This window comes from Actinomadura sp. NEAU-AAG7, from assembly GCF_018603865.1.
GTDB lineage: Bacteria > Actinomycetota > Actinomycetes > Streptosporangiales > Streptosporangiaceae > Spirillospora > Spirillospora litoris.
Map to the genome: position 1 here is coordinate 224,036 of NZ_JAHFZY010000004.1, position 113,415 is coordinate 337,450.

102 protein-coding genes (2 of these 102 only partly in view) are annotated in these 113,415 nt (G+C 72.2%); 60 read left to right on the forward strand and 42 right to left on the reverse strand.

The genetic code is table 11. The annotated features are described in order from the left end of the window. Positions 1-294, forward strand: the 3' portion of a protein-coding gene (gene rplQ / locus KLI87_RS20095; protein ID WP_214618238.1) for a 50S ribosomal protein L17. It extends 255 nt beyond the left edge of the window; 294 of the gene's 549 nt are visible here — the last part of the coding sequence; its start codon lies beyond the left edge, outside the window; the stop codon is at positions 292-294. 268 nt (positions 295-562) lie between these two features. Next, positions 563-1,423 (forward strand): tRNA pseudouridine(38-40) synthase TruA, encoded by an 861-nt coding sequence (gene truA / locus KLI87_RS20100; RefSeq protein ID WP_156219743.1) that lies wholly within the window; start codon positions 563-565, stop codon positions 1,421-1,423. A gap of 273 nt (positions 1,424-1,696) precedes the next feature. Here truA and KLI87_RS20105 read toward each other — a convergent pair whose 3' ends face one another. The 3 genes from KLI87_RS20105 to KLI87_RS20115 form a co-directional block, all read right to left on the reverse strand. Next, a complete protein-coding gene (locus KLI87_RS20105; RefSeq protein ID WP_214618239.1) occupies positions 1,697-3,199 on the reverse strand; it encodes a hypothetical protein in 1,503 nt (500 codons plus the stop codon). Positions 3,200-3,223: 24 nt separating this feature from the next. Then, positions 3,224-4,579 carry a hypothetical protein gene (locus KLI87_RS20110; RefSeq protein ID WP_214618240.1) on the reverse strand — a complete coding sequence of 452 codons (1,356 nt, stop codon included), beginning with the start codon at positions 4,577-4,579 and terminating at the stop codon, positions 3,224-3,226. Positions 4,580-4,752: 173 nt separating this feature from the next. Next, complete coding sequence (locus KLI87_RS20115; RefSeq protein ID WP_214618241.1) at positions 4,753-5,454, reverse strand: CAP domain-containing protein; 702 nt, start codon at positions 5,452-5,454, stop codon at positions 4,753-4,755. A gap of 509 nt (positions 5,455-5,963) precedes the next feature. Here KLI87_RS20115 and rplM point away from each other — a divergent pair. The 3 genes from rplM (at position 5,964) to glmM (ending at position 8,657) form a co-directional block, all read left to right on the forward strand. After that, the gene (gene rplM, locus KLI87_RS20120; protein WP_214618242.1) at positions 5,964-6,416 is read left to right on the forward strand and encodes a 50S ribosomal protein L13; all 453 of its coding nucleotides are present in this window, start codon (positions 5,964-5,966) and stop codon (positions 6,414-6,416) included. Between the two features lie 100 nt (positions 6,417-6,516). Beyond that, positions 6,517-7,035: a 30S ribosomal protein S9 gene (gene rpsI / locus KLI87_RS20125; protein ID WP_214618243.1), complete on the forward strand. Its 519-nt coding sequence runs from the start codon at positions 6,517-6,519 to the stop codon at positions 7,033-7,035. 275 nt (positions 7,036-7,310) lie between these two features. Next, positions 7,311-8,657, forward strand: a complete 1,347-nt coding sequence (glmM, locus tag KLI87_RS20130) for a phosphoglucosamine mutase (RefSeq protein WP_214618244.1) — start codon at positions 7,311-7,313, stop codon at positions 8,655-8,657. A gap of 16 nt (positions 8,658-8,673) precedes the next feature. On the opposite strand, the gene KLI87_RS20135 is transcribed toward glmM, so the two are convergent. Further along, on the reverse strand, positions 8,674-9,006 hold the full coding sequence (locus KLI87_RS20135; RefSeq protein ID WP_214618245.1) for a hypothetical protein: 333 nt from the start codon (positions 9,004-9,006) through the stop codon (positions 8,674-8,676). A 15-nt stretch (positions 9,007-9,021) separates the two neighbouring features. Then, positions 9,022-9,675, reverse strand: a complete 654-nt coding sequence (locus tag KLI87_RS20140; protein ID WP_214618246.1) for an HNH endonuclease family protein — start codon at positions 9,673-9,675, stop codon at positions 9,022-9,024. Between the two features lie 102 nt (positions 9,676-9,777). Between KLI87_RS20140 and KLI87_RS20145 the strand changes: the two genes are divergently transcribed. The 6 genes from KLI87_RS20145 to KLI87_RS20170 all read left to right on the forward strand — a co-directional run bounded on the left by KLI87_RS20145 (position 9,778) and on the right by KLI87_RS20170 (position 15,911). Beyond that, positions 9,778-10,734: a DUF389 domain-containing protein gene (locus KLI87_RS20145; protein ID WP_214618247.1), complete on the forward strand. Its 957-nt coding sequence runs from the start codon at positions 9,778-9,780 to the stop codon at positions 10,732-10,734. Positions 10,735-10,818: 84 nt separating this feature from the next. Further along, entirely contained in the window at positions 10,819-11,775 is a 957-nt protein-coding gene (locus KLI87_RS20150; protein WP_214618248.1) for an ABC transporter ATP-binding protein, read from the forward strand. Further along, positions 11,772-12,650, forward strand: coding sequence for an ABC transporter permease (locus KLI87_RS20155; protein ID WP_156219727.1), 879 nt, complete (start codon positions 11,772-11,774; stop codon positions 12,648-12,650). Before KLI87_RS20150 ends, KLI87_RS20155 begins: the two co-directional genes overlap by 4 nt. Further along, positions 12,647-13,558 (forward strand): ABC transporter ATP-binding protein, encoded by a 912-nt coding sequence (locus KLI87_RS20160; protein ID WP_214618249.1) that lies wholly within the window; start codon positions 12,647-12,649, stop codon positions 13,556-13,558. Before KLI87_RS20155 ends, KLI87_RS20160 begins: the two co-directional genes overlap by 4 nt. Further along, the gene (locus KLI87_RS20165) at positions 13,555-14,271 is read left to right on the forward strand and encodes an ABC transporter permease (RefSeq protein WP_214618250.1); all 717 of its coding nucleotides are present in this window, start codon (positions 13,555-13,557) and stop codon (positions 14,269-14,271) included. Before KLI87_RS20160 ends, KLI87_RS20165 begins: the two co-directional genes overlap by 4 nt. Before the next feature lie 11 nt (positions 14,272-14,282). Next, a complete protein-coding gene (locus KLI87_RS20170; protein ID WP_214618251.1) occupies positions 14,283-15,911 on the forward strand; it encodes a DUF885 family protein in 1,629 nt (542 codons plus the stop codon). Here KLI87_RS20170 and KLI87_RS20175 read toward each other — a convergent pair. Continuing rightward, positions 15,908-18,073, reverse strand: a complete 2,166-nt coding sequence (locus KLI87_RS20175) for a DUF4132 domain-containing protein (RefSeq protein ID WP_214618252.1) — start codon at positions 18,071-18,073, stop codon at positions 15,908-15,910. The two genes, KLI87_RS20170 and KLI87_RS20175, sit on opposite strands and share 4 nt — an antisense overlap. Positions 18,074-18,165: 92 nt before the next feature. Then, a complete protein-coding gene (coaA, locus tag KLI87_RS20180; protein ID WP_214618253.1) occupies positions 18,166-19,107 on the reverse strand; it encodes a type I pantothenate kinase in 942 nt (313 codons plus the stop codon). A gap of 139 nt (positions 19,108-19,246) precedes the next feature. On the opposite strand from coaA, the gene glmS reads away from it, so the two are divergent. The 3 genes from glmS to KLI87_RS20195 all read left to right on the forward strand — a co-directional run bounded on the left by glmS (position 19,247) and on the right by KLI87_RS20195 (position 23,208). Further along, a complete protein-coding gene (gene glmS, locus KLI87_RS20185; RefSeq protein WP_156219717.1) occupies positions 19,247-21,091 on the forward strand; it encodes a glutamine--fructose-6-phosphate transaminase (isomerizing) in 1,845 nt (614 codons plus the stop codon). 151 nt (positions 21,092-21,242) lie between these two features. Beyond that, positions 21,243-22,205 (forward strand): ABC transporter ATP-binding protein, encoded by a 963-nt coding sequence (locus tag KLI87_RS20190; protein WP_214618254.1) that lies wholly within the window; start codon positions 21,243-21,245, stop codon positions 22,203-22,205. Between the two features lie 7 nt (positions 22,206-22,212). Then, on the forward strand, positions 22,213-23,208 hold the full coding sequence (locus KLI87_RS20195; protein ID WP_214618255.1) for an ABC transporter permease: 996 nt from the start codon (positions 22,213-22,215) through the stop codon (positions 23,206-23,208). A 57-nt stretch (positions 23,209-23,265) separates the two neighbouring features. On the opposite strand, the gene KLI87_RS41585 is transcribed toward KLI87_RS20195, so the two are convergent. The 3 genes from KLI87_RS41585 to KLI87_RS20210 are packed head-to-tail and all read right to left on the reverse strand — an operon-like array spanning position 23,266 to position 24,887. Next, on the reverse strand, positions 23,266-23,742 hold the full coding sequence (locus KLI87_RS41585) for a DUF397 domain-containing protein (RefSeq protein WP_308166084.1): 477 nt from the start codon (positions 23,740-23,742) through the stop codon (positions 23,266-23,268). 26 nt (positions 23,743-23,768) lie between these two features. Next, positions 23,769-23,987 (reverse strand): DUF397 domain-containing protein, encoded by a 219-nt coding sequence (locus KLI87_RS40200; protein WP_214618256.1) that lies wholly within the window; start codon positions 23,985-23,987, stop codon positions 23,769-23,771. 39 nt (positions 23,988-24,026) lie between these two features. Then, positions 24,027-24,887 carry a helix-turn-helix transcriptional regulator gene (locus KLI87_RS20210; RefSeq protein WP_214618257.1) on the reverse strand — a complete coding sequence of 287 codons (861 nt, stop codon included), beginning with the start codon at positions 24,885-24,887 and terminating at the stop codon, positions 24,027-24,029. A 246-nt stretch (positions 24,888-25,133) separates the two neighbouring features. On the opposite strand from KLI87_RS20210, the gene KLI87_RS20215 reads away from it, so the two are divergent. From KLI87_RS20215 to tsaD, 8 genes are all read left to right on the forward strand, one after another. Then, on the forward strand, positions 25,134-26,639 hold the full coding sequence (locus KLI87_RS20215) for an NAD(P)H-hydrate dehydratase (protein WP_214618258.1): 1,506 nt from the start codon (positions 25,134-25,136) through the stop codon (positions 26,637-26,639). A gap of 161 nt (positions 26,640-26,800) precedes the next feature. Then, positions 26,801-27,925, forward strand: a complete 1,125-nt coding sequence (alr, locus tag KLI87_RS20220) for an alanine racemase (protein ID WP_214618259.1) — start codon at positions 26,801-26,803, stop codon at positions 27,923-27,925. 11 nt (positions 27,926-27,936) lie between these two features. Then, the gene (locus KLI87_RS20225; protein WP_214618260.1) at positions 27,937-29,136 is read left to right on the forward strand and encodes an alpha/beta fold hydrolase; all 1,200 of its coding nucleotides are present in this window, start codon (positions 27,937-27,939) and stop codon (positions 29,134-29,136) included. A 50-nt stretch (positions 29,137-29,186) separates the two neighbouring features. Further along, entirely contained in the window at positions 29,187-29,618 is a 432-nt protein-coding gene (gene tsaE, locus KLI87_RS20230) for a tRNA (adenosine(37)-N6)-threonylcarbamoyltransferase complex ATPase subunit type 1 TsaE (RefSeq protein ID WP_156219874.1), read from the forward strand. Between the two features lie 129 nt (positions 29,619-29,747). Then, a complete protein-coding gene (locus KLI87_RS20235) occupies positions 29,748-30,545 on the forward strand; it encodes a hypothetical protein (protein WP_156219704.1) in 798 nt (265 codons plus the stop codon). Between the two features lie 25 nt (positions 30,546-30,570). Then, entirely contained in the window at positions 30,571-31,251 is a 681-nt protein-coding gene (tsaB, locus tag KLI87_RS20240) for a tRNA (adenosine(37)-N6)-threonylcarbamoyltransferase complex dimerization subunit type 1 TsaB (RefSeq protein ID WP_214618261.1), read from the forward strand. Further along, positions 31,248-31,736: a ribosomal protein S18-alanine N-acetyltransferase gene (gene rimI, locus KLI87_RS20245; RefSeq protein WP_308166085.1), complete on the forward strand. Its 489-nt coding sequence runs from the start codon at positions 31,248-31,250 to the stop codon at positions 31,734-31,736. Before tsaB ends, rimI begins: the two co-directional genes overlap by 4 nt. Beyond that, entirely contained in the window at positions 31,736-32,770 is a 1,035-nt protein-coding gene (tsaD, locus tag KLI87_RS20250; RefSeq protein WP_214618262.1) for a tRNA (adenosine(37)-N6)-threonylcarbamoyltransferase complex transferase subunit TsaD, read from the forward strand. Before rimI ends, tsaD begins: the two co-directional genes overlap by 1 nt. A 40-nt stretch (positions 32,771-32,810) precedes the next feature. On the opposite strand, the gene KLI87_RS20255 is transcribed toward tsaD, so the two are convergent. The 3 genes from KLI87_RS20255 to KLI87_RS20265 all read right to left on the reverse strand — a co-directional run bounded on the left by KLI87_RS20255 (position 32,811) and on the right by KLI87_RS20265 (position 37,456). After that, on the reverse strand, positions 32,811-33,794 hold the full coding sequence (locus tag KLI87_RS20255) for a phosphotransferase family protein (protein WP_214618263.1): 984 nt from the start codon (positions 33,792-33,794) through the stop codon (positions 32,811-32,813). 170 nt (positions 33,795-33,964) lie between these two features. Then, positions 33,965-35,563, reverse strand: coding sequence for an apolipoprotein A1/A4/E domain-containing protein (locus KLI87_RS20260; protein WP_156219871.1), 1,599 nt, complete (start codon positions 35,561-35,563; stop codon positions 33,965-33,967). A gap of 663 nt (positions 35,564-36,226) precedes the next feature. Then, entirely contained in the window at positions 36,227-37,456 is a 1,230-nt protein-coding gene (locus KLI87_RS20265; protein WP_214618265.1) for an SAM-dependent methyltransferase, read from the reverse strand. A gap of 244 nt (positions 37,457-37,700) precedes the next feature. Here KLI87_RS20265 and groES point away from each other — a divergent pair, with 244 nt between their 5' ends. From groES to KLI87_RS20285, 4 genes are all read left to right on the forward strand, one after another. Further along, a complete protein-coding gene (gene groES, locus KLI87_RS20270) occupies positions 37,701-38,012 on the forward strand; it encodes a co-chaperone GroES (protein WP_205717442.1) in 312 nt (103 codons plus the stop codon). Between the two features lie 85 nt (positions 38,013-38,097). Continuing rightward, the gene (gene groL / locus KLI87_RS20275; protein ID WP_156219696.1) at positions 38,098-39,726 is read left to right on the forward strand and encodes a chaperonin GroEL; all 1,629 of its coding nucleotides are present in this window, start codon (positions 38,098-38,100) and stop codon (positions 39,724-39,726) included. Positions 39,727-40,055: 329 nt separating this feature from the next. Then, positions 40,056-40,748: a sigma-70 family RNA polymerase sigma factor gene (locus KLI87_RS20280; protein WP_372492413.1), complete on the forward strand. Its 693-nt coding sequence runs from the start codon at positions 40,056-40,058 to the stop codon at positions 40,746-40,748. Positions 40,749-40,855: 107 nt separating this feature from the next. Further along, positions 40,856-41,716, forward strand: a complete 861-nt coding sequence (locus KLI87_RS20285) for a hypothetical protein (RefSeq protein ID WP_214618266.1) — start codon at positions 40,856-40,858, stop codon at positions 41,714-41,716. Positions 41,717-41,728: 12 nt separating this feature from the next. Here KLI87_RS20285 and KLI87_RS20290 read toward each other — a convergent pair whose 3' ends face one another. Continuing rightward, the gene (locus KLI87_RS20290; RefSeq protein WP_214618267.1) at positions 41,729-42,115 is read right to left on the reverse strand and encodes a DUF5319 domain-containing protein; all 387 of its coding nucleotides are present in this window, start codon (positions 42,113-42,115) and stop codon (positions 41,729-41,731) included. A gap of 240 nt (positions 42,116-42,355) precedes the next feature. Between KLI87_RS20290 and guaB the strand changes: the two genes are divergently transcribed. From guaB to KLI87_RS20310, 4 genes are all read left to right on the forward strand, one after another. Then, on the forward strand, positions 42,356-43,855 hold the full coding sequence (gene guaB / locus KLI87_RS20295) for an IMP dehydrogenase (protein ID WP_156219693.1): 1,500 nt from the start codon (positions 42,356-42,358) through the stop codon (positions 43,853-43,855). Positions 43,856-43,936: 81 nt separating this feature from the next. Beyond that, entirely contained in the window at positions 43,937-45,052 is a 1,116-nt protein-coding gene (locus KLI87_RS20300; protein WP_214618585.1) for a GuaB3 family IMP dehydrogenase-related protein, read from the forward strand. A 110-nt stretch (positions 45,053-45,162) separates the two neighbouring features. Then, positions 45,163-46,902: a glycerol-3-phosphate dehydrogenase gene (glpD, locus tag KLI87_RS20305; RefSeq protein WP_156219692.1), complete on the forward strand. Its 1,740-nt coding sequence runs from the start codon at positions 45,163-45,165 to the stop codon at positions 46,900-46,902. Between the two features lie 343 nt (positions 46,903-47,245). Continuing rightward, a complete protein-coding gene (locus KLI87_RS20310; protein ID WP_214618268.1) occupies positions 47,246-49,267 on the forward strand; it encodes an NACHT domain-containing protein in 2,022 nt (673 codons plus the stop codon). Here the strand turns inward: KLI87_RS20310 and KLI87_RS20315 are convergent. Together KLI87_RS20315 and KLI87_RS20320 are read right to left on the reverse strand one after the other, a co-directional pair. Further along, the gene (locus tag KLI87_RS20315) at positions 49,237-49,926 is read right to left on the reverse strand and encodes a phosphatase PAP2 family protein (protein ID WP_156219689.1); all 690 of its coding nucleotides are present in this window, start codon (positions 49,924-49,926) and stop codon (positions 49,237-49,239) included. The genes KLI87_RS20310 and KLI87_RS20315 overlap by 31 nt on opposite strands. Before the next feature lie 118 nt (positions 49,927-50,044). Next, a complete protein-coding gene (locus KLI87_RS20320; RefSeq protein WP_156219687.1) occupies positions 50,045-50,692 on the reverse strand; it encodes a TetR/AcrR family transcriptional regulator in 648 nt (215 codons plus the stop codon). Between the two features lie 259 nt (positions 50,693-50,951). Here KLI87_RS20320 and KLI87_RS20325 point away from each other — a divergent pair, with 259 nt between their 5' ends. Together KLI87_RS20325 and KLI87_RS20330 are read left to right on the forward strand one after the other, a co-directional pair. Next, a complete protein-coding gene (locus tag KLI87_RS20325; RefSeq protein ID WP_214618269.1) occupies positions 50,952-52,526 on the forward strand; it encodes a succinic semialdehyde dehydrogenase in 1,575 nt (524 codons plus the stop codon). An 8-nt stretch (positions 52,527-52,534) separates the two neighbouring features. Then, positions 52,535-54,337: a GMC family oxidoreductase N-terminal domain-containing protein gene (locus KLI87_RS20330; RefSeq protein ID WP_214618270.1), complete on the forward strand. Its 1,803-nt coding sequence runs from the start codon at positions 52,535-52,537 to the stop codon at positions 54,335-54,337. Here the strand turns inward: KLI87_RS20330 and KLI87_RS20335 are convergent. Further along, on the reverse strand, positions 54,325-55,230 hold the full coding sequence (locus KLI87_RS20335; RefSeq protein WP_156219683.1) for a zinc metalloprotease: 906 nt from the start codon (positions 55,228-55,230) through the stop codon (positions 54,325-54,327). The two genes, KLI87_RS20330 and KLI87_RS20335, sit on opposite strands and share 13 nt — an antisense overlap. 198 nt (positions 55,231-55,428) lie before the next feature. On the opposite strand from KLI87_RS20335, the gene KLI87_RS20340 reads away from it, so the two are divergent. After that, positions 55,429-56,175 carry a DNA alkylation repair protein gene (locus KLI87_RS20340; RefSeq protein ID WP_214618271.1) on the forward strand — a complete coding sequence of 249 codons (747 nt, stop codon included), beginning with the start codon at positions 55,429-55,431 and terminating at the stop codon, positions 56,173-56,175. 177 nt (positions 56,176-56,352) lie between these two features. Here the strand turns inward: KLI87_RS20340 and KLI87_RS20345 are convergent, their stop codons facing one another. After that, positions 56,353-57,303 carry a zinc metalloprotease gene (locus tag KLI87_RS20345; RefSeq protein ID WP_308166086.1) on the reverse strand — a complete coding sequence of 317 codons (951 nt, stop codon included), beginning with the start codon at positions 57,301-57,303 and terminating at the stop codon, positions 56,353-56,355. 230 nt (positions 57,304-57,533) lie between these two features. On the opposite strand from KLI87_RS20345, the gene guaA reads away from it, so the two are divergent. Further along, the gene (gene guaA, locus KLI87_RS20350) at positions 57,534-59,099 is read left to right on the forward strand and encodes a glutamine-hydrolyzing GMP synthase (protein WP_374225461.1); all 1,566 of its coding nucleotides are present in this window, start codon (positions 57,534-57,536) and stop codon (positions 59,097-59,099) included. A gap of 40 nt (positions 59,100-59,139) precedes the next feature. On the opposite strand, the gene KLI87_RS20355 is transcribed toward guaA, so the two are convergent. The 8 genes from KLI87_RS20355 to KLI87_RS20390 form a co-directional block, all read right to left on the reverse strand. Then, positions 59,140-59,682 (reverse strand): carboxymuconolactone decarboxylase family protein, encoded by a 543-nt coding sequence (locus KLI87_RS20355; protein WP_156219680.1) that lies wholly within the window; start codon positions 59,680-59,682, stop codon positions 59,140-59,142. 68 nt (positions 59,683-59,750) lie between these two features. Continuing rightward, complete coding sequence (locus tag KLI87_RS20360) at positions 59,751-60,305, reverse strand: peroxiredoxin (RefSeq protein ID WP_214618272.1); 555 nt, start codon at positions 60,303-60,305, stop codon at positions 59,751-59,753. Positions 60,306-60,642: 337 nt separating this feature from the next. Next, positions 60,643-60,852 carry a BldC family transcriptional regulator gene (locus KLI87_RS20365; protein WP_214618273.1) on the reverse strand — a complete coding sequence of 70 codons (210 nt, stop codon included), beginning with the start codon at positions 60,850-60,852 and terminating at the stop codon, positions 60,643-60,645. Between the two features lie 102 nt (positions 60,853-60,954). Then, the gene (locus KLI87_RS20370; RefSeq protein ID WP_214618274.1) at positions 60,955-61,425 is read right to left on the reverse strand and encodes an ATP-binding protein; all 471 of its coding nucleotides are present in this window, start codon (positions 61,423-61,425) and stop codon (positions 60,955-60,957) included. Next, positions 61,422-61,697 (reverse strand): hypothetical protein, encoded by a 276-nt coding sequence (locus KLI87_RS20375; protein ID WP_214618275.1) that lies wholly within the window; start codon positions 61,695-61,697, stop codon positions 61,422-61,424. Before KLI87_RS20375 ends, KLI87_RS20370 begins: the two co-directional genes overlap by 4 nt. Before the next feature lie 106 nt (positions 61,698-61,803). After that, a complete protein-coding gene (locus tag KLI87_RS20380; RefSeq protein ID WP_214618276.1) occupies positions 61,804-62,664 on the reverse strand; it encodes a helix-turn-helix transcriptional regulator in 861 nt (286 codons plus the stop codon). A 29-nt stretch (positions 62,665-62,693) separates the two neighbouring features. After that, the gene (locus tag KLI87_RS20385; protein WP_250904061.1) at positions 62,694-63,215 is read right to left on the reverse strand and encodes a DUF6879 family protein; all 522 of its coding nucleotides are present in this window, start codon (positions 63,213-63,215) and stop codon (positions 62,694-62,696) included. Continuing rightward, positions 63,187-63,444, reverse strand: coding sequence for a hypothetical protein (locus KLI87_RS20390; RefSeq protein WP_214618277.1), 258 nt, complete (start codon positions 63,442-63,444; stop codon positions 63,187-63,189). Before KLI87_RS20390 ends, KLI87_RS20385 begins: the two co-directional genes overlap by 29 nt. Before the next feature lie 132 nt (positions 63,445-63,576). On the opposite strand from KLI87_RS20390, the gene KLI87_RS20395 reads away from it, so the two are divergent. Further along, positions 63,577-63,774, forward strand: coding sequence for a DUF397 domain-containing protein (locus KLI87_RS20395; RefSeq protein WP_214618278.1), 198 nt, complete (start codon positions 63,577-63,579; stop codon positions 63,772-63,774). A 59-nt stretch (positions 63,775-63,833) separates the two neighbouring features. Here the strand turns inward: KLI87_RS20395 and KLI87_RS20400 are convergent, their stop codons facing one another. Together KLI87_RS20400 and KLI87_RS20405 are read right to left on the reverse strand one after the other, a co-directional pair. Beyond that, positions 63,834-64,214 (reverse strand): hypothetical protein, encoded by a 381-nt coding sequence (locus KLI87_RS20400; protein WP_214618279.1) that lies wholly within the window; start codon positions 64,212-64,214, stop codon positions 63,834-63,836. An 89-nt stretch (positions 64,215-64,303) separates the two neighbouring features. Next, positions 64,304-65,125 carry an rRNA adenine N-6-methyltransferase family protein gene (locus KLI87_RS20405; protein ID WP_214618280.1) on the reverse strand — a complete coding sequence of 274 codons (822 nt, stop codon included), beginning with the start codon at positions 65,123-65,125 and terminating at the stop codon, positions 64,304-64,306. Positions 65,126-65,985: 860 nt separating this feature from the next. On the opposite strand from KLI87_RS20405, the gene KLI87_RS20410 reads away from it, so the two are divergent. The 14 genes from KLI87_RS20410 (at position 65,986) to KLI87_RS20475 (ending at position 80,395) form a co-directional block, all read left to right on the forward strand. After that, entirely contained in the window at positions 65,986-68,040 is a 2,055-nt protein-coding gene (locus KLI87_RS20410) for a transglycosylase domain-containing protein (protein ID WP_214618281.1), read from the forward strand. A gap of 67 nt (positions 68,041-68,107) precedes the next feature. Beyond that, positions 68,108-69,028, forward strand: coding sequence for a hydrogen peroxide-inducible genes activator (locus KLI87_RS20415; RefSeq protein WP_214618282.1), 921 nt, complete (start codon positions 68,108-68,110; stop codon positions 69,026-69,028). Positions 69,029-69,237: 209 nt separating this feature from the next. Further along, positions 69,238-70,110, forward strand: a complete 873-nt coding sequence (locus KLI87_RS20420) for an oxaloacetate decarboxylase (RefSeq protein WP_214618283.1) — start codon at positions 69,238-69,240, stop codon at positions 70,108-70,110. 28 nt (positions 70,111-70,138) lie between these two features. Further along, entirely contained in the window at positions 70,139-71,119 is a 981-nt protein-coding gene (locus KLI87_RS20425; protein ID WP_214618284.1) for a bile acid:sodium symporter family protein, read from the forward strand. Positions 71,120-71,152: 33 nt separating this feature from the next. Next, complete coding sequence (locus KLI87_RS20430) at positions 71,153-71,479, forward strand: hypothetical protein (RefSeq protein WP_156219654.1); 327 nt, start codon at positions 71,153-71,155, stop codon at positions 71,477-71,479. A 133-nt stretch (positions 71,480-71,612) separates the two neighbouring features. Next, entirely contained in the window at positions 71,613-71,873 is a 261-nt protein-coding gene (locus KLI87_RS20435; RefSeq protein WP_214618285.1) for a hypothetical protein, read from the forward strand. Continuing rightward, positions 71,873-72,580, forward strand: coding sequence for a peptidoglycan-binding protein (locus KLI87_RS20440; protein ID WP_156219651.1), 708 nt, complete (start codon positions 71,873-71,875; stop codon positions 72,578-72,580). Before KLI87_RS20435 ends, KLI87_RS20440 begins: the two co-directional genes overlap by 1 nt. Before the next feature lie 400 nt (positions 72,581-72,980). Beyond that, a complete protein-coding gene (locus tag KLI87_RS20445) occupies positions 72,981-73,472 on the forward strand; it encodes a (2Fe-2S)-binding protein (protein ID WP_156219649.1) in 492 nt (163 codons plus the stop codon). After that, the gene (locus KLI87_RS20450; protein WP_214618286.1) at positions 73,469-75,913 is read left to right on the forward strand and encodes a xanthine dehydrogenase family protein molybdopterin-binding subunit; all 2,445 of its coding nucleotides are present in this window, start codon (positions 73,469-73,471) and stop codon (positions 75,911-75,913) included. Before KLI87_RS20445 ends, KLI87_RS20450 begins: the two co-directional genes overlap by 4 nt. Further along, a complete protein-coding gene (locus KLI87_RS20455; RefSeq protein WP_214618287.1) occupies positions 75,910-76,764 on the forward strand; it encodes a xanthine dehydrogenase family protein subunit M in 855 nt (284 codons plus the stop codon). The genes KLI87_RS20450 and KLI87_RS20455 overlap by 4 nt, the downstream gene beginning before the upstream one ends. Positions 76,765-77,003: 239 nt before the next feature. Continuing rightward, positions 77,004-78,092 carry an SRPBCC family protein gene (locus KLI87_RS41050; RefSeq protein WP_214618288.1) on the forward strand — a complete coding sequence of 363 codons (1,089 nt, stop codon included), beginning with the start codon at positions 77,004-77,006 and terminating at the stop codon, positions 78,090-78,092. 110 nt (positions 78,093-78,202) lie between these two features. Next, the gene (locus KLI87_RS20465; RefSeq protein ID WP_214618289.1) at positions 78,203-78,904 is read left to right on the forward strand and encodes a bifunctional 2-polyprenyl-6-hydroxyphenol methylase/3-demethylubiquinol 3-O-methyltransferase UbiG; all 702 of its coding nucleotides are present in this window, start codon (positions 78,203-78,205) and stop codon (positions 78,902-78,904) included. 49 nt (positions 78,905-78,953) lie between these two features. Beyond that, positions 78,954-79,376: a hypothetical protein gene (locus KLI87_RS20470; protein WP_214618290.1), complete on the forward strand. Its 423-nt coding sequence runs from the start codon at positions 78,954-78,956 to the stop codon at positions 79,374-79,376. A gap of 431 nt (positions 79,377-79,807) precedes the next feature. Next, positions 79,808-80,395, forward strand: a complete 588-nt coding sequence (locus tag KLI87_RS20475) for a hypothetical protein (RefSeq protein ID WP_214618291.1) — start codon at positions 79,808-79,810, stop codon at positions 80,393-80,395. A gap of 163 nt (positions 80,396-80,558) precedes the next feature. Here KLI87_RS20475 and KLI87_RS20480 read toward each other — a convergent pair whose 3' ends face one another. From KLI87_RS20480 to KLI87_RS20495, 4 genes are all read right to left on the reverse strand, one after another. Next, the gene (locus KLI87_RS20480; protein WP_214618588.1) at positions 80,559-80,912 is read right to left on the reverse strand and encodes a RidA family protein; all 354 of its coding nucleotides are present in this window, start codon (positions 80,910-80,912) and stop codon (positions 80,559-80,561) included. Positions 80,913-82,241: 1,329 nt separating this feature from the next. Continuing rightward, positions 82,242-85,928, reverse strand: a complete 3,687-nt coding sequence (locus KLI87_RS20485; protein WP_214618292.1) for a CDP-glycerol glycerophosphotransferase family protein — start codon at positions 85,926-85,928, stop codon at positions 82,242-82,244. Positions 85,929-85,942: 14 nt separating this feature from the next. Continuing rightward, a complete protein-coding gene (locus tag KLI87_RS20490; RefSeq protein WP_214618293.1) occupies positions 85,943-89,854 on the reverse strand; it encodes a CDP-glycerol glycerophosphotransferase family protein in 3,912 nt (1,303 codons plus the stop codon). Between the two features lie 529 nt (positions 89,855-90,383). Next, on the reverse strand, positions 90,384-91,928 hold the full coding sequence (locus KLI87_RS20495; RefSeq protein WP_214618294.1) for an alkaline phosphatase: 1,545 nt from the start codon (positions 91,926-91,928) through the stop codon (positions 90,384-90,386). Between the two features lie 256 nt (positions 91,929-92,184). Between KLI87_RS20495 and KLI87_RS20500 the strand changes: the two genes are divergently transcribed. Further along, entirely contained in the window at positions 92,185-92,568 is a 384-nt protein-coding gene (locus KLI87_RS20500) for a cysteine dioxygenase (RefSeq protein WP_250904064.1), read from the forward strand. Between the two features lie 236 nt (positions 92,569-92,804). Here KLI87_RS20500 and KLI87_RS20505 read toward each other — a convergent pair whose 3' ends face one another. From KLI87_RS20505 to KLI87_RS20515, 4 genes are all read right to left on the reverse strand, one after another. Then, the gene (locus KLI87_RS20505; RefSeq protein WP_156219628.1) at positions 92,805-94,145 is read right to left on the reverse strand and encodes a dicarboxylate/amino acid:cation symporter; all 1,341 of its coding nucleotides are present in this window, start codon (positions 94,143-94,145) and stop codon (positions 92,805-92,807) included. Positions 94,146-94,303: 158 nt separating this feature from the next. Continuing rightward, a complete protein-coding gene (locus KLI87_RS41895; RefSeq protein WP_374225462.1) occupies positions 94,304-94,402 on the reverse strand; it encodes a putative leader peptide in 99 nt (32 codons plus the stop codon). 80 nt (positions 94,403-94,482) lie between these two features. Beyond that, complete coding sequence (locus KLI87_RS20510; RefSeq protein ID WP_214618296.1) at positions 94,483-94,710, reverse strand: hypothetical protein; 228 nt, start codon at positions 94,708-94,710, stop codon at positions 94,483-94,485. Then, positions 94,703-95,977 carry a PspC domain-containing protein gene (locus KLI87_RS20515; RefSeq protein ID WP_214618297.1) on the reverse strand — a complete coding sequence of 425 codons (1,275 nt, stop codon included), beginning with the start codon at positions 95,975-95,977 and terminating at the stop codon, positions 94,703-94,705. Before KLI87_RS20515 ends, KLI87_RS20510 begins: the two co-directional genes overlap by 8 nt. 144 nt (positions 95,978-96,121) lie before the next feature. Between KLI87_RS20515 and KLI87_RS20520 the strand changes: the two genes are divergently transcribed. From KLI87_RS20520 to KLI87_RS20530, 3 genes are all read left to right on the forward strand, one after another. Then, positions 96,122-97,375 carry an ATP-binding protein gene (locus KLI87_RS20520; RefSeq protein WP_156219623.1) on the forward strand — a complete coding sequence of 418 codons (1,254 nt, stop codon included), beginning with the start codon at positions 96,122-96,124 and terminating at the stop codon, positions 97,373-97,375. Then, positions 97,372-98,013 carry a response regulator transcription factor gene (locus KLI87_RS20525; RefSeq protein WP_308166087.1) on the forward strand — a complete coding sequence of 214 codons (642 nt, stop codon included), beginning with the start codon at positions 97,372-97,374 and terminating at the stop codon, positions 98,011-98,013. Before KLI87_RS20520 ends, KLI87_RS20525 begins: the two co-directional genes overlap by 4 nt. A gap of 222 nt (positions 98,014-98,235) precedes the next feature. Then, entirely contained in the window at positions 98,236-98,973 is a 738-nt protein-coding gene (locus KLI87_RS20530; RefSeq protein WP_214618298.1) for a DUF4190 domain-containing protein, read from the forward strand. Positions 98,974-99,040: 67 nt separating this feature from the next. On the opposite strand, the gene KLI87_RS20535 is transcribed toward KLI87_RS20530, so the two are convergent. The 3 genes from KLI87_RS20535 to KLI87_RS20545 all read right to left on the reverse strand — a co-directional run bounded on the left by KLI87_RS20535 (position 99,041) and on the right by KLI87_RS20545 (position 102,088). Then, a complete protein-coding gene (locus KLI87_RS20535) occupies positions 99,041-100,216 on the reverse strand; it encodes an FAD-dependent monooxygenase (protein ID WP_156219619.1) in 1,176 nt (391 codons plus the stop codon). A 118-nt stretch (positions 100,217-100,334) separates the two neighbouring features. Continuing rightward, positions 100,335-101,225 carry a serine hydrolase gene (locus tag KLI87_RS20540; RefSeq protein WP_173390907.1) on the reverse strand — a complete coding sequence of 297 codons (891 nt, stop codon included), beginning with the start codon at positions 101,223-101,225 and terminating at the stop codon, positions 100,335-100,337. A gap of 182 nt (positions 101,226-101,407) precedes the next feature. After that, positions 101,408-102,088, reverse strand: a complete 681-nt coding sequence (locus KLI87_RS20545) for a PIG-L deacetylase family protein (protein ID WP_156219863.1) — start codon at positions 102,086-102,088, stop codon at positions 101,408-101,410. Positions 102,089-102,257: 169 nt separating this feature from the next. On the opposite strand from KLI87_RS20545, the gene dhaK reads away from it, so the two are divergent. From dhaK to pcrA, 4 genes are all read left to right on the forward strand, one after another. Continuing rightward, on the forward strand, positions 102,258-103,253 hold the full coding sequence (gene dhaK / locus KLI87_RS20550) for a dihydroxyacetone kinase subunit DhaK (protein WP_156219616.1): 996 nt from the start codon (positions 102,258-102,260) through the stop codon (positions 103,251-103,253). Then, on the forward strand, positions 103,250-103,882 hold the full coding sequence (gene dhaL, locus KLI87_RS20555) for a dihydroxyacetone kinase subunit DhaL (protein WP_214618299.1): 633 nt from the start codon (positions 103,250-103,252) through the stop codon (positions 103,880-103,882). Before dhaK ends, dhaL begins: the two co-directional genes overlap by 4 nt. Before the next feature lie 4 nt (positions 103,883-103,886). Next, positions 103,887-104,282 carry a dihydroxyacetone kinase phosphoryl donor subunit DhaM gene (gene dhaM / locus KLI87_RS20560; protein ID WP_156219615.1) on the forward strand — a complete coding sequence of 132 codons (396 nt, stop codon included), beginning with the start codon at positions 103,887-103,889 and terminating at the stop codon, positions 104,280-104,282. A gap of 94 nt (positions 104,283-104,376) precedes the next feature. Beyond that, positions 104,377-106,638: a DNA helicase PcrA gene (gene pcrA / locus KLI87_RS20565; protein WP_214618300.1), complete on the forward strand. Its 2,262-nt coding sequence runs from the start codon at positions 104,377-104,379 to the stop codon at positions 106,636-106,638. Here pcrA and KLI87_RS20570 read toward each other — a convergent pair. After that, positions 106,614-107,633, reverse strand: coding sequence for an Lrp/AsnC family transcriptional regulator (locus KLI87_RS20570; protein WP_250904065.1), 1,020 nt, complete (start codon positions 107,631-107,633; stop codon positions 106,614-106,616). The two genes, pcrA and KLI87_RS20570, sit on opposite strands and share 25 nt — an antisense overlap. Positions 107,634-107,742: 109 nt before the next feature. On the opposite strand from KLI87_RS20570, the gene KLI87_RS20575 reads away from it, so the two are divergent. Next, positions 107,743-109,134: an MFS transporter gene (locus KLI87_RS20575; RefSeq protein ID WP_214618302.1), complete on the forward strand. Its 1,392-nt coding sequence runs from the start codon at positions 107,743-107,745 to the stop codon at positions 109,132-109,134. On the opposite strand, the gene KLI87_RS20580 is transcribed toward KLI87_RS20575, so the two are convergent. Further along, positions 109,121-109,624 (reverse strand): MaoC family dehydratase, encoded by a 504-nt coding sequence (locus KLI87_RS20580; protein ID WP_214618303.1) that lies wholly within the window; start codon positions 109,622-109,624, stop codon positions 109,121-109,123. The genes KLI87_RS20575 and KLI87_RS20580 overlap by 14 nt on opposite strands. Before the next feature lie 78 nt (positions 109,625-109,702). Between KLI87_RS20580 and KLI87_RS20585 the strand changes: the two genes are divergently transcribed. Together KLI87_RS20585 and KLI87_RS20590 are read left to right on the forward strand one after the other, a co-directional pair. Continuing rightward, positions 109,703-111,781, forward strand: a complete 2,079-nt coding sequence (locus KLI87_RS20585) for a serine/threonine-protein kinase (RefSeq protein ID WP_214618304.1) — start codon at positions 109,703-109,705, stop codon at positions 111,779-111,781. 67 nt (positions 111,782-111,848) lie between these two features. After that, positions 111,849-112,616 carry a TSUP family transporter gene (locus tag KLI87_RS20590; protein WP_214618305.1) on the forward strand — a complete coding sequence of 256 codons (768 nt, stop codon included), beginning with the start codon at positions 111,849-111,851 and terminating at the stop codon, positions 112,614-112,616. 26 nt (positions 112,617-112,642) lie between these two features. On the opposite strand, the gene KLI87_RS20595 is transcribed toward KLI87_RS20590, so the two are convergent. Continuing rightward, positions 112,643-113,415, reverse strand: partial view of a glycoside hydrolase family 15 protein gene (locus KLI87_RS20595; RefSeq protein WP_246250580.1) — the 3' portion only. The gene runs 724 nt beyond the window's last position; 773 of the gene's 1,497 nt are visible here — the last part of the coding sequence; its start codon lies beyond the right edge, outside the window; the stop codon is at positions 112,643-112,645.

A 113,415-nucleotide genomic window follows, 5' to 3' on the forward strand; every position in this document is an offset into this window, starting at 1 on the left:
CGCTTCGAGAACCGCCCCGGCGGCTACACCCGGATCACCAAGCTCGGCCCCCGCAAGGGCGACGCCGCGCCGATGGCCGTGATCGAGCTGGTGCAGGAGCAGATGTCGGCGTCCACGGCGACCGCCCCGGCGACCGCCACCGCGACGCAGGCCCCGGCCGAGGACGAGGTCACGCTCACCAAGACCGAGGCGGACGACACCGAGGCGACCGCCAAGGACGAGACCGCCGCCGAGACCGCCGCCGAGGCCGACACCGAGGCCCCGGCCGAGGACAAGGCCGAGGACGACAAGTAGCACGCTCTGCCGGATCGCCGGCATCGCGTCCCGCATGTGCTGGTTTGCTCCCCGGTGAGACCGGGGGGCTTTCCAGTACCGGGGCGACGCGGTGCCAACAGGCCCACCGTCGGTACGGGACGGTGGGCCTGATCTTTGCCAGACTTGATCCCATGGTCACGTCAGGGGGGCGACGGTTCAGCGGGGGGCGTGTTGAGGGAGTGCCCGACGGGCGGAGGTGCCCGTCCGGCGGAACGGACGGACGTTGCAGAAGGACACGTCGGCTGACATGACCGCACTCGTACGGCTCCGGCTCGACATCGGGTACGACGGGTCGGGTTTCGCGGGCTGGGCGCGCCAGCCGAACCAGCGGACCGTCCAGGGCGTGATCGAGGACGCCCTGGCCCGGATACTGCGGCTCGACCCGCCGCCCATGCTCACCGTCGCGGGACGCACCGACGCCGGCGTCCACGCGAACGCGCAGGTCGCGCATCTGGTGGTGCCCGTCGCCGCCTACTCGGCGATCAACGGCACGATGCCGCGCAGGCTGGCCGGGCTGCTGCCCCCCGACGTGCGGGTCTGGCGCGTGTCGATCGCCCCCGAGGGGTTCGACGCGCGGTTCTCCGCGCTGTCGCGCCGCTATGTGTACCGGGTGTGCGACAACCCGGTCGGGGTGGCGCCGCTGCGGCGGCACGACGTCCTGTGGCATCCGCGTCCGCTCAGTTTGGACCGTATGAATGAGGCCGCGCGGCTGCTCGTCGGCGAGAACGACTTCGCCGCGTACTGCCGCAAGCGGGAGGGCGCGACGACGATCCGGGAGCTGCTGCGCTACGAGTGGGCGCGCGACGACCGCGACCCGCACCTCGCGCTCGCCACCGTGGAGGCCGACGCGTTCTGCCACTCCATGGTCCGGGCGCTCGTCGGCGCGCTGCTCATGGTCGGGGACGGGCGGCGCGAGCCGGAGTGGCCCGCGCAGGTGCTGGCGGCCCGCGTCCGCGACTCGGGCGTGAACGTGGCGCCCGCGCACGGGCTGTCGCTGGAGGAGATCCGCTACCCGAGCGACGACAGCCTCGCCCGCCGCGCCCAGGAGACGCGCCGCGTCCGCACCCTCAACGCGACGGCCGCAGCTCCTGTGGACCCCTCGGCCTAGCACAACATGCAGCAGGCGCGACCGCACCGCCTTCCTCAACATCGCGGGACCGGGCCAACCCGGCGCCTCCGCAGCGACCTCAGCCGTCACGCGGGCGCGTAGCTGACCGGTGGGGGCGAAGCCGGAGGCGAGCCCCCACCGGGAAGATCGCGAAGCGATGCCGCGCCCGCCAAGGCGCGGTCAAGGGGGCGAGCCGCCAGGCGAGCCCCCTTGGGCCGGGGCTTCATTAACACAGCCGCCAGGCGAGCCCCCTTGGGCCGGGGCTCGATGAGTTCAGCCGTGGTTGCGGGCCTCAATGGGGCGGACGTCATAGTCCAGGAACTGCTGGGCGATCTGCTTGATCATGGCGTCGCCGGGCTTGGTGGGCTTGCCGTCGGCGTGCTGCACGTAGGCGTAGACGAGGTACCGGCCGCGGACGGTGGACGCCGCGTACCCGCCGGCGCGGTCGATGTCGGGCGCGTGCTTGGCCGACATCCCCCGGAACCACTCGTACTTCCCGGGGTCTCCGGCCCGGCTGACCTTGAGCGCAGCGGCCTTGGTCGGCAGCACCGCGACGCCGGAGGTCACGGCGATGTCGCGGTTCCGGTCGAGGAAGGTGGCGCGGACGACCTTCCGGCAGTTCTCCTTGGTGAGCGCGGACAGCATCGCGCCGTTCGCCGCGTACCGCAGGTCCTTGTTGATCGACCAGCGGTCGCGGACGTAGGGGCGGCCGCCGAGCGTGATCGTGGGAGCCGGGAAGATCTCGGTGAACTCCATCTCCTTGGGGTCGGTCTTCTCGTCGGAGATGTCGACGGGGGGCGGCTTGGGCGCCGGGGTGGCGGCCTGCTGGGTGGGAGGTGCGGCCTTGCCCTTGTCCTTCTCGGAGCCCGACCCCGTCCCGCCGATGGCGAACAGCCCGATCACGGCGGCCAGCACGACCGCCGCGCCCCCGCCGATCAGCAGCGGGCGTCGCATGTTCCCGCCGCCGGGGCGCATGGGCGGTGGCGCGGCGCCGTCGGGACGGGGCGGGGGCGGCTGCTCGGACCCGGTGCTCGGGAACGGCCCGCTGCCGGTGGGCGGCACGACGCCGGGCGGCAGGATCGCGTCCGGCACGAGCACGGGCGCCAGCGGCACCTGCTGCTTCTCGGCCTCCTTGGCCTTCTCGAACGCCGACAGCCGCGCGGCCTCCTTCTCGGCCGCCTCGGGCTCGGGCTCCGGCTCCGGGGCGGCGGGCGGGGCCTCCTCGGGCTGCTTCACGAGGTGCTGCGCGGGCCGGACGGCGGGGATGCCGTCGGGGTCGGTGTCGGTGTCGTCCGGCGGCGGGCCGAGGAGCGGCTCGGCCGGGACGGCGCGGCGCGAGTCGACGCTCGGCACGCCCCGTCCGGCGACGAGCCTGCCGGGCGAATCGCCCGGGGCCTGCACGGCGGCGACGACGGCCCGCACCGGCGGCTGCTCCTCAGCGGCCCCGGGTGGTTCCGGCACGGTGACGGGCGCGGCGGCCGGCACCTCGACCGGTGCCGCCAAGGGCGCCTCGACCGGCGCGGGGGCCTGGTGCGGGACGGCCGGGGCCGCGTCCTGCGTCTCGGCCGCCCACCAGGGAGTTTGCAGGCCGAACGGGGGAAGCGAGCGGGGAGCGGGGGGCGTGGGCTCCGTTCCGGCGGCGGCGCTCGCCGCGTCGCCGGAGGGCGCCTCGTCCGGGGAGGCCGCGCCGCCGAAGCTCGGCGGAGCCGCGGCGGCGGGTACGGCCCGCGCCCCCGCCGTCTCGGCGGGCTCCCGGGTGTCTTCAGGTCCAGACATAAGCAGACAGCGTATTCATAGCGGTCACTTTTGGAGAGGCTTGCCTTCGGTTTCCCTGTAGTGCAGGGCCAGCGAGAGCCCGCTGCCCTTGACGAGCTGCGCGCCGAACGCGCGGACGACCGAGTGGTACTTGGCGTCGATCTTCTTGCCGTCCGGCCGCTGCACCCAGGTCATGATGACGTAGTGGCCGAAGACCTCGGACGTGCCGAGCGCCTCGCCCTTGCCGTTGGTGCTGGAGATGCCCTTGCCGGGGAGCGCCTGGAGGAAGGCGTCCTTGTTGCCCGCAGCCTTCACGGCCTGCTTGGCGGCGGCCTCCGTCCTCAGGTTCAGGACGCCGACGGTGCCGATCAGCTTGCCCGTGCCGAGGGCGTAGGTGGCGCGCAGGGCCTGCGCGCAGCCGCCCCTCTTGAGCGTCTTGGTCAGCGTCGCGCCGCCGACGACGCCGGTGCAGCCCTTCTTGGAGTTCACGGCCGTCCGCAGGTACTTCTGCTTGCCCGCCTTGAAGGACGACTTGCCGAACACCTCGGTGAGCGTCAGCGCCTTCGGGTCGGTCGCGCGGCTCCTGAGCTTCACCGGCTCCAGCGCCGGGACCTCGGGGCTCGGCTGCGCCTGCGGCTTGGACGCGGTGGGGGAGGGCGCCGCGGCCTTCTTCGGCTTCGGGTCGTCCTTCATCATCGACGACACCCCGACGCCGCCGCCGATGAGCACGAGCCCCGCCGCCACCGCGCCGCCGATGATCAGCGGCAGGTTCCGGCGCCGCGCGGGCGCGGTGATCTCCTCGCGCCCGCCGGGCGGCAGTTCGCCCGGCATGCCGAAGGACTGCCCGGCGACGGGCTGGTCCGCGGGCGCGAAGGGGTTCGGGCCGGACGGGTCGTCCGGAGCGCCGAAGGGGTTGGCGCCGGGCGGCGGGTCGGGCGCGCCGAAGGGCGACCCGGCGACGGTCTCGTCCCCCGGGCCGAAGGGCTTCGCGCCGGACGGGGCGGCCGGGGCGCCGAAGGGGTTCGGGCCGGACGGGTCGTCGGGCGGCCCGAAGGACTGGCCCGGCTGGCCCGGCTGTCCCGGCGGCTCGAAGGACTGCCCCGGCGGCCCGAAGGACTGCCCCGGCGGCCCGAAGGACTGCGTGGCGGACGGCTCGCCGAACCCGCCGAACGGCTCAGGCGCGCCGAAGGGGTCGGGCACGCCGAAGGGGTCGGGCACGCCGAAGGGGTCGGTGCCCGAGGGTCCGGGCCCGGCCTCCGCGCGCGGCGCGAAAAGGCTCTCGTCGTGGTCGCTGCCGTACGGGGACGCCTCTGGCCTGTCGCCTCCGGGTCCGTACGGCTCGTGCGGCGGCGGCACGGACGGCCGACCGCCGGGCTTGCCTTGATCGCCCGGATAACCCATGGGTGGGACCTTACCGTTCGTCGTTCAGGGCTCTGGACCTTCGGAACACCCACCATGACATGGGGGCGAACCGGGCGGCGGCGGTTTTGCCAAGGTCACGCCCGGTGCGCGCGCGGTGCCCCTACAGGGTCAGGGCCGGTCAGTCGGGAGCCGGTCAGGGGGCGGGGCGGGCGTCACGTCCAGCCGAAGTCCTGTGTCCACAACGGGCCGCCCCGGCCCGCCGCCATGCCGACGCCGATGGCGCGCAGGTCGCAGTTGAGGATGTTGGCGCGGTGGCCCGGGCTCTTCATCCAGCCGGCCACGACGGCGGCGGCGGTCGCGTACCCCTTGGCGATGTTCTCCGCGCCGGGGCTCGGGTATCCGGCGTCCTCCATCCGCTTCCAGGGGCTGTCGCCGTTGCGCGAGGTGTGGTCGAAGTAGTTGCGCGCCGCCATGTCGGCGGAGTGCCTGCGGGCGGCCCTGGCCAGCCGCGCGTCCACGCGCAGCGGCTTGCAGCCGGCCTTCGCGCGCTCGGCGTTGGTGAGCGAGGCGACCGTCGCCACGGCGCCGCCGCCCGCCAGCCTCAGCGGCGGCGTCTCGCTGGGCGCCGGCTTCGCGGTCTCGGACGGCCGCCGCGTCGGCCGCACCGGCGCCCGCCTCGTCCGGGTGGGCGTCGGCTTCGAGGTCTCCACCGGCGCGGGCGTGCTCGTGCGGGGCCGCTTCGGCGGCTTCGTCGTGCGCTGCATGCCGGTCGGGGTGGGCGCGACCGGCGTGGAGGACGGCGCGGCGGCCGCCGTCGGCTCGGACCGCAGCTCGGGCAGGACGAACCGGTCGAGCGCCACGCCCGTCCCGACGGCCAGCGCGGACGCGGTGACGGTGACGCCGAGGGCGATCATGGCCCTGGTCCCGGTGCGCCGGCGGCGGGGCGGCGGCGGGACGGGCGGACGCGAGTGCCGGCCGGCGGAGGGCGGGGAGCCGGGGGGCGGGGGGCCGGAGGGGGAGGAGGCGGGGTGCCGGGGCTCGTGGCGTCCGGCGGACGAGCCGGGTCTGCGGGGAGTGGACAGCGGGGGCTCCCGGGTGCGGGCCGGCGCGTGCCGGCGTGGACCGGTCGGGCGCACCTTATCCCGTTATAGGCCCGAAAACCCGTAGATCAAGCAAAATGGGCGACCCCGGCCAGGGGGGCGGCGTATTTGCTCTAGCCCTGGCGACTGGGTATTCTGCGGGTTTGTTGTGTGTGTAGACGCCTGCCCGCAGGGCGGGGGGTCGAACGCGAACGACGAGCCGGTGTGTCCCCGTGTGAACGCGCGGTCCCCGGCGTCCCGGAGCGCCTGGTCGGATGCAGACCTCTGATCGGCGCGAGCAGGATATCCGCTGTGAAGTCGACGAGAAACGAAGGCCTACGACCGTGCGCACGTACACCCCTAAGCCCGCTGACGTCCAGCGTCAGTGGTACGTCATCGACGCGACCGATGTCGTGCTGGGCCGTCTCGCCAGTCAGGTCGCGCAGCTGCTTCGGGGCAAGCACAAGCCGATCTACGCGCCGCACCTCGACACCGGTGACTTCGTCGTCATCGTGAACGCCGACAAGGTGGCGCTGACCGGCAACAAGCTGGAGCAGAAGCGCGCCTACCGGCACTCGGGATACCCGGGCGGCCTGCGCTCGGTGGCCTACGCCGACCTGCTGGCCAAGCACCCGGAGCGGGCCGTCGAGAAGGCGATCAAGGGCATGCTGCCCAAGAACTCCCTCGGCCGGAAGATGTTCGGGAAGGTGAAGGTCTACGCCGGTCCGGAGCACCCGCACCAGGCGCAGAAGCCCGTCCCGTTCGAGATCACCCAGATCAGCCAGATCAAGAAGTAGGCCCGTGCACGCGCGACCGCGTGCCCGGAAGAACAGACGTGGCCGCCGGGGCACCCGTTGATGCGGGCCAGCCGCCCTGGCTAGAACACCAAGGAGAACCGTGGACGAGTCCACCGGCACGGAGGCGCCCGCCGAGGGCGCCGAGTTCGACTCCTACGAGGACGCACCGTCCGAGTACAGCACCGAGACCCCCGAGGGCGCGGGCGAGAGCACGATCGGCCAGCCGATCGCCACCGGCCCCTCCGCGGGCACCGGCCGCCGCAAGCAGGCCATCGCGCGGGTCCGGATCGTCCCCGGCAGCGGCCAGTGGAAGATCAACGGCCGCACCCTGGACCAGTACTTCCCCAACAAGGTCCACCAGCAGATCGTGAACGAGCCGTTCGTGCTGCTGGGCCTTGAGGGCCAGTTCGACGTGCTCGCCCGCGTCAACGGCGGCGGCACCACCGGCCAGGCCGGCGCGCTGCGCCTCGGGATCTCCCGCGCGCTCCAGTTCGCGAACATCGAGCACCGCCCGGCGCTGAAGAAGGCCGGGTTCCTCACCCGCGACGCGCGCGTGCCCGAGCGCAAGAAGGCCGGTCTCAAGAAGGCCCGCAAGGCTCCGCAGTACAGCAAGCGCTGATCGACCCGGCCCAGGCCGGTCCGAGCCGCCGTATCCCGCCAGCGCGGGGTGCGGCGGCTCGCCCGTGTCCGGGGTTTCCGTTCTGCGCCGCTCATCCGTGTCTCGCCATATCCGGCTTGACGCGACTCCGGAGGGGCGCGCCCGTTAGGTTTGATCGACAGCCGGATCCGGGCGGCGTCGCGCGGGACGTCGGCTCCGGAACATATGCGGATCTTGTGGACATCTGGGACGGGGCCCGGCGCGGCCCTTCTCGTCTCTATCGGGAGAGTTGAACTGTGGGTCGTCTGTTCGGGACCGATGGCGTGCGCGGGCTCGCCAACCGTGATCTGACCGCCCGGCTCGCCATGGACCTGTCCGTCGCGACGGCGCGGGTCCTGGGCGAGGAGGGCGCGTTCCGGGGGCACCGGCCGCTGGCGGTGGTCGGGCGCGACACGCGGGCCTCGGGGGAGTTCCTGGAGGCCGCGGTCGTGGCGGGCCTGGCGAGCGCGGGCGTGGAGGTGCTGCGGCTCGGCGTCCTGCCGACCCCGGCGGTGGCGCACCTGGCGCACGCGCTGGACGCCGACCTCGGCGTGATGCTGTCGGCCTCGCACAACCCGGCCCCCGACAACGGGATCAAGCTGTTCGACCGCGACGGCTTCAAGCTGCCCGACGCCATCGAGGACCGCATCGAGGCGGGCATCGGCGCGCCGTGGGACCCGCCGACCGGCGCGGGCGTCGGCCGGGTGCGGGAGGCGCACGGCGCGGTCGAGCAGTACGTGGCGCACCTGATGACGACGCTGCCGGTATCGCTGGACGGGCTGCGCGTCGTCGTGGACTGCGCGAACGGCGCGTCCAGCGACGTGGCGCCCGAGGCGCTGCGCCGCGCGGGCGCCGAGGTGATCACGATCGGCGCCGCGCCGGACGGCCTGAACATCAACGCCGGGTGCGGGTCCACGCACCTGGAGGCGCTCCAGGCCGCCGTCCGCGAGCACGGCGCGGACGCGGGCATCGCCAACGACGGCGACGCCGACCGGTGCCTCGCGGTGACGGGGGCCGGGGAGGTCGTGGACGGCGACCAGATCATGGCGATCCTGGCGCTGGACCTGCGGGAGGCGGGCGCGCTGGCCGGTGACACCGTGGTCGCGACCGTGATGTCGAACCTCGGCTTCAAGCTCGCGATGCGCGCGGCGGGCGTCACGCTGGTCGAGACCGCCGTCGGCGACCGGTACGTGCTGGAGGCGATGAAGGACGGCGGGTTCAACTTCGGCGGCGAGCAGTCCGGCCATGTGATCATGCTCGACCACGCGAGCAGCGGCGACGGCGTGCTGACCGGGCTGCACCTGCTGGCGGCGATGGTGCGGCGCGGCCGTCCGCTGGACGAGCTGGCCAAGGTCATGAACCGGCTGCCGCAGGTGCTGATCAACGTCCGGGACGTCGACAAGGGGCGCGCGAAGACCTCGCCGGAGCTTGCGGAGGCCGTCGCGGCGGCCGAGGCGGAGCTGGGCGACACCGGCCGGGTGCTGATCAGGCCGAGCGGCACCGAGCCGATGGTGCGGGTGATGGTCGAGGCGGCCGCGCAGGACCAGGCGCAGGCGGTGGCCGAGCGCCTCGCGGGCGTCGTCCGCGCCGCCCTGGGCGGATAGCGGCCGCCCTGGGCGGCTAGCGGACCAGGTCGTCGATCTCCAGGCGGCCGACCTTGAGGTGCCCGATCTCGACGGTGCCCGCCTGGAGGTGCTCGACCACCGCGCGCTTGATCACGAGCTTGCCGATCGCGACGGCGCCGACCGCGAGCGCGCCGACCGCCACCGAGCCGAGCGCGAGCGAGCCGAGGCCGGTGCCGAGGCGCAGCGTAAGGCCGGTGGCGGACGCGCCGGTCACCTCGGCGCCGGTCGCGCGGGCGCCGACGCCGCGCTCGGTGCGCACGCGCGGACGCTCCTCCGCCTCGCCGTGCACCTGGCCGTTGGGCGACGCGTCATGGTGTTCGCTGCTCATCCCCCGATCCTAGGGTCAGCACCGGGAGAGGAAGCTCCTCAGGGCGTCGTGGTCGGAACGCGTCACGGGCAGGTCGTACTTCTTGGCGACCGCGACGTACTTGACCGCGTAGGCGCACTGGAAGTCCTTCTGCGGCTTCCACTCGCCGGGCCCCGAGTCGCTCTTCTGCCGGTTGGGCACGCCCCAGACGGCGAGCAGGTTCGCGTGGTCGTTGGCGAACCGCTCGCGCTGGTCCTCGCCCCAGCGGGAGGCGCCCATCCGCCAGGCGAGCGCGAGCGGGTAGACGTGGTCGATCTGCACCTCGGCCGCGTCGGACTTGCTGAACGTGATCTCCTTGCCGCTGTAGGGGTCGTGCAGGCGGCCCGCCAGGACGACGCACGACCCCTTCTTCCGCACGTCCTCCATGTCGCGGGCGAGGACGTCGTTGCGCTGGTCGCAGCCGTTGTGGTCGGTGTCCTTCCAGCGCGTCCCGAACCTGTCGCGCCTGTAGCCGCCGCCGTCGCCCTCGGACGCGACCCGCAGAGAGGACAGATCCCGCCCCGAACCTTTCGTGCCCGGCGCCGCCGACGGGGAGGAGGTGTCGGACAGCCCGACCTTCCCCTCGCAGCCGCTCACCGCGAGGACGGCCAGCACCGTCCCCGCGACCGCCACCTGGTTCCGCCACGCCATACCGCCACCACCCACGTTTTTGTTGTGCTTTGCCCGTTAAGTCCGCGATAAACGATCACACTGTACGACCAGCGGTGGCGCGTTTACGGCACGATGGACCGCGTGCTGCACCTCAGAGCGATCGTCCCGGCGGATCGCACCGACGACGCCTGCGAGGCGCTCGCCGACTGCGCCGGAGCCACCAACATCGTCGTGATCCCCGGCGCGGCGCGCTCCCCCAGCGGCGACCTCGTGCTGAGCGACATCGCCCGCGAGTCCGCCAACGAGGTGCTCGCCGCCCTCCAGGCCCTCGACCTGGAACGGGACGGCTCGATCAGCATCGAGAAGATCGACCTGTCGCTGTCGGACGCGGCCGAGCGCGCCGAGGAGCGCGCCCCCGGCCACGGCGACGACGCCGTCGTGTGGGAGGAACTCGACCGGCAGGTCAGCGAGGGGACGGCGCTGACCTGGTCGTTCGTGGCCTTCCTCGCGCTGGCGACCCAGCTTGCCGCGATCGCGGCGCTGATCGACTCACCGGTGCTGGTGGTCGGCGCGATGGTGCTCGGCCCGGAGTTCGGCGCGGTCGCGGCGATCTGCTACGGGCTGACGCGGCGGCAGCCGTGGCGGATCGTCGAGGCGCTGCGCGCCCTGATCGTCGGGTTCGCGGTGGCGATCGCGATCACCTACGCGTGCGCGGTCGTGAGCCGGTGGACCGGGGTGATCGAGACGTCCCGGCTGCCGGACGACCGCCCCCTCACCGCGTTCATCTACAGCCCCGACCGCTGGTCGTTCATCGTCGCGCTGCTCGCGGGCGCCGCCGGGGTGCTCTCGCTCACCGCGGGCAAGTCCTCCGCGCTGGTCGGGGTGTTCATCTCGGTGACGACCGTGCCCGCCGCCGGGAACCTCGCGGTCGCGCTCGCGCTCCGGCACGGCAGCGAGATCGACGGGTCGCTGCTGCAACTCGGCGTCAACTTCGCGGGCATGATCATCGCCGGGACGGCGACGCTGCTCCTCCAGCGCCTGATGTGGAGGCTCGTGCTCCACAGGAAGGGGCGGGCTCCCGCCGGCAGGGGAACCTAGGTCGATCGCATGTCGGACCTTCGGCCGTACCGCGTAGCACCTAAGGGTGACGTGCGCCGGCGGGCCAGGCGCTAGGTTCGGGGTATGCCGATCATCGCCACCCAGGGGCTGACGATGAGGTTCCCCCGGGTGACCGCCCTGGACGACCTCTCCGTGGCCGTCGAACCCGGGGTCGTCGGGCTCGTGGGCGCCAACGGCGCCGGCAAGTCGACGCTCATCAAGATCCTCCTCGGCCTGCTGCCGCCGAGCACCGGCACCGCCTCGGTGCTGGGCATGGACATCGCCCGCGAGGGCGTCAAGATCCGCGAGAGCGTCGGGTTCATGCCCGAGTACGAGTGCCTCCCGCCGGACGTGTCCGCCACCGAGTTCGTCGTGCACATGGCGCGGATGTGCGGGCTGCCGCCGACCGCCGCCCGCGAGCGCGCCGCCGACACCCTCCGCCACGTCGGGCTGTACGAGGAGCGCTACCGCCCGATCGGCGGCTACTCCACCGGCATGCGGCAGCGGGTGAAGCTCGCGCAGGCGCTCGTCCACGACCCGAAGCTCGTGTTCCTGGACGAGCCCACCAACGGCCTCGACCCGGCCGGGCGCGACGAGATGCTCGACCTGATCCGCCGCATCGGCGCCGAGTTCGGCATCAGCGTCCTGGTCACCTCGCACCTGCTGGGCGAGTTGGAGCGCGTCTGCGACCACGTCGTCATCATCGACGGCGGGAAACTGCTGCGCTCCCAGGCCGTCGAGGCGTACACGACCGAGAGCGGCGTCCTCACCGTCGAGGTCGACGAGGGACGCGACGCCCTGCACCGCGTCCTGCACGAGCACGGCGCCGCCGTCCGCGCCGAGGGCCGGTTCCTCGTCGTCGACATCGCGGGGGAGAGCACCTACGACCTCGTCCGCGACGGCGTCGCGGAACTCGGGTTGCGGCTGATCCGGATGGAGCAGCGCCGCCACCACATCGAAGAGGTCTTCCAGGAGACGCCCGCCGCGCCTGGTCCGCCCGGCGCGAACGTCCCGAACCTCCCGCAGGGAGCGCCGCGATGAGCACCAGCACGATCCACGACATCGGCTACCGGCACTACGACGGCCGCCGCAACGGCCGCGCCTACGTGCTGCGGTCCCTGTACGTGCACAGCCTGCGCGCCGCGTTCGGCCTCGGCCGCCCCGCCCGCGCCAAGGTGATGCCGTTCATCCTCGCGGCGATCATGATGCTGCCCGCCGCCGGCTCGGTCGCGGTGTTCGCCGTCACCAAGGAGGAGGACGTGCTGATGCGCTACTCCTCCTACGCCCCGACGCTCCAGGTGATCATCGCGATCTTCCTGGCGACGCAGGCGCCGGTGCTGGCCTCGCGGGAGCTGCGCTTCCACGTCGTCCCGCTGTACTTCTCCCGGCCGGTCGGCCACCTCGACTTCGTGCTGGCGAAGATCGCGGCGATGACCAGCGCGCTGTTCGCGCTCATCGCGGTGCCCGTCACGGTCCTGTACGTCGGCGGCCTCGTGACGAAGGTGCCGCACTCGGCCGACCAGCTCGGCCGCTACCTCGCCGCGCTGGTCGGCTGCGCGCTGTTCGCGCTCGTCCTCGCCGCGATCGGGATGGTCGTCGCGGCGTTCACGCCCCGGCGCGGCTTCGGCGTCGCCGCCGTGATCGCCGTGTTCATGCTGAGCAGCACGCTCGTGCTGGTCGTCCAGGGCATCGCCGAGAGCGAGACCAACTTCACGCTCTCGGGCTGGGCCGGGCTGTTCGCCCCGTTCAACCTGGTCGACACCGTGCAGGTCAGGCTGCTCAACGCGGAGAAGTCCTCGGTGCAGGTGGCGCCCGGTCTGAAGGGCGGCGTGGTCGCGCTCGCCATGTGCGCCGCCATCGTGTTCGGCTCGGTCGCGGTCCTGTACCGCCGGTTCCGGAAGGCTGGCCTGTCGTGAGCGAACTGCGACTGGACGCGGTGTCGCGCTGGTACGGCAACGTCGTCGCCGTCAACGGCGTCTCGATGACGGTCGGACCCGGCGTCACCGGGCTGCTCGGCCCGAACGGCGCGGGGAAGTCCACGCTGATCCACATGATGGGCGGGTTCCTCGCGCCCTCGTCCGGGACCGTCACGCTCGACGGCGCCCCGATCTGGCAGAACCCGGGCATCTACCGCAGCCTCGGGCTCGTCCCGGAGCGGGAGGCCGCCTACGACTTCCTCACCGGCCGCCAGTTCATCCTGGCGATGGCCAAGCTGCACAAGCTGCGCGACCCGGCCGCCGCCGCGAGCCGCGCCATCGGCCAGGTCGAGATGGACTACGCCGCCGACCGGACGATCGGCAACTACTCCAAGGGCATGAAGCAGCGCATCAAGATGGCCTCGGCGCTCGTGCACGACCCGCCCGTCCTGCTGCTGGACGAGCCGTTCAACGGCATGGACCCCCGGCAGCGGCTCCAGCTGATGGACCTCATCCGCCGGATGGCCGAGGAGGGCCGCACGATCCTGTTCAGCTCGCACATCCTGGAGGAGGTCGAGCGGCTCGCCAGCCACATCGAGGTGATCGTCGCCGGGCGGCACGCCGCGTCCGGGGACTTCCGCAAGATCCGCCGGCTGATGACCGACCGGCCGCACATCTTCCTCGTGCGCTCCTCCGACGACCGGCGGCTCGCCGCCGCGATCATCGCGGACGGCTCGGCGCGCAGCGTCCAGCTCACCGACAAGGGGCTCCAGGTCGAGGCCGTCGACTTCCAGCGGTTCACCTGGCTGCTCCCGCAGGTCTCGCGGGACGCGGGCGTCCGGCTGTGGGAGGTCTCCCCGGCCGACGAGTCCCTGGAAAGCGTCTTCTCCTACCTGGTGGCCCGATGAACAGCACCATTGCCATGATCACGTTCCGGGCGATGCTCGGCCGGCGCCGCGCGCTGCTGCTGCTCGCGCTGCCGCTGGTGCTGCTCGTCCTCGCGGCGGTCCTGCGCTACACCGGCAACAACGACCTGGACATCTCCGCCGACGTCCTGCAGAAGTTCGGGCTCGCGACGCTGCTGCCGCTGCTCGCGCTGATCGCGGGCACCGGCGTGATCGGCCCGGAGATCGACGACGGGCAGATCATGTACGTGCTGACCAAGCCGATCCCCCGGCAGGTCGTCGTGCTCACCAAGCTGGCGGTCGCGATCGTGCTGGTCGCGGTGTTCGCGGTGGTGCCGACGCTGCTCGCGGGCATGGTCCTCACCGGCTCGACGGCCGGGATGGCGCCCGCCTTCACGGCCGGCGTCCTGGTCGGCGGCGTCACCTACAGCGCCGTGTTCGTGGCGCTCGCGGTCGCCAGCCGCAACGCCGTCACGATCGGCCTGCTGTACGCGCTGGTCTGGGAGAGCCTGCTCGGCAACTTCGCCCCGGGCGCGAAGTCGGCGTCGATCCAGCAGTGGGCGCTGTCGGTGACCGACGCGATGACCTCGGCGACGCCGGTCAAGTCCACGGTGGACCTCGCGGTCGCGGTCCCGCTGCTGATCGGCGTCAGCCTGGGCGGCACCCTGCTGGCCGCCTACCGCCTCCGCTCCCTCTCCGTGGCCCACGCCGAGTAGAAGGAGCCGCCATGGACGCCCTGACCGGCCTGGGCCTCGAAATCTGGGCATGGCGCGCCGCCAGGCGACCGCAGACCGGCGACGACATCGACCGCCTGGAGCGCCCCGCCGGGTGGGTGCCGGACTTCTCCGCGGCGGCGATGGAGGCGAGCCTCGACGCGCTCGCCGGGTTCGAGCGCCGCCGGCGGGGCCTGCGGGACGGCGCCGCGCCCGTCCCGGCACAGGTCGACTGGTACCTGCTCGGGTCGGTGCTCGCGCGCGCCCGCTGGGAGCTGGAGCGCTACCCGCTGTGGCGGACGAACCCGCGCTTCTACGTCGACCAGTCGGTCGGCGTGCTGTTCGAGGCGCTGCTGGCCCCGCCGCCGTTCGGGGAGGAGCGTGCCGCCGACCTGGTCGCCAAGGCCGCGTCCATCCCCCGGACGCTGGAGCACGCGCGCGCCAACCTCGACGCGCCCGCCGCCGAGCTGGCCGACTTCACGATCCGCCAGCTCGACCCCGTCGGCGGCCAGTTCGCGGAGGTCGCCGAGCATCTCGTCCCGCTGCTGCCCGCCCCGCACGCCGACCGCATGCGCGGCGCCCTGACGGACGCCGCGGCCGCCCTCGGCGACTACCGCGAATGGCTGCGGACGCGGCGCCCGTCCATGGGCCCCTACCGGTCGCCCGGCCCGGACGCGGCGCGCCACTTCCTCGGCGCCGTCGCGCTCACCCCGTTCACCCCCGAGGAGATGGTCGCCGTCTCCCGGCTGGAGGCCGAGCGGGCACGCTGGCTGGAGCTGGTCGAGCGCAACCGGGGCGGCGAGGACCCGCCCGTCCTCCCCGACCGGTCCACGCAGATCGCCCGCGAGGCCGACGCCCACCGGCGCCTCACCCGCTTCCTCGACGAGCAGGGCCTGCTCTCCCCGGCCGGGGACGTGGGCCGCTACCTGTTCGCGCCGATGCCCGGCTACCTGGCGCCGCTCCAGCACCTCGGCGTGCCGCACGACGTGACGGGCCCGTCGCGTCCGTCGGCGAACGCGATCCGCTACATCGAGGAGCCCGGCCCGGCGCTCGGTGGCTACGACCGGCTCCAGGCGATCGACCCGATGGTGGCGCTGTTCCACGAGGGCGTGCACGCCGACCAGCTCGCGCGGTCCTGGCACCACCCCGACCCGCTCCGCCGGTTCTTCTACGACTCCGGGCCCGTGGAGGGCATCGCGTTCTACCACGAGGAACTCGTGCTGCGCGCGGGCCTGTTCGACGCCGACCCGTTCCTGCGGCGGACCGCGCTGGACATGATGGCGATCCGCGCCCAGCGGGTCGAGGCCGACGTGCGGCTCGCCGTCGGCGAGTTCACGCTGCCGGAGGTGGAGGTCTGGCAGCGCGACCGCTTCGGTTCGTTCGAGGCGGAGGGCGAGGTCGAGCAGGTCGAGGGCTCGGCCGCCGACCTGGCCGAGACCCCGCTGCGCGCGCTGACCTACCAGATCGGCAAGACCCAGCTACTCCGCCTGATCAACGACGCGCACCGCCGCCAGGGCGACGCCTTCGCCCTGCGGACCGTCCACGACCGGCTGTGGAGCAACGGCAACGTCCCCCTCTCCCTGCTCCGCTGGGAACTGCTGGGCGACCGCACCGAACTGGACACCGCCGAGGCCATGGGCTAGCTGCCGGGCGCTCCGGTGAGGCGGGTCAGTTCCGCTAGCAGCTCGGAGGCCGTGACCTCGTCCAGGTCTGCGAGGAGGCGCTCGCCCTGGCCGTAGGACGTTCTGGCGAGCGCGACCACCCGGAGTTCCTGCTCGGCGTACTCGTCCGGGGCGACGGCGCGGACGCCCGGGTCCAGTTCGATCACCAGATGGCTGTTCTCGGCGAGTTCCCGCGAGACGTGGCGGTGGAAGCCGCCGGTCTCCTTCGGGCCCAGCTTCCAGCCCCGGTCGACGAGGCCGAGGATCGCGCCGAAGTGGACGCGGGCGCCCTCGAACCGCTCCAGCCGCGCCGCGTCCCGCTCCTTGGCGGTGAGGGTGTGGACGGGGCGTCCGAGCTGCGGGAACGGCTGGAGGATCTCGTAGTCGGCGAACACCTCCGCCCAGGCGTCCGGGGCGGCGAGGCGCAGCGGGTGCGGCAGCTCGACGGGCGCGGAGATCTCGACCGCGTCGTCGCGGACGTCGGCGAGGCCGCGGTCCTCGGCGACCCGGAACTCGACCTCGCCCGACCTCCAGACGAGGCGCCGTGCGATGTGCCACATCAGGGGATGGGCCAGGAACAGGGCCCGGAACTCCTCGGGCGTCCACCGGCGGCCCTTCACCATCGCCGCTTCGAGCCGCTTGATCTGCTCGGCGGCGACGGTCCTGGCCTCCTTCTTCAGCTCGGTGAAGCGCTGGTGGGCGGCCGGGGCGAGGGCGGCGTCGTCCCTCACACCGGGCTTGGGGAGGGTCTTGCGGCGCTTGCCGTCCTCGCCCGCGACGAACGGCTTGAGGTGCTCGTCGAACCCGACCGTGAAGCGGCGGGGGCCGTAGTCGAGCGTGAGACCGCCGGAGGCGTCCAGGCCGAGGTCGGGGACGAGCAGGTCGGCGAGCTGCTCGGCGTCCAGGCCGCGCCTCTTGGCGATGCCGTCGATCAGTGACCGGCTGTGGCGGCGGATCCGCCGCTGGTCCTTCGCCTTCTGCGCGAGCCGGTGGAGCTGGCGGAGCGCGCCGTCGGTGCCGATCGAGGTGAACACGCCCAGCGCGGACGAGCCGCCGTTGTACCAGGACGTGCCCTTGTCCCAGCGCGCGACGATCGGGCCGAGCCGCGCGGCGGTCCGGTCGTCGCCGAGGAGGCGCAGCGCGTACTCGACGCCGGGCGACGTCCAGCGCGGGCGGGTGTCGTCGGCCTTGTAGAGGGCCCAGGCGAACTCGGCCAGCGACTCGGGATCGCAGGCTTTCACGACCCGCTCGACGCCCGCGTACGGCTTCTCGGGCGTCGAGATCAGGAACATCGTGACCAGGTTCCGGACGGCGGCCTCCGGCAGCGCGGACTCCCGTCCCGCCAGCAGGACGGGCGGCAGCGCGGCCACGTCGAAGCCGATCTCCGGCAGCGGGCTCGGGTACCGGTCGAGCGGGTCGATGCCGAGTGACGCGACCGCCCGCACCACCTCCTCGCCGTAGGGGCGGACGGCCTCCAGCACCGCCTCGCCCCCGTGCGCGTCCGCGACGGAGCGGACGTGGACCTCGGCCCGCTCGCGCTTGGGCCCGGGGCGGCGCAGCAGGTCCGGGACGATCAGCGCGATCGCGGCCGGGCCGTGCTGGACGAACCAGTCCTTCGCCGGGTGGCTGTAGGAGTTGTCCTTGTGCTTGAGGCAGAGCTGGGCGATGCGGGCGTCGAAGAAGGGGTACAGCGCCCAGAGGTTGTCCTGGTGGAGGACGAGGGGCAGCGCGTCCAGCTCGTAGCGGGCGACGATGCCGCGCAGCGCGAACGTCCCGGAGAGGTCGGCGTGGTAGCGCTCGTCGGCGAGCAGGGCGCGGCCGTGCTCCTCGGGGCCGTGCAGGAGGATGTCGAAGGCCGACTGGCGGCGGCGGAGGCGCTCGCCTTGCTGGATCGTTCCGTCGGCGAACGACGCGGCGGCGGCGTCCCAGTCGGTGTCGCCCAGCGGCGGGTAGTCGGCGCGGCCCTTCGCGAGCCACTCCTCCCGCTGGCCCGGCGCCCAGTGCACCGTGGTCGCGACCCGGGGAGCCTTCAGGCCCTTGAGGACGACCGGCTCGGTGTCGCGCGGCGCCCCCTCGGACCAGGGCGGCTCCACCAGCAGCGGCGGCACGGACTCCAGCGGCGCTTCGGGGGGTGTGTGCGACATCTCTCCTGTTTCCCTGGGACGGCCCGGCCTCGTGATCGCGGGTTCGACTCGCGGACGGACGGGACGGTTCCCTGGAAAGCCTGTCAGACCCCTCAGATGCGGCGCAGCCGGACGCGCTGGACGGCGTGCTCCCGGTCCTTGTGCAGGACGAGCGTGGCCCGCGCCCGCGTCGGCAGGATGTTGGAGACGAGGTTGATCTCGTTGACGTCCCGCCAGACCCGCTGGGCGAACGCGGCGGTCTCGTCCTCGTCGAGCTCGTGGGCGTACTTGTGGAAGTAGGAGCGGGGGTCGGTGAAGGCGGTGCGGCGCAGCGCGAACAGCCGGTCGACGTACCACTGCCGGATGTCCTCGACCCGCGCGTCCACATAGATCGAGAAGTCGAAGAAGTCCGACACGCCGAGCTGGCCGGCGGGCGGGGCCTGGAGCACGTTCAGGCCCTCGACGATCAGGATGTCGGGCCGCCGGACGGTCTGCGTCGCGCCCGGGACGATGTCGTACTCCAGGTGCGAGTAGACGGGGATAGCGTGCTCCTCCGCCCCCGCCTTGATCGCCGACACGAACCGCACGAGGGCGCGCCGGTCATAGGACTCGGGGAAGCCCTTCCGGTCCATGATCCCGCGCTCGGTGAGCACGGCGTTGGGGTAGAGGAAGCTGTCGGTGGTGACCAACTCCACGCTCGGATGCTCGGGCCAGCGCGCCAGCAGCGTCCGCAGCAGCCGGGACGTGGTGGACTTGCCGACCGCGACGCTGCCCGCCACGCCGAGGATGAACGGCGTCGGTTGAACCTCGCCGCCGAGGAACCCGCTGACGGTGTCGCGCAGCCGCCCGTCGGAGAGGAAGAACAGGTTCAGCAGCCGGGAGAGCGGCAGGTAGACCTCCTCGACCTCGGTGATGTCGATCGGGTCGCGCAGGCCCCGCAGCGCGTCCAGCTCACCGGGAGTGAGCGGCAGCGGGGTGTTCTCGCGCAGCGCGCGCCAGGCGTCGCGGGAGAGTTCCACATAGGGGCTCGGCACGCTGTCCCATCCGCTCGTCATGGGTCGAACAGTAACCATCCACCCAGCCGGGCTTCCCGGTTTTGGCCGCCCGCCTCTTCACCGTCCGTACACGGTAGCGCCACATCTTTCGGTGACGTGCTGGTGGGGCGGGGCGGCGGCATTGCATAGGCTTGCCGTCATGTGCGGAATCGTGGGTTACGTGGGCGGCAGGCCCGCGCTCGACGTCGTGATCGAGGGCCTGGCGCGGTTGGAGTACCGCGGCTACGACTCGGCCGGGATCGCCGTCCTCGCCGAGGGGGGGCTGGCGACGGCCAAGCGCGCGGGCAAGCTCGTGAACCTGCGCGGGGCGCTGGAGGACGAGCCGCTCCCCGCCGGGACGCTCGGCATGGGCCACACGCGGTGGGCGACGCACGGCGCGCCCAACGACCGCAACGCCCACCCGCACGTCGACTGCACCGGCTCCGTCGCGGTGATCCACAACGGGATCATCGAGAACTTCGCGGCGCTGCGCGGCGAGCTGGAGGAGGCCGGGCACAAGCTCGGCTCCGACACCGACACCGAGGCCGTCGCCCACCTGCTGGAGGACGAGCTGAAGGCCGGCGGCGGCCTCGCCGCGGCGATGCGGCGGGTGTGCCGCCGCCTGGAGGGCGCGTTCACGCTGGTCGCCGTGCACACCGGCGACCCCGACCTCGTGGTGGGCGCGCGCCGCAACTCGCCGCTGGTCGTCGGCGTCGGCGACGGGGAGAACTTCCTCGCCAGCGACGTCGCCGCGTTCATCGCCCACACCCGCGACGCGATCGAGCTCGGCCAGGACCAGATCGTCGAGCTGCGCCCCGGCGGGGTCACGGTCACCGGCTTCGACGGCCGCCCCGCCGAGGTGAAGGAGTACCACGTCGACTGGGACGTGTCGGCCGCCGAGAAGGACGGCCACGACTACTTCATGCTCAAGGAGATCGCCGAGCAGCCGCGCGCGGTCGCCGACACCCTGCTCGGCCGGATCGGCGCCGACGGGCGGCTCACGCTGGACGAGATGCGCATCTCCGACCAGGAGCTGCGCGAGGTCGACAAGATCATCATCGTGGCCTGCGGGACGTCCTTCCACGCCGGGCTGATCGCCAAGTACGCGATCGAGCACTGGGCCGGGCTGCCCTGCGAGGTGGAGCTGGCCAGCGAGTTCCGCTACCGCGACGCGATCTTGTCGCCGACGACGCTGGTCATCGCGATCTCCCAGTCCGGCGAGACGATGGACGCGCTGATGGCCGTCCGGCACGCCCGCGAGCAGAAGGCCAAGCTGCTCGGCATCTGCAACGTCAACGGCTCGACGCTGCCGCGCGAGTGCGACGGCGTCCTGTACACGCACGCGGGGCCCGAGATCGCGGTCGCCTCCACCAAGGCGTTCCTGACCCAGCTCGTCGCCGTCTACCTGATCGCGCTCTACATCGCGCAGGTGCGGGGCACCAAGTGGGGCGACGAGGTGTTCGCCATGGTGCAGCTCCTGGAGCGGATGCCGGAGAAGGTGGAGAAGGTCCTGGAGACCATGGAGCCGGTCCGGGAGCTGGCCCGGTCGCTGGCGGGGGAGCGGTGCGTGCTGTTCCTCGGCCGCCACGTGGGCTTCCCGGTCGCGCTCGAAGGCGCGCTGAAGCTCAAGGAACTGGCCTACATGCACGCCGAGGGCTTCGCGGCGGGCGAGTTGAAGCACGGCCCGATCGCGCTGATCGAGCAGGGGCTGCCGGTCGTGGTGATCGTCCCGCCCCGGGCCCGGGACGTGCTGCACGACAAGATCGTCTCCAACATCCAGGAGATCCGCGCCCGCGGCGCCCGGACGATCGTGATCGCCGAGGAGGGCGACCGGTCGGTCGAGCCGTACGCGGACACGCTGATCGGCGTCCCGGCCGTGCCGACGCTGCTCCAGCCGCTGGTCACGACCGTGCCCCTCCAGGTGTTCGCGTGCGAGCTGGCGACCGCGAAGGGCCATGACGTCGACCAGCCGCGCAACCTCGCCAAGTCCGTGACGGTCGAGTAGGAGCGATCACCGCCGACGATCACCGCCGGACAGAGACGATCACCGGGCGTACCGACCGGGCGTTGAGGGACGGGAACAACACGTCGCCGGGAACCGTGCGCCGTCCCGGCACGTCGCATGGGAAGACCCCGGCGTGTCGGGAGGTGGGCTTGTGGGAGCCCCGGAAGGACTCGGGATCGAGGCGCGCGGCGTGTCGCGGCGCTTCGGCCCGGTGCAAGCGCTGCGCGGACTCGACCTCACCGTTCCCTACGGTCAGGTCACCGCACTGGTCGGGCCGAACGGCGCCGGCAAGACGACGCTGCTGCTCATCCTCGCGACACTGCTGCGGCCGGGCGAGGGCCGGGTGCGGGTCGCGGGGCACGACGTCCGCGCCGATCCCGGCGCGGCACGCCGGGCGCTCGGCTGGATGCCGGACACCTTCGGCGTGTACGACCAGCTCACCGTCCAGGAGTACCTGGAGTTCTTCGCCGACGCCTACGGGCTGTCGAAGGAGGCGCGGGCCCGCCGGATCAGGGCGCTGCTGACCCTCGTCCACCTCGACGAGCAGCCGGGGCAGCCCGTCCACGCGCTGTCGCGGGGGCAGAAGCAGCGGCTCGGGGTGGCGCGGGCGCTGGTGCACCGGCCCCGCGTCCTGCTGCTGGACGAGCCGGCCTCCGGCCTCGACCCGCGCTCCCGCGTCGAGCTGCGCGACCTGCTGCGCTCGCTCGCGGCCGACGGCGTCGCGGTGCTGGTCTCCAGCCACATCCTCAGCGAGCTGGAGGAGATCGCCGACCGGGTCGTGCTGGTCGACCACGGGCGGACGGTCGGCGAGCACGCGATGGCCGACCTCGCCGAGGCCGCCGTCGCGCGCGTCCGGTGGCGGATCCGCTCGCTGGACCGCGAGCGGCTCGCCGAGGCGCTGACGATGGCGATCGACGACCTGCCCGGCCTCGACCCGGGGCTCGGGCCCGTCCGCGAGCTGCCGGGCGGCGCCGAGGTCGGACCGCTCACCGAGACCGAGGCCGCCGGACTGCTCGCCGCGCTCGTCACCCGGGGCGTGCCGGTCACCGGCCTCGCCCCGGCGGGCAGCGCGCTGGAGTCGGCCTACCTCGCCATGACCGAGACCCGGAGGTGACGCCGGGATGACGGCGCGCGGGGCCGCCCTGGTGGCGCGGCAGGAGATTCGGACCCGGCTGCGGACGGGCCGCTGGCGGGTGCTGCTCGCCGTCTGGTTCGCGGTGGTCAACGGGCTGGCCCTGCTGTTCCGGCTGGCGCTGGAGGCCGACTCCACGTCCCGCTACGGGAGCCCGGGCGTGCCGATGTTCGGCGGCGTGCTGCTCGCGGTGCTGGTGCTCACGCTGCTGATCACCCCGGCGCTGAGCGCCCAGTCGATCAACGGCGACCGCGAGCGCGGCACGCTCGCCACCCTCCAGGTCACCCCGCTCGCGCCCGGCGACATCGCGTTCGGCAAGCTCGCCGCGTCCTGGGGGACGGGGCTGGTCGTGCTGCTGCTCACGGTGCCCTCGCTGCTGTGGCCGGTCGCCGAGGGCGCGATCGGGCCGATGCGCGCCGTGGCCGTCCTGCTCGTCACCGCCCTGCTGATCGGCGTCGTCTGCGCGATCTCGCAGGGCTGGTCGGCGCTGCTGGCGCGCAGCATCACCTCGGTGCTGCTGTCCTACCTGACGGTGTTCGCGCTGATCGTGGGGACGCCGCTGCTGTTCACGATCGCGGTCCCGATCACCTCCGAGCAGGGGGTCGACGGCTACGACAACGACCGCACCGACCGGATCTGGTGGCTGCTGGCGCCCAACCCCGTCGTCATCCTCGCGGACGCGGCGCCGAGCCTGCCCAAGCGCCGCATCATCATCGACGAGGGCGCCGGCTCCGGGGGCCATCGCGTGGACTACTACGAGGCGCCGCCGAACGACCCGCTCGGCTCGATCAGCCGCGGCGTGCGGCGGCTGCGCCTGGACGACGGCCATTACCGCCCCTCCTATGCGGAGCGGTCCGACGGGCCGCCGGTGTGGCCGTTCGGGCTGGCGTTCGACCTCGTCCTCGGCGCGGGCGCCGTATGGGTCAGCGCGTCCCGGTTGCGGACGCCGCTGTACCGCGTCCCCAAAGGCGTCCGTATCGCCTGAACACGCCGCGTCACTCAATTCCCCATTGAATTGAGAATCTCAGTCCGTGCGCAATTCTCATGCCCGGTCGAATCGGCCGCCCCTCGCCTGGGCGGCGAAAAGCCGCCATTCCGGGGCGGCGAACTCCAGGACGCCGGCGGCCTCCTCGTCCGCGCGGGTTCCGTCGCGGACACAGATCATGCCGGTGTCCAGCCGCATGACCTCGACGCATCCATTGCTGGCGCCGCATCGGGCGCTCTTTCGCCATCGGGCGGGCGGTGTCGCATCGAAACTCATTCCGGCTCCTGCCTTGAAAGTTGCATCTGCCCGCGGCCGCGCTGCCGGTGCCTGAGCACAAGGTAACAAGATCACCGGGCGCGGGTGGGGAGGGGCGGGCGGGAGGGGCCGGTGGGGCGGGAGCGGCGAGGTAGTACGAGGGTTTCGGATGAGCCGACCGCGAACCGGGCCCGGAGGGGGTGTCACTCCCCTCCGGGCCCGGTTCGTTCGGCACGGGCCCCGCCTCGTCCCTCGGGGACGCGGGGCCCGCCCTCTCATGCCATCGGCGTGCCGTCAGCGCGCCGTCAGCCCAGGTCGAATTCGCCCTTCTTGGCTCGTCCGACGAAGTCCCGCCACTCTCCCCGGGAGAATGACAGAACCGGGCTCTGCGTTCCGTGCTTCGCGTCCCGTGCCCCGACGAAAAGGGACGGACCGGCCAGTGCGGCCACTTCGACGCACGTGTTGCTCGCCCCGCAGTGGGCGCTTCTCCGCCAATGCGGAGCAGGAGTGGCGAAAGGGGACACTAGGTGCCTTTCACATGGTGAAGGCCACTCCGCGGCCCGTCACCAGGCATCCCTGGCCTCGATGATGCGCCGCCTCGACTCGGCGGCGTCCCATGCCTGACCAGCGAGATTCATATAGGCGAGCCTGTACATATACGTAACGGTCTCATCCGCAAAGTGGCTGATTGTCAGAGATTCGGTGTGCACGATATCAGGAAAGGTGATGTCATGCACCGGCGAGAATTCCAGCAGGATAAACGTTTCCGCCAACACCGAGTGCGCGATGTCGAGTGGCAGTATCTGCACGGTCACGTTCGGAAGCCCACTCATCCGGAGAAGATGCTCAAGCTGCTCGCGCATGACCTTCCGGTCGCCGATCCGGCGGCAGAGAACGGCCTCGTCCATGACCACCGCGAGCTCCAGCGGGCGGTCGCGGCGCAGGAGTTCCTGGCGCCGCATCCGCACCTCGACCCGACGCTCCAGCTCCTGGGGCGGCAGCGTGGCGAGGGCGCTCCACCCGCCGATCACGTGCCGGGCGTAGGCCTCGGTCTGCAGCAGCCCCGGGAAGACGGTGCTTCCCCACTCCCGGACGGCCGTGGCCTCCGCCTCCAGCGCGATGAAGTCCGCGAGCGGGCTCGGCAGGTCGCGGTAGTCCTCCCACCAGTCCCGCTCGGCGGCGGCGTGCGCGAGGGAGATGAGGTCGTCCCTGCGCGAGCCGTCGATCTCATAGAGGTCGAGCAGGCGGTGCACGTCACTGATCTTCGCGCCGGTCCGCGCGTTCTCGATCCGGCTCACCTTGGCGGTCGACCAGGTGAGCCGCTCGGCCACCTCGTCCCCGGTGAGGCTTCTGCGTTCGCGCAGCCTGCGGAGTTCGGCGGCGAGCCGACGTTGCCGGACGGAGGGACCTCGGGAAGTGCTCATTGCCGGAGCCTCTCCAGTCCTGGACGGACTGTTCAGGCCGCATTCTGCCGCACGGGGGCACGGCAGTGCGAACACATCGGACCGATGGACCATGATTCTACGGCGGGAGATTATTTTGCGCACATGACGTCGTAACTTGCAGCGCATATTTCACACGGTTGCGGAGCGCGTCCCCGTGGCACTCTAAGTATGTGATCGCCCGGAGGCGGCGAGGGGCGGGCGGAGTCGAGGCCAGAGGAGCCGGCGATGAGGTACGCGCACGAGGTCGGCAAGGTGCGGGCGGCGGAGCAGGCGCTCATGGCCCGCCTCCCGGAGGGCACGCTGATGCAGCGCGCCGCCGCCGGGCTGGCGTCGGTCTGCGCCGGGCTGCTGCCCGCCGTCTACGGCGCGCGCGTCGTGCTGCTGGTCGGCGGCGGCGACAACGGCGGCGACGCCCTGTACGCGGGCGCCAGGCTGGCCCGCCGGGGCGCGCGGGTCGAGGCCGTCCGGGCCGGGGCCAGGATCCACGCGGGCGGCCTGGCGGCGCTGCTGGGCGCGGGCGGGCGGCTGCGCGACGACGGGGAGGAGGGCGCGGACGCGATCGCCGCCGCCGATCTGATCATCGACGGGCTCACCGGGATCGGCGGGTTCGGCGGCCTGCGCGAGCCCCACGCGACGCTGGCGGCGCGGGCGTCCCGGGCGCTCGGGACGGTCGTCGCCTGCGACGTGCCGAGCGGCGTGGACGCGGGCACCGGACGGGTCGCGGGCGCCGCCGTCCAGGCCGACGTCACGGTCACGTTCGGCACCCACAAACCCGGGCTGCTCATCGACCCCGGCGCGTCCTACTGCGGCGTAGTGGAGCTGGTCGACATCGGGCTCGGGCCCGAGCTGCCCGACCCGGACGTGGTGGCCCCGCGCGCCGCCGACGTCCGCCCGCCGGAGCCGGGCCCCGAGTCCGACAAGTACCGGCGCGGCGTCGTCGGCATCCTCGCGGGCGGCGAGGAGTTCACCGGCGCGGCCGTCCTGTGCACCGGCGGCGCGCTGCGCGGCGGGGCGGGCATGGTCCGCTTCGCCTCGGTGCGTCACCCGGTCGAGCTGGTCCGGCGGAACTGGCCCGAGGCCGTCACGACCGTGATCGAACCCGGCGACGGCGCGGCGCTGGCGAAGGTCGGCCGCGTCCAGTCCTGGGTGATCGGCCCCGGGCTCGGCACCGGCCAGGCCGCCGAGTCGCTGCTGGAGGCCGTGCTCGGCACCGAGCTGCCCGTCCTCGTGGACGCCGACGGGCTCACGGTCCTCGCCCGGCGCCGCGACCTGCTGCGGCGCGCCGCGCCGACCGTGCTCACCCCGCACGCGGGCGAGCTGTCGCGCCTGGTCGGCGCCAGCCGCGAGGCGATCGAGGCGTCCCGGCTGGAGCACGTGCGCGGCGCCGCCGCCGAGCTGCCCGCGACCGTCCTGCTCAAGGGCTCGACGACGCTGGTCGCCGAGCAGGACCGGCCCGTCCGCGTCAACCCGACCGGGACGCCCCGGCTGGCGGCGGCGGGTACCGGCGACGTCCTGTCCGGCCTGATCGGCGCCCTGCTCGCGGGCGGCATGCCCGCGCTGGACGCGGCGGCCGCCGGGGCCTACCTGCACGGCCTCGCCGCCCGCCTGGCCTCCGCCGGGCCCTACGTGGACGGCGAGCCCTGGCACGGCGAGGCCCCGATCACGGCCGCCGACGTGGTCACCGCACTTCCCGAGGCGTTCCGGAGCGTGGCCGGGGCCGGTGCGGGCTGAGGCCGGTGCGAGCTGGGGCGGATGGGGCCCGAACAACGGTGGGGACATGGACGTCAAAGCGGGTAGAGGGCACCCTGGGTGCCCGCGGAGGGCGCGGTCGGGGGCGTGAGCTGGGGCGGTATGCCCCGGGCACGGCACAGATGACGGCACACTGGGTGGCCATGAGGGTTTCAGCGGAGGCTCGCGTCGATCTCGACGCGATCGGCGACAACATCGGTCTGCTGCGCGAGCGCGCGGGAGACGCCGAGGTCATGGCCATGGTCAAGGCCGAGGCCTACGGGCACGGGCTGGTCGAGGCCGGCCGCGCCGCCGTCGCGGGCGGCGCTACCTGGCTCGGCGTGGCCAAGCTCGCCGAGGCGCTGCGGCTGCGCGAGGCCGGGGTCGAGGTCCGGACCCTGGTGTGCCTGGGCGTCCCCGGCGAGCCGTACGAGGAGGCCGTGGCGCGCGACGTCGACCTGGCCGTCGGTGCGGTGTGGATGGTGGAGGAGGTCGCCGGGGCGGCCGAGCGGGCCGGGCGTCCGGCGCGGATCCACCTCAAGGCCGACACCGGCATGAGCCGGGGCGGCGCCGGGGAGCGCGACTGGCCCGCGCTGGTGGACGCGGCGCTGAAGGCCGAGGCGTCCGGGCACCTGCGGGTCGTCGGGATCATGTCCCACTTCGCCTGCGCGGACGAGCTCGGCCACCCCTCGATCGCGGCGCAGCTCGACGCCTTCGGCGCGATGACCCGGCACGCCGAGCGGGTCGGCGCGCGGTTCGAGGTGCGGCACATCGCGAACTCGGCGGCGACGCTGACGCTGCCGGAGTCGCGGTTCGACATCGTCCGGCCCGGGATCGCGGCCTACGGGCTGACGCCGATGCCGTCGGTCGGGACGTTCGGGCTGCGCCCCGCGATGACGCTCGCCGCCAGCGCGGCGCTGGTCAAGCGGGTCGCGGCGGGCAGCGGCGTGTCCTACGGCCTCACCTACACCACCGAGCGCGAGACGACGCTCGCGCTCGTTCCGGCCGGGTACGGGGACGGTATCCCGAGGCACGGCTCGAACCTCCTGGAGGTGCTCGCGGCGGGGCGGCGGCGCACGATCGCCGGGCGCGTCTGCATGGACCAGTTCGTCATCGACCTCGGGGACGACGACATGGCCCCCGGCGACGAGATCGTCCTCTTCGGCCCCGGCGACCAGGGCGAGCCCACCGCGCAGGACTGGGCGGACGCCCTTGGAACGATCTCGTATGAGATCGTCACCCGCATCGGGATCCGGGTGCCGAGGGCGTACTCCGGCCGGGCGGTGTAGGGGACGCGCGCATGGACAGCAGGAACAGGCGCAGGATCGGCATCGCCGGTGCCGTCGCGGGCGTCGGCGCGGCCGGGGTGGGCGCGGCCGTCGGCCTGCGCCGCCTCGCCGTCGGCCGGGTACGGCTGCGCCCCGACCCCGACGCCGACGAGCCCTTCGGCACGCTGCGCGGCGAGGAGCTGACCGTCCTCGCGGACGACGACCTGCCACTGCACGTCGAGATCGACGGCGCCGGCGCCGGCGCCGCCGCCGACCTGACCGTCGTCTTCTGCCACGGCTACACGCTCAACCAGGACGCGTGGCACTACCAGCGCCGCGACCTGCGCGGCCTGCGGATGGTCTTCTGGGACCAGCGCAGCCACGGCCGCAGCGGCCGCAGCGACCCGCTGCGCGCGACCATCGAGCAGACCGGCGAGGACCTGTACGCGGTGCTCACCGCGGCCGCCCCCGAGGGGCCGGTCGTGCTCGTCGGGCATTCGATGGGCGGTATGTCGATCATGGCGCTGGCCGACCGGCACCCCGAGCTGTTCGGCGACCGGGTGGTCGGGGCGGCGCTGGTCAACACCTCGTGCGGGGACCTCGCGGAGCTGACGCTCGGGCTGCCGCTGGTGCTGGCCAAGCTCGTCCGCCCGCTGGCGCCCCGGGCGCTGCGCGGCCTCGGCCGCCGCGCCGACCTGGTCGACCGGGCGCGCGGGCTGAGCGCCGACCTGGCGTTCGTCGTCACCCGCAAGATGGCCTTCGCCGACAAGCAGGTCAGCCCCACGGTCGTCGACTTCCTGGAGCAGCTGATCAGGGCCACCCCGATCGACGTGATCGCCGAGTTCTACCCGGCGCTGGCCGGGCACGACAAGGCCGCCGCGCTGGAGGCGATGGGGCGGGTGCCCGTCCTCGTGCTCGCGGGCGGCAAGGACCGGCTGACCCCCGCCGCGCACGGCCGCCGCATCGCCGAGGCGCTCCCGGACGCGGAACTGGTGGAGGTGGACGAGGCGGGCCACGTCCTGCCGCTGGAGTACCCGGGCGTGGTCACCGGCGGCCTGCGCCGCCTGATCGCCCGCGCCCGTCCGGGCCGCGACGAATCCGGCCGCGACGAATCCGGCCGCGACGAATCCGGCCGCGACGAATCCGGCCGCGACGAATCCGGCCGCGACGAATCCGGCCGCGACGAACCCGGCCGCGACGAACCCGGCCGCAACGAGGAGCGCACCGCGTGAAGGGTGGGAGCGTGAAGGGGATCACTGTCGCCGTCCCGACGTCGGCGGAGATGCGGGAGCTCGGGGTCCGGCTGGCGGGCAAGCTCGCCGCCGGGGACCTGCTCGTGCTCACCGGCAGCCTCGGGGCGGGCAAGACGACGCTCACGCAGGGGATCGGCGAGGGGCTGAAGGTGCGCGGGCCGGTCACCTCGCCGACGTTCGTGATCGCGCGGGTGCACCCCTCGCTCGCGGGCGGGCCGGCGCTGGTCCACGTCGACGCCTACCGGCTGGGCGGTTTCGCCGAGCTGGACGACCTCGATCTCGACGCCTCCGTCGAGGAATCGGTGACGATCGTGGAATGGGGGGAAGGGCTCGCCGAGGGCCTCGCCGACGACCGGCTGGAAGTGATCATTTCTCGTTCGGACGGGCCCGCCGAGGACCGCGAAGTAACGATCACGGGTATCGGTGATCGCTGGTCCGACCTGGAGCTCGACCTCGGCTGAACGCCGCGGAAGATCCTTTCAACGGTCCATTAGTCCGACTGAACTCCACAGTCGGGACATGTCGTACTCTTTGCCGGAACGAACCTCACCTCGCGACAAATCAGATTTCGCAAGCAGGAGTGGGATCAGGTGAGCGGCAGCGACAGATACAGCTCTGGCGGGGAGACGACCCCCCACACCCCCCGGAACGGCCAGGAGGGCCGCCGGAGCGGCAGCCACCGCGCCGTCCGCGAGCGCCGTCCGCACCGCCGGCGCCGGGCAGCGATCATGCTGGCCGGGGTCGGGACCGGCGTCGTCGCGTGCGCGGCCGCCGCGTTCGCCCTCCTCGGCGGCGGCGACGGCGGCGCGTCCGGCCGGGCCGTGGGCAACGGCGCCACCGAGAGCGCCCCGATGACCGGCACCCCGACGATCAAAGCCGAGCGGTCCCTGGTCCCCGACGCGTGCACGCTGGTGGGCGACGACCTCGCCGGACGGCTCGCGCCGGGCGCCGCGCGCAACCAGGCCGACGGATACCAGGCCGACGACCGGCAGAACCAGTGCGTCTGGGGCACCTACACCGGCGACCGCAAGCGGCAGCTCACCGTCGAGCTCCGCGCGATCGCCGCCGCCGCCCAGCGGACGCCGACCGACGCCGCCCGCACCGCCTTCGCCTCCGAGCGCGAGGACGACGAGTCGGGCAAGGGGCTTCCGGCGGGCCGGGAACTCACCGAGAAGCGCGGTCTGAACGATGTCGGCGACGAGGGCTACGCCGTCTACAGCGTGGACGAGGGCCAGGGTTCGGGCGAGGCCATCGCCAACATCCGCGCCATCAACGTGCTGGTCACCGTCCACTACGCGGGGTCGGACGAGCGCGACCCCCTCCCCGCCGACGCGGCCGTGGACGGGGCCGTGGAGGCGGTCAGGGCCGTGCTGCGAAACCTGACCTGACCTCGCGTCCTCCTAAACTGGCCTCGTGCTGGTTCTGGCTTTCGACACCGCTACCGCCGCGATCACCGTGGCCCTGTACGAGTGGACCCCCGGCGAGGGCGCCGTGCCCAGGGGGGCCGCGGAGGCCGTCGACCGGCGCAGGCACACCGAGCTGCTCACGCCGTCCATCGCGCAGGTGATGGCCGACGCGGGTGCCGCGCCCGCCGATCTGAGCGCGATCGCCGTCGGCGTCGGCCCCGGCCCCTACACCGGGCTGCGGGTCGGCCTGGTCACCGCGCAGGCGATGGGGGAGGCCCTCGGCGTCCCCGTGCACGGCGTCTGCACGCTGGACGTCATCGCCTCGGCCACCGGGCGCGACGAGCCGTTCGCCGTCGCCACCGACGCCCGCCGCAAGGAGGTCTACTGGGCCCGGTACGCCTCGTGCCGCGCCCGCGCCACCGACCCGGCCGTGGGCCCGGCGGCGGACGTCCTGGACGGCGCGCCCGAGGGCCTGCCCGTCGTGGGCGAGGGCGCGGCCCTGTACCCGGAGACGTTCGGCGACACCGGCCACGAGCCGCTGCTGCCGACGGCGACGGCGCTCGCCGAACTGGCCGTGGCGCGGCTGGCCGGGCTCAAGGGCCTCCCCCTGCTCCCGCCCGAGCCGCTCTACCTGCGCCGTCCCGACGCGAAGGAGCCGGGGCCGCGCAAGAAGGTGACCCCGGCGTGAGCGACGTCGTCCTGCGCCCGATGACCGGGGCGGACCTCCCCTCCGTCCACGCGCTGGAGTCGGTGCTGTTCCCCGAGGACGCCTGGAGCGAGGGCATGCTCCGGGACGAGCTCGCCGAGCAGCCGAGGACCAGGCACTACGTCGTCGCCGAGGAGACCGGCGGCGAGATCGTCGGCTACGCGGGCCTCGCGGTCGCGGGCGGGCAGGCCGACGTGCAGACGATCGGGGTCCGCGCCGACCGGCGCGGCGGCGGCATCGGCGGCGCGCTGCTGACCGCGCTGATCGACGAGGCCGTCCGCCGCGAGAGCGAGGCGGTGTTCCTTGAGGTGCGCGCCGACAACGACGGCGCCCGGCGGCTCTACGAGCGGTTCGGGTTCGGCCGGGTCGGCGTCCGCAGACGCTACTACCAGCCCGCGAACGTGGACGCGATCGTGATGCGGCGGGTGCTGCATCGCCGTCCCGTGGGCTTCTCACGGGAGATGTGATGATTCGCGACGAGCCGCTGGTGCTCGGCATCGAGACGTCCTGCGACGAGACCGGCGTCGGCATCGTGCGCGGGCACACGCTGCTCGCGGACGCGATCGCCTCCAGCGTCGACCAGCACGCGCGGTTCGGCGGGGTCGTGCCCGAGGTCGCCTCGCGCGCGCACCTGGAGGCGATGGCGCCGACCGTGGAGCGGGCGCTGGCCGACGCGGGCGTGTCCTTCGCCGACGTCGACGCGTTCGCGGTGACGGCGGGCCCGGGGCTGCCGGGCGCGCTGATGGTCGGGGTGGCCGCCGCGAAGGCGTACGCGCTCTCGCTCGGCAAGCCGCTCTACGGCGTCAACCACCTGGCCGCGCACGTGTGCGTCGACCAGCTCGAACACGGGCCGCTGCCCAAGCCGTGCGTGGCGATGCTCGTCTCGGGCGGGCACTCCTCGCTGCTGCTGGTCCCGGACGTGGCGAGCGACGTCCGCTCCCTCGGCGCCACCGTGGACGACGCGGCGGGCGAGGCGTTCGACAAGGTCGCGCGGGTCCTGGACCTGGGCTTCCCCGGCGGGCCCGTGATCGACCGGCTGGCGCGCGAGGGCGACCCCGCCGCGATCGCGTTCCCGCGCGGCAAGTACAACGACGGCACCTACGACTTCTCGTTCTCCGGGCTCAAGACGGCCGTCGCGCGGTGGGTGGAGGCCAGGGAGCGGGCCGGGGAGCCGGTGCCGGTCGCGGATGTCGCCGCGTCGTTCCAGGAGGCCGTGGTGGACGTCCTCACCCAGAAGGCGCTCAAGGTCTGCAAGGACAACGGCGTGCACGACCTGCTGATCGGCGGCGGCGTCGCGGCGAACTCGCGGCTGCGGGCGCTCGCGGCGGAGCGGTGCGCGGCCGCCGGGGTCCGGCTGCGGGTGCCGCGCCCGAAGCTGTGCACCGACAACGGCGCGATGGTCGCGGCGCTCGGGTCGGAGCTGGTCGCCTCGGGGCTCGCGCCGTCCGACCTGGAGCTTCCGGCCGACTCCAGCCTGCCGATCGAGTCGATCACGCTCTGAGGACGGTCAGGCGCTGCTGAGGGTCAGGCGCTGAGGACGATCACGCGCTGAGCGCGGCGACCAGCCCGGCGAGGTGGTCCTCCAGCAGGGGGACCTTCGCCTCGTCCAGGACGCGGCCCTCCTCCTCGGGCAGCAGGTCCAGGAGGCAGCGCAGGTCCCAGTACGGGTCGTGCTCGTAGCCGCCCGACACCTGGTCGAAGGCCGCCAGGAACCGCTCGGCGACGCGCGGCCCGTACCGCACGACGAGGCCGCAGCGCATCCGCGCGATGTCGACCGCGATCGGGCCGGACGAGGCGTCCGACCAGTCGACGACGCCGGTGAGCTTCCCGTAGGACCACAGCGTGTTGTCGGCGTGGTAGTCGCGGTGGATGAACCGGGCGGGCGCGCACGGCGGCGGGCCCGAGGCCAGCTCGAACGCGCGGTCCCACAGGCCGGGGCGCAGCGCGTGCCGGGGCGGGACCCGCACGTCGAGCCGGTTGTAGGGCACGTAGGGGGGCATCGTGGACGCGCCGTTCAGCGCGTGCACGGCCAGCAGCGCGGCCGCGAGCTGGATCAGGTACTCGGGCAGGTCGTCGGGCGCGGGCCGGGGCGGATGCCCGACCAGCCGCGTGATCAGCAGCGCGGGCACGTCGCAGTACGCGCCGGACGGGTCGGCGGCCACCAGCGAGGGCGTCGGGATCGGGCAGCCCGCCAGCAGCGCCAGCGCGGCGATCTCCCGCTCGGGTGAGAACTCGGTGTCGCCGTAGCAGCGGCGCGCGGTGGGCCCGCGCTCGGACGCGGGCACGGCCTCGGCGGGGACGGCGTCGCGCGGCGTCCAGCGGCGCAGGACGAGCCGGTGGGCGGTGCCCGAGGGGGTCTCCACGAGCAGCGCGTGGTTGGCGTGGGCGGTGCCGCCCGCCAGCGGCCGGATCATCCGCACCTCGGCGCCCTTGCCCAGGCAGCCCTCCACCCAGCGCAGGGTGGTCGGGCCGAGCTGGGCGCGGGCTGGCGCGGTCGGAGCCGGAGTGTGGGTCACGAGATCCATGAAAACGGATTCCGAAGGGTATTGGGAGTGATTTTGCGAAGACGGAACGTAACATTCTGCACGTCATCGACGTGCCTTGATCAAGATCCTCCGGTGCGGGGGCGGGGCGCCCGGAGGATCGGCGGGTGGGGCCGCGTCGCCGCCGCGGCACGCCCCCACCCCGGGCCGGCTCAGTCCTTGCCGCCCTCGCGGCGCGGGCGCAGCAGCGCCTCGGCGAGCGCGAGCATCGTCTCCTCCAGCGTGGACAGCCGCTTCAGCACGTCCTCGTGCACCGCGTTGACCTGCTTGGAGACCTCCTCGTGGACGCCGTCGACCTTCTTGCCGACCTCGTCCTCGACGCGGGAGAAGCGCTTGGCGAACTCGACCCGCGCGGCCTCGGCGCGGCGTCCGGCCTCGTCCTGCATGCCCTCGACCCGCCGCGCGAACTCCTCCTGCACGCCGCCGACGTGCCGGGCGACGTCCTCCTGGATGTCGCCGACCTGCTTGGCGACGTCCTCGTGGATCGTGCCGACCTGGCGCGTGACGTCCTCGTGGATGTCGCCGATGCGCTTGCCGAAGTCGTCGTGGACGCCGTTGACCTGCCGCGCCATCTCGTTGTGCACCGACTCGACCTGCTTGGTCATGTCGATGTGCACCGCCTCGACCCGGCGGGAGACGAGGTCGACCTGGTTGGTGAACTCCTCCAGCGCGCCGTCGACCCGCTTGGCGACCTCCTCGTGGATGCCCTCGATCCGCTTGCGGACGTCGTCGTGCACGTCCTCGAAGCGGCGGGAGAACTCGTCCATGCGCTTGGCGACGTCGCTGTAGGCGGTCTCGGCGATCTCCGACATCGTCGCCTTGACCTCGTCGCGGTCCGGGCGGGCGCGCAGCTCCTCGATCAGCGGGTCGACGGCCTCGGCCAGGTGCTTCTCCAGCGCGTCGAACCGGTCGCCGTGGTCGACCGCCGGCCGCCGCGCCAGCTCGCCCAGCAGCCGGTGCAGCTCGGAGATCTCCAGCGTGGCCGGGAGCCGCCCGATCCGCTCGCCCACGCCCTCCAGGCGTCCGTCGATGCTCTCGAACCGGCCGTCGAGGCTGCCGAGCTTGCCCGACAGGCCCTCCAGCCGCCCGTCGACGCCGTCGAGGCGCCCGTCGAGGCCGTCCAGCCGGCCGCCGACGCCCTCGACCCGGCCGTTGACGGCCTCAAGCCCCTGCTCCATCCGCTCGGCCATCTCACCGAGCGCCTGGTCGACCCGCGCCGTGACGCCGTTGATCGAGTGCTCCAGCCGCTCGGACCGGTGGCCGAGTTCGGCGAGCGACTTGTCGAGCCGGTTGAAGCGGACGGACGCGGCCTCCATGCTGCCCTGGAGCCGGTCGAGCCGCTTGGCCATCTCGTCCATGCGCTGCGCGGCCTGCTGCGTGGCCTCGGTGATGTGCTGCGCGGAGTCGAGGACGGCCTGGATGCGCGTCAGGCCCTCGTCGACGTTCTCGGCGACGACGCCCACGTCGGCCCACAGCGCGGGGAGCTCGGCGACGGGCTTGACCCGCTCGCCGAACGCCTCGATGTGCTCGGCCAGCCCCTCGGCCCACTCCGGGGGCTTGCTGGACAGGTCGTCGACCTGCCCGCGAACGCTGTCGATCTGCCCGGTCAGCCCGCTCAGCTCCCGCTCGCGGACCTCGCGGAGCAGCCACTCCATGCCTTCGAGCCGCTGGCGGATCTCGTCCAGGACCTGGCCCTGGGAGCGCTGTTCGTAGACGTGGTCCTGCGCCGCACGGGCGAGCAACTCCCGCATCCGATCCGAGACCGGTTGACCCCCCGTCTGCAGGAAGTTGTGATTCGTTTCCACCCGATGCTCCTTCGTGTGCCGACGCGACGAATTGGCGCACGGCATTGAATCGTGAAGTCGCCACTGTAGTGCGTGGGCACCGCCACGAAAACGGGGAGCTGGGAACATTGTGAGTTCTGCGGAATGTGCCTGTTATCCCATTGAGGGGAAAAGCGATGGTTCGCAGGGCGTGAGGGAAATTTCTGATTAGTCGGTCATCGGGGGGTTGGTCGGGTCATGTACGGTGCCGCGCGGGGGTGCGGGGCATGCGCGGCCGGGTTCGCGGCGGGGTTCTGTCCGTACATCTCGTCCAACATCGTCAGTTCGCGTCCCGGCTCGCGGACGGTCGGCGCGGTGGGCGCCGGCCGGGGCGCGCCGTCCGCCTGTCGGCGGCGGGCCATTTCAGAGTCGCATTTGGGTGTGCCCGCCGCCCGGCGGCTGAACCTGCCTTGGTGTTTCTTCGCCTGAGGATCCCGGCGGAACCGATTCCCGCGCCGGGCCCCGGTCTTGCCGGGAAGGGGAGAACCGTGGACAACGCAATGCCGGAATACGCCGATGATTTGCGCCGCCGTGGCGCGTCGCCCGGGACCGCTTGGCGTTCCCCGTCCGCGCGGAAGATCTTTGGCCCGATTAGCGGCCGGGCGCCGCGTCCGGGCGGGTCAGCAGCGCCACCGGGGCGTCGCCGACGCGGGTCACCACGACCGTCAGCGCGCCCCCTTCGGGCTTGCGGCGCCCGCCGAAGCCGAGGTCGCGGCGCAGCCGGTCGACGTCCACGGCCGAGCCGCGCTTCTTGACCGTCAGCACGCCGACCTCGCGGCGGCGCAGTTCCGCGCGCAGCCGCTTCACCGAGAACGGCAGCACGTCCTCGATCTCGTAGGCGGCGGCGAACGGCGTCGGACGCAGCACGTCGGAGGTGACGTAGGCGATCCGCGGATCGGCCAGCCCGCCGCCGACCAGGTCGGCGACCTCCGCGACCAGATGCGCGCGGATCACCGCGCCGTCGGGCTCGTAGAGAAACCGGCCCCAGGGGCGCACGTCCGGATCGCCCAGCCCGCCCGGCGTGAGCGTGTGCCCCTCCTCCAGAGCGCCGGACGAGGTGTCGTTGGGGAGCAGCGTCGCCCTGCGGCCCACGTCTCCCGCGAGGTCGCCCATCCACAGGGCGGCCTCCTTCACGTCCCCTCCGACCGACACCCACTCCGCTTCGGCGCCCTCCGGTACGGTCTCGTGCGGAATCCCGGGCGCGACCTTCACGCATGCGGCCGGAACCCGTCCCGCCATTTCCAGGACCGTGTCGAGCGGCGGCTCATAGGAACGCGGATCGAAGACGCGGCCGCGCGCGGTACGGCGCCCCGGATCGGCGAAGACGGCCGCATAGCCATCCGTTCGCTCCTCTGTCGCGTCCCCCACCCGGACGGACGCGACGTCCTCCAACCCGAACGCGGCCACGTTCGCCCTCGCCACCTCGGCCGTCAGCGGGTCGATCTCCACGCCGTCCCCGGCGAGGCCGGCGCGCGCTCGGGCGATCAGGTCGGCGCCTATCCCGCACCCCAGTTCGAGCGTCGCCCCGGAGCGTCCGGCGAACCGGCGCGTGCGGTGCGCCGCCACGCTCGCCCGGGTCGACTGTTCGAGCCCGGCCTGGGTGAAGTACATGCGGCGGGCGTCCCGTCCGAACTTGGCCAGCGCGCGTTCGCGGAACCGCGCCTGCGTCAGCGCGGCCGCGACCAGCGCGGGATCGTGCCGCCCGCGCAGCCGCGACGCCGTGCCGAGCAGCGCGCCCTCGCCGAGGTCCGCGGCGGCGGCCTCCTCCAGGACGTCCTGCCCCTCGGGGGTCAGCAGGGCCCGGAACGACGCGATGTCCATAAGCTGGAAGTTATCGCCCCGTGAACGCCGCGCGGCCGTCCGACCGGCGCCTTCGTGTCCGTGTTGACGGGCTACCGGGCACGGAATAGTCTCCACACTGGCACTCTCACCGCGAGAGTGCCAAACACAGCGACAAGGTCGGTCTGGCACCCGCGACGACAGGCCGGTCCAGGGTCGCCTCTTCTGTCACATGTGCCGGTCGGTCAGCCGTGGCCGGCCGAGGACCAATCGAAGGGGAGGTCAGATCGTGACGACCGCCACCAAGGTTGTTCTCAAGCCGCTTGAGGACCGCATCGTCGTCCAGCCGCTTGAGGCCGAGACCACCACCGCGTCGGGCCTGGTGATTCCGGACACCGCCAAGGAGAAGCCCCAGGAGGGCACCGTCCTTGCCGTTGGCCCGGGTCGCGTCGACGACAAGGGCGAGCGCGTGCCCGTCGACGTCAAGGTCGGCGAGGTCGTGCTCTACAGCAAGTACGGCGGCACCGAGGTCAAGTACAACAACGAGGACTACCTCGTTCTCTCGGCCCGCGACGTCCTCGCGGTCATCGAGAAGTAATCACCGAGACGTGATGCACCCGCCCCGGTCCGCGCCGCCTTCGGCGGGGTGGCCGGGGCGGATCGCGTGAACAAGGAGTATCCGCATGGCGAAGATCCTGGAGTTCGAGGAGGACGCGCGCCGGGCTCTTGAGCGCGGCGTCAACGCTCTCGCGGACGCCGTCAAGGTGACGATCGGCCCGCGCGGCCGCAACGTCGTCATCGACAAGAAGTTCGGCGCGCCGACGATCACCAACGACGGCGTCACCATCGCCCGCGAGGTGGAGCTGGAGGACCCCTATGAGAACCTCGGGGCCCAGCTCGCCAAGGAAGTGGCGACCAAGACCAACGACATCGCGGGCGACGGCACCACCACGGCGACCGTGCTCGCGCAGGCGCTGGTCCGCGAGGGCACCCGCAACGTGGCCGCGGGCGCCTCGCCGCTGAGCCTCAAGCGCGGCATCGACACCGCCGCCCAGTACGTGTCCGACCAGCTCCTCAAGTCGGCCCGCGAGGTCGAGGAGAAGAGCGAGATCGCGCACGTCGCGACCATCTCCGCGCAGGACGCGCAGATCGGCGAGCTGATCGCCGAGGCGTTCGAGAAGGTCGGCAAGGACGGCGTCATCACCGTCGAGGAGGCCCACACGATGGGCCTGGAGCTGGAGTTCACCGAGGGCCTCCAGTTCGACAAGGGCTACCTGTCGCCGCACATGGTGACCGACCCCGAGCGCATGGAGGCCGTCCTGGAGGACGCCTACGTGCTCATCGTGGACGGCAAGATCTCCAACGTGCAGGAGTTCCTGCCGCTGGCCGAGAAGGTCGCCCAGACCAAGAAGCCGCTGCTCGTGGTGGCCGAGGACGTCGAGGGCGAGGCCCTGGCGCTGCTGGTCGCCAACAAGATCCGCGGCACCTTCACCTCCGTCGGCGTGAAGGCGCCGGGCTTCGGCGACCGCCGCAAGGCGATGCTGGGCGACATGGCCACCCTCACCGGCGGCCAGGTCGTCAGCGAGGCCATCGGCCTCAAGCTCGACTCCATCGGCCTGGAGGACCTCGGCCGCGCCCGCCGCATCACCGTCACCAAGGACGCCACCACCATCGTCGACGGTGAGGGCTCCTCGGACGACATCGCGGCGCGGGTCAACCAGATCAAGGTCGAGATCGACAACTCCGACTCCGACTGGGACCGCGAGAAGCTCCAGGAGCGCCTCGCCAAGCTGTCGGGCGGCGTGTGCGTGCTGCGCGTCGGCGCCGCCACCGAGGTGGAGCTGAAGGAGAAGAAGCACCGCCTGGAGGACGCCATCTCGGCGACCCGCGCGGCGATCGAGGAGGGCATCGTCTCCGGCGGCGGCAGCGCGCTGGTGCACGTGGCCAAGGAGGGCTTCGACACCCTCGGCCTGTCCGGCGACGAGGCCACCGGCGCGGAGGCCGTCCGCCGCGCGCTGGTCGAGCCGCTGCGCTGGATCTCCGAGAACGCCGGCCAGGAGGGCTACGTCGTCGTCTCCAAGGTGCAGGAGCTGCAGGCGGGCCACGGCTACAACGCCGCCACCGGCGAGTACGGCGACCTGGTCGCCCAGGGCGTCATCGACCCGGTGAAGGTCACCCGCTCGGCGGTCACCAACGCCGCCTCGATCGCGGGCATGCTGCTCACCACCGAGGCGCTCGTCGTCGAGAAGCCGGAGGAGGCCGACGAGGCCGCCGCCGGCGGGCACGGCCACGGGCACGGGCACGGCCACTGACCCACGCGGCACCGGCCCACGCGGGTGGCGGGCCCGGCCTACGGGCCCGATCGCGGTCGCGGGGGCGGGCGGGTGAACGCTCCGCCCGCCCCGGAAGGTCGACAGGACCCCCGTCCGGTTTCCGGACGGGGGTCTCGCGCGCCGGGAGGTGTCCGCATCATCTGCCGGAAGCGAGGCGGATGTTTTGGTGCAAGTTTCTCAAGGAGCAACGTTTTAGACACGGACCGCGATCACATGACCGCGTTGTGTGGTAATTGGAGCCTCGTCCCCGCACTGTGACCATTCCGTTGCCGAGGACAGTGGAGACACGCCCGGCGGCGCTGGGCATCATGCTTGACGTGACCGAGGGATGCTACGCCGGGACCGTGACCGCGCGCGCTGACGAACCCTCACGGGGGCCGGCACCCCCGCCGCCCCGCGATCCAGGGCGCGGGGTTCGTCTGCTGCGCGCCGCGAAGGCCGGGGACGGCGACCTCAAGGAGCTGACCTCGCTCGCCGTCCAGGGCGACCCGGGCGCGATCGAGGTGCTGATCGGCGAGGTCCGCCCGATGGTGGTCCGCTACTGCCGCGCCCGCCTCGGCCGGGTCTCCGGGCAGTACCACGCCGCCGACGACGTGGCGCAGGAGGTCTGCATCGCCGTCCTGTCGGCGCTGCCCCGCTACCGCGACATGGGGCGCCCGTTCGCCTCCTTCGTCTTCGGCATCGCCTCCCACAAGATCGCGGACGCGCTGCGCAGCGCGGTCCGCGCGGCCGTGCCCACCGAGGACCTGCCCGACGGCCCCGACGACCGGCCGGGCCCCGAGGAGACGGTCGTCCGCTACATCGAGGCCCAGCGTGCCCGTGATCTGCTGACGCGGCTGCCGGACCACCAGCGCGAGCTGGTGCTGCTGCGCGTGGTGGCGGGTCTGTCGGCGGAGGAGACCGGTAATGTGCTGGGCATGTCCGCGGGGGCGGTACGGGTCGCGCAGCACCGGGCGCTCGCCCGGCTGCGGGCGATGGCGAGAGAGGAGTCGATCGCTTGACGGAACGGAGCCCTGGCGCCCCGGATCCGGCCGAGCCTTCGCATTCCGGCGATTCCCCGCCGCCGGGTGGCCGGCCGCAGGTCCCGCTGCCCGCAGACCTGAGCGCGGTGCGCCGTACCGACGCGCTCATCGAGGAGCTGGCGGAGCGGCGCGCTGCCGGTTCCGCGGCGACGTCCGCGGCTGAGTACGGCGACCCCGCCGTCCGGCTGCTGCACGCGCTCGTCACCGACGTGGACGAGCCGCCCCAGGCCACCCCCGAACCCGCCCGCGACGCCCCCGAGCCGTCGCCCTCCGGGCCCGGCCCGCGCCGCCGCGGCCCCCGCACGATCGTCGCGCTGGGCGTGGCGGGCGCCATGCTCGCCAGCACCGGCGTCGCCGCCGCGGGCGGGGAGATGGGCGGTCATCCGTCCGCCGCGCCCGCGTCGCGCACGCCCGGCCCGTCCGACCGGGCCGACGGCCGCGACACCGACGCCGCGCGCCACGGCGGCGCGCGGCAGCCCGGTGCGTCGGGCCCCGCGCCCGATGCCCGCCCGGGACGCGTCGTCGACGACAGGCGGCTCGAATACGAGCGCTTCAAGCAGCGGCTGGAGCGGACCTATTCGCGGCACTACCGTCCCGGCCGCGTTCCCGAGGCCCCGGTGTACGCGCCCCCGCCCGCCCAGCCGTGCGCCCACCAGCGCGTCCAGCCCGGCCGGTGCGGCGAGGAGGGCGGGCACGGCCAGCCCGGACGGCAGGGCCCGAACGAGAACGGCGAGTACGTGCCCGGGCAGCCGGGCACCCCCGGGCCGCCCCGCCAGTCGGGCGAGCCCGGCCGGCCGACGCAGACGCCCCAGCAGCCCCAGCCGTCCCAGGAGCAGCCGACGCCCGAGGGCTCGACGCCCGAGCCGACCACGCCGACCGGCGAGGGGCAGGAGCAGGACCCGAAAGGGCAGCCGACCGCCTACCAGACTCCCCACGACCGCCCCTAGGGCGGCGGCGGGTCAGTCGTCGCGGCCCTCTTCGCTGTCGATGACGCCGTCCACGTACCCGCGCGCGTACTCCCAGCTCACGTAGTCGACGGGGTCGGGGGACATCGCGGGCTCGTGCACGCGGGGCAGGCCCTGGTCGAGCAGGTGCCGCAGGTTGCCGTGCAGCAGCTCCCAGTCGATGTAGTGGAGCTTGCCGCAGTCGCCGCAGTCGACGGTGAGGCCCCGCACGCCGAGGGGTTCCAGCAGGGCGCGGAAGACCTCCAGGTCGGCGAGATCGGCCAGCACGTCCTCCCGCTCCGCCACGCTGAGCGGCGCGGTGTCGTCGCCGGGGTCGCCGAGCGACGCCGCCGGATCCTCCGGATCTCCGGCGAACGGGTCGAGCGGGGCATCGTCGTGCACGGTCCCACGCTACTGCGCGACGCACCGGCAGGTGCACCCCCTGGGCCTCCCCGTGCGCAAACAATCACCCAGAGTGCACGCATGCGCGGGCGGCGGGAACGCTGCGTGTGCGCCCCGGGTGTCGCCAACGCCACTCGCCCGCTCGCGCAACCGCCCCGCCGTGCGGCGCGTCACGCCCTACCATGGGGACAGGGTCGCCGTGACCTGGCCCGATACCGCCACCTCTACGGGAAGGTAGTCATGAACCCCGCAGCCGAGCCCGCCAAGTTCCTCCCGCAGGGTCTGACCTTCGACGACGTGCTGCTGCTGCCGGGCTACTCCGACCTGCAACCCGGCGAGGCCGACACGACGACGCGGCTGACCCGCGAGATCTCGCTGCGGATCCCGCTGGTGTCGGCGGCGATGGACACCGTGACCGAGGCGCGCACGGCGGTGGCGATGGCGCGCCAGGGCGGTATCGGCGTCCTGCACCGCAACATGCCGATCGAGGAGCAGGCCGAGCAGGCCGACCGGGTGAAGCGCTCGGAGGCCGGGATGATCACCAATCCGGTGACCTGCATGCCGGACGCGACGCTCGCCGACGTCGAGGAGCTGTGCGCCCGCTACCGGATCTCCGGCGTGCCGGTGACCGACGTGCGGGGCGTGCTGGTCGGCATCGTGACCAACCGCGACATGCGCTTCGAGACCGACCCCTCCCGTCCGGTGCGCGAGGTCATGACGCCGATGCCGCTGGTCACCGCGCCGGTCGAGGTGACCAAGGACGAGGCGTTCGCCCTGCTGGCGGGCAACAAGGTCGAGAAGCTCCCGCTGGTGGACGGCGAGGGCCGGCTGCGCGGCCTGATCACCACCAAGGACTTCACCAAGAGCGAGCAGTACCCCGCCTCCACCAAGGACGCCGACGGACGGCTGCTGGTGGCGGCGGCGGTGGGCGTCGGCGAGGACGCGATCCGCCGCGCGCGGGCGCTGATCGACGCGGGCACCGACGTCGTGATCGTCGACACCGCGCACGGCCACTCCAAGGGCGTCGCCGACACGATCGCCGCGATCAAGGCGAACGCGGCGCACGTCCAGGTCGTCGGCGGGAACGTCGCGACCTACGCGGGGGCGAAGCTCCTCGCGGAGGCGGGCGCCGACGCGGTCAAGGTGGGCGTCGGCCCCGGCTCGATCTGTACGACCCGCGTCGTGGCCGGGGTGGGCGTGCCGCAGATCACGGCGATCTTCGAGGCGGCCCGCGCGGCCCACGAGGCGGGCATCCCGGTGATCGGGGACGGCGGCATCCAGTACTCCGGCGACATCGCCAAGGCCCTGGTCGCGGGCGCCGACACGGTCATGCTCGGCAGCCTGCTCGCGGGGATCGAGGAGTCGCCGGGCGAGCTGATCTTCGTCCACGGCAAGCAGTACAAGTCCTACCGGGGGATGGGGTCGCTCGGCGCGATGCGCAACCGGGAGCGCGGCGGGTCCTTCTCCAAGGACCGCTACGCCCAGGCCGACGTCAGCAGCGAGGAGAAGCTGATCCCCGAGGGCGTCGAGGGGCAGGTGCCCTACCGCGGCCCGCTCGCCAACGTCGCCCACCAGCTCGTCGGCGGGCTGCACCAGTCGATGTGGTACGCGGGCACCCGCACGGTCCCCGAGCTCCAGGAGCGCGGGCAGCTCATGCGGATCAGCCCGGCGGGCCTGCGGGAGAGCCACCCGCACGACATCCAGATGACCGTGGAGGCCCCCAACTACCAGGGCCGCTGAGCTGACGTAAGCTCTTCCGGGGCTCGCTCCCGCCACCGGCGGGACTCGGATCACGTAAGGAAGGGCGCAGTGGCTGCTGAGGTGGAGATCGGCCGGGGCAAGAGCGGCCGTCGGGCGTACGCCTTCGACGACATCGGCATCGTGCCGTCCCGCCGGACGCGCGACCCGGAGGAGGTCAGCGTCGCCTGGCAGATCGACGCCTACCGCTTCGAGATGCCGCTGGTCGTCGCGCCGATGGACAGCGTGGTCAGCCCGGCCACCGCGATCGCGGTCGGCCGCCTGGGCGGCCTGGCCGTCCTCGACCTCGAAGGGCTGTGGACGCGCTACGACGACCCGAGCCCGCTGCTCGCCGAGATCGCCTCGCTGGACGACCTCCGCGCCACCCACCGGCTCCAGGAGATCTACGCCGAGCCGATCAAGGAGGAGCTGATCGGCCGCCGGATCGCCGAGATCCGCGAGGCGGGGGTGACGGTGGCGGCGCGGCTGTCGCCGCAGCGCACCGCGCAGTTCCACAAGGCCGTGATCGACGCGGGCGTCGACCTGTTCGTGATCCGCGGCACCACGGTCTCGGCCGAGCACGTGTCCGGACGGGCCGAGCCGCTCAACCTCAAGCAGTTCATCTACGAGCTGGACGTCCCGGTGATCGTCGGCGGCTGCTCCACCTACACCGCCGCGCTGCACCTGATGCGGACCGGCGCCGCGGGTGTGCTCGTCGGGTTCGGCGGCGGCTCCGGCCACACCACCCGCACGGTGCTCGGTGTGGCGGTGCCGATGGCGACCGCGGTCGCCGACGTGGCCGCCGCCCGCCGCGACTACATGGACGAGTCCGGCGGACGCTACGTCCACGTGATCGCCGACGGCGGCATGGTCAACAGCGGCGACATCGCCAAGGCGTTCGCCTGCGGCTCCGACGCGGTCATGGTCGGCTCGCCGTTCGCCCGCTCCTCCGAGGCGCCCGGGGGCGGCTACCACTGGGGCAGCGAGGCCCACCACGGCGACGTCCCGCGCGGCACCCGGCTCGACCTCGGCACGATCGGGACGATGGAGCAGATCCTGCACGGCCCCTCCCACGTCGCCGACGGCTCGATGAACCTGATCGGGGCGCTGCGCCGCGCGATGGCGACCTCCGGGTACACCGAGCTGAAGGAGTTCCAGCGGGTGCAGGTCGTCGTGGCGGGCCGCCGCCTGAACGACTGATCGCCGACTGAGATCGGGGTCACCGGGAATCGGTGTCCTCCCACCGTGCAGCCTTCCTTACTGTTGGGTAGGTACAGCTCGTAGTACCAACAGCACTGGGGGGAATCGCGATGACGGGATCACCGGTGACCGGGCTCGGCAGCTCACGGCTCGGACCGGCCGAGCGGGCGGCGGCGCTCGACCGCATGGCCCGCGAGGAGTTCGACGTCGTGGTCGTCGGCGGCGGCATCGTCGGGGCGGGCGCGGCGCTCGACGCCGCGACCCGCGGGCTGTCGGTGGCGGTGGTCGAGGCGCGCGACTTCGCCTCCGGCACCTCCTCCCGGTCGTCGAAGCTGATCCACGGGGGGCTGCGCTACCTGGAGCAGTACAACTTCGACCTCGTCCGGGAGGCGCTGACCGAGCGGGGGCTGCTGCTCCAGCAGATCGCGCCGCACCTCGTGCGCCCCGTCCCGTTCCTGCTGCCGACGACCCACCACGTGTGGGAGCGCGGCTACGTCGGCGCGGGCGTCGCGCTGTACGACGTGCTGTCCCTCCAGATGGGCAGCACCCGGGGCGTCCCCGCGCACCGGCACCTGACCAGGCGCGGCGCGATGCGGCTCGCGCCGTCGCTGCGCAAGGACGCCTTCACCGGCGCGATCCAGCTCTGGGACGCGCAGGTCGACGACGCCCGCTACGTCATGATGGCGCTGCGCACCGCCGCCGAGTACGGCGCGCAGATCGCGTCCAGGACGCAGTGCGTCGGGTTCCTGCGCGAGGGCGAGCGGGTGACGGGGCTGCGCGTCCGCGACCTGGAGAGCGACACGACCGCCGAGGTCCGCGCCAAGCAGGTCGTGAACGCGACCGGCGTGTGGACCGACGACATCCAGGAGCTCGTCGGCGGCCGCGGCCAGATCCACGTGAAGGCGTCCAAGGGCATCCACCTCGTGGTGCCCAAGGACCGCATCCACTCCTCGACGGGCATCCTGCTGCGCACCGAGAAGTCCGTGCTGTTCGTGATCCCGTGGGGGCGGCACTGGATCATCGGGACCACCGACACCGCCTGGGACCTCGACCGGGCCCACCCCGCCGCGTCCAAGGCCGACATCGACTACGTCCTCGACCACGTCAACGCGGTCCTCACCACGCCGCTCACGCACGACGACGTCGAGGGCGTCTACGCGGGCCTGCGCCCGCTGCTCACGGGTGAGACGGAGGAGACCTCCAAGCTCTCCCGCGAGCACGTCGTCGCCCACCCCGTCCCGGGGCTGGTCCTGGTGGCGGGCGGCAAGTACACGACCTACCGCGTCATGGCCAAGGACGCCATCGACGCCGTCGCCCACGGCCTGGACGGCAAGGTCGCCGAGTCGTGCACCGACCGCGTCCCGCTCGTCGGCGGCGACGGCTTCCAGGCCATGTGGAACGCCCGGCACCGCCTCGCCGCCCGCTCCGGCCTGCACGTCGCGCGCATCGAGCACCTGCTGCGCCGCTACGGCACGCTGGTGGACGACCTGCTCACGCTCATCAAGGGCAAGCCCGACCTCGCCAAGCCGCTCACCGGCGCCGACGACTACCTGCGCGCCGAGATCGTCTACGCCGCCAGCCACGAGGGGGCCCGCCACCTCAACGACGTCCTCGCCCGCCGCACCCGCATCTCGATCGAGACCTGGGACCGCGGCGTCGGCGTCGTCCAGGAGGCCGCCGACCTCCTCGCGCCCGTCCTCGGCTGGTCCAAGAAGCAGCGCGACCGCGAGATCGAGTACTACCGCAAGCGCGTCCAGGCCGAGCGCGCCTCCCAGACCCAGGACGACGACCAGGAGGCCGCCGCCAGCCGCCTGGGCGCCCCCGACATCGTCCCCACCGCCACGCCGTGACCGTGGCGGCGCTCTCGGCGTCAGGCGCGGAGCGCCTTCCTTCGGCGGGCACCGCGTGCGATCGCCGCATCGCTCCGAACCCGCCTGGCGGCTCGCTTCGCGATCAGGTCCTCGCTTCGCTCGTACCCGCCTTCGGACGCGGTCGCGGCGATGGGCGTGGCACTTGCGGACAACTGGGGACGAGGGTCTCTTAGCTCTTATTCATGCCCGAAATTGACCTCTGTGTCCGAAGGCATGGACAGCGGCTGACCGCGCGCTTACGGTGCTTCACGGCCGGCGACGGACGAGACTCCGAGGGGGCGCGTGTCGTGGCGGACGGCGGGAGCCGTGGTGGTGGGCGCGGGTGAGCCGCCGCAGGGGCGAGTCGGCGCGCCTGGCGATCGTGTCGCTGGCGCTCTCGCTCGTCGTCGGGGTGCTGATGGGCGTGGCGTCCAAGCCCTTCGAGGGGTGGGGGCAGCGGAACTGGCCGTGGACGCTGGTCCTGCTGGCCGTGGTGGTGGTGATCTGGCTGATCCTCCAGGCCAGGGCCGATCTCGGGCCGGAGGACGATCTCGACGCCGTCGCCGCGCAGCTCGCCGAGCTCGTCGACGAGGACTGGCACCGCGAGGCGGCCGTGCGGCGGCTCGACCTGCACGCGGGCCTGGTGCCGTTCCGGTGGACGCTGTCCGGCTTCGACGAGGACACCGTGGTCGACATCCCCACGATGATGGACGCGTTCGAGGCGTCCGGCTCCAGGCGGCTGGTGATCACCGGTGAGCCCGGCACGGGGAAGACGTCGCTCGCCGTCCTGCTCACGCTCGACCTGGTGCGGCGCCGCACCGAGACCGGCCGCGGGCCGGTCCCGGTCAAACTGTCGCTGGCGAACTGGGTGCCGCACGAGCAGGGCCTCATGAAATGGCTGGAACAGGAACTCGGAATGCAGTTCCTGTTCCTGCGCAACCGCGGCAGATATCCGCCGAACACGATCGAGCGGCTGCTGAGCACGCGGCGGGTGCTCCCGGTCCTGGACGGCCTCGACGAGCTGAGCTGGGACGCCCCCGGCGGCGCGCTGCGCCCCGACCCCATCGACCAGATCAACGAGGCCCTCGTGTGGCTTCCCGGGTTGATCGTCACCTGCCGTTCCGAGCAGTTCCGCCACGCCACGCGCGACCGCGCGCCGATCCGCGACGCGCGGCAGGTCGAACTCCAGGACCTCAATCCGCAGAAGGTCGTCGACTACCTCTCGGGGATGATGGACGGCCTTTCCCGCTGGCGGCCGGTCTTCACGGCCCTGCGCGAGGAGCCGGAGGGGCGGCTCGCCGAGGCGCTGTCCACGCCGCTGATGGTGGCGCTGGCCCGGGAGGTCTACAAGGCACCGGACACCGGTCCGGACGAGCTGCTTCGGACGGACCGATTCCCCGACGCCGAGACCATTCGCGACCACCTCTTACGGCGGCTCGTCCCGGCCGTTTTCCCCGAGCTTCCCGAGCGGGACCGGCGCGACGGCTGGCACGGCGCCGACGCCCGCCGCTGGTTGCGGTTCATCGCGGTGGGGATGAACGAGCGGGAGATGGCCAACATCGCGTGGTGGACGCTGCCCGAGCTGGCGGGCCGCAGCCAGCGGATGCTGGCGGCGCTGCTGGGCGGGGGGATCGCCGCCGCGACGGCGGGGCTGTCGTTCGGGGCGGTGACCTGGCTCAAATGGGGGCCGGCGACGGGGGTGGCGGCCGGCGGGGTGGCGGCGGCCATCGGCGGCGTGGGGATGGCCGTCCCGGCGGCGCGGAACCTGCCGATCCCGTCCGAACTCCAGTTCGGCTGGCAGGGCAAGTGGCAGACCATGCTGCTCGGCAGCCTGCTCGCCGCGCTGTGCGGGGGAGTGACGGGCTTCCTGCTGGGCGGGGCCGGGGGCGCGATCCTCGTCGGCTCGGTCGTCGGCGTCCCTCTCGGGCTGGCCTACAGCGGTGCCCAGCCGGACGCCACCGTCCGGATCGGCAGCCCCCGCATGCTGCTGCGCCGCGACCGGCGCGTCGTCCTGTTCTTCGGCCTCGCCTACGGGCTGACCAGCGGCGGCGTGGGCTGGTTCCTGGTGCATCCGGTGATCGGCGTCGTGTTCGGCGTGTGCAGCGCACTGTGCGGCGGGCTGCTGTACGGGCTGCCGTGGGTGCTCGCGCTGAGGTCGGCGAAGGGGCGGGCGGGCGTGGTCGCGTCGGTGCACCTGTTCCTCTACACGATGCTCCTGTGGCCCCGGGGCAAGACGCCGCCGCCCTGGCGGCTGATGGACTTCCTCGACGAGGCGCACCGCCGGGGCGTCCTGCGCAGGGTGGGGCCGGTGTACCAGTTCCAGCACGTGTTCCTTCAGGGCGAGCTGGCCCGCTCGGAGAGTTGAGGCGGCCCGACGACGCGGAGCGCCGTCCAGCAGGCGAGCGCCGCGACCGCCAGCCCGGCGAGCATGTCGGCGATGTAGTGCTGGCGGACGAGCAGCGTGGAGGCGATGATCAGCGCGCACCAGAGCGCGACGGGCCCGCCCGCGCGCCGGTCGTAGCGCAGCCAGTGCACCGCGATGATCACCGAGAAGCCGGTGTGCAGGCTCGGGAAGCAGTTGTAGGCGTCGTCCCCGCCGTACACCGCGCGCAGCAGCCCGGCGAACACGTCGTCGCCGGTGACCTCGGGACGCGTCATGTGCGTCTGCGCGAACACGTAGAACGGGTAGGCGGCGACCAGCAGCAGGATGCCTGAGATGATCATGGAGCGTGCCAGCCGCACCGAGGTGACCAGCAGGAACAGCAGGGTGAGCGGCCCGAGCGCCAGCACCGAGACGTAGGGGACCACCATCTGCTTGACCAGCGGTATGTGCTCGTCCAGCGGGATCTCGGGCGACCAGCGCGCCGGGCCCCGGTTGAGCGGGTCGTAGAGCGCGAGGAGCCCGCCGAGCACCGCCGCCTTGACCCCGATCCGGAGCCAGGGGCCCGCTCCCGCGTCCCGCGCCGACCTCCTCCGGAGCCGCCTCACCAGCCGGGTGATGGGCTCGCGCGGAGGGTCGGGCACGTCGGGACAGACCCCCCGGGGACGGAATCGGCCTTTAGCCGCTATGTCTGGATAGTAGTTGTTTCGCTCCAGAAATGGCAGAAGAAGGAATCCCGGGCGACGCGGCGGCCCATGCCGGTCAGGTTTCGCGGAGCAGTTCCAGACCCACGGATTGCAGATGCGCGGGGACGCGCTCGGGGTCCAGAAGGTGCTGGAAGGGCAGCCCGATCTCCATCGCCAGCGCCAGGACGGCGCGGTCGCCGGCCGCGACGCCGCCCGCCTCGGGGAGGTCGCGCGCCAGGTGGGCGCGGCGCTCGGCGTACCAGTCGGCGATCCGCCAGCCCGCCGCGTAGTCGCGCATGCCGTACAGCCAGAACTCGACCATCAGCAACGCGATCCGCCGGGCGCGCTCCTCCACCTCGGTGTAGGGCGACTCCGCGTCGTCCGGTGCCGCCGATTCGAGGTCGTCCAGGACGCCGTGCCCGGCGCGGTCGTGGGTGAAGCGGTCGAGCAGGGCGAGCAGCAGGTCGGTCTTGCCCGCGAAGTTGGAGTAGACGGCGCCCTTGGTGAGCCCGGCCGCCGCCGCGATGTCGTCCAGCGAGGCGCCGTGGATGCCGCGCTCGGCCCAGAGGCGTTCGGCGGCGCCGAGGAGCCGGGCGCGGGTCTGCTCGCGCCGCCCCCGCCGCGCGGGCGGGACGGCGGGGTCCGGCGGTCTGCCGCCCGTCCCGGACGGCGGGGCGCCCCGGACACGTCCGTCACCCTCGGGCGGTCCGTGGGTGTCGCTCATGCGCACTTCCCTTCGGGGGTCGGGCGCGCCCCGGGACGGGCGGCAGCGAACGTTCGGGGGGCGACGCCGGTTTCTCCTCCTGCTGTCCGGGATACACCGGCCGCACATGGTCATTCGCCGAGTTGCCCAAGTCGGACGGTGTTGGAACGGTCCGCTTCGGCGCCCCCGCCGACGAAACCGGGGCAGCTCACGCATACCCGTACAACCGCCTCGTTACTTGTGGGTAGCAATGGACGGCCGGGGACCATACGCTGGCTCCATGGCATCCCCGACGGCCCCCGCCCAGGGGGAGCGCACCCTTTCCGACGCTCGTATCGCCCGGCTGACCTCGCACATCGTCTCCGGCGGCGCCGCCACGGCGACGGTCGTCGCGCCCTTCACCGGTGAGCCGCTCGCGACCGTCCCGCTGTCGGACGCGGGCGACGTGCGCCGCGCCTACGAGCGGGCGCGCGAGGCCCAGCGGACGTGGGCGGCGCTGCCCGTCCGCGAGCGGGTCAAGCCGTTCCTGCGGCTGACGGACGCGCTCGTGGCGCGGCGCGCGGAGCTGCTCGACGTCCTGCAACTGGAGACCGGCAAGGCGCGCCGCCACGCGACGGAGGAGTTCCTCGACGTGGCGCTGTGCTCGCTCTACTACGCGCGGCGCGCCGGGCGGCTGCTGCGGCCGCGCCGCAGGCAGGGCATGATGCCGGGGCTCACCCGCGTCCAGGAGCTGCGGCACCCGAAGGGCGTCGTCGGGCTGGTCTCGCCGTGGAACTACCCGATCACGCTCGGCCCCGGCGACATCCTGCCCGCGCTGATGGCGGGCAACGCGGTCGTCCACAAGCCCGACACGCAGACGTGCCTGTCGAGCCTGTGGGTCAGGGACCTGCTGGTCGACCTCGGGCTGCCGCCCGAGCTGTGGCAGGTCGTCGTCGGCGACCCGTCCGAGATCGGCGATCCGCTGGTCGAGGGCGCCGACTACGTGGCCTTCACCGGGTCCACCCGCGCCGGAAGGGCCATCGCGGCGAAGGTCGCGCCCCGGCTGGTCGGGTACTCGCTGGAGCTCGGCGGCAAGAACCCGATGATCGTGATGGCGGACGCCGACGTCGAGCGCACCGCGCGCGGCGCCGTCCGCGCCTGCTTCACCAACGCCGGGCAGCTGTGCATCTCGATCGAGCGGCTCTACGTCCACGAGGACGTCTACGACCGCTTCGTCCCCCGGTTCGTGGAGCTGGTCGAGGGCATGCGGCTCGGCGCCGGCCTCGACTTCGACGCCGACATGGGCTCGCTGACCCACGCGCGCCAACTGGAGGGCGTGACGCGGCACGTCGAGCAGGCCGTCGAGAAGGGCGCGACCGTCCTGGCGGGCGGGAAGGCGCGGCCGGACGTGGGCCCCCTGTTCTACGCGCCGACGATCCTCGCGGACGTCACCGCCGACATGGACCTGTGCGCCGAGGAGACGTTCGGCCCGGTCGTCGCCGTCTACCGGTACCGCGACCTGGACGAGGCCGTCGAGCGCGCCAACGCCAGCCCCTACGGCCTGAACGCCTCGGTGTGGACGCGCGACGCCGCCGCCGGACGCCGCGTCGCGGCCCGGCTCCAGGCGGGCACCGTCAACGTCAACGACGGCTACGGCGCTGCCTACGCCTCGCACGACGCGCCGATGGGCGGCATGAAGCAGTCGGGCGTCGGACGCCGGCACGGCGCCGAGGGCATGCTCCGGTTCACCGAGGTCAAGACCGTGGCGAGCCAACATCTGATGGACCTTGAGCCGCCCGGCGGCCTCGGTTACGAGAAGTTCGCCGATCTGATGGCCGGCGGTGTCAAGATCATGAAGTGGCTTCGGATCAAATAGGAACAGTCGTGCGGTATGACTTCGACGTCCTCGTCGTCGGGTCGGGGTTCGGCGGCGGCGTCGCGGCGCTGCGGCTGACCGAGAAGGGCTACCGGGTCGGCGTGATCGAGGCGGGCCGCCGCTTCGACACGAACCCGGCGGGCGCGCCCGGATCCCGCTACCCGGCGCTGCCCAGGACGAACTGGCGGATCGCGCGGTACCTGTGGGCGCCCGGCCTCGGCCTGACGGGCATGCAGCGGATGCACCTCATCCGCGGCGCGCGGTCGAGCCGCGTCCTGGTGCTGGCGGGCGCGGGCGTCGGCGGCGGGTCGCTCAACTACGCCAACACGCTCTACGTGCCGCCGGAGCCGTTCTTCAAGGACCGGCAGTGGGCCCACATCACCGACTGGCGCGACGAGCTGGCACCCTTCTACGAGCAGGCCGAGCGGATGCTCGGCGTCGTGCGGAACCCGACCGTCACGGCGGCCGACGAGGTCATGCGCAAGGTCGCCGACCGGATGGGGGTGGGCGGCACGTTCGTGCGGACCCCGGTCGGCGTCCATTTCGGGCGCGGCCCCGGCATCGAGAGCGCCGACCCCTACTTCGGCGGCGCCGGTCCGCGCCGCCGCGGCTGCATGGAGTGCGGCGAATGCATGGTCGGCTGCCGCCACGGCGCGAAGAACATGCTCACCGAGAACTACCTCTACCTGGCCGAGCGCGCGGGCGCGCGGGTGATGCCGCTGAGCCGCGTCACACGCGTCGCGCCGCTGGCCGGTGGCGGGTACGAGGTCCAGATCGTCCGGACGGGGTCGTTCGGACGCAACCGCAGGACGCTGACGGCGCGGCAGGTCGTCCTCGCCGCCGGGACCTACGGGACGCAGAAGCTCCTCCACAAGCTGCGGGTGACCGGCGTCCTCCCGGACCTGTCCGACCGGCTCGGCACGCTGACCAGGACGAACTCCGAGGCGATCCTCGGCGCGGGACGGCGGCGCGGCAAGCCGGGCCCCGACTACTCCGCGGGTGTGGCGATCACGTCATCGTTCCATCCCACACCCGACACCCATATCGAGCCCGTCCGCTATGGGCGCGGCTCGAACCTGCTCGCGGGCCTCCAGACCCTGCTGGTGGACGGCGACCGCCCCGGCGAACCGCACACGCCGCGACTGCTGAAGTTCGCCCGCGCGGCGGCGCGGCGGCCCCGCGACGTCCTCCAGCTCCTGGACGTGCGGAACTGGTCGGAGCGGACCGTCATCGCGCTCGTCATGCAGACCCGCGACAACTCGATCACCCTCCGGCCGCGCCGGGGCCCGTTCGGGTGGGACGTCCGCGCGTCCGCCGGGCACGGCGAGCCGAACCCGACCTGGCTGCCCGAGGGCCACGCGGCGACCCGCCTGGTCGGCGAGGAGATCGGCGGCATCGCGGGCGGCACCTGGGGCGACCTGTTCGACGTCCCGATGACCGCGCACTTCCTCGGCGGCTGCGTGATCGGCGACTCCCCGGAGTCCGGCGTCATCGACCCCTACCACCGCGTCTACGGATATCCCGGCCTGCACATCGTGGACGGCTCGGCGGTGTCGGCGAACCTCGGCGTCAACCCGTCCCTCACGATCACCGCGCAGGCCGAGCGGGCGATGGCGCTCTGGCCCAACCTCGGCGAGGACGACCCGCGTCCCGAACTCGGCTTCGGCTACCGCCGCGTCGCGGCCGTCCCGCCGCGGAATCCGGTCGTGCCTCCGAGCGCCCCGGCGGCGCTGTTCACCACGATCCCCGTGCGGAACCCGGCCCGGGGCGGCGACCGCCCCGGGCCGGGATCACACGATCAGTTGCGGTAGGCGGCCCACTGCGCGGCCATGCGCTGGTTCTGGCCGGCCGTGAACTCCGTCATGCACGAGTCGTACCCGTAGTCCATGTAGTTGTGGACGGGGTCCACACCCGGCGAGGTGCAGGTGTCGCGGTTGGTCGGGCAGCCCTGCGCGGGGCTCTGCTCGGCCGGGGTGTCGGCCACCTCGTCGCCCGCGCCGTTGCATCCGCCCTGGAACGTGTGGAACAGGCCCAGCCAGTGCCCGACCTCGTGGGTCGCGGTGTCGCCCTCGTTGTAGTTGGTGAGGGAGCCTCCGGGCACGCTCTGGTAGTGGATGACGACGCCGTCCAGCTTGGGCTTGGAGCGGTAGTCGGCCGGGAACGTCGCCCATCCGAGCAGGCCGCCGGCGAGGTTGCCGGTGTAGAGGTTGAGGTCCTGCGCGCCGCCCGCGCGCAGGGCGTTCTTCATCGCCGACTCGTTGCGCTCGGGGTCGCCGAACCAGGTCGCGTTGTTCGTCCGCTTGGTCTCGGCGAGCGTGAACGTCACGCCGCTGGACGCGTACGCCTTGTTGAGCACGTCCATCTGCTTGGTGATCGTCGCGTCCGACAGGTTGCCCGCGCTGCCGTAGACGACCTGGAAGTGCACCTTGACGTTGATGGCCTTCGCCGTCCCGCCGGACGCGGCGAACCGGCTCCGGAAGTCCTTCTCCATGGCCGCGACCCTGGCGGCCCCGGGCTGGTTGCGCTCGGTCACGTGCGCCCCGGCGCGCACCCTGGCCTGCATGTTCTGGGGGGCGCAGTCGCTCGTGCGGGCGTTGGCCGACGTGGACGCGGCGGCGGTGCCGAGGGCGGGCGTGGCGGCGGGCGCGTACGCGGTGAACGCGGCGAGCATGCCGATCGCGGTCGTGATTCCAGCGCGTTTCATGAAACTCCTTGGGAGCGGGCGCGGTGGGGACGCGCGCGGGGGAGCGGAGTTGTCGCTGGAACCAGGTTGGTAGGCAATACCTGCGGCGTCTTTGGCAATCCTGGACGAACCAGCGCATACATTGCCGAATTCGGCGCCGTAGCGGGAGGCCGTGCGGGGCTGTCAGGGCTGTCGGCGGCGGGGCGTAGCGTGACGTCCATGGACGTGGACGCGGACGTGGAGGGGGAGGCGGCGCGCGTCCTGGCCGAGCTGCGCGCGCTGGGCGAGGCGTCCCGCGCCGAGAGCGAGCGGCGCTACCTCAAGAGCGACCTCGCGCATATCGGCGTGCCCGTTCCGGCGCTGCGCAAGGTGGCCCATTCCGCGGTGCGCCGCGAGCCGTCGCGGGAGGACCTGCTGGCGCTCGTCCACACCCTGTGGACGGCGTCGGAGGGCGGCCGCCCGGTGCACGAGGCCCGGATGGCGGCGATCGAGGTGCTGTCCAGGCGGGTGAACGTCCTTCAGGCCCGCGACCTGCCGGTCGCGGAGCGGCTCATCCGCGACTCGGTGAGCTGGGTCTACGTCGACCACCTCGCCGAGAAGGTGGTCGGCGCGCTGGTCGTCCGCGACCCGGACCTGGGCGCGGTGCTGGACGCGTGGGTCGGCGACCCCTACATGTGGATCCGGCGGACGGCGATGCTTGCGCTGCTCCCCGGCGTCCGGACGGGCGAGCCCGACCTCGACCGCCTGGCACGCTTCGGCGAGGCGCTGATCGGCGAGAAGGAGTTCTTCATCCGCAAGGCCCTCGGCTGGGTCCTGCGCGAGCACTCCAAGCGCGACCCGGCCTGGGTGACCGCCTGGGTCGACGAGCACATCGCGACGATCTCGGGCGTGACGTTCCGCGAGGCGGTCCGCCGCCTACCCGAACCCGACGCGGCCCGCCTGAGATCCGCCTACCGGACCCGCTGACCGGCCGCGCCGCGTTGGCCCCGCTGCACCGCCCGCCGACCCGCACCGGAGGGCCGCCGCATGTCTGGGGCGCGCCCGCACGGCCCCTCGCCCGGGTCGTTGCTGTCCTGCCAGGGGCGCCCTTGTCGCGCGCTACGCAGGCCCGTGCGCGGCGCGGGCCTGCGTCGAGCGGGCCGGTCAGGCGCGGTAGGCGGCCCAGGACTTGTGGACGCGGGTCGCCTGGCCGGGGGTGAAGGAGGTCATGCAGGTGTCATAGCTGTAGTCCATGTAGTTGTGGACGGGGTCCTCCCCCGGGGCGGGGCAGGTGTCCTTGCCGGACGGGCAGCCGTTGGTGGGGTCGCGCTCGGCGGGCGTGTCGGCGACCCGGTCGCCCATGCCGCCGCAGCCGTCCTGGAAGGTGTGGTAGAGCCCGAGCCAGTGGCCGACCTCGTGGGTGGCGCTGAACCCCTTGTTGAAGTGCTCGATCGAGCCGCCCGGCATGCTGGCGTAGTGGATGGTGACGCCGTCCATCTGGGGCTCGGACCTGTACTTCCACGGGAAGGTCGACCAGCCGAGCAGGTCGCCGCCGATGTAGGCGCTGTAGAGGTTCAGGGTGTTCTTGCCGCCCTTGCGGAGCCGCGGCTTGTAGGTGCGCTCGTACCGCTCGGGGTCGGCGTACCACTGGGCGTTGTCGGTCCGGTCGATCGCCTGGAGCCTGAACGTGACGTCGGCGTCGGCGCCGCCGTTGCGTCCGCCGTAGGAGTCGTTCAGCACGGTGATCTGCCGCCTGATCCCCGCGTCGGACACGTTCCCGCTGGCGCCGTCGTGCAGCACGTGGAAGTACACCGGCACGTTGATCGGCGCCGCGAGCCGCTTGGCGGCGCGCGGGGACGCCGGCGCGCCCGGCCCCGCGAGGCCGAGCCGGGTGAGGATCCGGTCCAGGCCGCGTTCGGTGGCGGCGGCCTGCCCCGGCGTCAGGTCGTTGCGCTCGCGGACCTGGGCGCCGGGCCGGAGCCGGGCCTCGGGGGACGCGCAGTCCGCGCGTCCGGCCGCCGCCGTGCCCGGGCCCGGCGCGCCCGCCGGAGCGGCCTGCATGGACGGGACGGCGGGGACGAGGGCGGCGATCAGGGCGGCGGCGAGCAGCTTCACGACACTCCTGGAATGGGACGAACGAACGCGGACGGGAACCGGCCGAGCACACGGTGTCATCAACAGGTATCAGAGCGAAGTACTGCTGCGCGTGTGATCAAGGTAAATGATCGCTGACCGTTATCGGCCAGTTTCGCTAAGTGGCGGACGTGTCCGGGGGCGGCGACATCGGCGCAGGCAGGCGCCCGTAGACTGGGGAACCCTTCCGGCCCGTGCGAAAGGCGTTGTTGGTGGCCGCAGACCAGTCCTTTGACACCGTGCTCGTCGTCGACTTCGGCGCGCAGTACGCGCAGCTCATCGCGCGGCGCGTCCGCGAGTGCCATGTGTTCAGCGAGATCGTGCCGTCCACGATGCCCGCCGCCGAGATGCTGGCCAAGCGGCCGAAGGCGATCATCCTGTCCGGCGGCCCCGCGTCGGTGTACGAGGAGGGCGCCCCCGCCGCGCCCGAGGGCCTGTTCGACCTCGGCGTCCCCACGTTCGGGATCTGCTACGGCCACCAGGTGATGGCGCGGGCCCTCGGCGGGACGGTCGAGAACTCCGACGTCGCCGAGTACGGCGGCGCGACCGTCGCCGTCACCGCGCCGGGCATGCTGTTCGCCGGGCTGCCGCACGAGCAGGCGGTGTGGATGTCGCACCGCGACTTCGTCAGCGCCGCCCCGGAGGGCTTCACCGTCACCGCCAGCACCGACGTGACGCCCGTCGCCGGTATGGAAGACCGCGAGCGCGGGTTCTTCAGCGTCCAGTTCCACCCCGAGGTCCTGCACACCGAGCACGGCATGGAGATCCTGCGGCGGTTCCTGTACGAGGGCGCCGGGTGCCGTCCGAACTGGACGATGGTCAACATCGCGGACGAGTCGATCGAGGCCGTCCGGGAGCAGGTCGGCACCGGCCGCGCGATCTGCGCGCTGTCGGGCGGTGTCGACTCCGCCGTCGCCGCCGCGCTCGTCCAGCGCGCCATCGGCGACCAGCTGACCTGCGTGTTCGTCGACCACGGGCTGCTGCGCAAGGGCGAGGCCGAGCAGGTCGAGAAGGACTTCGTCGCGGTCACCGGCGTGAACCTGCACGTCGTGGACGCCCAGGAGCGCTTCCTCGCCGCCCTCGACGGCGTCAGCGACCCCGAGCAGAAGCGCAAGATCATCGGCCGCGAGTTCATCCGCGTCTTCGAGCAGGCGGCGCGGGAGATCGTCGAGGGCGAGACCGAACCGGTCAGGTTCCTCGTCCAAGGGACGCTCTACCCGGACGTGGTCGAGTCGGGCGGCGGCACCGGCACCTCCAACATCAAGTCGCACCACAACGTCGGCGGCCTGCCCGACGACCTCCAGTTCACGCTGGTGGAACCGCTGCGCACGCTGTTCAAGGACGAGGTCCGCGCGCTCGGCGAGCAGCTCGGCCTGCCGGCCGAGATCGTGTGGCGGCAGCCGTTCCCGGGCCCCGGCCTCGGCATCCGCATCATCGGCGCCGTCACCCGCGAACGCCTCGACATCCTCCGCGACGCCGACGCGATCGCCCGCGCGGAGCTGACCCGCGCCGGGCTCGACCGCGACATCTGGCAGTTCCCGGTCGTCCTGCTGGCGGACGTGCGCTCCGTCGGCGTCCAGGGCGACCTGCGCACCTACGGCCACCCGGTCGTGCTGCGCCCGGTGACCAGCGAGGACGCGATGACCGCCGACTGGGCGCGGCTCCCCTACGAGGTGCTCCAGCGGATCTCCACCCGCATCACCAACGAGGTCCGCGAGGTCAACCGGGTCACGGTGGACATCACGTCCAAGCCCCCGGGCACCATCGAGTGGGAATGACGGAAGGCCCGGACGCGAGCGTCCGGGCCTTCGTCGTCGCTCACACCCCGGCGGGGGCCAGCACGGCCTCGGCGTCCAGCGTGGCGGCGGTCGCGTTGACCACCGCGGCCAGGCGCAGCGCCTCCTGGATCAGCTCGCGCGACAGCCCACCGTCGCGCAGCACCTTCTCGTGCGACTCCAGGCACCGGCCGCAGCCGTTGACCGCCGACACCGCGAGGCACCACAGCTCGAAGTCGAGCTTGTCCACCCCGGGCCTGCCGATGATCGACATCCGGAGCTTGGCGGGCAGCGTCGCGTAGGCGTCGTCGCCGATGAGGTGGGTCGCGCGGTAGTAGACGTTGTTCATCGCCATGATCGACGCGGCCCCCTTGGCCGCCTCGAACGCCTCCGCCGACAGGTGGTCGGCCGCGTCCTCGGCCAGCTCCCGCAGGACGACGGCGCTGCGCGTGGCGAACGCGCAGGCGAGGACCGTCCCCCACAGCTGCTGGTCGGTGAGCTGCGAGGTGGAGGTCAGCGAGCCCAGGTTGAGCTTGGTGTCCTTGGCGTACCCGGGAAGGGCGGACTTCAGCGCGTCAACGCTCATGATCATGCGTCCTCTCGATCAGAAACGGCCGGCCGCGGCGGGCGCGGCCGGCCGTACCGTCGGCAGGGTCAGACCCCGGCCAGCAGCTTGGTGGCGTCGAGGGTGTCCTCGCCCTTGTTCCAGTTGCAGGGGCACAGCTCGTCGCTCTGGAGGGCGTCGAGGACCCGCAGCACCTCGGTGACGTTCCGGCCGACGGAGCCGGCGGTCACCATGGAGAACTGGATCTCGTTGTTCGGGTCGACGATGAACGTCGCCCGCTGCGCCACGCCGTCCTCGGTGAGGATGCCGAGCGCCTCGACCAGCTCACGGTTCAGGTCCGAGAGCATCGGGAACGGCAGCTCGCGCAGGTCGGGGTGGTCCTTGCGCCACGCGAAGTGGACGAACTCGTTGTCGATGGACGCGCCGAGCACCTGCGCGTCGCGGTCGGCGAAGTCCTCGTTCAGCCGCCCGAACTCGGCGATTTCAGTCGGGCAGATGAAAGTGAAGTCCTTCGGCCAGAAAAAGACGACGCGCCACTTGCCCTCGTAGGTCTTGTGGTTGATCGTCTCGAACGCGTTGTCCGGGTCCAGCGAGACGCAGGCGGTCAGTTCGTACTCGGGGAACTGGTCACCGACAGTAAGCACGCAGGCTCCTTCGTCTACGAGATGAACTGCCTCTGACCCGAGGCAGAAAAAGGTGATGGGAGGCCGCCAGGCGCTGGCGGGGGCCGGCGGCTGATGTCACTCAGCGTGCCGCAGCCCCCATAAAAAGAGAAATCGATCTATCTCAAGAGATCGATAGGAAGTGCCTATCAGAGGCCGCCAAGGCCCACTGACCTGCGAAGAAGCCGTCACGCGGCCCGCAAGGGCCCGGGACGAGTAGATGTAGATCACACCAAGAACGCCCAAGGCGCCACTAACCCGCCGTAACCATACCGTCTGCCGCCTCCACCCCCTAACAACGCCGATCAGGCCACCTTCCCTACGCCTGAACCTCGCGCTGCGTAGCCCCCTGCGCGAGCAGCGCGCGGACGGCCTTCTCGGGATAGCGCCGGTGACCCCCCAGCGTCCAGACGTAGGGGATCTTCTCCAGCTTCGCCCACCGCGTGACGGTCTTGGCGTCCACCCGGAACATGGTGGCCACCTCCGCCGGAGTCAGTAGGACTTCGTATTCGGGTGTCTGTCGTGGCATGGAGGTCTCCTTAGGGGGGTTGGACCTCCGGGCACACCGGCGGGGCCTCCGCCAGGCCGACTCCCCAGCCGCCGATAGCGGACGCAGTGTGCCCGGAGGAGTTCAGGGACGTCGGCCAGAGGCGATGCGCAGCACGGCCCACACGGTCTTGCCGCCGCGCTCAATCCGCACGCCATGGCGCCGGGACAGGGTCTCCACGATGCCCATGCCCCACCCATGCGGATCGGGTGCGTCATCGGGCACCGGCTCAGACGACATCGTCAGATCGGGTTCGCTCCTCCGGGGCTTCTTCCTGGAGAAGTCGTGGACCTCGATGTGGAACCCGTCCTTGGACACGAACATCCGCAAAGCAATCGGCCACGCGCTGGCCCGAATGGCGTTGGTGACCAACTCACTGGCCACGAGCACGGCGTCCTCGGTGGTCTCGGCCTCGATGCCGTAGCCGACCGCCGCCGCCCGCACCAGACACCGCACATCCGGCAGCACACTCGGCGTACTGGCCACCTTGTGCCGCACCGCCGGAAGCACGGAAGCCTGCGCGGTGACCTGTCGCCCACTCAGCCGCGCGGTCATGCCCCACCCGCCCCTGACCTGGCGTCGGCGGCCAGAGCGTTCTGCTGGTCCATCAGACCCGACAAGCTTTCCCAGTCAGTAGCAGTGAGCGTGTCCACCAGACGGACATCGTCCCCCAGCAATTCAGGGAACCGAAGGTAGACAACCCACATTTCCGTTTCAGCCTGCTGATAAGGCTCCGCCCAGCGCCCCACCCGCTCGCCGGCACCCGGAAGTGGATCAGCCGCATCAATGTGCGGAATGTCGCTGCTGCGGTGGCTGCTGAGGGGCATGGCCACTACCTCCGGCCTCGTGTCGGCGACTCTGTGTGATGTGACACTGACCCATCGTTGAGGCGCTGGTCCATGAAGTTGCGCGCTGTTGCGCCGCAGTTGTGCTTCAGTCGGCTCCGAGTGCTCTCAGGGACGCGGCGACCAACTCGCGGGCCGCCGAGCCGTAGACGGCGAGTGCGGACAGCTCGTCGAAGGCCTTGAAGTAGGTGTTCAGCTCGCTCGGCACGCTGACGGTGACGTTGGCCGTGAGGAGTTCGATCTGGACTTGCGAGGTGTCGTAGACGGTGAATCCTTCGGTGGCCCACATCGGGCGAGGTGCGTCCGCTGGGATGATGCCTACAGAGACCGATGGCAGGGACATGTCCTGCAACAAATGGCGGAGCTGATCGGCCATGACCTCGGGTTCGCCAATCCGGTAGTCGAGGACGCATTGTTCGATCAGGAACACGAACGTATGGCCGCCCGTCGTCAGGACACGACGCCTACCTAGTCTTGCCTCTACTGCGGCTTCGACGTCGTTGGGTATGTTGCGAAACTCGGTGATGGCGCCCAGCAAGGCCCGCGCGTACCCGGCGGTTTGGAACAGGCCAGGGATGACGTGGGGCTGGTAGACACGCATCCACCGGGTTTGCTCGTACAGCGGGACGTAGGACTCCTGTAGCTTCCGCAGCCCCGTTGGTTCCAAACGCCTCCACTCGACGTAGCCGCCCTCGGCGGCCCGAAGCGATGCTGTGAGGTCGTCCGCCTGCTCCTGGGCATTGCAGGCGTCGCACCATGCCCGGATATCGGCCTGGGTGACCGGTTGCACGGCCTTCTCGATGCGACTGACCTTGCTCTTGTGCCAGCCGACGGCGGCGGCGAGGTCCGTCCCTGACAACTCGGCGGCTTGGCGAAGCTCGCGGAGCCTGTCCGCGAGTGACTGACGTGCACGTTGGACACTTGAGGACGGTGAGGGCGACGATGGCATGGCAGCGACCTACCCCGGCTTCGGGGGCGTTAGCTGATCCGGTACTCGTGGTGGTCGATGGCCCGCTCCCACACGGCTTCGAAGGCCGACGCGCATAGCTTGACCGCATCAGGGTCATCGGTCAGCTCGTCCTCGATATGCTCCCCGTCGCCAGCAAAGTGGTGAAAGCGAACAAGGCCGTCATCGAACAGCCAGAAGTCATTTCCGGGCAACGCCAGGTCGCTGGTGTACCGGCGAGGGAGCCAGCGAACCTCCTCTCCTGCTGCCAGATTCATCGACTCCGTGACGGCGTGCTCGAACATTACGTACGGCGTGACAGGCTCGGATACGATGCGCGCTCGTCGTACCGACACACCCCTGGCTATGGCAGGAGCGATCAGGGTGTGCCAGTCGGCTTCTCGCTGGGTTCGGTCGTAGGCCGGCCCTTCTCCGGTGAATGCCCGGAAAGAAGGGTCGGACGGAACATAGGCGTCCCGCATTTCCAGGTGGAGCGCTCGCGTCCTGCAATCGCCGATCAGCTCGTCAAAGCCTCTCAGTTCCAGGGTCCGCATGAACTTCCTCCATCAATGCTCTCAACAGGACGTTCCGCATTCGGGCGGGGATGCGGATCACGACCTCGCCTGGACCGATGGGGCTCAGGCCATCCACCGCCGACAGTTCGGCCTCCGACGTCACATGCGTTCCCTGGAACAGGAGGTCGCCGGTCCCCTCCATGATCAGAGCCGGGCAATGAGCGCCGTCCGTATCCGGATCGATCGCCACCAACCGTAGACCGGCCATCGGGACCTCCTGCCGCATGTTGCGCGTAGTTGCGCCTCAAGAGGCAACATCGCTCTGATCTGTGCAACGGTCAAGGGAGCGCTGCCGCTACTTTGACCTATCGCAACCAGACAACATCACGAGAGGGAGTCCATGACTGAGCAGGTCGCAGAGGCGCGGTGGCGTACCTCCAGCTACACCGAGGGGCAAGACTGCGTCGAACTGGCCTCGCTGGGTGGCTTGATCCGGTTCCGGGACAGCAAGGCCCCGCAAGCCCCCCACCTCGGCATCAGCCGTGACGCCCTCGCGTGCCTTCTCGGCCGGATCAAGTCCGGCAACCACGATCTGTAGTCGCCCAAGAGGGGCCCCGACATGAGTCGGGGCCCCTCTTGTTCAGGCAGGGATCTCGGTCAGCTCGTCCTCGGTGCGCTTCCGAAGAACCGGCCGGAGGGCGGGACCCAGAGCAAGGCCAGCACTGCGATCATCACCGTCCAGCCGACCACGATCAGTACGAGCACGCCGGTTCGGTCTTCCAGGACGAACACCACGCCCTTGCCCACGAACTGGACTGCGATAAGCGCGGTCAGCCACAACCGGGCCCAGTTGCGCGGGCTCCTGAGCAGCACGGCCAGCCCGCAGAAGGCGGCGCCCCACACCACGTGGAATAAGTCCGCGGGCACATGCGGCGGATAGACCAGCGCGAACACGTGGGCCGCGAGCAGGACGAACGTCCCCGCGATCGCCGCCGTCACAGTCCAAGGCGCCTTGTCGCGCGCGGTAAGCGAACTCATGAGTCCTCCACTTGTCGCCATGCCGCCCACCAGCGCGACGTTAGAGTCCCCCTCCAGCCCTCACCATGGGGCTATCCCCCGGGTCAGCTCTAGGACATGCCCTCGCTCTGCGGGTTGGTAGGGGTGTCGAGCCAGATGGTTTGGGTTTCCGGGGTCACCGTGACTCCGTACCGGGACGCTTCCGGCCTCCCCGCCGCCGCCCATCGCTCGTCGGTCGCCCGGATGATGTGCTGGGGGAGCCGCCGGCCGCGCATCGGCATGAACCACGCGGGAGAACCGAACCGTCCTTCGGCTGTCCCGTCGGGCTTGACCTCAAGCGTCAGCAATGGCTCGTCCGGGTGGAAAGACGCCACCCACGGGGCAATGATGATGCCGCCGGCGCGGGTCTGCTCCACCCACGCATAGGGCACCTCGGCCACAGCGGCGGTGACGATGATCCTGTCATAGGGGGCGCCGGGCCAATGGCCCTCCACTCCGTCACCGGATACCACCGTGACCGGATACCCGGCCCGCTCCAGTGATGCCTGCGCGTGCTTGGCCAGTGATGTGTCGATCTCTATTGTTGTGACATTCTCCGCACCGGCCATTTCTGCCAGCAATGCGGCGTTGTATCCCGTTCCTGTGCCGATCTCCAGCACGCGCATCCCGGGGAGGATCCGGAGGCCGTCGAGCATCGTCGCCATGATGTGCGACGCGCTGCTTGAGCTGGTCGGCCATACCCCGCGCTCGGTGGCCCCGTCGTCCACCTGGGTGATCACCGAGCGGTCCGACTCGACCTCCGCTCGCCACCCGGCCGGGTCGTCCGCGCGCCGCAACGGCCTGTACCAGCCGGTGCCCTCCACGGGAACCCAGATGGTCTCGGGAATGAAAAGCTCGCGCCGCACCTTCCGTAGTGCGTCGGACGCGATCATTACACTTCACCCGAACCCTGGCACATCGTGCACGGAACCTCCCTGCGGTTTCCGTCGTCGCTCTTGATCTCTTTGCCTGAACCGCCACAACCGCTACATTTCTGCTTCTTGCTGTGCTTCCCCATGTGTGCGCCTCCTCCACGTCCACTTCAGCGTGCACTATTGCGAAGGCATGCGCCCATGAATCCCTACTTGATCTTGCCGTCGCCAGCCATAGGTCACCCCGGCGCCTGTAGCAAGTCTCGGCGCGGCGCGTAGGGAGGCTGCGTTGAGTTGGTCTCTGGGGGAGTTCGGCGGCGTTCGGGGTGGGGGCTCCGGGGGCATGTGCTGTGGGCTCGGTCACTTGGCGACATCGGGGGGCGCGTCCAGGTGATCGTGCTCTGACCAGGGGTGCGGGCTTTCAGGTGTGGGGTGGGCCTTGCGTGTGCGGTGGCCTGGTGGGGTGGGGATTTGCGCAAAGCGGTTGTGGGGTCTGTTCTGCCGTGATTGAGTTGATCAACGGTGGAGCGAACTCCGCCGGGCCGATGCGCCTTCGCGGATCCGGACCCGGTGGTACCACCGGCCACAGACGTGGCATGTACCGATTTTGGCTGCGTTTTTCCGCAGCGTCACCCGGTCGGCCTTTGACGATTTCGCATTGGTCTTGCGTGTTCTCTGACGTGCCGTGAGGACTCCGGCGCGTGGCGACCTTGGGTGGCGGCCGATTTCCGTACACCCACGTCGAATGAGGTTGAATGCGTCGCCGGACACCGTCCCATCGTCGTCCCGTGCCCGCCCACCGCCGTCATCTCCGGAAACTCCTCCAGACCTTTCGAGGGTGGGGCGCTCTACGGAGGAGGTGGCCGAGGCTGTACCGCTGGGTGCGCGGTGTTCTCTGCGGCTGCCTCGCGTTCTGCCTCCTGCTGGTCGTGACGGTCGTCGTCGCGTACGTGCGCACGCCATTGCCGACCGAACCGCAGGACGGCGTGACGGACGAAGGGACGGCGGTCTACTACGCCGACGGCCGCACGCCCGCGTTCCGTCTCGGCGCCAACCGCGAGGGCGTCCGGTACGACCAGATCCCGGAGCACGTGCGGTGGGCAGTCATCGCCGCCGAGGACCGCGGCTTCTACGGAGGGCATGGCATCTCGCCCGTGGGCATGGTCCGGGCCGTGGCGAAGGGCGCGTCCGGCGGCGGGTCGCAGGGCGGTTCGACGATCACCCAGCAACTGGCCCGCAACTACTTCAAGGGCCTCAGCCGGAAGCGGTCGCTCGACCGGAAGTTCAAGGAGATCTTCGTCGCGCTCAAGCTGGACGAGCACCGCAGCAAGCAGGAGATCCTCACCCTCTACCTCAACACCGTCTACTTCGGCCGCCAGGCGTCCGGGGTCCAGGCGGCGGCGCGGGCGTACTTCGACCGCGACGTCTGGGACCTGTCGGTGTCCCAGGCGGCGCTGCTCGCCGCGATGATCCAGCGACCCGCGTACTTCCATTCCCAGGGGGACGACCCGCCCGCACGGGCTCTGCGGGCCCGATGGCGGTACGTGATCGACGGGATGGTGTCCCTGGGCAAGCTGACCCGCGCGCAGGCCGACCGGGAGCGCTTCCCCCGGACCCGGGACGAATGGCAGGGCGTGAGCGTCTCCGGCCAGACCCTGATGGTCCGGCAGCGCGTTCTGGACGAGCTGCGCGAACTCTCCGTGCCGATCGAGAGCGTGGTGAACGGGCGCCTGAAGATCTACACGAGCCTGGACCAGCGCTGGATGCGCTACGCCGAGGAGGCGATGCGGGACGCGGGCGAACCCCGCTGGCCCGGAACGGTCCGGACCGGACTGATCGCGGTGGATCCGCGGGACGGAGCGGTGAAGGCGTTCTACGGCGGCGATCCCAAACGCAGCCAGTACGACGGCGTCTTCAACCCGGTGGCGCAGGCCGCCTCCACTTTCAAGCCCTACGTGCTGGCGGCGGCGCTGCGGCGCGGCTACAACGTCCGGTCGCTGGTGAGCGGTGTCTCGCCGCGGAAGTTCGCGCCGGACGGGCAGTTGACCCCGATGACCGCCCCCGGCTATCTGGTGTCCAACGACGAGAGCATCGGCTCGCTCGGCACCATCGACCTGGCCAAGGCGACGGCCCTCTCGGTCAACACCGGCTACGTCAAGCTGGCGTTCGAGGCCGGGCTCCCCAACGTCATGCGCACCGCCGAGGATCTCGGCGTCCCGCATTCCGCGCTCGCGCCGTTCAAGGGCCAGGTCGGTGTCGCGCTGGGCACCGCCAACGTCTCCGCTGCGGTCCAGGCGGCGGGATACGCCACGTTCGCCAACGGAGGTCTGACCGTCCGCCCGCATGTCATCACGAAGATCGTCGACGCGCGGGGCAAGGAGGTCCCGCTGCCCTGGCGGAAGCGCGGGCGCCGCGTGCTCACCGGCGAGCAGGCCGCCCAGGTGACCTACGCGCTCCGGGAGACCGTCCGCTCGGGAACCGGACAACGCGCGGCCCTGCCCGGACGAGAGGTCGCGGGTAAGACGGGCACCTCGGACCGCAACCGCGCGGCATGGTTCGTCGGCTATGTTCCGCGGCTGTCGACGGCGGTGATGATGACCGACACCGGCGGCGCGCCACTGAAGGGTCTGGCGGAACAGCACGGCACGGTCTCCGGAGAGACGGCTCCGGCGGATATCTGGCGCTCGTTCATGAGCAAGGCCACCCGGGACATGCCGAACGAACCGTTCCAGGAGCCCCTGTTCACCGGCCAGACCAAGGACTGGGCGACCGAACCCGCCGCCACGCCTTCGCCGGCGCCGCCCACCGCGACCAAGACCTCACCGGCGCCGACCGCCGAACCCACAGCGACGCCGTCCGCCGACCCCAGGCTCCGGCGACTGTGCGCGCCGTCCGACCGCCCGAAGCCCGCCTGCAAGCAGCCGAAACTGAGATAAGGGCCGGGGACGACCGAAACAGGGGCGATCGGCGGGCGTCCGGTAGTGTCGTGCGCGGGGGTTCTGGATGGCTGTCGGTAGGCCCACGGTGGCGCAGTTGCGGGCGTTTCTGGCGCTCGCCGAACACCTGCATTTCCGGGACGCCGCCGCCGCGTTGCGCATGAGCCAGCCGGCGTTGTCGGGGTCGGTCGCGGCGCTGGAGGAGACCCTCGACACGCGGCTCGTCGAGCGGACGACGCGCAAGGTGCTGCTGACCCCGGCGGGGGAGCGGGTGGCGCGGCGCGCCGAGCGGGTGCTCGCGGAACTGGACCGGATGGTCGAGGAGGTCCACGCCGTTCGCGGGCCGCTCGTCGGGCCGTTGCGGGTCGGAGTGATTCCCACCGTCGCGCCTTACCTGCTGCCGATCGTCCTGCCGCGGCTGGCGGCGGAGTTTCCCGAGCTGGAACTCTCCGTGCACGAGGAGCAGACGGACCAGATCGTCGCCGAACTGCTCGCCGGACGGCTGGACGTGGTGCTGCTCGCCCTTCCCGTCCCCGTTTCGGGCGTGACAGAACTGGTCCTTTATGACGAGGATTTCGTGCTGGTGACGCCATCGTCGTATGACGTGGAGGACACGCCGGGGGGCGTTTCCCGCGAGGCGCTGAGCGACCTCGACGTGCTTTTGCTCAATGAGGGGCACTGCCTGCGCGACCAGGCATTGGACGTGTGCCGCGAGGTCGGGGCGCGCGCGGCGGCCGCGACATATGCGACGAGCCTCGCCACGCTCGTGCAGTTGGTCTCGGGCGGGCTCGGCGTGACGCTCGTCCCCGAGACCGCTCTGCCGGTGGAGACGCGGCGGGCGCCGAACCTGTCGCTGCACAGGTTCGCGTCCCCGGCGCCGTTCCGCCGAATCGGGCTCGGGTTTCGCTCCACCTCCCCGCGCGCGGACGAGTTCGCGGCGCTGGCCGCCACCGTCCGCGCCGCCACCGAGGAAATTCGTACCCACTAGTCCTCGCCATAAATCGGTAAATTGGCGATCAAGTTGGACGGTTCAGAGTCCGATTTTGCGTGAAGTATACCCGGTGCTTACCACTTCTATACGGCATGGATGAGTAACTGTTCCTGTCACGGAATGAGGGTAAATTCCGTGATCAATTCTTGGTACGGGCGCCCCCGGTCGGGCGCCCTCCCCCGGTACACAAGATCAAGGAGTGGTACGTGAAATACGGAGACGAGCTGCGACGCGAGATCCACTCGAAAGGCGTCACGCCCCTCATCGGCGTGTTCGACATGTTCTCCGCCTCCGTCGCCGCCCAGCACTACAATGGCCTGTTCGTTTCCGGCTTCGGGTTCGCCGCGTCCTATTACGGGCTGCCCGACATCGGCTTCATCGCCTGGCCGGACATGGTCGCGTTCGTGCAGCGGCTCCGGCTCGCCTTCCCGGGCAAGCACCTGCTGGTCGACATCGACGACGGCTACGTCGACCCCGAGGTCGCCTGCCATGTCGTCGAGCAGCTCGAACTCATCGGCGCGTCCGGCGTCATCCTCGAAGACCAGCAGCGCCCCCGCCGCTGCGGGCACGTGGAGGGCAAGCGGATCCTGCCGCTGGAGGAGTACCTGGAGAAGCTCGACCTCGTCCTGCGCACCCGCAAGGACCTCGTCGTCGTCGCCCGCACCGACGCCGGCGACGAGAAGGAGATCCTCCGGCGGGCCGAGGCGCTGGCCGCGACCAAGGCCGACGTCATCCTCGTCGACGGCGTCCGCAGCGTCGAGTGGATCCGCCGGGTCCGCGAGGTCATCGGCGACAAGCCGCTGCTGTTCAACCAGATCGCGGGCGGCAAGTCGCCGCGCGTCTCGCTCCCCGAACTCGCCGATCTCGGGGTGAACGTCGCGATCTACAGCACGCCGTGCCTGTTCGCGGCGCAGACCGCGATGGAGGACGCGCTCCGCCGGCTCAAGGGCGACGACGGACGGCTCCCCGAGGCCACCGCCGGAAGCGTCGGCGTCAAGGAGTCGATCGCGCTGCTGGAGCGCAACATCAGCCGGAACCATTCCGAGGTCGATCGGCAACTGGCGGGATCGTCGAGCTGATCCGCCGTTCCTCGGAGCGGGCGATCACATGCGCGTGCTGACGCGTCTGCATATCGACCCCTACATCGCGGCGATTCTCTGCACTGTGGGAATCGCCGCGGTGTTCCCCGCCGGTGGAGACGCGAGCCGTGTTCTCCATCACGCGGGGACGGTCGCCATCACCCTTCTGTTCTTCTTCTACGGAGCCCGCCTCTCCACCGGCGAGGCGCTGCGCGGCCTGCGCCACTGGCGGCTGCACGCGGCGATATCGTCGGTGACGTTCGCGGTGTTCCCCGTGCTCGGGATCGCGTGCTCCCTTTTCCTGGACGATCCGCTTTCCACGGGCGTGGTCTTCCTGTGCGTGCTGCCGTCCACGGTGCAGTCCTCGATCACCCTCACCTCGATCGCGGGCGGCAACGAGGCGGGCGCGATCTGCAGCGCCTCGCTGTCGAACCTGGTCGGGGTGGTGCTCACGCCGCTGATGGCGGCGGCGCTGATCTCGGTCGAGGGCGGGTTCTCGCTCGGCTCGATCGGCGACATCACGCTGCGGCTGCTGCTGCCCTTCCTGCTCGGCCAGGCCGCCCAGCGCTGGATCGGCGACCAGGTGCGGGCCCGCCGCAAACCGCTGTCGCTCTATGACCGGGGCGTGATCCTGCTGGTCGTCTACACGGCGTTCAGCCAGGGGGTGGCCAGCGGCGTCTGGGACGAACTGGCGCCCCCGGAACTCGGCGTCCTGGCACTCGTCACCGTCGGGCTGCTGGCCGTCGCATTGGGCGCCGCCGGTCTGCTTTCACGGCTCGCGAAATTCAACGACGCCGATCGCATCGCCGTCCTTTTCTGCGGCTCGCAGAAAAGCCTGGCGAGCGGGCTGCCCATGGCGACCGTCCTTTTCGCCGAGGCGAGCGTGAGCACGGCGGTGCTGCCGCTGATGCTCTACCACCAGTTCCAACTGCTGGTGTGCTCGTGGCTCGCCCAGCGCTACGCCACCCGGCCGGCGCACGCCCGTGAACCGGCCGAGGCCACCGCCTGACCCCCCACCCGTCTTCTCGCTTGGAAGGAAGCCATGCTGGTCAGAGTCTTCGTCACCGTCGCCGCCGCATGCGTCATCGGCATCGGGACGGCCGGAACCGCGTCCGCGGAACCCGCCCCCGTGATGCGCGACCTCAACGTCAACCTCTACAACGTCCACAACAGCGGGGAGGACGCGGGGAACGACAGCCTCCTGGAGGTCGACCGCTCCCTCAACCTCGCCAAGGGGAACGGGAGCCCGGGCAGCGACATCATCAACGAGGTCGCCGGCTCGTCGAGCGGCATGTCGCCCGGATCGTCCAGCGGCCCTTTCGACGGCACATTCACCCACGTGGCCCCCGAGGAGTCACAGGATGAATGATCCAGGTAGCAGATTGTTACCACACCATGAGTGATTTAGGGCGAATTCCGGATGTCTAATGGGGAGACCCATTACTGTCGGTCGGAGGTCGCCCACGTAGCGGGACGGCCACCGCCGACCATACGGAGGAGTAGTGACCCCCCAGACAGGAACGGACGCGAGCGAACTGGCCCATATGGGCAAAGTCGATGTTCATCCCGATGTCGATCGGGCCACCGAGGCCGACGAAGAGGCGGTCCTCCGCCAACTCTACGGCGAGCCCGACGCCGAGGGCGTCTTCCGCGCGGAGGGGGACACCTCGGCGGAGGGCGACGCGGAGGGTGACACAGAGGGTGACGCGGAGGGCGACACCGGGGACGGCTCGGGGGACGACGTCCCGGCGGAGGACGGCTGATGGGCGCGGCGCAGATGCTGGCCGAGGCCCGCAGGTGCCTCGGGATGGCCGGACGGCCGAACAGGATCACGCGGGAGTACGCCTCCCGGCACGGCGACGAGTTCCTCGACGCCTCGTGGTGCGACATGGCCATCACGTTCTGGGCCAGGCACAGCGGCAACGCGGCGGCCGTCCTCCCGGGCGGCGACCGCGCCTACACGGTCTGGCACGCCCAGGACTTCCAGAAGGTCGGGCGCTGGCACGTCGGCACCACGGCCGAGGTCAACCGGGCCAAGCCCGGTGACATCGTCTTCTTCGACTGGGGCGCCTCCAACTCGGTCGGCGCCATCGACCACGTCGGGATCGTCGAGAAGGCCCTCGGCGGAGGACGGGTCCAGACCATCGAGGCCAACACCGCGAACGCGTGCAAACGCCGCGTACGCGCGTCGGACGTCATCGCCGGATACGGACGCCCCGCCTACGGCGGAGGCAACTGGACGGAGGACATGGTGAAGAAACTGCCGCAACTCGCCAAGGGCGCCACGGGCGAACACGTACAGAGCGTGCAGGCGCTGCTGCTCGCCCGCAGCCACCCCGAGATCAAGATGACCGGCAAGTTCGACGACGCGACCGAGAAGGCGGTGAAGGCCGTCCAGAAGTGGGGCGGGATCCCCTCCGACGGCGTCGTCGGCCAGAAGACCTGGCCCGTCCTGCTCCGCGTGAACTGAATCCCGCGCTCCTGGAGCCCGCGTGACCTGCCCCGGTGCGGCGCCACCGCACCGGGGCGGGGCGCGTTGCCTTCGAAGCCGTGGCCGTGCCGCCGCGCCTGTGCCGCCGCGCCTGTGCCGCCGCGCCTGTGCCGCCGCGCCGCCGGTGTTGTTCCAGTGGCGCCGTGGTTGTGGCGTGTGGGCCGCGCGAGGTCGGGCGGGATTCCAAATAAAGTACGCAACCCCCGGGTAAACAAACGGCGCCGGGGACTGGTACACACTTCAACCTCGGCATACGTTCGTTAGGTCGCCTTTCGCGGAGGTGGCCGATGACGAGGTGGCCGATGACGTGGCCCGACCAGCGCGCACCGCCCGAGGACGTCCCTCTCCAGCCAACCCCGAGACGTCCCTGGGAGAACGCATGCCACGTATCCGTGTCGATGTCGATGGCGCGACGTATGAGGACGACGTCGAGCCGCGAGTCCTGCTCGTCCACTACCTGCGCGACCGGCTGGGCAAGGTCGGCACCCCCGTCGGGTGCGACACCAGCAACTGCGGAGCCTGCACCGTCCTGATGGACGGGGTGAGCGTGAAGAGCTGCTCGGTCCTCGCCGTCCAGGCCGACGGGCGTGATGTCACGACCGTCGAGGGCCTGGGGCTGAACGGCACCGAGCACCCGATGCAGCGCGCGTTCCACGAGGAGCACGCGCTCCAGTGCGGCTACTGCACCCCCGGCATGATCATGGCGTCCATCGACCTGCTGCGGGAGAACGCGGACCCGTCCGAGGAGGAGATCCGGGACGGGCTGGAGGGCAACCTGTGCCGCTGCACGGGCTACCAGAACATCGTCCGTGCCGTCCGGCGGGCGGCCGGGGAGATGCGCGAGCCGTCGGAGCGGGAGGTGGCGCCATGACCGCCACCGCCGAGGGCCCCGCGGCGGCGAAGGAGGTCGGCGCGCCGCGCAAGCGCAGCGAGGACGCCCGCCTCGTCACCGGACGGACGCGCTGGACCGACAACATCACCCCCGCCGGGACGCTGCACGTCGCGTTCCTGCGCAGCCCCCACGCGCACGCCCGCATCACCCGCGTCGACACCTCGCCGGCGCGCGAGCATCCCGGTGTGGTCACCGTACTCAGCGGCTCCGACATCGCGGACGAGCAGGGCGCGCTGCCCTGCGCCTGGGTCGTCACCGAGGACATGAGGCACCCGGACCACCCGCCGATGGCGGTGGAGGAGGTCCGCTACGTCGGCGAGCCCGTGGCCTGCGTCGTCGCCCGCGACCGGTACGCGGCGATCGACGCGCTGGAGGAGATCGACGTCGACTACGAGCCGCTGCCCGCCGTCACCGCCATGGAGGACGCGCTGGCCGAGGGCGCCGACCTCGTCCACACCGGCCTCGGGACGAACAAGTCCTACACGTGGGTGTTCGAGAACGGCGACCTGGACGCGGCGCTGCGGGACGCGCCGGTCGTCCTGGAGCGCCGGTACGTCCAGCAGCGGCTGATCCCGTCCGCGATGGAGCCGCGCGCGGTGCTGTGCGTTCCGGAGGGCGAGGAGTTCACGCTGTACTCCTCCACGCAGATCCCGCACATCCTGCGGCTGATGCTCGCGACGGTCACCGGCATCCCCGAGCACCGGCTCCGGGTCGTCGCGCCGGACGTCGGCGGCGGGTTCGGGTCCAAGCTCCAGGTGTACGGGGAGGAGGTCATCGCACTGCTGCTCGCGCGGCGGCTCGGCCGTCCCGTCAAGTGGACGGAGTCGCGCAGCGAGGGCAACATGACCGTCCACCACGGCCGCGACCAGATCCAGCGGCTCACGCTCGCCGCCGAGCGGGACGGCCGGATCCGCGGCCTGAAGGTGGACCTGCTCGCCGACATGGGCGCCTACCTGATGCTCGTCACACCCGGCATCCCGCTGCTCGGCGCGTTCATGTTCAACGGCATCTACAAGATGGACGCCTACTCCTTCACCTGCTCGGGCGTGTTCACCACCAAGACGCCGACCGACGCCTACCGGGGCGCGGGCCGTCCCGAGGCCACCTACGCGATCGAGCGGCTGATGGACGAACTGGCCGCCGAACTGGACCTCGACCCCATCGAGGTGCGGCGCCGCAACTGGATCGGGCACGAGGAGTTCCCCTACGAGACGGTCGCGGGCCTCACCTACGACTCCGGCGACTACGAGTCGGCGACGGAGAAGGCGCTCGGGCTGTTCGACTACGACGCGTTGCGCGCGGAGCAGGCGGCGCGGCGCGAGCGGCGCGATCCGGTGCAGATCGGCATCGGCGTGTCCACGTTCACCGAGATGTGCGGCATCGCGCCGTCCCGGGTGCTGGGCTCGCTGTCCTACGGCGCCGGGGGATGGGAGCACGCGGCGGTGCGGGTGCTGCCGTCCGGGAAGGTCGAGGTCGTCACCGGCACGTCCCCGCACGGGCAGGGCCACGAGACGGCGTGGGCGCAGATCACCGCCGACCGGCTCGGCGTCCCGTTCGAGGACGTGAAGGTCCTGCACGGTGACACCGCCGTGTCGCCCAAGGGCATGGACACCTACGGTTCGCGGTCGCTCGCCGTCGGCGGCATCGCCCTGTCCTCGGCCTGCGACAAGGTCGTGGACAAGGCCCGCCGCGTCGCCGCGCACCTGCTGGAGGCCGCCGAGACCGACCTCGACTTCGACGGCGGACGGTTCAGCGTCCGCGGCGTCCCCGAGGAGGGCCGGACCATCCAGGAGATCGCGTCCGCCGCGTTCACCGCGCACGACCTGCCGGACGGCCTCGAACCGTCCCTGGACTCCGACGCCACCTTCGACCCGGAGAACTTCTCCTTCCCGCACGGCACGCACCTGTGCGCCGCCGAGGTCGACACCGAGACCGGGATGGTGCGGGTCCACCGCTATGTCGCGGTCGACGACGTCGGCAAGGTCGTGAACCCGCTGATCGTCGAGGGCCAGGTGCACGGCGGCCTCGCGCAGGGCATCGCCCAGGCGCTCTACGAGGAGGCCGTCTACGACGCCGAGGGGAACCTGACGACGACCACGATGGCCGACTACCTGGTCCCGTCGGCGGCGGATCTGCCCCACTTCATCACCGGACGCACCGAGACCCCGGCGACGTCCAACCCGCTCGGCGTGAAGGGCGTCGGTGAGGCGGGCACGATCGCCTCGACCCCGGCGGTCGTCAACGCGATCGTGGACGCGCTGCGGCCGTACGGCGTCCACGACGTCGCGATGCCGTGCACACCCGAACGCGTGTGGCGCGCGCTGCGCTCCGGTTCAGGAACGGGCGGCTCCGGGGCGCCGCCCGGCGGCACCGCACCCGGTGCGGGCGGCGGTCTCGGCTCCGAGGGAGGCACCCGATGATCCCCGCGACGTTCGACTACGTCCGTCCGGGCACGGTGGACGAGGCGGTCACCGCGCTGGCGGACGCGGGCGAGGACGCCAAGATCCTCGCCGGTGGGCAGAGCCTCATGCCGCTGCTGCGGCTCCGCCTCGCCTACCCCGACTCGCTGATCGACCTCGACCGCGTCGACCCCTTGCGCGAGATCCGCGACGAGGGCGACACGCTCGTGATCGGCGCGATGGCCACGCACCACCAGGTCGTCCGGGACCCGCTGGTCCGCGAGTTCGCCCCGCTGATCGCGCGGGCGACGGAGACGGTCGCCGATCCGGCCGTCCGGCATCGGGGGACGTTCGGCGGGTCGCTCGCGCACGCCGACCCGGCCGGAGACCTGCCCGCCGTGGCGCTCGCGCTGGACGCGGTGTTCCTCGTGCGCTCCGTGCGGGGCGAGCGGGAGATCCCGGCCGCGGACTTCTTCGTGGACTGGATGACGTCCGCGATGGAGCCCGACGAGCTGCTGCTCAGCGTACGGATCCCCAAGCTGGGCGCGGGCTGGGGCGCGCACTACGAGAAGTTCCACCGGACGGCCCAGGCGTGGGCGATCGTGGGCGTGGCCTGCGCCGTCCGCCGCGAGAACGGCACGGTCGGGGAAGCCAGGATCGCGCTCACCAACATGGGTTCCACGCCTGTGCGCGCGTCCGAGGTCGAGCGTGCCGTCGCGGGCGGCGCCGTTTCCGAGGCGGCGTTCCGTTCGGCTGCCGAGCACGCGGCGGCCGGTGCCGAGCCGCCCGCCGACCTGCATGGTTCATCTGAATACCGACGGCATCTGGCGACCGTCCTCACCGCCCGGGCGTTGGCGGCGGCCGCCTCCTGACCATGCCGCACCCGCGCCCGCGTCCGGGACAGGGCGGGCGCGGGTGCGGTGTGACGCCGCGAAGCCCGAGACCGCGGTACCTGGGCGGGCGTTCGCGGCATGGCCGGGACGATGCGAACATGATCATGTAACGAGGCTCGGACGCGCCGGGGCGGGGCCGCGTGTCCCCCGACTGGCGGCGCCCCCGGCGGCGGTCGTAAGGTCGCGAGCAAGGTCTCCGGACGAGAAGGACTGCGATCATGGAACTAGACCACGATTTCACCGTCCCCGTGCCGGTGGACCAGGCCTGGCCGGTTCTGCTGGACGTGGAACGCGTCGCCGCCTGCATGCCGGGCGCGACCCTCGACTCGACGGAGGGCGAGGAGTACACCGGACGCCTGAAGGTGAAGGTCGGCGCGATGACCATCACCTATCGCGGCACCGCCCGCATCGTCTCGGCCGACGAGGCGTCCCGCTCGGTCACGCTGGAGGCCGCGGCCAAGGAGGCGCGCGGTTCGGGCACCGCGTCCGCCACCGTCCAGGCGCAACTCCACGAGGAGGACGGCACGACCCGCGTGACCGTCCAGACCAAGCTCAACGTGACCGGCCGCCCGGCGCAGTTCGGCCGCAACATCCTGTCCGAGGTCGGCTCCAAGATCGTTGCCCGCTTCGCGAAGGCCCTGGCCGCCGAACTGGAGTCCCCCGGCGCCGCGCCGACCACCCCCACCAAAGCAGAGCCCAAGCCCCCAACAAAGCCAACGACGACCCCCGAACCGTCCACGGCCACGACCCCAAAACCGGACACAACCGCAAAGCCAGACGCGCCCGCGAAGCCGGACGCGACCGCCAAACCGGAGGCGACCGCGAAGCCGGACGCGCCCGCAAAATCGGACGCGGCCGCAAAGCCGGCCGTGGCCGCGAAGTTGGCTGGTGCCGGCAAACCGGACGCGGCCGCAGAACCAGACGCGGCTGCGACGGCCGACGCGACCGCGAAGGCGGAGAGCGCCAGCGAGGCGGAAGCGTCCTCGGCGCCCGAAGCCTCCGCGTCTCCGAAGCCCGAGGGCGAGAAGTCTGGAGAGTCCGACACCAAGCCGTCCGCCGAGCCGGAGTCGGAGGTGAGCGCGAAGGCCGCGCCGTCCAAGCCCTCCGAGGCGGAGGTCCCCGAAGCGGCGGCGTCCCGTGGAAGGCACGCGGCCGAGGCCACCCGCGCCCAACCCGTGGACGACGCGATCGACCTGCTGGAGTTCGCAGGCCCCTCGCTGGCGAAGCGCGCCGCCCCGGTGCTGGGCGCCGGGGTCGCCCTCTTCCTGGCCGTCCGCTTCCTGGCCCGCCGCCGCAAGTCCCGCTGAACGCGCCGAGCGTCGGCAGCGCCCCGGAGGGGTCAAGGCAGCGTCAACGATCCCTCCGCGGGCGGCGGCGACGATGGCCCGAAGGCACCCTGATGGCGTCGGCTTGTGCCGTGGACACCATCGAACTCCAGCGGGTCGCGCGGATCGAGAACGACAACTGGTGGTACCGCGAACGCCGCGCGATCCTGTCCAGGGAGTTGCTGCGGTACAGCGTCCCCGGGGACGCCGTCGACATCGGCGCTGGAGCGGGCGGCAACTCCAAGGAACTCGCCGCGCACGGCTGGCAGGCCACGGCGATCGACCTCAACCCCGTGGCCGTGGCACTGGCACGCGCCCACGGCGTCGAAGCGTACGAGGGAGACGCGCGCTACCTGCCGCTCCCCTCCGAGCGCTACGACATGGCGCTGGCGATGGACGTCCTGGAGCACATCGAGGACGACGCGCGTGCCGCCGCCGAGATCACACGCGTGCTGCGTCCCGGTGGGACGGTGCTGCTCTCCGTCCCGTGCGACATGGCGCTGTGGTCCGCGCACGACGTGTCCCTCGGCCGCGTCCGCCGCTACACGCGCCGCGCACTCGTCGACCTGCTGGACGGCGCCGGTCTGCTCCTCGACCGGGTCTGGAGCCGCGGCGTCCTCCTCCGTCCCCCGCTGCGCCTGCTCCGCCATCGCAGCGCGCACTACGAGGACCTGGCGCCGCTCCACCCGTTCACCAACGAAGCCCTACGCCTGGCGGCGGCGCTCGAACGCCGCCTCCCCATCTCGACCTGGCCCGGCACCTGCCTGTTCGCCCGCGCCCACCGCCCCGGTTGACGAGCTTGGGTCGCGCAGACCATTCGGACACCGGCTATGTTCGTCCGACATGGCCCGAAACCGTCCCGTCCGCCGCCTCCTCGTCGGGTCGCTCACCTATAGATGGAGCGCGGGCCACCGTCACAAGCGCTACCAGGACGAGGAAGGCCGTCCGCGCTGCGACGGCTGCCGAGAGATCCTGAGCCTTCGGCAAGAGGGGGCGCCTGGCCGGTTGTTCATCGTCTTCCACGAAGGACCGGGCCGCATCGTCAACGACGGCATGTTCCACGACGGCGGAGTGCTGCGAACCAGCGACCGCGCCTACCTCAACCTGCATCGCCCCGGTGTCGTCCGTGCCCTGCTGGACGCAGCTCTGGCGGACGGACACGACTTCGCGTCCGCCGGAACAGCCGAGATCAACGGCTGGGACCTCATCGACGGCGCCCTGGAGCGCCTGCCCCCGTCCGATCGACCTGCTCGCCGGGACGTCTGAAGCCCGGGGCCGTCCAGCCCGCGCCGGAGGCGGGCGCCGCCTCCCTGGTGAACCAGCCGTTGGGGCCCATGGCCTACACCGCTGAACGCGCCCCCGGCCGGGAGCGTCCTGGGCCGACTACGCATCCACCGGCGTCAGCGCGGAGGGCGCCTTGATACGCGATGCCATCAGCAGGACCGCAGCGTGGGTAGCGGGAACCTGGCGGCGCGGGAAGCTCGCACGGTCGGCCGGGCGTCATATCTTGGTCGACAGCTCTGCCGTCGCCAGCTGCATCGTTCGGAGGGCCGGTCGTGTCCGAGAGGAGCCGTGATGGCCGCGACCCTACGCCACTGAGCGCGGCATCCGCGCCACGGCCGCCGGATCCTGGGAGCGCCGCCGAGCGGTCCTTCATCGCTTTCTCTAGTACCGAGCGGATCTTTTTGGGCACAGTCGTGGCGCTCGTCGTGTGCGCCATCGTGATGCTGGTCGGGGGAATTATCGTTTTTGGGGTGGTCGATCCGATGGTCCACTCCGAAAAGAAGGCGATCACCTCGACCCGGCTCTCCGCCGGAGTCATGCCCTGGCAGGTCTCGGTGCCCAAGTCGGGTAACCGTCACCACGCCGGCAAGGCGCTCGCCTACCGGCTGTCCGCAGGAAATGCCGTGGTTTCCATCTTTACCGTGCCACATCTGAAAAGGACCTGGTCCGAACGCATCTTTCACGCCGGTCCCAAGTACTTCTTCGACGGCCACCTCGACTTTCAGTCCGACATGGCCTGCGCCTCCGAAGCCCGGCTCACCTGGCGGTTGCACGACAAACGCGGACGGTTCCCTCTTTCCCACGAGGTCCGGTTCTACGACCTCAGCGTGCCCACCGACTCGATCACCTTGACCGCGCAACTCGACGGCCCCACCCCGTGTACCGGGATCCTTCGCCTCATCGACCCCAAGGTGACCAACGAGTCCAGGGGCGGCATCGGTACGGGCGCGAGCCTTTACACGGCGAACCCGCTTCCCGAGGTAGAAACCACCCGCAAATAGCCGCCGACAGTTGGCTCGCTCACGGCGCGCTGTATGCGGACCTTCCCGTTCCGCCGCCGGTCATCTCCGGAACGGGGATCCGGCCGCAGGTCGAGCGCCTGCCCAACGGCGGCGCGCCCGAGGGAGTCCGAGACAGCTTTCGGACGAGTGTGCGCAGGTCGGCTCAACTGTGCGAATCGTCGATCACGGCGACGGCCTCGACCTCGACGAGCTGGTCGGCGTAGCCGAGCGTGGCGACACCGAGGAGCGTACTGGGGGCATCGTGGTCGCCCATGTACTCGCGGACGACCCGCCAAGCCTGAACGAGGTCTTCCTGCTTGGAGGAGGCGACGTACACGGTGGTCTTCACAACGTCGCTCAGTGTCGCGCCGGCGCCGCGCAGGGCCTCCTGGAGGTTGCGCATCACCTGGTGGGCCTGGCCCGCGTAGTCGCCGACGGCCACGGTGGCGCCGTCGCTGTCGAGTGGGCACGCTCCGGCCGTCCAGATGGCCCGTGTCGAAGGAAGGGACGCGGTCAGTCATTACGCTCCGTTTCGGATGGTCCTTAGTATCTAAACGGGCGAAAATCAACTGCGGTTCCCCGAGCGGTCTCCACAAGCCGCTGCCTTCGTATCAACCGCACCCTCACCGCATTGCCACACGCTGCTTGTTGCGCCGATGGACGCGTTCATGAAAAAAATCCAGTACCGGATGAGGCAGGCGAGCACGAAGCCTCCCATGACCGGGCCGACGATCGGCGCGAACCCCCCGAGCGCGCCGAAGACACCGCAGACGCGCCCGCACGGGAGGGCCGCCCCACATATGAGAAGCGCGCCGCGCGTGGGGAGCGCGCCGCGCGTGGGAGGTATGCCCGCGCGCAGGAGGGGGCGGCCTGCACGCGGGAGTGGTGTCCGCCTGCATATGCGGCGCGCGTAGGGGGCGTGCGCGCGCGTGGGTGGGATCCATGGGGGTGTGCCCGTGTAAGGCGGCGCACCTGCACGTGGGAGGGGCGTCCCGCGCGAGGGAGGCGCGCCCGGCATATAAGAGGGGCGCTCGTATATGGGGCGCGTCTGCACCTGGGAAATGTGTCCGCGCGCGGGATGCGGCGCGCGCGTGGGGGCGTGCGCGCGTGTGGAAGGGGCCCGAGGTATGGGGGTGTGCCCGCCTAAGGTGGCGCACCCGTGCATGGGAGGGACGTCCCGCGCGTTGGAGATGAGCCCGCGCGTGGGAGGGGTGTCCGCGTGTGGGAGGGGTGTCCGCGTGTGGGAGGGGTGTCCGTATATGGGGTGCTTCTGTGCGTGGGAGGTGTGTCCGCGCGCAGGAGGCGGCGCGCGGATGGGGGCGTGCGCGCATAGGGGGGTGCACGCGTGTGGGTGGGGCCCCGGGGATGGGGGCGTGCCCGTGTAAGGCGGCGCACCTGCGCATGGGAGGGGCGTCGCGCGCGGGGGAGGCGTGCCCGCGTGGGAGAGGGGTGGCCGTATACGGGGCGCGTCTGCGTCTGGGAGGTGTGTCCGCGGGCGGGATGCGGCGGGCATGGGCGTGCGCGCGCGTGTGGGTGGGGGCCCGAGGTATGGGGGTGTGGCCGCGTAAGGCGACCTACCTGCGCGTGGGAGGACGCCCCGCGGCCCCGCATATAGGAGCGCCCCGCAAATAGGAGGCGCGCCTGCGTGTGAGAGGGGCGCCTACGCGTGGGAGGGGTGCCCCTATGTGGGGCGCGGCTGCATGTGGGGTGTGTGTCCGCCCTTAGGAGGCGTGGGCGCGTATGGGGGTGCGTCCGCGCTTGGGAGGGGGGAGCGGATGGGGTTGTTGTCGCCTTGCCTGCGGTTCGGTGGGGAGGGCGTCCTCCTGGGTGGGGTGTTGGGGCGGGGTCACGCGAGGAGGCGTTCGGCTGCTCTGGCTGCGGCCTTTCCGTCGTCGTGGGGGCAGTACTTGTCGAAGAACGTGTCGTAGGCGTCGACGTAGGCGTCCTGGATCTCGTCTATCGCCCGGAGTGCCTCGGCGACCTCGGTGGAGGTGGTGAGGAGCGGGCCCGGGGCCTCGGTCTCGAAGTCGAGGGAGAAGCCGCGCATGTGGTCGCGGTAGCGCGCCAGGTCGTAGGTGTAGAAGAGCATGGGGCGGCCGGTGCAGGCGAAGTCGAACATCGCGGAGGAGTAGTCGGTCACCAGGACGTCGGACGCCAGGTACAGGTCGGCGATGTCGGGGTAGCGGGAGACGTCGATCGTGAAGCCGTCCGATCTCGGGCGGTCTCCTTCGGTGATCAGGAAGTGGGGGCGGACGAGGAGGACGTGGTCGTCGCCGAGCGCCCGCCGCAGGGCCTCCACGTCCAGTTCCATGGAGAACGCCCGGCGGCCCGGCGCCAGGTGGTGGTCGTCGCGCCATGTCGGGGCGTAGAGGACGACCTTCTTGCCCGCCGGTATCCCGAGCCGCTCGCGGACGCGGGCGCCGAGGCGGTCGAACTCCGGGCTGCTCAGGACGTCGTTGCGCGGATATCCCGTTTCCAGGATCTCGCCTTCGTAGCGGAAGGCCCGCCGCATGGTGTCGGAGGTGAACGTGTTGGGGGAGAGCACGACGTCCCAGCGGGGGACCTCGTAGTCGATCCAGCGGAGGTTCTCCGCGCGCTGGGAGTGCAGGTCGCTGAGGTCGTAGCCGAGGCGTTTCAGCGGGGTGCCGTGCCATGTCTGCATGTACGTCTGCTCGGGACGCTTGGCGAATCCCGGGGCGAGGCCGTAGTTCGTGACGATGTAGCGGGCGCGCGCGAGCGCGCGGTAGTGCTCTCTCGTCCCGGCTATGAGGACCTTGGCGTCGCCCTCGACGTTGAACTGGCCGTCGGTGGAGATCCAGACGCACTCCAGCCCGGGATGGCTCCGCGTGATCTCCTCGTAGATGGCTCTGGGGTTGCAGCTGTACTGGGACGCGCCGTAGCTGTCGAACACCACCAGCTCTGTCAGCGGGCTCCGCAGGTAGACGGGGTAGTCGCGCTCCCAGAGGAGGCGCTGGGCGTGCCCGCCGCGTTCGTCCTCGGCCATGACGGTACGGCTCCTCAGTTGCAGCGCGTCCGTCTGGTGGACGCGGGCCTCGAATTCGTGTGTTCCGGCCGCTCGCCATTCCGGGAGGTCGGATATCACCGCGCGTTCGACGACGACCGGGATCTCTCCGGGCTCCGCACAGGTCGGTGGGGCGGCGTTCTGCGTGGGCGCGTGTCTTCTGTTCGGCTTGAACTTGACCGTTGCGGGCGTCGGCTTGGTCGGACGCGCGGGTCTTGCCGTTGTCTGGGCGGCTTTTGGAGGGGGCGAGGCCGTGGTGCTGCTCGCGGTGGGAGTGCCATCGGCTCTTTTGGCGGTTCCCGGAGTGGGGGCCAGCAGGTCCCACAGGCCGGTGGTCAGGGGCCCGGCCGTTCCGAAGAGCGGCATGGCGCCGGGGGCGAAGGTGGCGGTGAAGGTCGGGCCGTCCCAGGTGAGGGGGAGGCGGTGCTCGTCGCCCGAGGGACGGCGGCGGAGGATCAGGTGGGTGGGGCGGTGGGCGGGATCGGACAGGTCGCCGGTCAGCGTGAGGCGGTCGTCGGCGGTCCACCGGACGGAGGTGACGACGGGGCGGAAGCTGCGCTCGACGCCGCGCAGGTTGCCGTAGGCGGTGCGGGTGAGGGCGAACTCGCGGCCCCGGGTCGCGAAGCGGGCGCCGGGGAGGGTGCGGGCCACGGTCAGCCGCAGGGGGCCGTCGGCGCCGACGAGGCGGATGTCCCAGTCGATCGCGTCGCGCAGGTGGGTGGCGGGGCCTCGTTCGGCGGCCTCCGGGTCGGAGTGGAGGGCGCCCAGGGGGAGGGCGGCCATGAAGTCGAAGCCGGTGCCCCTGTCCATGCGCATGCCCGCCGCCGGACGCACCGTCACCTCGCCCCGGACCTCGGGGCCGCCGTGCCGCCGGGTGGCGACGATCGCGGCGCCGGGGCCGAGCGCGAGCCGCGTCCAGCCGGTGATCTCCAACAGGTCGCCGACACGGCGGTAGCCGGTGACGACGGCCTTGGCGCGCTTGACGTGGACGACGAATCCCTGGTCGGCGGCGGGTTGGACGGCGACATGCTCGTCGACCTGGCGCGGGGCCGCCCAGTTCACGGCGGGTTCGGCGGAGGTGAGGCGCTGGACGGCCTTGCAGCCGGACGCGGTGACCTCGGCGAACAGCTCCCACGTCACCGTCGGCCAGTCGTCGCCGTCCTGGAGGAGTTCCGGCTCGATCCGGATGGAGAACCCCGACCAGTCGTAGGAGACCAGCGACTGCCCCGACTGGACCGTGGCCTCCGGGCAGGGGATCCGCTCGACGGGGAGGCGGATCTCCTTGCCGGTCTTGGCGTCGTGCATCCAGATCCGGATGCGGGAGTCCTTGGCGGACGTCACGGCGAGCCGGTCGAAGTGGGCGTGGCCCTGGACGACCAGGGAGCCGGAGTCCCAGGTGACGCGGTCGACCTCGGCGTGGAGCCTGAGCTCGTCGGTGACGTCGTAGACCTCGTCCGGGACCGCCCGCGCCCGGTCGCCGTAGAACGGGTAGCGCGCGTACCAGCGCTGCCGCCGCCTGCCCCGGCTCACCAGCGGGACGTCGTGCAGCCCATTCTCCTCGAAGCGGAGGACGTCGAGCAGTTCGGGCAGCATCCGTTCGCGCAGCAGGTGCAGTTCGAGGCGCTTGATCGCCTCCAGCCCCTGGAACGCGGACGGGGCCGCGGCGGCGACGATGTCGGCGCCCGCCTCCAGCAGGCGGTCGCGGTGCTCGCCGGACGCGGTGGGCAGCGCGAGGATCAGGGCGCGGACGTCCAGGTCGAGGGCGTGCTTGTCGTAGACGGGGAGCAGCGCGGGCGCGTGGTCGCCGAGGATCCCGCGCACCATCTCCAGCGAGGCGATCCGGTCGGCGGCGTTCGCCTGCGGGTTCGGGGAGGGCGGCTCCTGGCGGTGCCGCCAGAAGTAGACGGCCGTGTCGAGGACGTCCACGGCGGAGGCGAGAACGTGCGCCTCCAGGCTGACCGGCGGGTCCTCGTGGGACATCGCGGGGAACTCGAACCGGTGCGCGTCCCAGAACGAGCGCCGGTACACCTTGTTCCAGACGGTGCGGTCCTGGAGGAGGGCCGGATGGCGGGTGATGTGCGTGCGCTTCACCGTGGCCGCGTAGGCCCCGGCGTGCAGCGGCGACTGCCAGGCGCGGTCGTCGTCCAGGCGCAGGACGTTGCCGCCCGCGATGTCGGACCCGGTCGCCTCCAGCGTGCGGACCAGCAGCTCGTAGGCGTAGGGCGGCAGGGTGTCGGCCGCTCCGGCGAAGGCGAGGTACTGGCCGCCCGCGCGCGCGACACCGGCGTTGCGGGCCGGCCCGAGCCCCTCGTGGCCGCGCTGGACCAGGACGAAGCGGTCGTCGCGGTCGGCGAACTCCTTCGCGATGACGGAGCCGCCGTCCGCGGACCCGTCGTCGACCATGACGACCTCCAGGTCGCGGAGGGTCTGCCTGGCCAGCGACTCCAGGCACTCGGCGAGATGCGCCTCGACGTCGTGGAACGGGACGACGACGCTGATCTTGGGCGGCACGGGAGGCTCCGTTCTCAGTGGGTGGACGTGGCGTCCTGGAGGACGCGGTCGAGCACGCGGGAGGCGGCGCGGCCGTCGTCGAGCGGGCAGTAGCGCGCGGCGAACGCGGAGCGGGCCGCCGCGAACCCGGTGTCGAGCACGTCGGGCTCGGCGAGGGCGTCGATGACCTCGCGGGAGGTCGACAGCAGCGGGCCGGGCGCCTCGGCCTCGAAGTCGAAGTAGAAGCCGCGCACGTGGTCGCGGTAGCGCTCCAGGTCGTAGGTGTAGAACAGCATCGGCCGCCCGGTGACGGCGAAGTCGAACATGGCCGAGGAGTAGTCGGTGACGAGGACGTCGCTGATGAGGAACAGCTCGGAGATGTCGGGGTAGACCGACACGTCCAGGACGCAGTCGCCGGGGCGCCATCGCGGCCGGTCGGTCACCAGGTAGTGGGTGCGCAGGAGCAGCATGTGGTCGCGTCCCAGCGCCGTCCTGAACCGGTCGACGTCGAGTTCGAGGCGGAACGCCCGCTTCCCGATCGTGAGATGGAAGTCGTCCCGCCAGGTGGGCGCGTACAGGACGACCTTCTTGTCCTGCGGGATGCCGAGCCGCCGCCGCACCGCGTGGGCGATCTCCTCGCGGTGCGGGCTGTTCAGGATGTCGTTGCGGGGATAGCCGCTTTCGAGGATCTCGCCGTCGTAGCCGAACGCCCGCCGGAACAGCGGCACCGAGAACGCGTTCTGGGACAGGAGCAGATCCCACTGCGGGACGTCGTGCTCCATCCAGTTGAGGCCCTCGGTGCGTTTGAAGGGCATCTCCTTGACGTCGTAGCCCAGCTTCTTCAGCGGTGTGCCGTGCCAGCACTGGACATAGGTCTGGTCCTCGCGCTTGGCGAACCACCGCTGCTGCGACCAGTTGCCGAACACATAGCGGGCCCGTGCGAGGGCCTCGTAGTGCTCGCGCGTTCCGGCGAGGACGGTGCGCGCGCCCGTCGGCTTGCCGAACTGGCCGTTCTCGGTGACCCAGACGCATTCGATGCCGGTGTCGCGGCGGCGCAGCTCGTCGTAGATCCCGCGCGGGTTGCACGAGTACTGGCGCCCCTTGTAGGCGTCGAACAGGGCCAGCTCGCGGACGGGCAGGTTCAGGTGGCGCCGGTAGTGGCCCGAGCGGAGCCGCTCCTGCGCGTACGCGCCGCGCTCGTCCTCGTCCAGCGCGGTCTCGATCCGCAGCTGGAGGTGGTCGGCCTTGCGCGCGCGCACGATGACCCTGTGCAGGCCGGTCTCGTGCGGCTCGGGCAGGTCGCGCAGCGTGTTGCGGCGGATGACGACGGGCTCCTCCTTCCCGCCGACCGCCGCCAGCACGTCCCACCGGCCCGCGACCAGCGGCCGGGACAGCCCGAGCACCGGCATCCGCGCCGGGGAGAACGTCGCGGTGAAACGGTCGCCGTCCCAGTGCAGCGGGACCGTGTGCTCCTCGCTGGACCGCCGGCGGCGCAGCAGCAGCACGGCCGGGCGGGACGCGGGGTCGGGGCAGGAACCGGCCAGGTGCAAGGCCCCTTCCGTGGCCCAGACCACCTGGTCTACGGCCAGGCCCCGCTCGCGCACGACGATGCGGAGCGTGTTCCGGCGCGTGGGTGCGATCTCCAGTTCCCCGCCGGGGAAGGGGAACACCGCTCCGGCGGCCCTCTCGTCGAGGTGCGGCCTGATTCCGCCGGGCAGGGAGATCTCCCAGTCCCCGGGCCGCCGGGCCAGCCCGGCCAGCGGCAGCTTCGCCCGGAAGCCCGCCTCGGTGGTGCCGGTGGCCTTCCGTATGCCCGGTCTGCTTGCCGTGCCGCCGTTCGTGGCGCGCACGGCTCGGCGGAGCAGCGTGCCGCCTCTGCCGTTCTCCGACGCGCGGCTCTCGAATTCGTCGGCCGCCTCATCGGTTGATGTGCGGCCTCCGAGGGCTTCGGGGGGCGTCCGGGGGTCTCCGGTGGCTTCGGGGGTTCTTCGGTCGTGTGCGGCGTTGCTCCTTGGGTGCGCGTCGTTCGGTCGGCCGTCGTGCGGGTCGTCGCCGGCACGGCTCGTCTCACCAGGACCGGCGCCGGCCGATCCGGGCTCCCGCTCACCGAGGTCGCGGGGGTCGACGGCCAGGCCGGTGGGCGGGCCGTCGGGCGCGTTGCCGGAGGCCACGCTGATCAGCGCTTGGAGCGCGCCTTCGGGCGTGCCGTCGGACGTGGCCGCGTTCGGCACGGGAGCGGGGAGGACGCCGGGCCCGTCGATCGGGCCCACCACGGTCGCGCGGCCCGCCCTCGGGGTGGCGGTGATCTGCGGCTCGTCGCCGAGGGGGGCGCGGCTCCAGCCGTCCAGCCAGAGCTCGTTGCCCTCCAGGTGGCAGCCGACGATCTGCGCCGTGGTCCGCCGCACCTGGAGGACGAACCGCCGCCTGCCCGCCACCCCCTGGACCAGGACGCCGGGCGCGCACTCGCGCTCCTGCGGCCACTGGCGGCTGGTGAGGGCCGGGTTGCCGAACGTGCGGCGCCGCCACAGCCCCCGGTTGATGATCTCCACGCACGGGATCCAGTCGACGTCGCGCCAGCGTCCGAAGATCTTGAGGTTGGACGGGTCGATCTCCGCGACGAAGCCGGACCAGTCGTAGGAGACCACGGGCTGCTTGGAGCGCGCGGTCACGTCGGGGCGGCGGATCCGCTGCACCGGCACGCGCATGAGGCCCCGGCGGTTCGAGGCGAGCAGCCAGAGCCGGATGCGGGAGCCGTCCTCGGTGGAGGAGTCGAGGTGCCTGATGTAGGCGTGGCCCTCGATGCGGAGCCGCCCGTCCACCCAGAGGACCCGGTCGATGGCCGCGGCCGGGGTGAGCTCGTCGGTCACGTCGTAGACGTGGGACGGGACGGCGCGCTCGGCGTCCTCGAAGAACGGGTACTCGGCGTACCAGCGCGGCCGCAGCCCGCGCCGGACCCTCGGCGCCTGCGCGGGCGACCCGAGCTGGACGAACTGCAGCACCTCCAGCAGCTCGGGGACCATCCGCCGGCACAGCAGGTGCAGTTGCAGCCGCAGGATCGCGGGGAACCGCTTCAGCACGCGGGAGCTGATCTTCTCGGCCAGCGCGGCGCCGATGCCGACGAGTTCGTCGAGGTGGTCGTCGTCGGTCCGGGGCAGCGCGTCGAGGAGCACGCGCAGGTCGATGTCCACCAGCGCGTGCTCGTCGAAGGCGCCCAGCAGGTGCGGCGCGTAGTCGGCGAGCCCGGCCCGCAGGAGGCTCACCGATCGCATCCGCTGGGAGATGTTGTCCCAGCCGTGGCGGTCCTCGGTGATGGACCCCGGACGCTTGCGCCAGTAGTAGACCGTGTCCTTCAGGACGTCCACCGAGGAGGCCAGCGCGTGCGCCCGCGCCATGACCGGCGGGTCCTCGTAGAAGCCGGGGGGAAACCTCAGCTCGGCGTTCTCCCAGAACGCGCGCCGGTAGACCTTGTTCCACGACGTCCGGTCGCGCATCAGCAGCGGGTGGGACGAGACGTGCGTCCGCGACCGGGACTCCGAGAACAGCCCGTCGTGCAGGACCGACTGCCAGCTCCGGTCTCCGTCGCACCGCTCGACGTTCCCGCACGCGAAGTCCGAGCCCGTCCTCTCCAACGACCCGACCAGCCGCGCGTAGGCGTCGCGGTGGACGATGTCGTCGGCGTCGGCGAAGGCCAGGTACTTGCCGGTCGCCGCCTCCACCCCCGCGTTGCGCGCGGGCCCAGGGCCCTCGTTCTCCCGCACCAGCAGCCGGAACCGGGGATCGCGGCCGCACACGTCCTTGGCGATCACCGCGCCGTTGTCGGTGGACCCGTCGTCCACCATGATCACTTCCAGGTCGCGGTAGCTCTGCCCGGCCAGCGACTCCAGGCACTCCCGGAGGTACTCCTCGGTGTTGTGGAACGGGACGACGACACTGAGCTTTGGGGACATGCGGCCTCCAGGTCGGTTTCGCGCGGTGCCGCCTGAGGGCGAGCGGAACCTCGCCACACCGAGCATGGTGACCTGGCGCGTCGATCCGAACACGCATCGCGATTGCAAGGCTGTCGCCTGACGCAGACTTGACCTGCCCTGGCCCACGTTTACCGCCCCCTGAACCTCGGCCCGATGACCGTGCGGTCACCCTCGCCGCCGGGCCCGTCCTCGCACGTCCGAGCCCGACAACCCCATGCTCGGACCCGCGCCCGCCCGGCAGAAGTAGAACGTCATTCTGTGGAAAACCCGGGGCGGCGGGGATCCGTAGCCCGACCGAGGTGGCGCACTCGTTCGCGGGGGGTGGACGAGTTAGTGGGGCAGTCGCCCCTGAAACAGGGGTGCGCGCTGAGACGCCGACCGGCGGATGACCTGATCGAGAACGGGCGGGCGGAGACGTCGAGTTCTGGCGCGCCCGGCCGCCCCCCTCGCCCTACAAAATGAAGTCCGCCCCGGAGGAGAACCTCCGGGGCGGACGGGCGCAGAGCGACTACGGGTTCAGGGTCTTCGTGAAAAGGGTCTTGCCGTTCAGGTCGCGCAGACGGACCGTCAGGGCCCGCGAATGCGCGTCGATGTCAACTTCGCCGAAGAACTGGGAGCCTTCGGCCGGAGAAGTGTTGGCGTGAGGCGGAGCCTGGACGAACTTCACCTCCGCGCCGAATGTGCCATCCAAAGCGTTAGGCCCGAATGCGCCCGCGTTCAGAGGGCCCGAGACGAATTCCCAGAAGGGGTCGAAGTCCGAGAAGGCACCCTTGGACGGGTCGTAGTAATGGGCCGCCGTGTAGTGGACGTCGGCGGTCAGCCAGACCATGTTGCGGACGCGGTGCTTCTTCGCGTAGGAGAGCAGGTCGGCGATCTCGCGCTCGCGCCCCAGCGGGGCGCCGTTGTCGCCCTGGGACGCGGATTCCTGCGCGGTTCCGTCCGGGACGACCAGCCCCAGCGGAAGGTCGTTCGCGATGACCTTCCAGGTGGCCTTGGAATGGCGCAGCTCCCGCTTGAGCCAGGCGGCCTGCTCGGCCCCGAGGAGCCCGTCCCTCTGCGTGGGGGAGTTGTTCGCGTCGTTCGGGGACTTGTAGGTGCGCATGTCGAGGACGAAGACGTCCAGCAAGGGCCCGTAGGACAGTTTGCGGTAGAGGCGGCCGGAGCGGGCCGTCTTGACCGGGGTGTACTCGAACATGGCGCGGCGGGCGCGGGCCGCGAGGACGTCCACGCGCTTCTCCGTGTATTGGGGAAGGTCGAGGATCTCGCCGGGGTACCAGTTGTTGAGGGTCTCGTGGTCGTCCCACTGGTAGAGCATCGGGACGCGCGAGTTGAACGCCTGGAAGTTCGCGTCCTGGAGGTTGTAGCGGAACTGCCCCCGGTATTCGGCCAGGGTCTCGGCGACCTTGGTCTTCTCGGGGGTGACGATGTTGCGCCAGGTGCCGCCGTCCGGCAGCTTCACCGTCTCGGTGAGCGGGCCGTCGGAGTAGACGAGGTCGCCGCTGCACAGGAAGAAGTCGGGGTCCAGCGCGTCCATCGCCTTGAAGATGCGGTAGCCGCCGAATTCGGGGTTGATCCCCCAGCCCTGACCGGCGAGGTCGCCGGACCAGACGAAGCGGATGTCCCGCGCGCGGCGCGGCGCGGTGCGGAACCGGCCGCTGACCGGCGCGGACGTGAGGTGCCGGTCCAGGTCGGCGAGCCGCACGCGGTAGTGCACCTCCTCGCCGGAGGGCAGCCCCCGCAGGAACGCCTTGCCCGTGAGGTCGGTGTCGGGGATCAGGACCGGGCCCTTGATGGTTTCCGCCCCGCGGAAGTCGGGGCGGCGGCTCAACTCGACCAGCATGCGGGACGGACGGTCCGCGCGCGCCCAGACGACCGCCTCGCGGGCGGTCACGTCACCGCTCTGCACGCCGTGGGTCAGGCGCGGGCGACCGCCCCGGACCAGGCCGGGCGCACCGGCGCGGGCCAGCGCGGACGCCTGCCCGCCGGCCACCAGGGCGAGGGCCGTCCCGCCGGTTGTGATCAGTCCACCGCGCAGCACGCTTCGACGGTCCATGGGCCACTCCGTTCCGTTGATCTCTGCGCGCATGCTCGCGGTTCGCGACGGCGCGATGGTGGACGGGCGATGAACTCGTGCGATCGACTTGACAACGCTCGGTCACAAGTGTTGCCTTGATGCATGCCAGCGCGAGTCTCTCTGAACGGGCCCGTGGCGCTCCGCCGCGTGGCCAGCGCGCTGTGTCCTTCGTGTCGCTGATCTCCCTCCCAGGACCGGCCCACACCGAAGGACGAACATGGTTCCCGACCTCACCATGCGTGGTCAGGAAGACCCGCACGGACGCACGATCATCACCCGCCCGCCCACCGTCGGGCGGCTCGCGGCACGCGTCCACGACCTCGCGGCACGGCCCGAGACGTGGTGGCGGCTGGCCGCCTTCGGCCCGGTGCCCGTCACCGTCGTGCTGGAGGAGGCCGACGGCGTCCGCGTCTGGCTCACGACCTGGCCGCCCGGCCGCCGCGACGAGGTGCACCACCAGGTCAGCACGCTGGTCGCGGGTGAACTGGCCGAGGTCGTCATCACCCCGGACGGCGTGACCGAACGCCCCCTGCGCGCCAACCGCGTCCGCGTCCACGGCGGCGGAGCCCGCGCCTTCACCAACCCCGGCCCCGCCTACGCCGTCACACTGTGTTCATGAAGTCACGGCCCAAGGCGCTCGCCTGGCGGCTCGCACCTTGACCGCGCCTTTGGCGGGCGCGGCATCGCTTCGCGATCTTCCCGGTGGGGGCTCGCCTTCGGCTTCGCCCCCACCGGTCAGCTACGCGCTCGCGTGACGGTTGAGGTCGTTGCGCGACCCTCCCACGCATAGGACCCGCGCGGCCTCCGGGCCAAAAAAGAGCGCCCCTCCCTTTCGGGAGGGGCGCCTCTGGTGGGTCAGGCCGGGGCCGGTTCGGGGGGCGGCTCGCGGCGGGGGCGCTCGCGGTCGTGGTCGCGGGTCTCGTCGGCGTCGGTCGAGGTGAGTTCGACGGGCTTGGAGTTGAAGATCTCCTCGTTCAGCAGGCCCTCGGACTTCGCCACCAGGACGGGGACGGTGAGCTGGCCGGTGACGTTCAGCGCCGTCCGGGCCATGTCGATGACCTTGTCGATCGCGATGAGGTAGCCGACCGCCTGGAGCGGGAGGCCCACGGTGGTCAGGGTCAGGGTCAGCGCGACCAGGGCCGGGCCGGGGGTGCCGCCGGTGCCGAGCTGGCCGATCACGGCGGCCAGGGCGATCAGGGCGTAGTCGGCGATGCCGAGGCTGACGCCGGTGTACTGGGCGACGAAGACCGCCGCGACCGCCGGGTAGATCGCGCCGCAGCCGTCGAACTTGATCGTCGCACCGAGCGGCTGGGCGAAGTTGGCGTACTCGGGCTGGACGCCGTTGCGCTCGATCGAGACCCGCTGGGCGATCGGCAGCGTCGCGATCGAGGAGGAGGAGACGAAGGCGAACTCGATCGCCGGCCAGGAGTTGCGCAGGAACTTCAGCGGGTTCACCCGGCCGAAGACCTGGAGGAGGATCGGGTAGCCGAGCAGCAGCATGATGGCCACGGCGAGGTAGATCGCGCCGGTGAACTTGGCGAGCGGCTCCAGCGAGCTCGGGCCGTAGGTGGCCACCACCGAGCCGATCAGGAAGAACGACCCGATCGGGGTGAGGCGGACGACCCACCACACGGCCTTCTGCATGACCAGGTAGAGGTCGTCGATGATGCCGGTGATGCGTTCGCCGCGTTCGCCGATCGCGACCAGGGCGGCGCCGAACAGCACCGCGAAGGTCACCACGCCGAGGACGTTGCCGTCGCCCATCGCCTTGATGATGTTGGACGGGAACAGGTTGTGCAGGACCTGCGTCCAGGTGACGGGGTCGGTCTCGGTCGACTCGTTCGCCAGCTTCCCGAGGCCCTTGCCCGGCTTGATGATCAGGGCGACGGCCAGGCCGATGGCGGTGGCGATCGCGGAGGTCACCACGAACCAGCCGAGGGTCTTGCCGGTGAGGCGGGCGACGCTGCCGACGTTGCGCAGCCGCCCGACGCTCACCACGATCGCGGCGAACACCAGCGGGACGACGACGATCTTGAGCAGGCTGACGTAGACGTCGCCGAACGGGTCGAGCCAGTCCTCGGCGGTCGCCTGGCCGTCGTCGGTGAGGTTGTGGATCAGCGCGCCGACGGCCACACCGAGGACGAGGGACAGCACGATCTGCTGCCAGAACTGCCATTTCCAGACACGTAGGTTCATTGAAGGTCTCCAGGCGCGGTCGCCGCGCCGGCCGTGGGCAGGGCGCGGCGGCGAGAGGATGGAAGGGAGAAGAGAGGCGGGAGTCGGACGGGGAGGACGACGGCCTCCCGTTGGCCGGGCCTGACCCGGCCTGGACGGCCGTCAGCGGGGACGGCTGCTCACGCGTGACACAGCACGCTGGCCAGGCGGCACAGGTCGACGTGCAGCCGGGCCACGAGCAGAACGCTCTTCTCGGAGAACTTCACGGGTTGCTTCAACGACGGGGACGGACCGGGGGTTCCCGATCACCATCATGATCTATATCACAATGGTCGGGAATAGGCGATGGCGGCCGTTTTCAGCGGAGGTTTCGGCGGCGTCCCCGGGTGATGATGCGGACGGTGCCGACCAGCGCGAGGCCGATCAGGACGACCGGGATCAGCGTCGCGGCGGGCAGCACGGAGTCGTCGGAGAGCCCGTCGGCGAGGAAGATCCCGGCGAGGGCCAGGAAGAACACGCCGGAGACCGGGCCCGCCGGGTCGAACCGGCGGCGGGTGGGACGGCGGTCCCGGGGGCCGTCAGACACGGGACACCTCCACGTCGCCGATCCTGCCACGGATGCGCAGGATGATCTCCGGCGGGTTCGTGACGGCCGGCCCCTCGGGCTCCAGCACCCGCTTCACCTTGGCGTTCGGGCCGCTGGTGGTGTGGAGTTCGACGCGCAGGTCGCCGAGGCTGATCCGGGCGTCCAGCCGGACGCGGGCGCCGCGCGGGAGCGTGACCCGCAGCTCCCCGAACGTGACACCGGCGTTGATCGTGATGCTCTGGCCGGGGACGACCGGGAGCGCGGTCAGGTCGAGCGTGCCCCGCCCGGCGCCGACCTTGTACTCCTGGTTGGTCTGGCTCGCGTCGGACGGGCGCCACTCCACCTCGCCGTACTTGGCGTGCCGGGGCACCTCGGCGGCGGCGGACGTGGTGAGCAGCGCCAGCGTGAGCACGGTCCCGGCGGTGGCGAGCCCGCGCGTCCGCAGCCAGCCGCCCAGGACCAGGCCGAAGCCGATCACCGCGAGCGCGGGCGCCATGACGATGAGCCAGGAGTCGGGCGCCGGGTAGGTGCGCGCGACGGGGATCATCGCGGCGCCCGCCGCCATCGCGGCCAGCAGCGTGATCGACGCGACCGGTGAGGTGCCCCGCTCCGGCTTCGGCGCGGGAGCGGGCGCGGGCCGGACGGGCGGGGCGTAGGGCGTGTCGTCGACGGACGTGGCCGAGGAGGAGCGGCCGTAGTCGGCCAGGTCGATCATGCCCTCGGGCAGGCCGCCGCCCGTCCCGGACGCGGCGCCCCGGTCCTGCGAGAAGGCGGACGTCTCGGGCGGATGCCCCGCGAACCGCTCTGGGACCGACCGCGCCACCGAGACGAGGTCCACCCCCCGGGCGTGCGAGACCAGCAGCACCAGCCCGAACACCACCACGATCGCGATCGCGTCCGAGGACACGCCGCCGAACAGGCTGCCCGCGACGCCGACGCACAGCAGCGCGCCGAGGATCGTCAGCACGGCCGCGGCGTCGAACCAGCGCCGGAACACCTGCTCGATCGGCGACGACGTGCCGGGAGAGCCCGGCATCAGCAGCGCCGCCACGACGTAGAGGATGATCCCCTGCCCGTGCGCGAGGACGAGGATCCCGAACCCGACCCGGTACACGACCGGGTCGATGCCGGTGTGGCGGCCGAGCCCGGTGCACACCCCGGCCAGCACGCGCCGCTGCGGGTCGCGTGCGAGCCGCAGGTAGCCGAGCTGTCCCGCCGGTCCGGCGGCGTGCGCCCCGCCCGTGGTCTGGTTCTGCTCCTCGCCCATGGTCACCATCGTGGCGTCCGGCCGCTCCGCGCGGTATCCGGGAGGTCCCTGACCCGACCCTGAGCCGGAACCGGGGGAGGGTCCCTGATGCGGGGTGGGAGGTCGGCGTGTGACGATCGGTGACGTGGGGGATCGCGAGGAATCATGGCGGCGGTGAGCGGCGGGGCCGGTTCGGACGGCCGCGGCGCCGATCCGCGCGCCCCGGCGGACCAGACGCCCCCGACCAGGAAGAAGGACGAGCCGCGCCCGAGGCTGGAGCGGGCCGTGCGCGGCCGGCTCGTGGCCGGGGTGTGCCGCGGGCTCGCCGACCACCTCGGCGTGGACGTGCTGATCGTCCGGCTCGCGTTCGTCGCGCTGACGACGGCGAGCGGGCTCGGCGTCGCCGCCTACACCGCGTTCTGGGTGCTGGTCCCGCGCCGGGATCCGGACACCGAGCCGGGGGCCGGCGGCCAGGGCAGGCGCGGCCGCGACTGGGGCAAGCTCCTCGCCTACAGCGCGCTCACGATCGGGCTGGCGGCGCTGCCGCTCGGGGTCGGGATCGTGAAGCTGGCGCTGTGGCCGTTCATCGTCGGCGGCGTCGGCGCGGCGATCCTGTGGCAGCAGGCCGACCGCGACCAGCGGCAGCGCTGGGTGCTGCCGCTGCGCCAGCGGTGGCTGCGCAGCCTGGTCGGCCTGCTGCTGGTCGTCGGCGGCATCGGCGGTGTCGTGGCGCAGAAGGTGGACGCGGGGCAGGCGCGCTCGGTCGTCATCGCCATGCTGATCATCCTCACCGGTGTCGCGGTGATCGTCACGCCGTGGGTGGTGCGGCTCTGGCAGGACCTGGACGCGGAACGGCACGAGCGCATCCGCTCCCAGGAGCGCGCGGAACTCGCCGCGCACATCCACGACTCCGTCCTGCACACGTTGACGCTCATCCAGCGGAACGCGGCCGATCCCCGCGAGGTGCAGCGGCTCGCGCGGTCCCAGGAGCGGACGCTGCGCACGTGGCTCTACCAGCCGCGCGCCGACCCCGACCAGACCTTCGCCGCCGCGATCCGGGAGGCGGCGGGCGAGGTCGAGGACGACCACGGCGTGCCGATCGAGGTCGTCTGCGTCGGCGACACCGTGCTGGACGAGCGGCTCGGCGCGGCGCTGCAGGCCGCGCGGGAGGCGATGGTGAACGCCGCCAAGTACGCGGAGGCGCCGTCGGTGTCGGTCTACGCGGAGGTGGCGGGCGAGGAGATCGCCATCTTCGTCCGCGACCGGGGCAAGGGCTTCGACCTCGACCAGGTCCCGGAGGACAGGATGGGCGTCCGAGGGTCCATCATCGGACGTATGGAGCGCAACGGCGGCAAGGCGACCGTCCGGACCGCGCCGGGCGAGGGCACCGAGGTGCGTTTGGAGATCAGGAGATCGTGAGCGAGGCGTTGAGGCGGGTCGTGCTGGTCGACGACCACCAGATGTTCCGGACCGGTGTGAAGGCGGAGCTGGGCGGCGGCGTGGAGATCGTCGGGGAGGCCGGCGACGTCGACGAGGCGGTCTCGGTGATCAAGGCCGTCCAGCCGGACGTGGTGCTGCTGGACGTGCACCTGCCGGGCGGCGGCGGCATCGAGGTGCTGCGCCGCCTGCACGGGAGCGTCGCGTCCAAGTTCCTCGCCCTGTCGGTGTCGGACGCGGCGGAGGACGTGATCGGCGTCGTCCGGGGCGGCGCCCGGGGCTATGTGACCAAGACGATCTCCGGGGCGGAGCTGACCGACGCGATCGGCCGCGTCGCGGACGGTGACGCGGTGTTCTCGCCCCGGCTCGCGGGCTTCGTGCTGGACGCGTTCGCCGCGACCGACGTCCCCGCCGTCGACCCGGAGCTCGACCAGATCACCCAGCGGGAGCGCGACGTGCTGCGGCTGATCGCCCGCGGCTACGCCTACAAGGAGATCGCCAAGGAGCTGTTCATCTCGGTGAAGACGGTGGAGACGCACGTCAGCAGCGTGCTGCGCAAGCTCCAGCTCTCCAACCGCCACGAGCTGTCACGCTGGGCTGCCGCCCGGCGACTCGTCTGACCTTTTCGCCGTACCGCGTCCACGCTGGTCACGGCGCTCCCCATGCGCGCAACCTGCGCTTATGCGCAACGGTTCGGGCGCGACTGTGAACAAATCGTAATATTCATACTTCGGTCTCAAAGATCACGCGATGCCGGAGATATGGGACAGTCGCTCCCCATGACCTATCCACCTGGACCCGGACAGCCGGGCATCGATCCGCCCCCGCCGTCCCCTTATCCGATGCCGGGCGAGCCGTCCTCCTTCGGCGCGCCCGGCGCCCCCGGCATGCCCGGCGCGGGGCCCGGCTTCGGGCAGCAGCGCAACGACGACAAGACCAACGGCATGGCCATCGCCGCGTTCGTCACCGGCCTGCTCGGCTGCCTCGGCGTGCTCGGCCTCATCCTCGGCCTCATCGCGCGCCGCCAGATCAAGGAGAAGGGCGGCAAGGGCGGCGGGCTCGCCATGGCGGGCATCGTCCTGTCGTGCCTGTGGCTGGTGATCGGCATCGGGGCGGGCATCTACTCCGCCACCAGCGGCGGCTCCGACGACGACGGCAAGGGCGGCGCCAAGCCCAAGATCTCCATCACCAAGCCCAAGGACGTCGCCGCCAAGAAGATGAAGGTCGGCGACTGCATCAACGACAGCAGCGGCGCGTCCACCTCGACGGCCTCGGAGGGCCCGGTGGAGGTGGAGAGCGTCAAGGTCGTGCCGTGCACCGGCCCGCACGACGGCGAGGTGCTCGCCACCTTCAAGCTCGGCGGGCTGTTCCCGAGCGAGCGCGAGATGAGCCAGAAGGCGTCCGCCGGCTGCAAGCGGCTCGTCGCGCCGCGGATGCGTCGCGAGCCCGCCGCCCGCAGCCTCGCGACGTCCTACTACTACCCGACGGCCGAGTCGTGGACGCGCGGCGACCGCGCGGTCACCTGCGTCGCGGTGCACGCGACCGAGGGCAAGAAGCTCACCCGTCCGATCCACCGCTGACGGGCACCACCCGCACGCTGGGCGGCCGGCCCGCCGCCCGGTCCGGGGACGCCTCCCTCAGCGGCCCCTAATAGGACTTGAGCTTGTAGGAGTCGACGATGGCGGCGAGCTCGGCCAGGTCGTAGGGTTCGGGGGACTCGGCGCCTTCCGCGAGCCTGGCGAGCTCCTCGCCCAGGTCCGTCATCCCCCTCTCCCCGAACGCCTGGTTCGCCGTGACGTAGTCGCGCAGCTCGTCCTCGTAGGCGGCGAACGCCCTGACGTGGTCGCCACCGGCGGCCTTCAGCTCGCCGGCCAGCACGTAGGCGCCGACCATGGCCATGCTGGTGCCCTGCCCGGACGCGGGGGACCCGCAGTACCCGGCGTCGCCGACCAGCGCGACCCGCCCCCGCGACCAGGTGTCCAGATGGACCTGCGCCAGCGCGTCGAAGTGGAAGTCGGGCGCGTCCGCCATCGTCTCGACCAGCCGCCGCAGGTCGCCGTCGGCGTCCGCGTACCGGCTCGCGAGCAGCCGCCGCTGCGCGGGCACGTCGCGGTGGTCGTAGTCGATCGGGTCGGGGGACTCGAAGCCCACGTAGGCGCGGATCTCGGTGTCGTCGCGGACGCTCATCATCATCGCGCCGTAGGTGTCGGCGTCCGGCGTGTGGATGACCGTCTGCCAGTGGTCGAGCCCGAAGGTGTTCGGCGCCGTCCACACCCCGAGGTAGCCGCCGAGGTAGCGCAGCGGCGCCGGGTCCTCGAAGGCGAGCCGGCGCGTGTTGGAGCGCAGCCCGTCCGCGCCGACGACCAGGTCGAACGTGCGGGCCGTCCCGCCGTCGAAGACGACGCGCACCCCGGCGCCGTCCTGGTCGAGGGTCGCGATCGAGTCGCCGAAGAGGTACTCGACCCGGTCGCCGGACGCGGCGGACAGCAGGGCGGCCAGGTCGTCCCGCAGGATCTCGACGTCGGGGCTGTCGAGGTCGCCTCCGCTGAAGGTGCGCTCGTCCGTCCGGTAGAGCTCCTTCCCTGACGTGTCGACCACCGACATCCCGCGCAGCGCGGTGCTCCGCCGCCGCAGGCCGTCGAGCACCCCCATCCGCTCGGCGACGTCGAGCGCGGGACCGCGCACGTCGATCGCCTGCCCGCCCGGCCTCGGGCCGGGCGACAGCTCCACCACCGTGACCTCGAAACCGTGCCGGTCGAGCCAGTACGCCGTGGCCGTCCCGGCGATGCTCGCGCCGGAGACCAGTACCGTCGTGTTCCGCATCAGGCACCCCTCATCTCGTCGTGCCTGAAGGGTCGCCGCCCGTGCTGAGAACGCGCTGACGCCGCGGTTACGGGGGCGCCCGCCCCTGACACCACGCTGATATCCCGAGCTGAGCGGCTCAGCGCCGCATCGCGGACACCACGAGATCGGCGACGTGCTCGACCGTGTCCACGCCCGACTCCATGGTCGGGTTCTCGCGGCTGCACACCGCGACGAGGAAGTCGTGGTCCGGCCCGGTGATGCGGCCGATGCTGTTGACCGACCAGCCGTGCCCCTGCTCGTGGACGGGCGTCCAGCCGTTCTTCAGCGCCACCCGCTCGCCTGGCCGCGCCGCCGCGCTCACCCCCCACGCCTGCTCGCGGATGACCGAGCCCATCAGGCCCAGCACGTATCCGCGTCCGGCCGCGCCGAGCGGGCTGCCGGGGGAGGCCAGCGTCGTGAGCAGGCGGACCTGGTCGGCCGGGCTGGTGAGGGAGGAGCCCCACGACGACCGGAACGGCGTGGTCTGCGTCAGCCCGATGAGCTTGTTCGACCTGCCGATGCCCGAGCGGTCCCCCGACATCGCGTACAGGGCGTCGGCGGCGTTGTTGTCGCTCTCCCTGATCATCTGCCCGGCCAGGTCGCGCTCCCGCGCCGACAGGCTCCGGCGCCGCTGCTGCCGCTGCATCAGCAGCCCGGTCAGGATGTCGACCTTCATGATGCTGGCGGACACGAACCGGCCGCTCTCGTTCTCCCCGAACGCGCGCCCGGTGCGCAGGTCGGTCGCCATCACGCCCGCCTCGCCCGGACGCGTCGCCGCGTAGGCGCGCACGCTCCGGCGCAGCGCGGCGGTGTCGAGCGGCGGCCGCGCCGCCACGGCGCCCGCGGCGCGTCCGAGGGGCGCGGTGGCCCCGGCCTGGACGCCCTTCTCGCGCTCCGGCCCGTCCGAGACGACCCAGACGGTGAGCCCGGCCCCGGCGGTGAGCGCCGCGCCCGCCGCGACGACGGGCATGATGAGCTGGCGTCGCATCGATCCCCCGATTCGCGCGACGGCGGCGGCCCCCCGAGCCGCCATGATCACTGGCGGCCCTACCCGGGGTCGCGGAACGCTCACCTTGCGGCGTTACACCCGTACGGATCCTTTGTCGTCCATTACCGGCTTGCGGGAATCCGACCGCCCAATCCGGAAGCTGCGCCGCGGGGGCGAGCGCGTCAGGCCGTTTCGACGACCTGGAAGGACTCGGCGAGCCGCCCCTCCGGGAGGCCCGCCGCCGCTGCCTGCGCGCCCAACCAGCCGCGCAGCATCTTCTGGAGCTCGTCGCCCATGTGGGCGGTCTGGCTGGCGTGCGCCCGCAGCGCGTTCATCTTGCGGTCGAACTGGTCGGTGATGTCGACATGGTGGTTCACCGACGAGCCGCCCGAGAGCCACACCTCGCGCACCGTCCAGGCTTCCAGGCCCTCGGCGCGCAGTTCGGGGAAGGCGTAGGGGTTGCGCGCGTCGGGGTAGACGGCGTCCAGCGCGGCCGAGCCGACCGCCCGGTGGTCGGGGTGGCTCGGGTAGATCCGCTCGTAGTTGCGCTCCGGCGTCGGTATGACCACCCGGTCGGGACGGACCTGCCGGATCACCCGGGCGATGTCGCGGCGCAGGTCGAGCGTGGCCTCGACCCGGCCGTCGGGGTAGCCGAGGAACCGGACGTCGCCGACGCCGACGCACTTGGCCGCCGCGCGCTGCTCCTCGCGCCGCAGCGCCGCCATCTCCGGACGGGTGAGCCCGTCGTCGAACCCGCCCGCGTCGCCGTCGGTGACCATGAGGTAGACCACCTCGATGCCCCGGTCGGTCCAGTTCGCCACCGATCCCGCCACGCCGAAGTCGACGTCGTCGGGATGCGCCATCACGGCGAGGATCCGCTGCACCTCGCCGTCGTCCAGAACGTTGGTCACGGCTTCAAGCCTATGCGGCGATCAAGGTTCTCGCCCCCGCCATCGTGCGCTCGCACGGCGGTTCCGGCGCTGATCGCGATTGGGCCTGGGACGCGGCGCGCTGCCGGGGTAGAGCTGAGACATGCGCAAACTCATCAACGCCCCGGCGGACGTCGTCTCCGACGCGCTGCGCGGCCTCGCCGCGGCCCACCCCTCGCTGCGGGTCGACGCGGCGAGCGGGACGGTGCGCCGGGCCGACGCGCCGCGGCCGGGGAAGGTCGGCCTGGTGTCGGGCGGCGGCTCGGGCCACGAGCCGCTGCACGCCGGGTTCGTCGGCCACGGCATGCTGGACGCGGCGTGCGCGGGCGAGGTGTTCACCTCCCCGGTGCCCGACCAGATCATCGCCGCGACCATGGCGGTGCACGGCGGCGCGGGCGTCCTGCTGGTCGTGAAGAACTACACCGGCGACATCCTGAACTTCCGCATGGCGGCCGAGCTGGCCGAGGACGAGGACATCGAGGTCGCCACCGTCGTGGTCGACGACGACGTCGCCGTCGAGGACTCCACCTTCACCGCCGGGCGGCGCGGCACCGGCGCGACGCTGTTCGTGGAGAAGATCGCGGGCGCGCTCGCCGAGGAGGGCGCGGACCTCGGCGCGGTCGCGGCCGCGGCGCGCGAGGTGAACGAGCGCAGCCGGTCGTTCGGCGTCGCGCTGTCGCCGTGCACGGTGCCCGCCTCCGGGGAGCCCACCTTCGAGCTGGGCCCCGACGAGATGGAGCTCGGTATCGGCATCCACGGCGAGCCCGGCCGCGAGCGGGTCAAGGCGGGCACGGCCGCCGAGATCGTCGACGCCTCGCTCAGCGCCATCGACGCCGACATGCCGGTCGCGGGCGCCGAGCTGCTCGTGCTGGTGAACGGGATGGGCGGGACGCCGCTGATCGAGCAGTACGTCGCCTACGCGGAGGCGGCGCGGTGGCTGGAGGGGCACGGCGCGAGCGTCGTCCGCCCGCTGGTCGGGCCGTTCGTCACGAGCCTGGAGATGGCGGGCTGCATGGTCAGCGTGTGCCGGCTGACCCCCGAGCTGACCCGGCTGTGGGACGCGCCCGTGCAGACCCCGGCGCTGCGGTGGGGCCGGTGAACGCCGCCGGCCTCGCGGCCTGGATCCGGCACGCCGCGCACCTCGTCTCCGCCGACGCCGAGCACCTCACCCGGCTGGACGCGGCCGTCGGCGACGGCGACCACGGCCTCAACCTCGACCGGGGGTTCGGCGCCGCCGCCGAGGCGGTCGGGGCGCTGTCCGACGACGCGACGCCCGGGAAGGTGGTCCTCACGGCGGGCCGCGCGATCGTGTCCAAGACCGGCGGCGCGTCCGGGCCCCTGTACGGCACGGCGCTGCGCCGCGCGGGCAAGGCCCTCGGCGACCGGACGGACGTCGACGCCGCCGCGCTCGGGGCCGCGCTCGCCGCCGCCCTGGAAGGGGTCCAGGAACTCGGCAAGGCCGCCGAGGGAGACAAGACCATGGTGGACGCCCTGATCCCGGCCGTCTCCGCATACGAGGGCGCGCTGGCGGGCGGCGCCGACCTCGCGTCCTGCGTGCGCGCCGCCGCCGACGGCGCGGCGAAGGGGGCCGAGGCGACCGTCCCGCTCCGGGCGCGCAAGGGGCGCGCCAGCTACCTGGGCGAACGCAGCGAGGGGCACATGGACCCGGGCGCCGCGTCCACCGCGCTCGTCCTGCGGGCGCTGGCCGACGTCACCGTGGAGGGATGACCGCATGGTCGGAATCGTGCTGATCTCGCACAGCCCCGCGCTCGCCGAGGGCGCCGCCGAACTCGCCCGCGCGATGGGCGTCGGCAAGGCCGTCGTCGAGCCCGCCGGAGGCGACGTGGACGGCGGCCTCGGCACCAGCATCGAGCTGGTCGAGCACGCGGTCGCGCGGGCCGACGCCGGCGACGGCGTGCTGCTGCTGGCCGACCTCGGCAGCTCCGTGCTCACCGCGCGGACCTTCATCGAGGACGCCGAGGACGCGGGCGACGTCGCCGTGCTGCTCGCCGACGCGCCCCTGGTCGAGGGGGCGGTGGCCGCCGCGTCGATGGCCGCGACCGGCGCCGGCCTCGCCGCCGTCCGCGACGCCGCCGAGGCCGCCCGCGACCACCGCAAGCTGCGCTGAACCGCGCCGGTCACCCCGGGCGACCCGCTGGGAAACGCGCTGGTACCGCCGAGGGCGCCGAAAACGTCCGCGCCGCGCCGTACACTCGCACGTGATGTCGAAGACCGAATCCCATCCCCTGCTCGACGGCCTCAACCCGCAGCAGCGCGCCGCCGTCGTGCACTCCGGCGGCCCCCTGCTGATCGTCGCGGGCGCCGGTTCGGGCAAGACCCGCGTGCTCACCCACCGCATCGCCCACCTGCTGGGCGAGCGGGACGTCCACCCCGGGCAGATCCTGGCGATCACGTTCACCAACAAGGCCGCGGCCGAGATGAAGGAGCGCGTGGACGCCCTCGTCGGCCCGCGCTCGCGCGCCATGTGGGTGATGACGTTCCACTCCGCCTGCGTCCGGATCCTGCGCCGCGAGGCCAAGCGGCTCGGCTTCCCGACGAGCTTCTCGATCTACGACCAGGCCGACGCGAACCGCCTGATGGCGCTGGTCTGCCGCGAGCTCGACCTCGACCCCAAGCGGTATCCGCCGAAGTCGTTCAGCGCCCAGGTCTCCAACCTGAAGAACGAGCTGATCGACTACGAGACGTTCAAGAACCGCGCGTCCACCCACATGGAGCAGACGCTCGCCGAGGCCTACGAGATGTACCAGGCGCGCCTCCAGCAGGCCGGCGCCATGGACTTCGACGACCTGATCATGATGACGGTCAACCTGCTCCAGGTGTTCCCCGAGGCCGCCGAGCACTACCGGCGCCGCTTCCGGCACGTGCTCGTCGACGAGTACCAGGACACCAACCACGCGCAGTACGAGCTGGTTCGCGAGCTGACCGCGCCCATCGAGGGGATCGGGGCGGCGGAGCTGTGCGTGGTCGGGGACGCCGACCAGTCGATCTACGCGTTCCGGGGCGCGACGATCCGCAACATCCTGGAGTTCGAGCGCGACTACCCCGAGGCCACCACGATCCTGCTGGAGCAGAACTACCGCTCGACGCAGACGATCCTGTCGGCGGCCAACGCGGTCATCGAGCGCAACGCCGACCGCAAGCCCAAGAAGCTCTGGTCCGACCAGGGCGCGGGCCACAAGATCACCGGCTATGTGGCCGACAACGAGCACGACGAGGCCGCGTTCGTCGCCCACGAGGTCGACAAGCTCACCGACGCCGGTGACGCGCGGCCCGGCGACGTCGCCGTCTTCTACCGCACCAACGCGCAGTCCCGTGTCTTCGAAGAGGTGTTCATCCGCGTCGGCCTGCCCTACAAGGTCGTCGGCGGCGTCCGCTTCTACGAGCGCAAGGAGATCCGCGACCTCCTCGCCTACCTGCGCGTCCTCGCCAACCCCGAGGACACGGTGTCGCTGCGCCGCGTCCTGAACGTGCCCAAGCGCGGCATCGGCGACCGCGCCGAGGCGTGCGTGGAGGCGCACGCGTCCCGCGAGCGCGTCTCGTTCTGGCAGGCCCTCCGCCGCCCCGAGGACGTGCCCGGCATGGCGACGCGCTCGATCAACTCCGTCCGCGAGTTCGTCGCGCTGCTGGACGAGCTGCGCGAGGCCGCCGAGACCGCGACCCCGGCCGACCTGATCGGCCGGATCCTGCACAGGAGCGGCTACCTCGCCGAACTCCAGAACTCCAAGGACCCGCAGGACGAGACCCGCGTCGAGAACCTCCAGGAGCTGGAGGCCGTCGCCCGCGAGTTCGAGGAGCGCCTCGACGGCGAGTCCGCCGAGGGCCGGCTGCCCGACTTCCTGGAGCAGGTCGCGCTCGTCGCCGACGCCGACTCCATCCCCGGCGGCGCCAAGGGCGGCCCCGTCCCGCCCGGCGAGCAGCCCGAGGAGAGCGACCAGGGCGTCGTCACGCTCATGACCCTGCACACGGCGAAGGGCCTGGAGTTCCCCGTCGTCTTCCTCACCGGCATGGAGGACGGCGTCTTCCCGCACCTGCGGGCCATGAGCAACCCCAAGGAGCTCGAAGAGGAGCGCCGCCTCGCCTACGTGGGCATCACCCGCGCCAGGCAGCGCCTCTACCTCTCCCGCGCCGCGATGCGCAGCTCGTGGGGCGCGCCGCAGGTGAACCCGGCGTCCCGCTTCCTCGGCGAGGTCCCGAACACGCTGGTCGAGTGGGAGCGCGAGGCGTCCTCCACCTCGTCCCCGGCGATGTCGCGGATGGCGGCCCGCCCCGGGGCGCGGTCCCCGGGCAACCGCGACGTCCCGTCCCTGTCGGCGGGCGACAAGGTCACCCACGACTCGTTCGGCCTCGGCACCGTCGTGTCGGTGGACGGCGCGGGGGAGAAGGCCGCCGCCAGCGTCGACTTCGGGGGCGAGTACGGCGTCAAGCGGCTCGTCCTGCGCTACGCGCCGGTGGAGAAGCTCTGACGCGGTGAGCCCGCGGGGCCGGGTAGCGGGCCGGAGCGCTTCAGCGTGCGCAGCACCGGCGCGGTCTCCAGCGACCGGATCCCCTCCAGGGGGCCGAGCCGCCGCGTGAGGTAGCGGTGCAGGTCCGCGTACCCGGAGCAGAGGGCCTGGGCGACGAGGTTGGTGGGGCCGGTCGTCGTCGCGACGACGGCCATCTCCTCGTGCCCGGCGAGGGCCGCGGCGACCCCGTCCAGCCGCGCCGGGACGACCGACATCCACAGCAGCGCCTGCGTCCGCGCGCCGAGCAGCCGCGACTCGACCTCCACGTCGAAGAAGACCGACCCGCGGGCGCGGAGGGCGGCCAGCCGGCGCGCGGCGGTGGCCCGCGACCAGCCGGTGGCCTCGGCGAGGTCGGCGAGCCCGGCGCGTCCGTCCCGGCCGAGGACGTCGAGGAGGGCCTGGTCGGCGGGGGACGGCGGCCGGTCGTCGGAGGCGTCGGAGGCGTGGGAGGCGTGGAGGGACGGCCTGAGCCGCTCCCGCTGCCGCTCGTCGAGGGCCCGGGTGATGCCGCGCCAGGCGGTGGGCCCGCCGAGGTAGGTGTGCAGCAGCGCGTGCGCGGACACGCCGGTGATGCCGGCGCGGCGGGGGACGTCGCGCAGCAGCATCGCGTGCGCGGGCTCCGCGTCGTCCGGCATGTGGACGATCGCGAAGACCTCCGTCCCGCCGGACGTCAGCTTCACCCACGACGTGTCGGGGCGGCGCGCGAGCGAGTGGGCGAGGGCCTGCGTCGCGGACGGTACGCACGTCAGCCGGACCATCCACGGCGTCCCCTCCCCGCCGTGCCGGTTCAGCAGCCCGACCACGCGGAGGCCGGCCTCGGCCCGCAGCCGCCGGTAGCGGCGCGCGACCGTCTGCGTGGACACCTCCAGGACCTCGCCGATCCGGCTGAACGGGGCGCGCCCGTCGATGTGGAGCGCGTGGATGATGCCGCGGTCCACGGCGTCCAATCTGGTCATATCTCTCACTGCAACCTTGGATACGGAAGTTCAGATCAGGATTCGGCCTCTGGATGGATGTGCTCGGCCTCGGTGCCCAGGCTAGGTGACCTGGCCAAAGGGGGTAGAGATGCGGGTCGAGGAGAAGGCGCCTGCGCGGGCGTACAGGTGGCGGTGGGCGGCGCTGGCGACGCTGCTCGCGGCCGAGGCGATGAACCTGCTGGACGCCACGATCGTGCAGGTCGCGGCGCCGGTGATGCACCGCGACCTCGGCGGCGCGCGATCGGGGATCCAGTGGTTCAGCGCCGCCTACACGCTGCCGTTCGCCGTCCTGCTGATCACCGGCGGGCGGCTCGGCGACCGGTGCGGGCGCAGGCGCGTGTTCACCGCCGGCGTCGCCGGGTTCGCGCTGGCGTCGCTGTGCTGCGCGCTCGCCCCGGGCGCGGGGACGCTGATCGCGGCGCGGGCCGTGCAGGGCGCCGCCGCCGCGATGGTCATCCCGCAGACGCTCGGGTTGATCCGCGCGATGTTCGACGGGCCCGAGATGGCGCGGGCGCTGGGCTCGATCGGGCCGGTCATGGGGCTGTCGGCGGTCTGCGGCCCGGTGCTCGGGGCCTTCCTCACTGATGCGGTGTCATGGCGGGCGGCGTTCCTGGTGAACATCCCACCGGCGCTCGCCGTGCTCGGGACGGTGCCGCTGCTCCGGGAGGACCGGGCGGCCCGTCCGCCGCGCATGGATCCCACGGGCACCGCGCTGGCGATCCTCGGCACCGGGCTGGTCGTCTACCCGCTGATCCAGGGCGACACGGCGGGCTGGCCGCCGTGGACCTGGGCGGCGATGGCCGGGGGACTCGCCGTCCTGGTCCTGTTCGGGTTGCACCAGCTCCACACCGCGCGGCGCGGACGCGACCCGCTGGTCGAGCCGAGCCTGTTCCGCGACCGGGGCTTCCCGGCCGCGCTGGCGACCTCCACGCTGTTCTTCGCGGCGGTGAACGGGCTGATGGTGGTCATCGTCCTGCAGATCCAGCTCGGCCTCGGACGCGGCGTCCTCAGCGCCGGGCTGACGCTGCTGCCCTGGTCGTGCGCGCTGGCTGCCTCCTCCTGGTTCGCCGGGACGACCCTCGTCCCCCGCTACGGCCGGCGCGTCATGTTCGCGGGGCTCGGCTGCCTGCTCGCCGGGCTCCTCGCCGCGATCGCCGTCTACCGCGCGGCGGAGCCCGGCTCCTACCCGTGGCCGCTGCTCGCCGCGCTGGCCGCGGCGGGGGCGGGCAACGGGCTGTTCACGGTCCCGTTCTTCACCGCCGCGCTGGCGCGCGTCCGCCCGCACGAGACGGGGTCGGCCGCCGGGCTGCTCAACGCCGTCCAGCAGTTCGGCGGGACGCTGGGGATCGCGCTGCTCGGCACCGCCTTCTTCCACGGCCTGCCCGGGGCCGGTGCGCTGGCCGCCGTTCAGGCCGCCTTCTGGATCGCCGTCGCCCTCCTCGCGGCCGGCACGGCGACCGCCGCCCTCATGCGCCGCTGACCGCGGGGCGGCGGCCCACGAGGTTCATCGGGAGCACGCTCAGCACGATCTGGTCGTCCTGGTTGAGGAGCTCGACCCGGGTGCGGACGAGGCCGCGGTCGGGCTTGGACCGGGACGGGCGCGCCTCGATGATGGCCACCCGCATGCGCAGCTCGTCGCCCGGACGGACGGGGGCGGGCCAGCGCAGCTCGTCCACCCCGGGCGAGGCGAGGCTGGCGACGCTCGACAGGAAGTGCTCCGCGAACAGCCGCATCATGATCGAGCCGGTGTGCCAGCCGCTGGCGATGATCCCCTGGAACGGGCCCGTCTCGGCGAATCCGGTGTCGATGTGGATGGGCTGCGGGTCGAACCGGCGGGCGAACTCCAGGATGTCCGATTCGTCCACGTGGACGTGCCCGTACTCATAGGCCGCGCCGGCCTCATAGTCCTCGAAGTAGCGGTCCCCGGGAGGCGCCGCGAAGTCGTCCCCGAGCGCACGAGTGATCGTCATGCGACCCAGCATGGCCGAGCGGCGCGGGCGAGGGGGAATCCCCTCCCGGTCCGTCGCGCAAGGTGACATCGTGGTCGCATGACGGAGTCGCGGGTCGGCGGATACGCGCTGCGCGGCGTGCTCGGGCAGGGCGGGCAGGGGGTCGTCCACCTGGCGGAGGACAGGTCCGGCCGGAGGGTCGTCGTCAAGATCCTGCACGCGCACATGGCCGGGGACGAGCGCGAGCAGCGCCGTTTCGTCAACGAGGTGCGGGCGATACGGCGGGTCGCCGAGTTCTGCACGGTCCGCGTGCTGGACGTCGGGGTGACGGACGGGCGCCCCTACATCGTCAGCGAGTACGTCGAGGCGGAGTCCCTCCAGGACGCGGTGCGCAGGGACGGGCCGCGGACGGGCGCCGCGCTGCACCGGCTGGCGGTGGGGACGGCCGCCGCGCTGGCGGCCATCCACAACGCGCGGGTCGTCCACCGCGACTTCAAGCCGCACAACGTGCTGCTCGCCTCCGACGGGCCGCGCGTCATCGACTTCGGCATCGCGCACGCGCTGGAGTCGGCGACGACGACCACGACCGGCCGCGTCGGGACGCTCGCCTACATGTCGCCCGAGCAGATCACGGGGCCGGAGGCCGGGGCGCCCTCCGACGTGTTCTCCTGGGCCGGGACGATGGTCTTCGCCGCGACGGGGCATCCGCCGTTCGGGCAGGGCCATCCCGGCGCGGTCATGCACGGCATCCTCGACCGCGCCGCCGACCTGGACGGCGTGCCCGCCGCGTTCCGCGGCCTGTTCGGCCGCTGCCTCGCCAAGGACCCGGCGGCCCGTCCGACGGCGCAGGAGCTGCTCGGGCGCCTGCTCGACGGGGATCTCGCGCGCGGCGCCGACGGCGCCGACGGCGCCGACCTCGGACGGCTGCTCCACGACGCCGTGGCCCGCGCCCAGCCCCCGCACCCCGCGGCCGCGGCGACCACACCGGACAGGCCCGCGCCCGCGCCGCCCGCGCCGCCCGAGCCGTCCGGGCCGCCCCCGTCCCCCGCGCGGATGAGCCGCCGCGCCGCGCTCGCCGGTCTGGGCGGCCTCGTGGCGGTGTCGGCGGTGCTGCCGCAGGGCGAGCCGGTCGGCGCCCGGGGCGCCCCGCCGGCGTTCTGGAAGCCGCTCGGCGGCCCCGTCCCCGCCTCCGACACCGCGGTCCTGACCGTGTCGCTGCTGCCCGTCCCCGGCGGGCAGGTGCTCCTCACCACGCACGCCGACGGGATCGGACGCCTGTGGGAACCGGTCACGGGACGGCACGTGCGCGACCTCGCCGACAGGGACTCCGCCACGCCGGCGACCCGGGAGGCGGCCCGCGCCATGTTCGTGGTGACGGCGGGCGGCGCGTCGCGGGTGCTGAGCGCCTACCTCGACTCCCCGCCCCGGCTCTGGGACGTCGCGACCGGCCGCCGCCTGCGCACCCCGTTCGTGAACAGCGGCAACTGGACGGACGGCGCCTGGCGCGGCGGCGAGGTCCTCATCGGGTTGACGACCCTGGACGGGCGCCCCACCGCCTACTTCACCCCCGACCGGAAGTCCCCGGCGGCGCCCGTCACCATGGTGGCCCGCGATCTCATGGACGGGCAGACGGTCCAGAAGGCGTGGCCGATCCCGCGCGCCGAGTACGCGGACATCGTGGACGTCGAGATCGCCGGGCCCTCGCTGCTGCTCGTCCACCTGGACGGGGACGTGATCGAGCCGTGGGACGCCTCCTCCAGGAGGCCCGTCGGGGGGCAGGTGACCACCAGGGCGGAGGGGGCGAGCCCGGAGCGGTTCGTGCTCGCCCGGGTGCGCGGCAGGCTCATGCTGCTGTGCGCCTACGAGGACGGGACGATCCGCCGCTGGGACACCAGGGACGACCGCCGGTGGCCGCCGCTCACCGGGCACCGGACCGCGGTGACGGCCCTGTGGGCGGGGCCGTTCGCGGGCCGCCCGGCGGCGATCTCGGGCGACGGGGACGCGGTCGTCCGGCTGTGGGACCTCCAGACGGGAGCCGCCTGGGGAGACCCCCTCGCCAGCGGCATCGGCAAGGTGAACTCGGTGGTGGGCGGTGCGGTCGGCGGGCGGCCCGTCCTGGTCGCGGCGGGCGAGAGCGGCATGCTCCGGCAGTGGGCCGTGGACCCGCGCGCCCGGTGACCCCCGGGGCGGCGGATAGGGTCACTTACGACACGCCTTTGACTCCTTACCTCCCCCGGAGCGCTCCTTGCAGGTCGAGCACGTGCTTTTGCTGTTGGTGGCCGCGACGGCGGCGGGGTGGGTGGACGCCGTGGTCGGCGGCGGCGGGCTGATCCAGCTGCCCGCGCTGCTGGTGCTCAACCCGGGGCAGCCGGTGGCGACCGCGCTCGCGACGAACAAGCTGGGGTCGATCGCGGGCACCTCGTCCGCGGCCGTGGCCTACCTGCGCAGGGCCAAGCCCGACCTGCGGGTCGGCCTCGCCGCGGCGGGGCTCGCGGTGTGCTGCGCGGCGGGCGGCGCGGTGTGCGCGGCGGCGATCTCCTCGCAGGTGCTGACGCCGGTCATCATGGTCGTGCTGCTGGCGGTCGCGGCGATCGTGGTGCTCAAGCCCGACCTCGGCCGGGAGCCCCGGCTGGTGCTGCGGACGCGGCGCCGGGTCGCGGCGGCGGTGCTGGTGCCCGGCGTGCTGATCGCCTTCTACGACGGGCTCGTGGGGCCCGGCACCGGAACGTTCCTGGTGATCGTGTTCACCGCCGTGCTCGGCCTGGACTTCGTCAACGCCTCGGCCACCTCGAAGATCATCAACACCGGGACGAACCTGGGCGCGCTGACGGTGTTCGCCGTGCAGGGGCACGTGCTGTGGGCGATCGGGCTGGCCATGGCCGTGTGCAACATCGTCGGCGCGCAGGCCGGGGCGCGGATGGCGATCAGCAGGGGAGCGGGGTTCGTGCGCGTCGTGCTGCTGTGCGTCGTCTCCGCGCTCGTCGTCAAGCTCGGCTACGAGCGCTTCGGCTGACCCGGCCGGGCGTTGTTCGGCCGGCGTCATCCGGCGGGCGGGACCGGCAGCGGGTGCCGCAGCGCGGCCAGGCTGAGCACGACCAGCGACGCCGTCCAGCCGAGGGGCGCGACGCTCGCGGGGGCGCCGCGTTCGCCGACCTTCTCGGGCAGGGCGCCGAGGGAGGTGCGGTGCGCGGCGAGCCAGTCCAGGCGTCCGAGCGCCGAGTCGATCCGGCCCGTGCTCGCGGCGTTGAGGGCGAACAGCGCGGTCTCGGGCGTCCACGCCACCAGCTTGTTGCCCTGCCAGCGCTCGCCCGGCAGCACGCCGCCGTTCGGCAGCTGCTGCCGGAACCCCGCGTCCTCGACCGCCGCCGCCACGCCCGGGTCGGGCGGCGCGAACGGCGGCGCGACGAAGGTGACCGAGGTGTCCATCAGGCCGCCGCGGATCGGCGAGCGCGGATACCCGTAGGGCGCGAACTGCCTGGTCAGCGCGGCGGAGAGGCGTTTCGCCGCGGCCCGCCACTGGGCCGCCTTGGCGCGCCCGCCGTAGCCGTCGGCGAGCGCCGCCGCCGCGCGCAGCCCGGCCAGCACGGGCCCGACGACGCCGAGCGTCGGGCGGCGCGGGTCCTGCTCGCGGTCGTGGTCGCGCTCCCAGTAGTCGGACGAGGCGGGCGGCAGCCCCTCGGCGTCCAGCGAGTGCGCGAGCTGGTCGGCGGCGCGCTGCACCATCGGCCACAGCTCCGGCAGGTCGCCGTTGTCGGGTGCCTGCACCCGGTAGAACCAGCTCGCCCACAGCACCCAGCCGAGCGAGTCGAGCT

Excerpts from the sequence above, each read along its gene's own strand:
- truA (WP_156219743.1), top strand. The coding sequence starts at position 563 with ATGACCGCACTCGTACGGCTCCGGCTCGACATCGGGTACGACGGGTCG.
- KLI87_RS20105 (WP_214618239.1), bottom strand. The coding sequence starts at position 3,199 with ATGTCTGGACCTGAAGACACCCGGGAGCCCGCCGAGACGGCGGGGGCG.
- KLI87_RS20110 (WP_214618240.1), bottom strand. The coding sequence starts at position 4,579 with ATGGGTTATCCGGGCGATCAAGGCAAGCCCGGCGGTCGGCCGTCCGTG.
- KLI87_RS20115 (WP_214618241.1), bottom strand. The coding sequence starts at position 5,454 with ATGATCGCCCTCGGCGTCACCGTCACCGCGTCCGCGCTGGCCGTCGGG.
- KLI87_RS20135 (WP_214618245.1), bottom strand. The coding sequence starts at position 9,006 with ATGAGCAGCGAACACCATGACGCGTCGCCCAACGGCCAGGTGCACGGC.
- KLI87_RS20140 (WP_214618246.1), bottom strand. The coding sequence starts at position 9,675 with ATGGCGTGGCGGAACCAGGTGGCGGTCGCGGGGACGGTGCTGGCCGTC.
- KLI87_RS20150 (WP_214618248.1), top strand. The coding sequence starts at position 10,819 with ATGCCGATCATCGCCACCCAGGGGCTGACGATGAGGTTCCCCCGGGTG.
- KLI87_RS20155 (WP_156219727.1), top strand. The coding sequence starts at position 11,772 with ATGAGCACCAGCACGATCCACGACATCGGCTACCGGCACTACGACGGC.
- KLI87_RS20165 (WP_214618250.1), top strand. The coding sequence starts at position 13,555 with ATGAACAGCACCATTGCCATGATCACGTTCCGGGCGATGCTCGGCCGG.
- KLI87_RS20170 (WP_214618251.1), top strand. The coding sequence starts at position 14,283 with ATGGACGCCCTGACCGGCCTGGGCCTCGAAATCTGGGCATGGCGCGCC.
- KLI87_RS20175 (WP_214618252.1), bottom strand. The coding sequence starts at position 18,073 with ATGTCGCACACACCCCCCGAAGCGCCGCTGGAGTCCGTGCCGCCGCTG.
- coaA (WP_214618253.1), bottom strand. The coding sequence starts at position 19,107 with ATGACGAGCGGATGGGACAGCGTGCCGAGCCCCTATGTGGAACTCTCC.
- glmS (WP_156219717.1), top strand. The coding sequence starts at position 19,247 with ATGTGCGGAATCGTGGGTTACGTGGGCGGCAGGCCCGCGCTCGACGTC.
- KLI87_RS20195 (WP_214618255.1), top strand. The coding sequence starts at position 22,213 with ATGACGGCGCGCGGGGCCGCCCTGGTGGCGCGGCAGGAGATTCGGACC.
- KLI87_RS41585 (WP_308166084.1), bottom strand. The coding sequence starts at position 23,742 with ATGAGAGGGCGGGCCCCGCGTCCCCGAGGGACGAGGCGGGGCCCGTGC.
- KLI87_RS20210 (WP_214618257.1), bottom strand. The coding sequence starts at position 24,887 with ATGAGCACTTCCCGAGGTCCCTCCGTCCGGCAACGTCGGCTCGCCGCC.
- KLI87_RS20215 (WP_214618258.1), top strand. The coding sequence starts at position 25,134 with ATGAGGTACGCGCACGAGGTCGGCAAGGTGCGGGCGGCGGAGCAGGCG.
- alr (WP_214618259.1), top strand. The coding sequence starts at position 26,801 with ATGAGGGTTTCAGCGGAGGCTCGCGTCGATCTCGACGCGATCGGCGAC.
- KLI87_RS20225 (WP_214618260.1), top strand. The coding sequence starts at position 27,937 with ATGGACAGCAGGAACAGGCGCAGGATCGGCATCGCCGGTGCCGTCGCG.
- tsaE (WP_156219874.1), top strand. The coding sequence starts at position 29,187 with ATGCGGGAGCTCGGGGTCCGGCTGGCGGGCAAGCTCGCCGCCGGGGAC.
- tsaD (WP_214618262.1), top strand. The coding sequence starts at position 31,736 with ATGATTCGCGACGAGCCGCTGGTGCTCGGCATCGAGACGTCCTGCGAC.
- KLI87_RS20255 (WP_214618263.1), bottom strand. The coding sequence starts at position 33,794 with ATGGATCTCGTGACCCACACTCCGGCTCCGACCGCGCCAGCCCGCGCC.
- KLI87_RS20260 (WP_156219871.1), bottom strand. The coding sequence starts at position 35,563 with ATGCGGGAGTTGCTCGCCCGTGCGGCGCAGGACCACGTCTACGAACAG.
- KLI87_RS20265 (WP_214618265.1), bottom strand. The coding sequence starts at position 37,456 with ATGGACATCGCGTCGTTCCGGGCCCTGCTGACCCCCGAGGGGCAGGAC.
- groL (WP_156219696.1), top strand. The coding sequence starts at position 38,098 with ATGGCGAAGATCCTGGAGTTCGAGGAGGACGCGCGCCGGGCTCTTGAG.
- KLI87_RS20280 (WP_372492413.1), top strand. The coding sequence starts at position 40,056 with ATGCTTGACGTGACCGAGGGATGCTACGCCGGGACCGTGACCGCGCGC.
- guaB (WP_156219693.1), top strand. The coding sequence starts at position 42,356 with ATGAACCCCGCAGCCGAGCCCGCCAAGTTCCTCCCGCAGGGTCTGACC.
- glpD (WP_156219692.1), top strand. The coding sequence starts at position 45,163 with ATGACGGGATCACCGGTGACCGGGCTCGGCAGCTCACGGCTCGGACCG.
- KLI87_RS20320 (WP_156219687.1), bottom strand. The coding sequence starts at position 50,692 with ATGAGCGACACCCACGGACCGCCCGAGGGTGACGGACGTGTCCGGGGC.
- KLI87_RS20325 (WP_214618269.1), top strand. The coding sequence starts at position 50,952 with ATGGCATCCCCGACGGCCCCCGCCCAGGGGGAGCGCACCCTTTCCGAC.
- KLI87_RS20335 (WP_156219683.1), bottom strand. The coding sequence starts at position 55,230 with ATGAAACGCGCTGGAATCACGACCGCGATCGGCATGCTCGCCGCGTTC.
- KLI87_RS20340 (WP_214618271.1), top strand. The coding sequence starts at position 55,429 with ATGGACGTGGACGCGGACGTGGAGGGGGAGGCGGCGCGCGTCCTGGCC.
- KLI87_RS20355 (WP_156219680.1), bottom strand. The coding sequence starts at position 59,682 with ATGAGCGTTGACGCGCTGAAGTCCGCCCTTCCCGGGTACGCCAAGGAC.
- KLI87_RS20365 (WP_214618273.1), bottom strand. The coding sequence starts at position 60,852 with ATGCCACGACAGACACCCGAATACGAAGTCCTACTGACTCCGGCGGAG.
- KLI87_RS20370 (WP_214618274.1), bottom strand. The coding sequence starts at position 61,425 with ATGACCGCGCGGCTGAGTGGGCGACAGGTCACCGCGCAGGCTTCCGTG.
- KLI87_RS20375 (WP_214618275.1), bottom strand. The coding sequence starts at position 61,697 with ATGCCCCTCAGCAGCCACCGCAGCAGCGACATTCCGCACATTGATGCG.
- KLI87_RS20380 (WP_214618276.1), bottom strand. The coding sequence starts at position 62,664 with ATGCCATCGTCGCCCTCACCGTCCTCAAGTGTCCAACGTGCACGTCAG.
- KLI87_RS20385 (WP_250904061.1), bottom strand. The coding sequence starts at position 63,215 with ATGCGGACCCTGGAACTGAGAGGCTTTGACGAGCTGATCGGCGATTGC.
- KLI87_RS20390 (WP_214618277.1), bottom strand. The coding sequence starts at position 63,444 with ATGGCCGGTCTACGGTTGGTGGCGATCGATCCGGATACGGACGGCGCT.
- KLI87_RS20395 (WP_214618278.1), top strand. The coding sequence starts at position 63,577 with ATGACTGAGCAGGTCGCAGAGGCGCGGTGGCGTACCTCCAGCTACACC.
- KLI87_RS20400 (WP_214618279.1), bottom strand. The coding sequence starts at position 64,214 with ATGAGTTCGCTTACCGCGCGCGACAAGGCGCCTTGGACTGTGACGGCG.
- KLI87_RS20405 (WP_214618280.1), bottom strand. The coding sequence starts at position 65,125 with ATGATCGCGTCCGACGCACTACGGAAGGTGCGGCGCGAGCTTTTCATT.
- KLI87_RS20415 (WP_214618282.1), top strand. The coding sequence starts at position 68,108 with ATGGCTGTCGGTAGGCCCACGGTGGCGCAGTTGCGGGCGTTTCTGGCG.
- KLI87_RS20425 (WP_214618284.1), top strand. The coding sequence starts at position 70,139 with ATGCGCGTGCTGACGCGTCTGCATATCGACCCCTACATCGCGGCGATT.
- KLI87_RS20430 (WP_156219654.1), top strand. The coding sequence starts at position 71,153 with ATGCTGGTCAGAGTCTTCGTCACCGTCGCCGCCGCATGCGTCATCGGC.
- KLI87_RS20440 (WP_156219651.1), top strand. The coding sequence starts at position 71,873 with ATGGGCGCGGCGCAGATGCTGGCCGAGGCCCGCAGGTGCCTCGGGATG.
- KLI87_RS20445 (WP_156219649.1), top strand. The coding sequence starts at position 72,981 with ATGCCACGTATCCGTGTCGATGTCGATGGCGCGACGTATGAGGACGAC.
- KLI87_RS20450 (WP_214618286.1), top strand. The coding sequence starts at position 73,469 with ATGACCGCCACCGCCGAGGGCCCCGCGGCGGCGAAGGAGGTCGGCGCG.
- KLI87_RS20455 (WP_214618287.1), top strand. The coding sequence starts at position 75,910 with ATGATCCCCGCGACGTTCGACTACGTCCGTCCGGGCACGGTGGACGAG.
- KLI87_RS41050 (WP_214618288.1), top strand. The coding sequence starts at position 77,004 with ATGGAACTAGACCACGATTTCACCGTCCCCGTGCCGGTGGACCAGGCC.
- KLI87_RS20470 (WP_214618290.1), top strand. The coding sequence starts at position 78,954 with ATGGCCCGAAACCGTCCCGTCCGCCGCCTCCTCGTCGGGTCGCTCACC.
- KLI87_RS20490 (WP_214618293.1), bottom strand. The coding sequence starts at position 89,854 with ATGTCCCCAAAGCTCAGTGTCGTCGTCCCGTTCCACAACACCGAGGAG.
- KLI87_RS20495 (WP_214618294.1), bottom strand. The coding sequence starts at position 91,928 with ATGGACCGTCGAAGCGTGCTGCGCGGTGGACTGATCACAACCGGCGGG.
- KLI87_RS20500 (WP_250904064.1), top strand. The coding sequence starts at position 92,185 with ATGCGTGGTCAGGAAGACCCGCACGGACGCACGATCATCACCCGCCCG.
- KLI87_RS20505 (WP_156219628.1), bottom strand. The coding sequence starts at position 94,145 with ATGAACCTACGTGTCTGGAAATGGCAGTTCTGGCAGCAGATCGTGCTG.
- KLI87_RS20515 (WP_214618297.1), bottom strand. The coding sequence starts at position 95,977 with ATGGGCGAGGAGCAGAACCAGACCACGGGCGGGGCGCACGCCGCCGGA.
- KLI87_RS20520 (WP_156219623.1), top strand. The coding sequence starts at position 96,122 with ATGGCGGCGGTGAGCGGCGGGGCCGGTTCGGACGGCCGCGGCGCCGAT.
- KLI87_RS20530 (WP_214618298.1), top strand. The coding sequence starts at position 98,236 with ATGCCGGGCGAGCCGTCCTCCTTCGGCGCGCCCGGCGCCCCCGGCATG.
- KLI87_RS20535 (WP_156219619.1), bottom strand. The coding sequence starts at position 100,216 with ATGCGGAACACGACGGTACTGGTCTCCGGCGCGAGCATCGCCGGGACG.
- KLI87_RS20540 (WP_173390907.1), bottom strand. The coding sequence starts at position 101,225 with ATGCGACGCCAGCTCATCATGCCCGTCGTCGCGGCGGGCGCGGCGCTC.
- KLI87_RS20545 (WP_156219863.1), bottom strand. The coding sequence starts at position 102,088 with ATGGCGCATCCCGACGACGTCGACTTCGGCGTGGCGGGATCGGTGGCG.
- dhaK (WP_156219616.1), top strand. The coding sequence starts at position 102,258 with ATGCGCAAACTCATCAACGCCCCGGCGGACGTCGTCTCCGACGCGCTG.
- dhaM (WP_156219615.1), top strand. The coding sequence starts at position 103,887 with ATGGTCGGAATCGTGCTGATCTCGCACAGCCCCGCGCTCGCCGAGGGC.
- pcrA (WP_214618300.1), top strand. The coding sequence starts at position 104,377 with ATGTCGAAGACCGAATCCCATCCCCTGCTCGACGGCCTCAACCCGCAG.
- KLI87_RS20570 (WP_250904065.1), bottom strand. The coding sequence starts at position 107,633 with ATGACCAGATTGGACGCCGTGGACCGCGGCATCATCCACGCGCTCCAC.
- KLI87_RS20575 (WP_214618302.1), top strand. The coding sequence starts at position 107,743 with ATGCGGGTCGAGGAGAAGGCGCCTGCGCGGGCGTACAGGTGGCGGTGG.
- KLI87_RS20580 (WP_214618303.1), bottom strand. The coding sequence starts at position 109,624 with ATGACGATCACTCGTGCGCTCGGGGACGACTTCGCGGCGCCTCCCGGG.
- KLI87_RS20585 (WP_214618304.1), top strand. The coding sequence starts at position 109,703 with ATGACGGAGTCGCGGGTCGGCGGATACGCGCTGCGCGGCGTGCTCGGG.